At 39.6% G+C, this 115,343-nt stretch carries 111 protein-coding genes (1 of these 111 running past the window's edge); 68 read left to right on the forward strand and 43 right to left on the reverse strand.

The window, feature by feature from the left end:
* Positions 1-358 precede the first annotated feature (358 nt).
* Entirely contained in the window at positions 359-1,048 is a 690-nt protein-coding gene (locus JWG40_RS05725) for a hypothetical protein (RefSeq protein ID WP_205284899.1), read from the reverse strand.
* 271 nt (positions 1,049-1,319) lie between these two features.
* Here JWG40_RS05725 and JWG40_RS05730 point away from each other — a divergent pair, with 271 nt between their 5' ends.
* The 5 genes from JWG40_RS05730 (at position 1,320) to JWG40_RS05750 (ending at position 8,608) form a co-directional block, all read left to right on the forward strand.
* Positions 1,320-2,123, forward strand: coding sequence for an SDR family NAD(P)-dependent oxidoreductase (locus JWG40_RS05730; RefSeq protein WP_205284900.1), 804 nt, complete (start codon positions 1,320-1,322; stop codon positions 2,121-2,123).
* Between the two features lie 14 nt (positions 2,124-2,137).
* The gene (locus tag JWG40_RS05735; RefSeq protein WP_205284901.1) at positions 2,138-2,557 is read left to right on the forward strand and encodes a hypothetical protein; all 420 of its coding nucleotides are present in this window, start codon (positions 2,138-2,140) and stop codon (positions 2,555-2,557) included.
* 107 nt (positions 2,558-2,664) lie between these two features.
* Positions 2,665-5,784: an HAD-IC family P-type ATPase gene (locus JWG40_RS05740; protein ID WP_205284902.1), complete on the forward strand. Its 3,120-nt coding sequence runs from the start codon at positions 2,665-2,667 to the stop codon at positions 5,782-5,784.
* Between the two features lie 141 nt (positions 5,785-5,925).
* The gene (locus JWG40_RS05745) at positions 5,926-7,167 is read left to right on the forward strand and encodes a hybrid sensor histidine kinase/response regulator (protein WP_205284903.1); all 1,242 of its coding nucleotides are present in this window, start codon (positions 5,926-5,928) and stop codon (positions 7,165-7,167) included.
* Between the two features lie 4 nt (positions 7,168-7,171).
* Positions 7,172-8,608, forward strand: coding sequence for a PAS domain-containing sensor histidine kinase (locus JWG40_RS05750; RefSeq protein ID WP_205284904.1), 1,437 nt, complete (start codon positions 7,172-7,174; stop codon positions 8,606-8,608).
* A 3-nt stretch (positions 8,609-8,611) separates the two neighbouring features.
* Here the strand turns inward: JWG40_RS05750 and JWG40_RS05755 are convergent, their stop codons facing one another.
* Both JWG40_RS05755 and JWG40_RS05760 read right to left on the reverse strand, forming a co-directional pair.
* The gene (locus tag JWG40_RS05755; protein ID WP_205284905.1) at positions 8,612-9,712 is read right to left on the reverse strand and encodes a hypothetical protein; all 1,101 of its coding nucleotides are present in this window, start codon (positions 9,710-9,712) and stop codon (positions 8,612-8,614) included.
* 82 nt (positions 9,713-9,794) lie between these two features.
* Entirely contained in the window at positions 9,795-10,007 is a 213-nt protein-coding gene (locus tag JWG40_RS05760) for an STAS domain-containing protein (RefSeq protein ID WP_205285022.1), read from the reverse strand.
* Positions 10,008-10,193: 186 nt separating this feature from the next.
* Here JWG40_RS05760 and JWG40_RS05765 point away from each other — a divergent pair, with 186 nt between their 5' ends.
* Entirely contained in the window at positions 10,194-10,499 is a 306-nt protein-coding gene (locus tag JWG40_RS05765) for a hypothetical protein (RefSeq protein ID WP_205284906.1), read from the forward strand.
* A 53-nt stretch (positions 10,500-10,552) separates the two neighbouring features.
* On the opposite strand, the gene JWG40_RS05770 is transcribed toward JWG40_RS05765, so the two are convergent.
* The gene (locus JWG40_RS05770; RefSeq protein WP_205284907.1) at positions 10,553-11,473 is read right to left on the reverse strand and encodes an FxLYD domain-containing protein; all 921 of its coding nucleotides are present in this window, start codon (positions 11,471-11,473) and stop codon (positions 10,553-10,555) included.
* A 69-nt stretch (positions 11,474-11,542) separates the two neighbouring features.
* Complete coding sequence (locus tag JWG40_RS05775) at positions 11,543-12,949, reverse strand: LA_3751/LA_3752 family putative glycosyltransferase (RefSeq protein WP_205284908.1); 1,407 nt, start codon at positions 12,947-12,949, stop codon at positions 11,543-11,545.
* Between the two features lie 47 nt (positions 12,950-12,996).
* Between JWG40_RS05775 and JWG40_RS05780 the strand changes: the two genes are divergently transcribed.
* On the forward strand, positions 12,997-14,100 hold the full coding sequence (locus tag JWG40_RS05780; RefSeq protein WP_205284909.1) for an SGNH/GDSL hydrolase family protein: 1,104 nt from the start codon (positions 12,997-12,999) through the stop codon (positions 14,098-14,100).
* A 15-nt stretch (positions 14,101-14,115) separates the two neighbouring features.
* Here the strand turns inward: JWG40_RS05780 and cueR are convergent, their stop codons facing one another.
* Positions 14,116-14,505, reverse strand: a complete 390-nt coding sequence (gene cueR, locus JWG40_RS05785; protein ID WP_205284910.1) for a Cu(I)-responsive transcriptional regulator — start codon at positions 14,503-14,505, stop codon at positions 14,116-14,118.
* Positions 14,506-14,615: 110 nt separating this feature from the next.
* Here cueR and JWG40_RS05790 point away from each other — a divergent pair, with 110 nt between their 5' ends.
* The 6 genes from JWG40_RS05790 (at position 14,616) to purT (ending at position 20,043) form a co-directional block, all read left to right on the forward strand.
* Positions 14,616-15,050, forward strand: coding sequence for a hypothetical protein (locus tag JWG40_RS05790; protein WP_205284911.1), 435 nt, complete (start codon positions 14,616-14,618; stop codon positions 15,048-15,050).
* Complete coding sequence (locus JWG40_RS05795) at positions 15,043-15,246, forward strand: heavy-metal-associated domain-containing protein (protein ID WP_205284912.1); 204 nt, start codon at positions 15,043-15,045, stop codon at positions 15,244-15,246. Before JWG40_RS05790 ends, JWG40_RS05795 begins: the two co-directional genes overlap by 8 nt.
* A complete protein-coding gene (locus JWG40_RS05800) occupies positions 15,230-17,434 on the forward strand; it encodes a heavy metal translocating P-type ATPase (RefSeq protein WP_205284913.1) in 2,205 nt (734 codons plus the stop codon). Before JWG40_RS05795 ends, JWG40_RS05800 begins: the two co-directional genes overlap by 17 nt.
* Positions 17,435-17,461: 27 nt before the next feature.
* Positions 17,462-18,325, forward strand: coding sequence for a helix-turn-helix domain-containing protein (locus JWG40_RS05805; RefSeq protein WP_205284914.1), 864 nt, complete (start codon positions 17,462-17,464; stop codon positions 18,323-18,325).
* Entirely contained in the window at positions 18,322-18,792 is a 471-nt protein-coding gene (locus tag JWG40_RS05810) for an ankyrin repeat domain-containing protein (RefSeq protein WP_205284915.1), read from the forward strand. The genes JWG40_RS05805 and JWG40_RS05810 overlap by 4 nt, the downstream gene beginning before the upstream one ends.
* A gap of 75 nt (positions 18,793-18,867) precedes the next feature.
* Entirely contained in the window at positions 18,868-20,043 is a 1,176-nt protein-coding gene (gene purT / locus JWG40_RS05815; protein ID WP_205285011.1) for a formate-dependent phosphoribosylglycinamide formyltransferase, read from the forward strand.
* Between the two features lie 17 nt (positions 20,044-20,060).
* Here the strand turns inward: purT and JWG40_RS05820 are convergent, their stop codons facing one another.
* The gene (locus tag JWG40_RS05820) at positions 20,061-20,801 is read right to left on the reverse strand and encodes an adhesin OmpL37 family surface protein (protein WP_205284916.1); all 741 of its coding nucleotides are present in this window, start codon (positions 20,799-20,801) and stop codon (positions 20,061-20,063) included.
* 190 nt (positions 20,802-20,991) lie between these two features.
* On the opposite strand from JWG40_RS05820, the gene JWG40_RS05825 reads away from it, so the two are divergent.
* The 3 genes from JWG40_RS05825 to JWG40_RS05835 are packed head-to-tail and all read left to right on the forward strand — an operon-like array spanning position 20,992 to position 24,169.
* On the forward strand, positions 20,992-22,488 hold the full coding sequence (locus JWG40_RS05825; RefSeq protein WP_205284917.1) for an ABC-F family ATP-binding cassette domain-containing protein: 1,497 nt from the start codon (positions 20,992-20,994) through the stop codon (positions 22,486-22,488).
* Positions 22,485-23,411, forward strand: coding sequence for an ABC transporter ATP-binding protein (locus JWG40_RS05830; RefSeq protein WP_205284918.1), 927 nt, complete (start codon positions 22,485-22,487; stop codon positions 23,409-23,411). The genes JWG40_RS05825 and JWG40_RS05830 overlap by 4 nt, the downstream gene beginning before the upstream one ends.
* On the forward strand, positions 23,408-24,169 hold the full coding sequence (locus JWG40_RS05835; RefSeq protein ID WP_205284919.1) for an ABC transporter permease: 762 nt from the start codon (positions 23,408-23,410) through the stop codon (positions 24,167-24,169). The genes JWG40_RS05830 and JWG40_RS05835 overlap by 4 nt, the downstream gene beginning before the upstream one ends.
* Before the next feature lie 50 nt (positions 24,170-24,219).
* On the opposite strand, the gene JWG40_RS05840 is transcribed toward JWG40_RS05835, so the two are convergent.
* The 4 genes from JWG40_RS05840 to JWG40_RS05855 form a co-directional block, all read right to left on the reverse strand.
* Positions 24,220-24,963, reverse strand: a complete 744-nt coding sequence (locus tag JWG40_RS05840; protein ID WP_232369206.1) for an SCO family protein — start codon at positions 24,961-24,963, stop codon at positions 24,220-24,222.
* Positions 24,960-25,559: a toxin-antitoxin system YwqK family antitoxin gene (locus JWG40_RS05845; RefSeq protein ID WP_232369207.1), complete on the reverse strand. Its 600-nt coding sequence runs from the start codon at positions 25,557-25,559 to the stop codon at positions 24,960-24,962. Before JWG40_RS05845 ends, JWG40_RS05840 begins: the two co-directional genes overlap by 4 nt.
* Complete coding sequence (locus JWG40_RS05850) at positions 25,531-26,448, reverse strand: YHYH protein (protein ID WP_205284920.1); 918 nt, start codon at positions 26,446-26,448, stop codon at positions 25,531-25,533. Before JWG40_RS05850 ends, JWG40_RS05845 begins: the two co-directional genes overlap by 29 nt.
* A gap of 97 nt (positions 26,449-26,545) precedes the next feature.
* Positions 26,546-26,935, reverse strand: a complete 390-nt coding sequence (locus tag JWG40_RS05855) for an FKBP-type peptidyl-prolyl cis-trans isomerase (protein WP_205284921.1) — start codon at positions 26,933-26,935, stop codon at positions 26,546-26,548.
* An 84-nt stretch (positions 26,936-27,019) separates the two neighbouring features.
* Between JWG40_RS05855 and JWG40_RS05860 the strand changes: the two genes are divergently transcribed.
* Positions 27,020-27,334, forward strand: coding sequence for a ribonuclease HepT family protein (locus tag JWG40_RS05860; protein WP_205284922.1), 315 nt, complete (start codon positions 27,020-27,022; stop codon positions 27,332-27,334).
* Positions 27,335-27,336: 2 nt separating this feature from the next.
* Here the strand turns inward: JWG40_RS05860 and JWG40_RS05865 are convergent, their stop codons facing one another.
* Both JWG40_RS05865 and JWG40_RS05870 read right to left on the reverse strand, forming a co-directional pair.
* Positions 27,337-28,461, reverse strand: coding sequence for a DUF1577 domain-containing protein (locus tag JWG40_RS05865; RefSeq protein WP_232369208.1), 1,125 nt, complete (start codon positions 28,459-28,461; stop codon positions 27,337-27,339).
* A 107-nt stretch (positions 28,462-28,568) separates the two neighbouring features.
* Positions 28,569-29,129 carry a hypothetical protein gene (locus JWG40_RS05870; RefSeq protein ID WP_205284924.1) on the reverse strand — a complete coding sequence of 187 codons (561 nt, stop codon included), beginning with the start codon at positions 29,127-29,129 and terminating at the stop codon, positions 28,569-28,571.
* A 179-nt stretch (positions 29,130-29,308) separates the two neighbouring features.
* On the opposite strand from JWG40_RS05870, the gene JWG40_RS05875 reads away from it, so the two are divergent.
* Positions 29,309-30,253, forward strand: a complete 945-nt coding sequence (locus JWG40_RS05875; RefSeq protein ID WP_205284925.1) for a patatin-like phospholipase family protein — start codon at positions 29,309-29,311, stop codon at positions 30,251-30,253.
* 9 nt (positions 30,254-30,262) lie between these two features.
* On the opposite strand, the gene JWG40_RS05880 is transcribed toward JWG40_RS05875, so the two are convergent.
* A complete protein-coding gene (locus JWG40_RS05880) occupies positions 30,263-32,536 on the reverse strand; it encodes a Kelch repeat-containing protein (RefSeq protein WP_205284926.1) in 2,274 nt (757 codons plus the stop codon).
* A gap of 153 nt (positions 32,537-32,689) precedes the next feature.
* On the reverse strand, positions 32,690-34,960 hold the full coding sequence (locus tag JWG40_RS05885; protein WP_205284927.1) for a hypothetical protein: 2,271 nt from the start codon (positions 34,958-34,960) through the stop codon (positions 32,690-32,692).
* Between the two features lie 221 nt (positions 34,961-35,181).
* On the opposite strand from JWG40_RS05885, the gene JWG40_RS05890 reads away from it, so the two are divergent.
* A complete protein-coding gene (locus tag JWG40_RS05890) occupies positions 35,182-35,520 on the forward strand; it encodes an OmpA family protein (RefSeq protein ID WP_232369209.1) in 339 nt (112 codons plus the stop codon).
* A gap of 43 nt (positions 35,521-35,563) precedes the next feature.
* Positions 35,564-35,959, forward strand: coding sequence for an acyl-CoA thioesterase (locus JWG40_RS05895; protein WP_205284928.1), 396 nt, complete (start codon positions 35,564-35,566; stop codon positions 35,957-35,959).
* A gap of 1 nt (position 35,960) precedes the next feature.
* Here JWG40_RS05895 and JWG40_RS05900 read toward each other — a convergent pair whose 3' ends face one another.
* Positions 35,961-36,347 (reverse strand): LIC_11502 family protein, encoded by a 387-nt coding sequence (locus JWG40_RS05900; protein WP_205284929.1) that lies wholly within the window; start codon positions 36,345-36,347, stop codon positions 35,961-35,963.
* On the opposite strand from JWG40_RS05900, the gene queG reads away from it, so the two are divergent.
* Positions 36,346-37,308, forward strand: coding sequence for a tRNA epoxyqueuosine(34) reductase QueG (gene queG / locus JWG40_RS05905; RefSeq protein ID WP_205284930.1), 963 nt, complete (start codon positions 36,346-36,348; stop codon positions 37,306-37,308). The two genes, JWG40_RS05900 and queG, sit on opposite strands and share 2 nt — an antisense overlap.
* Before the next feature lie 167 nt (positions 37,309-37,475).
* A complete protein-coding gene (locus JWG40_RS05910) occupies positions 37,476-38,009 on the forward strand; it encodes a Fic family protein (protein ID WP_205284931.1) in 534 nt (177 codons plus the stop codon).
* A gap of 177 nt (positions 38,010-38,186) precedes the next feature.
* Here JWG40_RS05910 and thiE read toward each other — a convergent pair whose 3' ends face one another.
* The 10 genes from thiE to JWG40_RS05955 form a co-directional block, all read right to left on the reverse strand.
* Positions 38,187-38,825, reverse strand: coding sequence for a thiamine phosphate synthase (thiE, locus tag JWG40_RS05915; RefSeq protein WP_205284932.1), 639 nt, complete (start codon positions 38,823-38,825; stop codon positions 38,187-38,189).
* Positions 38,815-39,618, reverse strand: a complete 804-nt coding sequence (gene thiM / locus JWG40_RS05920) for a hydroxyethylthiazole kinase (protein WP_205284933.1) — start codon at positions 39,616-39,618, stop codon at positions 38,815-38,817. The genes thiE and thiM overlap by 11 nt, the downstream gene beginning before the upstream one ends.
* A gap of 21 nt (positions 39,619-39,639) precedes the next feature.
* On the reverse strand, positions 39,640-40,035 hold the full coding sequence (locus JWG40_RS05925; protein WP_205284934.1) for a response regulator: 396 nt from the start codon (positions 40,033-40,035) through the stop codon (positions 39,640-39,642).
* Positions 40,036-40,043: 8 nt separating this feature from the next.
* Complete coding sequence (locus JWG40_RS20020) at positions 40,044-40,175, reverse strand: hypothetical protein (RefSeq protein WP_269751581.1); 132 nt, start codon at positions 40,173-40,175, stop codon at positions 40,044-40,046.
* Positions 40,176-40,232: 57 nt separating this feature from the next.
* Complete coding sequence (gene map / locus JWG40_RS05930) at positions 40,233-40,988, reverse strand: type I methionyl aminopeptidase (RefSeq protein WP_205284935.1); 756 nt, start codon at positions 40,986-40,988, stop codon at positions 40,233-40,235.
* A 3-nt stretch (positions 40,989-40,991) separates the two neighbouring features.
* Positions 40,992-41,195, reverse strand: a complete 204-nt coding sequence (locus JWG40_RS05935) for a hypothetical protein (protein WP_002978419.1) — start codon at positions 41,193-41,195, stop codon at positions 40,992-40,994.
* 13 nt (positions 41,196-41,208) lie between these two features.
* The gene (locus JWG40_RS05940; protein ID WP_205284936.1) at positions 41,209-44,439 is read right to left on the reverse strand and encodes a SpiroCoCo family coiled-coil protein; all 3,231 of its coding nucleotides are present in this window, start codon (positions 44,437-44,439) and stop codon (positions 41,209-41,211) included.
* A gap of 83 nt (positions 44,440-44,522) precedes the next feature.
* Positions 44,523-45,158, reverse strand: a complete 636-nt coding sequence (locus tag JWG40_RS05945; protein ID WP_205284937.1) for a rubrerythrin — start codon at positions 45,156-45,158, stop codon at positions 44,523-44,525.
* Positions 45,159-45,189: 31 nt separating this feature from the next.
* Positions 45,190-45,837, reverse strand: coding sequence for a hypothetical protein (locus tag JWG40_RS05950; protein ID WP_205284938.1), 648 nt, complete (start codon positions 45,835-45,837; stop codon positions 45,190-45,192).
* Complete coding sequence (locus tag JWG40_RS05955; protein WP_205284939.1) at positions 45,837-47,093, reverse strand: 1-acyl-sn-glycerol-3-phosphate acyltransferase; 1,257 nt, start codon at positions 47,091-47,093, stop codon at positions 45,837-45,839. Before JWG40_RS05955 ends, JWG40_RS05950 begins: the two co-directional genes overlap by 1 nt.
* 47 nt (positions 47,094-47,140) lie before the next feature.
* On the opposite strand from JWG40_RS05955, the gene lmtA reads away from it, so the two are divergent.
* Positions 47,141-47,902, forward strand: coding sequence for a lipid A Kdo2 1-phosphate O-methyltransferase (gene lmtA, locus JWG40_RS05960; protein ID WP_205284940.1), 762 nt, complete (start codon positions 47,141-47,143; stop codon positions 47,900-47,902).
* A 5-nt stretch (positions 47,903-47,907) separates the two neighbouring features.
* Positions 47,908-48,171 (forward strand): hypothetical protein, encoded by a 264-nt coding sequence (locus tag JWG40_RS05965; RefSeq protein ID WP_205284941.1) that lies wholly within the window; start codon positions 47,908-47,910, stop codon positions 48,169-48,171.
* Positions 48,172-48,267: 96 nt separating this feature from the next.
* Here JWG40_RS05965 and JWG40_RS05970 read toward each other — a convergent pair whose 3' ends face one another.
* Complete coding sequence (locus JWG40_RS05970; protein WP_205285015.1) at positions 48,268-48,849, reverse strand: hypothetical protein; 582 nt, start codon at positions 48,847-48,849, stop codon at positions 48,268-48,270.
* Positions 48,850-48,923: 74 nt separating this feature from the next.
* Here JWG40_RS05970 and JWG40_RS05975 point away from each other — a divergent pair, with 74 nt between their 5' ends.
* The 6 genes from JWG40_RS05975 to JWG40_RS06000 all read left to right on the forward strand — a co-directional run bounded on the left by JWG40_RS05975 (position 48,924) and on the right by JWG40_RS06000 (position 54,410).
* Positions 48,924-49,838: a TIGR01777 family oxidoreductase gene (locus tag JWG40_RS05975; protein WP_205284942.1), complete on the forward strand. Its 915-nt coding sequence runs from the start codon at positions 48,924-48,926 to the stop codon at positions 49,836-49,838.
* Between the two features lie 63 nt (positions 49,839-49,901).
* On the forward strand, positions 49,902-50,306 hold the full coding sequence (locus tag JWG40_RS05980; protein ID WP_205284943.1) for a c-type cytochrome: 405 nt from the start codon (positions 49,902-49,904) through the stop codon (positions 50,304-50,306).
* 51 nt (positions 50,307-50,357) lie between these two features.
* A complete protein-coding gene (locus JWG40_RS05985) occupies positions 50,358-50,579 on the forward strand; it encodes a hypothetical protein (protein ID WP_205284944.1) in 222 nt (73 codons plus the stop codon).
* A gap of 42 nt (positions 50,580-50,621) precedes the next feature.
* Positions 50,622-50,972 (forward strand): STAS domain-containing protein, encoded by a 351-nt coding sequence (locus JWG40_RS05990; protein ID WP_205284945.1) that lies wholly within the window; start codon positions 50,622-50,624, stop codon positions 50,970-50,972.
* Positions 50,973-51,028: 56 nt separating this feature from the next.
* Positions 51,029-52,309, forward strand: a complete 1,281-nt coding sequence (locus tag JWG40_RS05995) for a citrate/2-methylcitrate synthase (RefSeq protein WP_205284946.1) — start codon at positions 51,029-51,031, stop codon at positions 52,307-52,309.
* A gap of 43 nt (positions 52,310-52,352) precedes the next feature.
* Positions 52,353-54,410 (forward strand): SpoIIE family protein phosphatase, encoded by a 2,058-nt coding sequence (locus JWG40_RS06000; protein WP_205285016.1) that lies wholly within the window; start codon positions 52,353-52,355, stop codon positions 54,408-54,410.
* A gap of 87 nt (positions 54,411-54,497) precedes the next feature.
* Here the strand turns inward: JWG40_RS06000 and JWG40_RS06005 are convergent, their stop codons facing one another.
* From JWG40_RS06005 to JWG40_RS06020, 4 genes are read right to left on the reverse strand one after another with little or no spacing between them, the layout of a single operon-like run.
* Positions 54,498-55,424, reverse strand: coding sequence for a TPM domain-containing protein (locus JWG40_RS06005; protein ID WP_205284947.1), 927 nt, complete (start codon positions 55,422-55,424; stop codon positions 54,498-54,500).
* Positions 55,424-56,089 carry a TPM domain-containing protein gene (locus JWG40_RS06010; RefSeq protein WP_232369211.1) on the reverse strand — a complete coding sequence of 222 codons (666 nt, stop codon included), beginning with the start codon at positions 56,087-56,089 and terminating at the stop codon, positions 55,424-55,426. The genes JWG40_RS06005 and JWG40_RS06010 overlap by 1 nt, the downstream gene beginning before the upstream one ends.
* A 45-nt stretch (positions 56,090-56,134) precedes the next feature.
* Positions 56,135-56,989: a heme o synthase gene (locus tag JWG40_RS06015; protein ID WP_205284949.1), complete on the reverse strand. Its 855-nt coding sequence runs from the start codon at positions 56,987-56,989 to the stop codon at positions 56,135-56,137.
* The gene (locus JWG40_RS06020) at positions 56,989-57,870 is read right to left on the reverse strand and encodes a COX15/CtaA family protein (RefSeq protein WP_205284950.1); all 882 of its coding nucleotides are present in this window, start codon (positions 57,868-57,870) and stop codon (positions 56,989-56,991) included. The genes JWG40_RS06015 and JWG40_RS06020 overlap by 1 nt, the downstream gene beginning before the upstream one ends.
* Positions 57,871-58,165: 295 nt before the next feature.
* Between JWG40_RS06020 and JWG40_RS06025 the strand changes: the two genes are divergently transcribed.
* The 6 genes from JWG40_RS06025 (at position 58,166) to JWG40_RS06050 (ending at position 64,982) form a co-directional block, all read left to right on the forward strand.
* Entirely contained in the window at positions 58,166-59,002 is an 837-nt protein-coding gene (locus tag JWG40_RS06025) for an SCO family protein (protein ID WP_205284951.1), read from the forward strand.
* Positions 59,003-59,965: a cytochrome c oxidase subunit II gene (coxB, locus tag JWG40_RS06030; protein WP_205284952.1), complete on the forward strand. Its 963-nt coding sequence runs from the start codon at positions 59,003-59,005 to the stop codon at positions 59,963-59,965.
* Positions 59,966-59,974: 9 nt separating this feature from the next.
* Positions 59,975-61,591 (forward strand): cytochrome c oxidase subunit I, encoded by a 1,617-nt coding sequence (locus JWG40_RS06035; RefSeq protein ID WP_205284953.1) that lies wholly within the window; start codon positions 59,975-59,977, stop codon positions 61,589-61,591.
* Complete coding sequence (locus tag JWG40_RS06040) at positions 61,578-62,351, forward strand: cytochrome c oxidase subunit 3 family protein (protein WP_205284954.1); 774 nt, start codon at positions 61,578-61,580, stop codon at positions 62,349-62,351. The genes JWG40_RS06035 and JWG40_RS06040 overlap by 14 nt, the downstream gene beginning before the upstream one ends.
* Before the next feature lie 13 nt (positions 62,352-62,364).
* Positions 62,365-62,961 (forward strand): cytochrome C oxidase subunit IV family protein, encoded by a 597-nt coding sequence (locus JWG40_RS06045; protein WP_205284955.1) that lies wholly within the window; start codon positions 62,365-62,367, stop codon positions 62,959-62,961.
* Between the two features lie 68 nt (positions 62,962-63,029).
* A complete protein-coding gene (locus tag JWG40_RS06050) occupies positions 63,030-64,982 on the forward strand; it encodes a SpoIIE family protein phosphatase (RefSeq protein WP_205284956.1) in 1,953 nt (650 codons plus the stop codon).
* Position 64,983: 1 nt separating this feature from the next.
* Here JWG40_RS06050 and JWG40_RS06055 read toward each other — a convergent pair whose 3' ends face one another.
* Positions 64,984-66,555, reverse strand: a complete 1,572-nt coding sequence (locus tag JWG40_RS06055; RefSeq protein ID WP_232369212.1) for a 7TM diverse intracellular signaling domain-containing protein — start codon at positions 66,553-66,555, stop codon at positions 64,984-64,986.
* A 139-nt stretch (positions 66,556-66,694) separates the two neighbouring features.
* On the opposite strand from JWG40_RS06055, the gene JWG40_RS06060 reads away from it, so the two are divergent.
* Positions 66,695-67,570 (forward strand): LamG domain-containing protein, encoded by an 876-nt coding sequence (locus tag JWG40_RS06060; RefSeq protein WP_205284958.1) that lies wholly within the window; start codon positions 66,695-66,697, stop codon positions 67,568-67,570.
* A gap of 103 nt (positions 67,571-67,673) precedes the next feature.
* Here the strand turns inward: JWG40_RS06060 and JWG40_RS06065 are convergent, their stop codons facing one another.
* Entirely contained in the window at positions 67,674-68,207 is a 534-nt protein-coding gene (locus JWG40_RS06065; protein ID WP_205284959.1) for a class I SAM-dependent methyltransferase, read from the reverse strand.
* A 238-nt stretch (positions 68,208-68,445) separates the two neighbouring features.
* Here JWG40_RS06065 and JWG40_RS06070 point away from each other — a divergent pair, with 238 nt between their 5' ends.
* The 5 genes from JWG40_RS06070 to JWG40_RS06090 all read left to right on the forward strand — a co-directional run bounded on the left by JWG40_RS06070 (position 68,446) and on the right by JWG40_RS06090 (position 74,100).
* On the forward strand, positions 68,446-69,057 hold the full coding sequence (locus tag JWG40_RS06070) for a hypothetical protein (protein WP_205284960.1): 612 nt from the start codon (positions 68,446-68,448) through the stop codon (positions 69,055-69,057).
* An 83-nt stretch (positions 69,058-69,140) separates the two neighbouring features.
* Positions 69,141-69,722, forward strand: a complete 582-nt coding sequence (locus JWG40_RS06075; RefSeq protein ID WP_002978378.1) for a CarD family transcriptional regulator — start codon at positions 69,141-69,143, stop codon at positions 69,720-69,722.
* Positions 69,723-69,761: 39 nt separating this feature from the next.
* Complete coding sequence (locus JWG40_RS06080; protein ID WP_135657132.1) at positions 69,762-70,799, forward strand: PIN/TRAM domain-containing protein; 1,038 nt, start codon at positions 69,762-69,764, stop codon at positions 70,797-70,799.
* 24 nt (positions 70,800-70,823) lie between these two features.
* Positions 70,824-72,587 (forward strand): apolipoprotein N-acyltransferase, encoded by a 1,764-nt coding sequence (locus JWG40_RS06085; protein WP_205284961.1) that lies wholly within the window; start codon positions 70,824-70,826, stop codon positions 72,585-72,587.
* Entirely contained in the window at positions 72,568-74,100 is a 1,533-nt protein-coding gene (locus JWG40_RS06090) for a hypothetical protein (RefSeq protein WP_205284962.1), read from the forward strand. Before JWG40_RS06085 ends, JWG40_RS06090 begins: the two co-directional genes overlap by 20 nt.
* Before the next feature lie 63 nt (positions 74,101-74,163).
* On the opposite strand, the gene JWG40_RS06095 is transcribed toward JWG40_RS06090, so the two are convergent.
* Positions 74,164-74,619, reverse strand: coding sequence for a hypothetical protein (locus JWG40_RS06095; protein ID WP_002974670.1), 456 nt, complete (start codon positions 74,617-74,619; stop codon positions 74,164-74,166).
* Positions 74,620-74,696: 77 nt separating this feature from the next.
* Positions 74,697-75,338 carry a flagellar filament outer layer protein FlaA gene (locus JWG40_RS06100; RefSeq protein WP_205284963.1) on the reverse strand — a complete coding sequence of 214 codons (642 nt, stop codon included), beginning with the start codon at positions 75,336-75,338 and terminating at the stop codon, positions 74,697-74,699.
* A 63-nt stretch (positions 75,339-75,401) separates the two neighbouring features.
* On the opposite strand from JWG40_RS06100, the gene ompL47 reads away from it, so the two are divergent.
* The 5 genes from ompL47 to JWG40_RS06125 all read left to right on the forward strand — a co-directional run bounded on the left by ompL47 (position 75,402) and on the right by JWG40_RS06125 (position 79,227).
* Complete coding sequence (gene ompL47, locus JWG40_RS06105; RefSeq protein WP_205284964.1) at positions 75,402-76,481, forward strand: multi-beta-barrel domain surface protein OmpL47; 1,080 nt, start codon at positions 75,402-75,404, stop codon at positions 76,479-76,481.
* A gap of 53 nt (positions 76,482-76,534) precedes the next feature.
* Complete coding sequence (locus JWG40_RS06110) at positions 76,535-77,212, forward strand: ComF family protein (protein ID WP_205284965.1); 678 nt, start codon at positions 76,535-76,537, stop codon at positions 77,210-77,212.
* A 5-nt stretch (positions 77,213-77,217) separates the two neighbouring features.
* Positions 77,218-77,568 (forward strand): STAS domain-containing protein, encoded by a 351-nt coding sequence (locus JWG40_RS06115; protein WP_002974559.1) that lies wholly within the window; start codon positions 77,218-77,220, stop codon positions 77,566-77,568.
* Positions 77,565-78,161, forward strand: a complete 597-nt coding sequence (gene rdgB / locus JWG40_RS06120) for an RdgB/HAM1 family non-canonical purine NTP pyrophosphatase (RefSeq protein ID WP_205285017.1) — start codon at positions 77,565-77,567, stop codon at positions 78,159-78,161. The genes JWG40_RS06115 and rdgB overlap by 4 nt, the downstream gene beginning before the upstream one ends.
* 100 nt (positions 78,162-78,261) lie before the next feature.
* Positions 78,262-79,227: an Lsa36 family surface (lipo)protein gene (locus JWG40_RS06125; RefSeq protein WP_232369214.1), complete on the forward strand. Its 966-nt coding sequence runs from the start codon at positions 78,262-78,264 to the stop codon at positions 79,225-79,227.
* On the opposite strand, the gene JWG40_RS06130 is transcribed toward JWG40_RS06125, so the two are convergent.
* The gene (locus JWG40_RS06130) at positions 79,224-80,864 is read right to left on the reverse strand and encodes an ATP-binding cassette domain-containing protein (RefSeq protein WP_205284966.1); all 1,641 of its coding nucleotides are present in this window, start codon (positions 80,862-80,864) and stop codon (positions 79,224-79,226) included. The genes JWG40_RS06125 and JWG40_RS06130 overlap by 4 nt on opposite strands.
* A gap of 50 nt (positions 80,865-80,914) precedes the next feature.
* Between JWG40_RS06130 and JWG40_RS06135 the strand changes: the two genes are divergently transcribed.
* Genes JWG40_RS06135 through JWG40_RS06145 form a run of 3 tightly spaced genes read left to right on the forward strand, consistent with a single transcriptional unit; the run spans position 80,915 to position 84,537 of the window.
* Positions 80,915-82,771: an OmpA family protein gene (locus JWG40_RS06135; RefSeq protein ID WP_205284967.1), complete on the forward strand. Its 1,857-nt coding sequence runs from the start codon at positions 80,915-80,917 to the stop codon at positions 82,769-82,771.
* Between the two features lie 3 nt (positions 82,772-82,774).
* Positions 82,775-83,512 (forward strand): LIC_11485 family protein, encoded by a 738-nt coding sequence (locus tag JWG40_RS06140; protein WP_205284968.1) that lies wholly within the window; start codon positions 82,775-82,777, stop codon positions 83,510-83,512.
* Entirely contained in the window at positions 83,509-84,537 is a 1,029-nt protein-coding gene (locus JWG40_RS06145) for a tetratricopeptide repeat protein (protein WP_205284969.1), read from the forward strand. The genes JWG40_RS06140 and JWG40_RS06145 overlap by 4 nt, the downstream gene beginning before the upstream one ends.
* Before the next feature lie 9 nt (positions 84,538-84,546).
* Here JWG40_RS06145 and JWG40_RS06150 read toward each other — a convergent pair whose 3' ends face one another.
* Together JWG40_RS06150 and JWG40_RS06155 are read right to left on the reverse strand one after the other, a co-directional pair.
* On the reverse strand, positions 84,547-85,011 hold the full coding sequence (locus tag JWG40_RS06150) for a chemotaxis protein CheX (protein ID WP_002974575.1): 465 nt from the start codon (positions 85,009-85,011) through the stop codon (positions 84,547-84,549).
* Positions 85,012-86,253, reverse strand: a complete 1,242-nt coding sequence (locus JWG40_RS06155; RefSeq protein WP_205284970.1) for a hypothetical protein — start codon at positions 86,251-86,253, stop codon at positions 85,012-85,014.
* An 85-nt stretch (positions 86,254-86,338) separates the two neighbouring features.
* Here JWG40_RS06155 and JWG40_RS06160 point away from each other — a divergent pair, with 85 nt between their 5' ends.
* Complete coding sequence (locus JWG40_RS06160) at positions 86,339-86,986, forward strand: LIC_11490 family protein (RefSeq protein WP_205284971.1); 648 nt, start codon at positions 86,339-86,341, stop codon at positions 86,984-86,986.
* 10 nt (positions 86,987-86,996) lie between these two features.
* Here JWG40_RS06160 and JWG40_RS06165 read toward each other — a convergent pair whose 3' ends face one another.
* The 4 genes from JWG40_RS06165 to JWG40_RS06180 are packed head-to-tail and all read right to left on the reverse strand — an operon-like array spanning position 86,997 to position 92,567.
* Positions 86,997-88,313 carry a DUF389 domain-containing protein gene (locus JWG40_RS06165; RefSeq protein ID WP_205284972.1) on the reverse strand — a complete coding sequence of 439 codons (1,317 nt, stop codon included), beginning with the start codon at positions 88,311-88,313 and terminating at the stop codon, positions 86,997-86,999.
* 58 nt (positions 88,314-88,371) lie between these two features.
* The gene (locus tag JWG40_RS06170) at positions 88,372-89,817 is read right to left on the reverse strand and encodes a gamma-aminobutyraldehyde dehydrogenase (RefSeq protein ID WP_205284973.1); all 1,446 of its coding nucleotides are present in this window, start codon (positions 89,815-89,817) and stop codon (positions 88,372-88,374) included.
* Positions 89,818-89,823: 6 nt separating this feature from the next.
* Positions 89,824-91,113 carry a 4-aminobutyrate--2-oxoglutarate transaminase gene (gene gabT / locus JWG40_RS06175; protein ID WP_205284974.1) on the reverse strand — a complete coding sequence of 430 codons (1,290 nt, stop codon included), beginning with the start codon at positions 91,111-91,113 and terminating at the stop codon, positions 89,824-89,826.
* Positions 91,110-92,567, reverse strand: a complete 1,458-nt coding sequence (locus tag JWG40_RS06180; protein WP_205284975.1) for an NAD-dependent succinate-semialdehyde dehydrogenase — start codon at positions 92,565-92,567, stop codon at positions 91,110-91,112. Before JWG40_RS06180 ends, gabT begins: the two co-directional genes overlap by 4 nt.
* A gap of 139 nt (positions 92,568-92,706) precedes the next feature.
* On the opposite strand from JWG40_RS06180, the gene JWG40_RS06185 reads away from it, so the two are divergent.
* The 17 genes from JWG40_RS06185 (at position 92,707) to JWG40_RS06265 (ending at position 112,229) form a co-directional block, all read left to right on the forward strand.
* A complete protein-coding gene (locus JWG40_RS06185) occupies positions 92,707-93,876 on the forward strand; it encodes an ABC transporter substrate-binding protein (RefSeq protein WP_205284976.1) in 1,170 nt (389 codons plus the stop codon).
* A 34-nt stretch (positions 93,877-93,910) separates the two neighbouring features.
* Entirely contained in the window at positions 93,911-94,936 is a 1,026-nt protein-coding gene (locus tag JWG40_RS06190) for an ABC transporter ATP-binding protein (RefSeq protein ID WP_205284977.1), read from the forward strand.
* A 10-nt stretch (positions 94,937-94,946) separates the two neighbouring features.
* Positions 94,947-95,864 carry an ABC transporter permease gene (locus JWG40_RS06195; protein ID WP_205284978.1) on the forward strand — a complete coding sequence of 306 codons (918 nt, stop codon included), beginning with the start codon at positions 94,947-94,949 and terminating at the stop codon, positions 95,862-95,864.
* Positions 95,854-96,657 carry an ABC transporter permease gene (locus JWG40_RS06200; RefSeq protein ID WP_205284979.1) on the forward strand — a complete coding sequence of 268 codons (804 nt, stop codon included), beginning with the start codon at positions 95,854-95,856 and terminating at the stop codon, positions 96,655-96,657. The genes JWG40_RS06195 and JWG40_RS06200 overlap by 11 nt, the downstream gene beginning before the upstream one ends.
* A gap of 130 nt (positions 96,658-96,787) precedes the next feature.
* Positions 96,788-97,219: a universal stress protein gene (locus JWG40_RS06205; RefSeq protein WP_015679722.1), complete on the forward strand. Its 432-nt coding sequence runs from the start codon at positions 96,788-96,790 to the stop codon at positions 97,217-97,219.
* Positions 97,220-97,321: 102 nt separating this feature from the next.
* Positions 97,322-98,581 carry an AfsA-related hotdog domain-containing protein gene (locus tag JWG40_RS06210; protein ID WP_205284980.1) on the forward strand — a complete coding sequence of 420 codons (1,260 nt, stop codon included), beginning with the start codon at positions 97,322-97,324 and terminating at the stop codon, positions 98,579-98,581.
* Positions 98,578-99,342: an SDR family NAD(P)-dependent oxidoreductase gene (locus tag JWG40_RS06215; protein WP_205284981.1), complete on the forward strand. Its 765-nt coding sequence runs from the start codon at positions 98,578-98,580 to the stop codon at positions 99,340-99,342. The genes JWG40_RS06210 and JWG40_RS06215 overlap by 4 nt, the downstream gene beginning before the upstream one ends.
* A gap of 9 nt (positions 99,343-99,351) precedes the next feature.
* Positions 99,352-105,066, forward strand: a complete 5,715-nt coding sequence (locus tag JWG40_RS06220) for an AAA family ATPase (protein ID WP_205284982.1) — start codon at positions 99,352-99,354, stop codon at positions 105,064-105,066.
* Positions 105,067-105,074: 8 nt separating this feature from the next.
* Positions 105,075-105,458, forward strand: coding sequence for a holo-ACP synthase (acpS, locus tag JWG40_RS06225; RefSeq protein ID WP_205284983.1), 384 nt, complete (start codon positions 105,075-105,077; stop codon positions 105,456-105,458).
* Positions 105,458-105,679 (forward strand): hypothetical protein, encoded by a 222-nt coding sequence (locus JWG40_RS06230; RefSeq protein WP_205285019.1) that lies wholly within the window; start codon positions 105,458-105,460, stop codon positions 105,677-105,679. The genes acpS and JWG40_RS06230 overlap by 1 nt, the downstream gene beginning before the upstream one ends.
* A gap of 5 nt (positions 105,680-105,684) precedes the next feature.
* Complete coding sequence (locus tag JWG40_RS06235; RefSeq protein ID WP_002974586.1) at positions 105,685-106,053, forward strand: bactofilin family protein; 369 nt, start codon at positions 105,685-105,687, stop codon at positions 106,051-106,053.
* A 1-nt stretch (position 106,054) separates the two neighbouring features.
* Positions 106,055-107,836: a sensor histidine kinase gene (locus JWG40_RS06240; protein WP_205284984.1), complete on the forward strand. Its 1,782-nt coding sequence runs from the start codon at positions 106,055-106,057 to the stop codon at positions 107,834-107,836.
* Positions 107,833-108,690 carry an SDR family NAD(P)-dependent oxidoreductase gene (locus JWG40_RS06245; protein WP_205284985.1) on the forward strand — a complete coding sequence of 286 codons (858 nt, stop codon included), beginning with the start codon at positions 107,833-107,835 and terminating at the stop codon, positions 108,688-108,690. Before JWG40_RS06240 ends, JWG40_RS06245 begins: the two co-directional genes overlap by 4 nt.
* A gap of 3 nt (positions 108,691-108,693) precedes the next feature.
* Complete coding sequence (locus tag JWG40_RS06250; protein WP_205284986.1) at positions 108,694-109,059, forward strand: cupin domain-containing protein; 366 nt, start codon at positions 108,694-108,696, stop codon at positions 109,057-109,059.
* A gap of 7 nt (positions 109,060-109,066) precedes the next feature.
* Positions 109,067-110,299 carry a PP2C family protein-serine/threonine phosphatase gene (locus tag JWG40_RS06255; RefSeq protein ID WP_205284987.1) on the forward strand — a complete coding sequence of 411 codons (1,233 nt, stop codon included), beginning with the start codon at positions 109,067-109,069 and terminating at the stop codon, positions 110,297-110,299.
* A 14-nt stretch (positions 110,300-110,313) separates the two neighbouring features.
* Positions 110,314-111,192 (forward strand): acetyltransferase, encoded by an 879-nt coding sequence (locus JWG40_RS06260; RefSeq protein ID WP_205284988.1) that lies wholly within the window; start codon positions 110,314-110,316, stop codon positions 111,190-111,192.
* Positions 111,189-112,229 (forward strand): SMP-30/gluconolactonase/LRE family protein, encoded by a 1,041-nt coding sequence (locus tag JWG40_RS06265; RefSeq protein ID WP_205284989.1) that lies wholly within the window; start codon positions 111,189-111,191, stop codon positions 112,227-112,229. The genes JWG40_RS06260 and JWG40_RS06265 overlap by 4 nt, the downstream gene beginning before the upstream one ends.
* 50 nt (positions 112,230-112,279) lie before the next feature.
* Here the strand turns inward: JWG40_RS06265 and JWG40_RS06270 are convergent, their stop codons facing one another.
* On the reverse strand, positions 112,280-115,343 hold the 3' portion of the coding sequence (locus tag JWG40_RS06270; protein WP_205284990.1) for a beta strand repeat-containing protein. It continues 14 nt past the right edge of the window; the window shows 3,064 of its 3,078 coding nt (coding positions 15-3,078); its start codon lies beyond the right edge, outside the window; its stop codon occupies positions 112,280-112,282.

Consider the following 115,343-nt stretch of genomic DNA (forward strand, 5'->3'; position numbering starts at 1 on the left):
TAACCGTTTAAACCGAGATTTAAATTCAGGCTCTATAATCTTAAACAACGCAGGTGCATATCCTTTTTCCGTTGGGTGTTCGCCTTCTTCCATTCGATCGAGTAATACAGATGGAATCATTTTTACAGCAACTACACTTGGTACACCTGTTGGAATCTATGTTCACAAAAAGGTAGCCCCCGACTTAGTCTCTCTCGTCGGAGGTAACCCTTTCAATCCAGCTGATAATCCATCATCACACAATAATCTATGTTTGTCTGATACCAATCGACTTTTATATATGACTTCGACTAACGCATCTAATCCTATTTATGGATTTAGATATGACGTTGATGGGAATATGCAAGTTTTACCAAGTTCACCATTTTCTCCAGACCCTGCCTACACAGCGGCAGCACCAACCGATAACTTCTCCACTAGTTTGGTCATGGAACCCAACGGAAAAAGGATATGCACCTGCGTTGTTTAAGATTATAGAGCCTGAATTTAAATCTCGGTTTAAACGGTTAACTGAATTCGGATTCGAAGAGGAATTGGTAGAGTACATAGTAGTTCCGTCTGCGCTAAATGCAGCCAAGCCGGGAGCACCAAAACCATTCTGGTCTTGCACGAATGTCAGTGAGCGATCTATTCCATACTTATGAACGGCGATTCGATCACTACCGGAGCCTGTAAAGGTAATTATATCTCTCGAACTAGGCGGTATTGAAATTCGCAATGGCTGGCAGCCTGGGAAGGCCGTTGTAACTGCCGCTCTGATATCACTCACGTATTCTCCAGTTAGCCCAGTATCAGGATCTACGCGGTAAACCCGAAAACCGGCTTCATACGGAACTGTCGCCTTATGCATCAAAAGCACCAAAGCATCCGGTAGTGCTTTTTCTCTCAAAAGGTAACGAACGAATTCCGAGAGGATCGATCGTTTGACAAATTCATCAGATAGAGCGTCGCTCGGGTTATTCAAATCGGCCATCCTACATTGCGAGGCCAAACAGATAAGTGCAAATGAAAAAATGATTCTTTTTATGAAGTGAGAACGAAGTGCCATGATATCCTTCTGTAAGATTCGGATGTAGATCATACTACTACATGTAGTGAAAGCAATTTATTGACTAACCGATGTACTATTGCATCTTTCGGTATCTTTGTCAATCCTAATTAAAGATGTAAAAAGGACCTGAAATTAAGAACAGAATTCAATTTTTTAGTAATTCATTCTTTTTGTTCGAAATCCCTGATCTGATAAAAACAAGTTGTGGGATTTCCCTATAGAATAGAATTCTTAGGAAAAGAGAGCAGGGATACAAGAAGGAAACTCTATGAGCGAATTTTACCAAGATGAATGGGTATGGATCACAGGTGCTTCTTCTGGGATCGGAAAAGAATTAGTGGCTCAAGCTTACAAACAGAAAGCAAAGGTTCTACTTGCTTCTCGAAAGACAAAAGATCTAGAGGCCATCGCAAAAGAACTCCATCTAGAGAAGGGTCGTTACGCTGTTGAAAAATTAGATTTAGAAGATTACAAATCGACAGCCGGTTTTGCAAAACGCTGTTTGCAAAAGTATGGAATTCCTAAAGTAGTCATCCATAATGGCGGTATCAGCCAAAGGTCTTTAACAAAAGAAACTAATTTAGTCACACTAGAAAAGATTATGAAAACTAATTTTTATGGTGCTGCTGAGATGACTCGGGCAATGATTCCCCAAATATTAGGCAAAAAAGAGGTTCATTTTGCCGTGATCTCAAGTGTGGCTGGTAAAATTGGAAGTCCCCTTAGATCTGCTTACTCTGCCTCCAAATTCGCGTTAGTTGGGTTTTTCCATTCCTTACGCTCGGAAGAAGAAAAATCTGGTATTTATGTGACCATGGTGTATCCAGGTTTTATTCAAACGAATATCTCTAAAAATGCACTGCAGGGAGATGGATCTTCTACGGGAACCATGGACTCTGTGATTGCTGCAGGTTTACCGGTTCAGTTATGTGCTCATCGAATTTTACATGCTGTGGCTAACAAACAACGTGAGGTAGTCATTGCTGGTATCAAAGAAAAATTTGCATTGTTTTTACAAATGGTTTACCCATCTTTATTTTTTAAGATGATTCAAAGTGCCAAGGTAAGATAGAGGAGACTACTCATTTGAAACGATTTTTTTATTCCTTTGGAATGATTCTATTTCTAACATTTGGAGTTTTTGGTGATAGTTCGGTTCTTGATTATAAAACAAAAACAAAGGCAAACGAGAAAGAAAGAACTTACTTATTAGATCTTTTGCGAACAAACCTTTCCAATGAGTTAAAACAAGAATTTATTTTTGTTGTGGAACATTTTAAAATTTCTGGCGATTATGCTTGGTTTCGTGGAACCGCTAAGAGAAAAGATGGGAAGGAAATCTCTTTATCGGAAGAAATACCCTATGACTGTTGCCATGTGGAAGCATTGTTCAAAAAAACAAATGGGAAATGGCAAATCTCTGAATCAGCTGCCTTCAGTACGGATGTCTGGTGGGATGGGATCCAGTCCCGTTATCCGAAAGCCACAAAAGAAATCTTTCAGTAACTGAAATACCCTTCTTAAGGGAATTTGGGATGGGTATAAAAATAGCATTTCTGAAAAAGTGATGATATTTTGATAGAATATGCGTTTGAAGATTGTTTGGTTGGAGTATGCTTCTTGAATATCTAAATGTTAATTCCATTCAAATTCTTCCTGACGCCAAAAATTGGGAGGATGTTAGTCTAGAATTATTGCGAAAGGTAGAAGGAGATCCCGTAAAAGAGGATTTACGAAATCGTATGGAATCTTTTCCGAACAGTCTGTTCGGAAGTCTTGGCCCTCATATTTTACTTCCTCATTTTCGTTCCCGACATATTAAAACACCTGAAGTCTTTTTGTTTTTAATTCCCAAAGGAATTCTTTTAGAAGGAAGGCTTGTCCATTTGATTTTATTTCAAATGATTCCGGAAACCCAACCCTCACTCCATTTACGTTTGTTACATGGCCTATCTTCCCTTTTACCTCAGATTTTTGAAGCTTTATTGAAATGTGATACTGAATCTATGGTTTTGTCTGTAGTTCAACGTGGCGAATCAGAGATGAAGCCAAGTTACAAAAATTTAAACCAATCACAGATTGAATTTGAATTACAAACAAATTTGAAAACTGGGCTAAGCCAATCGGAAGCCAATATTCGACTGAAAACATTTGGAAAGAATGCGATCGAAAATGAAAAGTCTACACCAATCATTTGGAAATTTTTTAAAAGTTTTTTTAGTTTATTTGCAATCCTATTGTGGGTTGCCACAGTTTTATGTTTTGTCCCCGGTGTTGATATGCCTGAGTTGGGGATTGCTATCTTCATTGTCGTAGTGATCAATGGAATCTTTTCCTTTTTTCAAGAATCTAAATCTGACCATGCGGTGGAAGCCTTACGTAAGTTATTGGCACAAGAATGTCCTGTCATTCGGGATGGAGAGACTACAACAGTTCCTGCGGATGATATTGTTCCCGGAGATTTGATTGTCCTTTCAGAAGGAGATATTGTACCTGCAGATTGCCGTATCATTGAATCAGAAGATGTAGAAGTTGATAATTCTTCCCTTACAGGTGAGTCCACTTCTGCGAGACGTTATAAATCAGATAGTGAGATTGTTTTAGAAGGAAAATTTCTTTGGTTGGAAATGCCCAATATCCTTTTTGCTGGAAGTTCTCTCATTAAAGGGAAAACAAAAGCAATTGTGTTTGGAACAGGACAATCAACGGAGATTGGTCAAATTGCCGGAATCACTTCGAAAATCAAAAGAGATGAAAGTCCGTTACAAAAACAATTAAAACAAACAGTTATCTCTATTTCTTTATTTGCTTTTGTGATTGGGATTGTATTCCTTTTTTTGGGATACATGGTCGCGGGTTTAAGTTTTGTCCAAGCATTCATTTTTTTTATAGGGATTTTTGTAGCAAACGTTCCAGAAGGATTACTACCTACGGTCACTCTTTCTTTAGCCTTAGGTGTTTCTCGAATGGCAAAACGAAATGCAATCCTAAAAGATTTATCTAGTGTAGAAACTCTGGGATGTACAACTGTTATCTGCTCTGATAAAACGGGAACACTAACTCAAAATCAAATGAGAGTCATCGAAGTCTATTTTGACTCAAATACTTTGACACCTCAAGAGTTGGAGAAAAAAGAAGGAAATCAAATTTTTCTAAGCTGTGGTTATCATTGTAATAATGCAGTTTTAGATCCAAAACCGATGGGTGATCCCACAGAACTTGCATTATTATATCTATCTCAAGGTAGACTTGCCAGTGATGAAGGTGAAAGAATTCATACAAATGCATTTGAGTCGGTGAGAAAGAGAATGAGTGTTGTTGTGAAAGGAGATAATTTCACAACTGCTTATGCCAAAGGTGGTCCCGTTGAAATTCTTTCTATTTGTTCTCATGTGTATGAAAACGGTTCTGTAGTTTTATTAGATGAAGATAAGTGTTTGAAATTAAAAAAGGCCTCTGATCATTCAGCAAGCCAAGGATATCGTGTTCTTTCCTTCGCTTACAAGTTGATAGAAGAAGAGGTCACTTCATCTGTTTTAGATTCAGTGGAGTCGTCTATGGTCTATTTGGGCCATTGTTGCCTTGCCGATCCCATCCGCCCTAAAGTTCCCGATGCCATAGCTAAATGCCACACAGCAGGGATTCGGATATTGATGATTACTGGGGACCACCCCTTAACAGCAGAATCTGTTGGTAAGTCAATTGGCATTGGAGGTGAAACCCCAGTTGTGATTACCGGTGTACAAGTGGACAAAATGAACGATACTGCTTTAAAAGAGTGGATTCGAAAAGGAGAACCCATATTTGCAAGAGTGTCCCCTTCTCAGAAGTTAAGAATTGTTTCAATGTTGCAAGAGTTAGGTGAAATAGTTGCAGTGACTGGAGATGGAGTCAATGATGGCCCTGCACTTAAAAAAGCTGACATTGGTATTGCGATGGGGAAAAGAGGAACGGAAGTTGCTAAAGAGGCTGCCAGGATGATTATAGTCGATGATGATTTTGCAACCATTGTTGATGCTATCGAAGAAGGTAGAGGTGTTTTTGATAATATTAGAAAATTTTCTTCGTACGTTCTGAACTCTAATCCACAAGAGTTAATTCCATTTTTACTTTGGGCGTTGTTTCCAGGCTTTCCTTTGCTTATGACTGTTATGGGTGTTCTCGCTGTGGATGTAGGAACGGATTTGATACCGGCCATGGGTCTAGGGGCAGAGCCACCAGAAAAAGGAATTATGTTCCGGCCACCTAGAAATCGGAATGAAAAATTAATTTCCATTAGATTTATTTTGAGATCGTACCTTGTAGAGGGAATGATTCTTTTTTTCTCCTGTTTGACAACCTATCTTTATTTTGTTTATACAGAATGTAATGGTGTTTTACCTCTCTCTCCTAATGGATTAAACATGGCAGAAGCAAGTCCCCAGTATCTTCAGTCGCTAACGGCCTTCTTTTTTCCGACCATCACAGTCCAAATTGCGAATGTGCTTAGCAAACGATCACGGACGGAATCTATTTTTCAAATGGATTTGTTTTCCAATCGAATCATTTGGATAGGAATCGGTTTCTCTTTATTTCTTTGTGCGATTTTCTTTTATACTAATCTAAGTTCTGTTTATTATTTTGCTCCCATTCCAATCCATGTATATATTTTTGCATTTCATGGAACCATTGTGATGGTGATTTATTCAGAGATCATAAAATATTTCAGAAGGAAGCGATTCTCTAAAACTTAGAATCATTCTATTGACTGGAAAAGAGAAATTTATTGATTTTTATTTTGCTTTGATGATTCATTCGCTCGTATCTGTTGACCATAGAACTATTGAAATAAACATGTAACATTTGATAGCTTTATGTAAGTTCGGGAAGATTAATTGAAAGAAAAACGAGTGCTTTTGGCTGAAGATGAACTAGTAGTAGCCACATATATTAAGGACAGTTTGTCCGCATTGGGTTATAAGGTGACACTTGCCAGTGATGGAAAACAAGCCTTAGGTTTTTATTTAGAAAATCCTTTCCCTGTTGTGATTACTGATTATGAAATGCCTGGTTTAAACGGGGCCGAATTAATCCAAGAATTAAAGTCGGAAGATAGTGAACCAGTGATATTTATGTTAACTTCACATGTTAACCCAAAGTTGATTGTGAACGTAATGAAATTGGGAATTTACGATTACTTGGTAAAACCATTAGAAGAACATGAAATTTCAATCAAACTGAAAAGAGCATTTGAATTTTATGAGATGAAACGAATGGAAACCATTTCTAAGAGAGAACGTCAACTCCGGTTGGAAGGTCATTTAGAATGGATACAGTGGAAAGAAAAAATGGCTGGAGGTGAGTTCAATCGATTGAACCAAAACCTATTTGAGAGTTTAAAAAATAGTTTTTGTCAAGGAGCAGGTTTTGGTGCCCTTGTGACTCTATTGAAATTAGTAGCTGATACTACTGTTAAAGAAGGGAATCATTACCAAATAGAATCTGACTTGATGGAGTTAATTCAGATCAACACAGAAATGGCAGAGAAAGCACTCAAGATGTTCTCGGCCATTGATCTGATGGTATCTAACCCGATGCAGTTCGAGGAATACTCTTGCGAGGATTTATACGAGAAGCTACTGATTTGGCTCGAGGACTTGAAACCAATCCTGGTTTTAAAAAACCAACAGATTCTAATAAGTGACTTAAAACCAAATCATTCAAAATTTAAAGTATCCTGTAATCGATTTTCTTTAGAAACCTCGTTTAAGGAAATTATCACCAATGCATGTAAATTTTCACAACCCGATTCCAATATTACTCTCGTAACAAATGTTGAAAACAATTGGTTTAAATGTGTGATTTATAACCAACCAACTTCGAATGCAGATGGAACCTACGGGATTCCTTTCCAATACGAAAATTTAATTTTTGAACCATTCTATCGGTTATCGAAAAATGTTTTTGAAATGTATGGAACTTTGGATTTTGGGTTGGGACTTAGTTATGTGGACTCCTGTTTTAAGAAACATGATGGAAAATTGTCTGTTCACAATGTCATAGACCATTCGGAATGGAATGATAGTCCTATTACTAAAGTTGCATTTCAATTTTCATTACCTGCGATAAAAATTTAGCTGTATGTTTCAAACAAATTATAGTGACCTACTTTCGAATATCCCTGATTTAGTTTGTGAATTGGATAATTTTGAAAGGATCCGATATGCAAACTCATTTCACAAAGATAAATTAGGTTACGAGTCACATGAAATCCTTGGTCGTTCAGTTGATGAATTCTTTCATCCAGACGATCGAAGTGAATTGCGTACAAAGATGTCTCTTCTGAAAATACCTGGATCTGAAACCAAAGGGATATGGAGAATCGCCCATAGAAATGGGCATTTTTTGACTTGCGAATGTCGCGGAAAACTAAAGTTAGATTCCAATGGAAACAAAAGAATCATAGTTGTGGCTCGTGATATTACGGAAGAACTCGGAATAGAATTTAAGTTACACACAAAACCGATTACGAAAGTGCAAACCACTTCCGAGTTACATTATCAAAGTTTTTTTGAATTGAAAATGTCTCAGTTTGAATTTTCTCAATTAAAATTTGCTTTCGATGAACATGCCGTCATTACGATCACTGATAGAAATGGAAATATCACCTATGCAAACGATAGATTTTGTGAAATTTCAATGTATTCTCGTGAAGAGTTAATAGGAAATAACCATCGTTTGTTGAACTCAGGATTTCATTCTTCTGATTTTTTTGAACGAATGTATCATATGATACAAAATGGATATGTTTGGAAAGGGGAGATTCGAAATCGAACCAAAAGTGGGTCTATCTATTGGGTAAGTGCAACTATTGTTCCTCTACGATCGATTGATGGAAATATCAATCGATTTGTTGCTTTGCATACTTTAATCACTCGAACCATCGAATCGGAAGAAAGGGTCACTAAGTTATTGCAAGAAAAAGAACTGCTTCTGCAAGAAGTCCACCATCGAATTAAGAATAATCTTTTTTCTGTTTTTAGTCTTTTGAAAATGCAATCTAACTATTATCAAGATCCACAGTTAAGGGAACAATTTGAGGAAGCAGCAGGTCGTTTGCGAAGTATGATGGCTCTTTACGATCGACTGTATAGGTCGAAAAACCCGAATGAAATTGACCTCAAAGATTACATTCGAAACCTAGTAGGCCAGATCCTAACAACATATCCCAAGGATATTCGTTTTAAATTTATTGCTGATGAACCTATCATTGTGAAACCAGATATCGCAAGTAATCTAGGGATCATCTTAAATGAGTTAATCTGTAATTCTGTGAAACATTCTTTTTTGATAAAAGATTCAGGAGAAATTAAGATCCAAATACAAAAAACAGATCAGCAGATCCAATTTTTATATAGTGATGATGGGGAACCACTTCCCGACACTTATTCCTTAGAAAATTCCGAGTCTGGATTTGGAATCAAACTTATGAATTTATTGGTCCAGCAGTTAAAAGGAAAGGTGGAAGTTCGACCTGGACAAAGTGTTCAGTTTGATTTAGTATTTCCAGTTCGGTGACTTTTAATTTCGCATCCAATGTTTCCATTTTTTATGCAAAAAATAGAAAATCATCACTATGGATGGAATTAGAAACCAAAGAAGAAATATACTATTAGCTGGTAAGATTCTGATTTCTTCAAAATTCAGAATCTGCTTAAAGTTTTCGATAGTCCACTGAACGGTATGTTTAAAAGGTCCTTGCCCTTTGATTACCGATAAGGAAATTTCTCCTTTTACTACAATGGTTTCACCTACCGGAATCATAAATCTATTTACTTCAATGGAGGGAATCACTATTCCCGTATTTGGATCAATTGAATTACAATAGTTTGATTCACATTGAATACAATATCCATTTTTACCTGTGGACTCTAGACTTCCTGAAATGTATGCGTTCGAAGTAAATCCTTGAAGGCTCTTATGTTCGTTACCAATATATGTACAAGTTGTATAAAGATTTTCCTCAGTTATAAATTTTAGTTCCAATGTATGGGAGCCTGCATGTCCGTTTCCATCGGCTATCACAATTGGAAATTCTTTTGGAATTGTAAACTCTGCTTTTCCTAAAATTGGAAATGAATCAACACAACGACTTTCTTGCGATTCGGTATAACAATTGTTCAGTGTGGAGTCTTTGGTTTGGTTTTGAAAACTATACATTTCTATATGGTTTGTGTCTTGTGGAATGGGTCGAAGAAAACAAAACAGGTCTGATTTTTTGTCAGAAGGAAATTTGTTATTACCCACTTCCAAATTTGTAGGAAATTCGATTCCTATGTAAGATCTAGGATCTAATCGAAATTGCGATCCATTTTCGTTTGTTTTGATGCTGATACAACTAGGGTCGAATTCAGAAGAGCTGCATGTTTTTTCTTCCCCTTGTGTGTATTGAAGAAATAGGCCACCATAAAGTGGGCAAAAGATTTCTGTTGATTCCGACGGGAGGATGGTCAGTTGGATCGTAGTAGGGATGTTGGTTTCTGGTGCACCAATCGGTTCCTCTGGAGTTGGGATTGTATTTGTATTTCCAAGCAGGGGAATGAGCCAAAGGAGAGAGTCTGTTTTTCTATGAGAACAATTAGTCAGAAGGAATAGTAGAAAAATCAGTCTGAGTGGTTTCATCTAGAATGAGACGAAAAGCTTAGTTCATACCAACCATTGTTTTGTCCGGAAGACCGGCAAACATTGGTACTCTTACGTAGCTCTAATCAATTAGATGTAGGATTGTATCGAGTTTGTTTAGGCGAAAGACAGTGCGGATGAGTTTGTTTACCCCACGGATCTGCAGCTGTAAATTTTGTGATTCGAGTGCGGAATGAAACTTCATCAACTCGCCGATTGTAGCACTATCCAAAGACATGGAAATCTCAGTAAAGTCCAAGACAACATCTTCCTTTGTATGATGGATGGTAGACATAATTCTTTCCCGGAATCCGCTGAGTCCATCAAAAGAGAGATCATTGTTCTTGATTTCGATTACAATTGCCAAGGTTTAAATCTATTTTTATTCTATCGGATATTTTGAAAGAATTTTTCCATTTTAATTTTTTGTTTCTGAATTGTTTTTGATTTTCTTTTGTGATGAGATTGGTTTTGGTACTATATGTCCGTAAGTGATCGACAGTTGAGATTAATTAAAGAAGCAGCAGAGTTACTCGTTATGGAGCACCGCCTAACTGCAGATGAAGCGGTTGTTGTCATTTCGACGGCGATCAAAAAAGAATTATCTCTCAGAAATACAAACTTCGAAAAATTGGAAAAAGGATCCAAAATTGATCGTACAAGTTTTACCCGAAGTGTCGTAAAATCGGTTCAAGACAGTTTAGAATCCAACCCGTATTGGCGATCCCATAACTTAGAAAAATCTATCGATAATTTTTATAAAGTTTTGCACAAACATTGGGATTAAATGTTCATCCAACGTTTTTTTCAGCCTCTCCATCAGTTAAAGAAATAAACTCACTAAAGGTTTGTATTTTCTTTTACAATTGCATCAGTTTCGCAATAATAAGAATTTGGAAACTGTTTTGCTCGAGGAAAGATCATTTCAAAGTTTTGTGATTCCTTTGGTAAAAAATCTTCCTTTTCTAGAGTCATTGTATTATAATCGATCGTTTTTTCTTGTTTGTTGATTAAAAGACATGTGATTCTTGTGAAATTGACAGTAGATTTACTTTTGTTTTGAATTTTCCCAAAGAGCACAATTTCTTTGTATTGGTTTCGTTTGAAATCAATCTGTTTTAAGGAAAGTTCAGGTCGATTTGTCTCGCTTAGAATCGTAGTTGCTGTTACATGGATATCGAACTTAGAATAACTTGGTACTTTTTCGATTAGAACTTGGAAACTAACAGATTCACTATCTGCCACCACATTTTTTTCAGCATATCCAAAATTAGTTCCAATATTTATTCCTTCATCATTTAGTAAATCAACAGTGAATTTGGGCATAAGAAGTTGATGGCCACTTTGGTTCGTGAATGTTCCTACAATATACTCATTACCAATTCCATCTGGTATGGCTGTGGTAAATTGGAATTCTCCTTCGGGAGTGATTTCCGTCGATTCTCCATTGAGATCCATGGGAATAGATACAGTTTCCTCTTCTTGTGGGAGATTTAACCCTGATTTTAGTTTTTGATAATAGGTGAATGCAGAAGACCCTAACACAAGCCATGCGACCATGCTTCCAGTAATGAGGTTTTTCCAATTTCCAAAAGATTTAGTTTGCGAATTTTGTTTGGATGTCCCATACACTTTTGTCGGAGGAAAGTCTACCATTCCCCCCGTAGGCAATTTATCAAAACAATCTCCACAACGATAGATGGTTGCCGATTCTTGGTATAAATTGGTGCTACCACAACTTGGACATTGTTTGGGGTTCATATGACAAATTCAAACATGAGCCACTGAAAATCCAAGGAGAAAACAAATTGGGAAATATCTTTCTTTTGCCTATTTTCGAAGGTATTGAGTTTGGATAATCGGTAGAAGTGCATTTGGTAAGAGGGCTGTCTCTTTTTTGTAAAAACCACATTTGTTTGTACAATCAGAAAAAATAAGATGATCAGGCAGCTTAAAGGGAGAAGGGGGGAGTTCTAAAAAGGTAAACGATTTTATATTTTCGTTTTGCAGTAACCTTGCTAAAACTTGGGGATCGTAATCCTTTCTTAAGAGAAGTATATCTTTGCTTTCTTCGAGTAAAGGTAAAACAACAAAAGAAAAATCAGAATTATTAAACAAAAGAACAGTGTCATCTAACTTACGTAATTCGTCTAAGGTATTCAATTGGAATTTGGATATTTTTTTTAGCTCTTTAATTTGACTATTTAGATTCCAAATAGTATAAAGAGAGATTAAGGTTAAGAGAAATGTCCACTGGTAGGAAAGAAAGGGAATCGGCTCGTTGTCCTTTCTTAAAATCAGAATATAGAGGGGAATGAATCCATATAAATAGCGAGGTGTATTATGCCCACCTGTATTTGGGGCCAAGAACAATGTAACAACGGTTAACGAAAATAAAAGGATTATTGGATAAGAAATTTGTTTGAAAAAAAAAGATCGCAAAAAGAATAAACAGGATAAAAGAAAAATGGGAGCCTGCTCGATCCAAGTTTTTGTTAGGTAAAGGATGATTTCTGGGCGGAGTTGAAAATCGGAATGTTTCGCCATTCTTAGAGGCAAAACTAAGCCGGTGGTATATAAATTTCCAAATGTAATGATCAGTAATCCGATTAAAATGGAAATACCATAACGAAGTTTGCTTTTGTGATTAGAAAAACAAAAGGGGATAAAAACCAAAACCAAACCCATCTCAGGTCGAATCCAAACCGTTAGTGCCGAAATAATCCCGGCTATCATTGGTCGATTTTTATGGTACAAAAACAAAATTAAAATTTCAAAGAAAAAAATTAAAACTGTTTCATGAATTAGAAAAATATAAATCGGGAGACTTGATCCAAATAACAATAGTAATGTGGATATTGCATCTTTTTTGATTTGATGGAAAATGTAAATAGCACTAGCAAAAAGAATAAATTGGGTGATAGTGATGCCAACAATTCCGAAAAGTTTAAGTAAGGGAGAAAATATAAATGGATAGAAGTTGGGGAATGTCGAATGAGCTTTTCCCTTGGTAAGTTGGAAAAAAAGATCTGGCAGAGGGAAAAAGGAAAAACTGGGATCCTGTGTTTGGTGGAGGTAAGGTAAATCGAATATAGTTTGGCCGGCTAATTTCATTTGCCATTCTAAAAGCGCAAAATCGCTAAATGGAAGGATTCCTCTGGCGGAAAAATAAAAAGATACGAATGCCAAAAATGCTAAACTACAGAAGAAACCAATTGCTTTTTTGGATTGTATCATATGAAATCAAAAACAGGTACATGGTTTCGAAATTCCTACGTTCGGCAATGAAAAAAGTTCCCTTCCCCTCTCTCTTCCGCCTAAAGAAACTGCCTACCGGACTTTTTGTATTTTGTTTGTTTGTCCTTTCCATCATTTCTTTTCTTTTTTTTGATTTTATTAGTTTGTGTTTTGATTCTAAATATGGTCATTACCACTTTCCCAAAAATAGAGAGATTCCTTTTTTTCGATTGGGCGAGCGGGAGATGGGGAAAATTGGGGAATGGGGTATCCGTGAGGGAAGTTTCAAACCTGAGGCCAGCTGTAAATACCTGTTGTTAGGTGATTCGCAAACCTTCGGTTCAGGAATTTTTTGGAAGGATACCTTTTCCGAAATACTCAACCGAGAGACTGACTGCCATTGGACTAATGCCGGTATCCCTGGGTTCACGCTAGAAAATGAATTCTCCTTGTATCAAACCATAAAATCCGATATTTCTTTTGATCGAGTTTATCTGTTCATCTATGGAAATGATATTTATGAAACAGGCGATACTCCTGACTATTTACATTATGTGAAAAAACAAACTTGGTATATCCAGTTTCTAACGTTTTTTTTTCCTGAACAAAGTCGCATTTATTTGAAAGCAAGATATTTCCAAACCATTCAGAAACGAATGGAGTCGGAACTAGAAAGAGTATCCAAGTTAGAAATTAAAAAACAGAAAAGTTCGAATAGGGTGAAAGAAGAGTTTATTACCTTAAGAGGTTTATATAATTTGAGCCCTGATTATTTAAGTGGATCTTTGGATACTAAAACCTATGCTAAAACCAATTTTAATCGATGGAACAGAGTATTAGAACAGTTGTATGGCAAAGTTCTGGTAGATAAAAAAGAATTGGTGATGGTTTATATTCCTTTAGAAGTGGAATATGATCCAATCAGATTTAAAATTTACAAAGAGATTGGTTTTGTGATGAATCCAAAATGGATTGATTCGGATTCTGATTTCATAACCGACTTAAAAGCTATTTCTCGAAAAAAAAATATTCCCTTGATTGATTTGAGGGAATATATGCGATACAGGTCCGATCTGTTACAAAAGGAAGACATTCATTTGAATGAAACTGCTACTCGTTTGATTGCAAATATTCTAAAACAGAAACTATAGATTGATTGGTCCCATTTAACTTTGCTCTAATTTTTTTAAAATCGGACAATCAGGTCTATGGTCACCATGACAATGTTTGACGAGGTTTTTTAAGGTATCGGACATATCTTTTAATTGTTTTAGTTTTAAATCCAATTCATTCAAGTGTTTTTCCGCAAGTTGTTTTACTTGTTTGCTACTCCGCGATTTATTTTTCCAAAGTCCTAACAAACTTTTAATATCTTCGAGTGGGAACCCAAGTTCTCTGGATCTTTTGATAAACCGTAAATAATGAATGTCATCGGAACTATAAGATCTGTATCCGTTTTCCGTTCTGCCTGCTTCGGGAATTAAACCAATCCCTTCATAATGGCGAATGAGTTTAGTGCTGACTCCTGATTCTTTAGAAAGTTCTCCAATATTCATTTGAATCCTCCAAAAAAAACTTAAAAAAAACGATAAAAAAATCAAATCGGCTATTGACCTTCCAACGATTGGAAGGTTTAGACTGGATTTATGTTAACAAAGGAGTTACTATGAAACCAATCAAAAATTTACTAAAACTTGCAATTTTTGCAATGTTTTTGAGTTCGCAACAGATAGCTGCTCACGGGGAACACAAACCAGGTCCCCACGGCGGTGTGATCGCCATGCCGGGAGCTTTTCATACGGAAGTACTTCCTTACCAAAACTTAGGATTTAAGGTGTATCTACTCGATATTAATTTTGAAAATCCGACTTCCAAAAATTCAAAGTTGCATGGTAAGGTAGTTTCGAAAGGGAAAGAATTTCCTTTGAAATGTTCCGGTCACCCAGATCATTTTTATTGTGAAATTTCGAGGGGAAGTTCGGTGGAGGAAGGTGAACTCATTCTTTCCCCAGAATGGAATTTCCAAAAAGGTGCGGATGTAAAATACAAACTTCCGTTAACAGAATCGAAAGAACAAAAGAAGGAGCATCATCATGGTTAATTATGAAGTAGAAGGAATGACTTGCGGGCATTGCAAAAAAACGGTAGAAAAAGTTTTCGCTGAAATCGGTAAAGAAGCAACTGCTAACATAGAAGAAAATATTGTAACCGTGAAAGAAACTCTAACGGATGCGGAGCTAAATAGTCTTCGGTCACGTTTGAGTGAGGATGGATATTCCCTTGGAAACGTCAAATAATACCACCGAACGAACATTAGATCTTTTTGGTATGACCTGTGCCAATTGTGCCCTTCGAATCGAGAAGGGCCTTTCTAAAATGGAAGGTGTATCGGATGTTCGAGTTAATTTTGCTCGTGAATCTGTTTTTTTACGAAGTGTTGATTCTGTAGCGCTAACTTCCCTCTTAGAAAAGGTAGAGTCCCTTGGTTATTCAGCAACTGTCCATGATGTGAATCAACAATCGGAAACGGAAAAAAAACAAAAGGACCAAATTCGGAATCTAAAGATCCGTTTTCTCTTGTCTGCATTTTTCTCCTTACCATTGTTTTATGCTATGGTTACTCATTTTAGTTTCCTTAGTTTTATGCCAATGCCACATTTCCTAATGGACCGGTTTGTGCAAATGGCAATTGCCTTTCCTGTGCAGTTTCTGATTGGATTTCCCTTTTACCAATCTGCCTATCGTGCATTACGAAATGGATCAGCCAATATGGATGTTCTTGTTGTTATCGGAACAAGCGCAGCCTATGGGTACAGTGTGTTCGGAAAGGATCTCTATTTTGAAACCTCCGCTGTTCTTATTACCTTTATCCTTGGCGGTAAGTGGATCGAACATTATGCCAAAGGGAAAAGTAGCGATGGGATCAATGCTCTCCTTAAACTTCGCCCAGAAACAGCTACGGTTCAATCCAATGGAGTTTGGACGGAAGTCCCTAATGAATATTTGAAATTAGGAGACCTGGTTTTAGTGAAGGCAGGCGAACGGTTTCCTATGGATGGAATTGTATCGGAAGGGGAAAGTTTTGCCGATGAATCCATGTTAACTGGTGAAAGTATGCCTGTGGAAAAGAATGTGGGCGATAAAATTCTCGGTGGAACAGTGAATGGAAGTGGGTCTTTGGTTGTAAAAGCAATGAAAGTTGGAAATGATACCACTCTTTCGCATATCATTCGTTCTGTGGAAGAATCTCTCGGCACAAAAGCTCCCATCCAAAGGATTGCTGATCAAATCTCCGCGTATTTTGTCCCCGTTGTCGTAGGTATCAGTATCATTGATTTTTTGGTTTGGTACTTCATGCTCACACCGGGGGTGGTCACAACGGCCATCGAAACAAGCATTGCTATTCTCGTGATTGCTTGTCCTTGTGCCCTCGGCCTTGCCACTCCCATATCGTTACTTGTGGGGACAGGGCGTGCGGCTAAAAGGGGAGTGCTTTTTCGCAGTGCCGAAGCATTAGAATCTGTTTCTAAAATCAATTGGATTGCTTTTGATAAAACAGGAACTCTTACGGAAGGAAAACCAAAAGTAACGGAGAGCACCTATTTGGGATTCGATTCTACAAACTTGGATCTTGTTTTACGAGCGATTGTGAGGATGGAAGAAACATCCGACCACCCACTGGCCAAGGCCATCGTTGGTTATGGAAAAGAAAATAACCTATACCAAACAGGTTCTGAAATGGTTTCGACAAAAACTTTTCCGGGAGGTGGCATCCAATCCGAACAAAATGGATTGGTTCTCATTGCCGGTAAACAGACGTTTGTGGAAGAAAATGGATTTTTAATTTCTGATGCCATAAGAGAATCAATTAAGCCTTGGACAGAGGATGGATCCAGTTTGGTTTTTGTTGGGATTCGAGGAATAAGGGAAGGGATGGTGGTTTTTCGCATTGAAGACAGGTTGCGTAAAGAGGCAAAGGCCGCCATTTTAGAATTAAAATCCATTGGAGTGGAACCTGTCCTCCTAACAGGTGATAATCAGACATCGGCCGAAAAAATTGCTCGTTTAGTTGGGATTTCTGCTGTGTTTTCAGGACTCCTGCCTGAAGAGAAAGCAAAAATCATTACCACTCTGAAAACGAACAAAGTGCATTCCGCTATGGTAGGAGATGGAATCAATGATGCACCGGCCCTTGCATCGGCTGATGTGGGGATTGCGATGGGAACAGGTTCTGATGTTGCGATTAACACTGCTGATGTAGTCCTTGTCAATGGAGACATCCAAAGAATTGTGGATCTCATTCATATTGGTAAAGACACTGTCATCAATATTCGGCAAAACTTTGGTTGGGCTCTTGGTTACAATTTACTCGGAATTCCGATTGCTGCATCGGGTTTACTTGCTCCTTGGGTGAGTGGAGCTGCTATGGCATTCAGCTCTCTGTCGGTTGTTTTTAATGCCCTTCGTATGAGTCGTTGGAAATAAAACGAAAATATAAGAGATGGTAAATTTTTGGATATCTCTTTTTTAAAACCTCCCTCCCATTTAGAATCTTCGGTAAAAGAATTCTGGATTTGGAAGGGAGTGAATGTCCGCGAACTCCCATGGATTCTGCCATCTTACGAGTGTGAGATGGTGTTTCATTTGGAAAACCCGCCTCTAGTAGAAACAGAAGATAGACAACTGATCCGATTACCAAAGTTTCACATTGTCGGGCCACAGACAAGAAGGTGGAGAATTTTATCTGAATCCGAAATTTCTTTATTTGCGATCAGGTTTTATGTAGGGGGAATGTATTCTTTATTTTCCAATCGAGGGGATGAATTACAAAATCAGTTTCCAGAAATATTCAATGAACTTATATTAGGTGAAATTTCTGAAATCAAAAACAAATTTATGTTAACAGGAAATTCAAGTTCTAATTTTTTATCTGAAGATGGGATTTCAGAATTTCTAACCAACTTTCTAAAACAATATCCCGGAGAACCTGGAGAAATACCCACCTACATTCGGTTTGCGCTTTTGGAGCTCACACGAGCTGCCACTTCCATTGAAAGTCTTTGCAAAAAATTGGGAATTTCTAGAAAACAATTGGATCGTAAGTTCAAAGAAATCGTGGGTATGGCTCCTTCTGAATACCGAACAGTGCACAGGTTACTGGAAATGGTCCGAAATCCGGAACATTACCGAAAAAATAATCCAGACCTAAGGTTTACCGACTTGGCCCAGGAATTCAATTATTCTGACCAGTCCCATTTCAATCACGATTTCAAAAGAATTTCTGGAAGTATTCCCAACGAATGGTTCAAAGAATATGAAAAAATGTCCCATTTTTACAAGCATGATTCGTCAGATGATGATAGGATAAAAACATGATACAAAACATAATTGATTTCGTTGGTAAAACAAAGTTTAATCTCAGGTTACGCACATTGTGTTCCGCTATCACGAGAGAAGACAAAGAATCGTTTGATTTGTTATTATCCGATGCAGATCTAAAAGAAGTTTTGGTATCAGAATCGCCCTTACTTCTTGGGCTTGCGGTCACAGAAGTTTCCGATATTTATTATTTAAAAAAATTATTATCTCTTGGTTTGGATCCTAATCAACCAGATAACATGGGTTTGTATCCCATACACAAAGCAACAGAGTCTGGCAATGGGGAAGCAGTTGAAGTATTACTTAACTCTGCCGCCGATCCTAATGTCGCCGACCCAAGTGGGGTTACTGCCCTTCATATTGCCAATAGTTTTGACGGTCTTGGTGAAATTTCTGATCTTCTCATACGAATGGGTGCCAATATCTACCAAAGGGACAAACTGGGCAAACGTTACCTAATGTAACTCCCATATCTGATTTCTTAGGAGGGTGGCCATAATCTGTTTGTCTGAATGGCCCAGTTCCCAATCTTTGTGATTATGATCGGAACACCCTTTACTCCTACTGCTACAAAACTTTTACTCCTCGGATCAGGAGAACTTGGCAAAGAAGTTGCTATCGAAGCAAACCGCCTAGGTGTTCATGTCATTGCAGTAGACCGTTATCCAAACGCGCCGGCCATGTTTGTGGCACAGGAATCTCGGGTCATCAATATGCTCGATCCACAGGAACTAGAAGCCACCATACGAGAGTTAAAGCCTGATTTTGTAGTCCCTGAAATTGAAGCCATCCATACAGAAACGTTAGTCCGTTTGGAAGCCGAAGGTTTTCGAGTCATCCCTTCTGCCAAAGCCGTGAACTTAACTATGAACCGCGAAGGGATTCGTAACTTTGCGTCCAAAGAACTTGGTTTAAAAACTTCCAAATATCTTTTTGCTGATACCGAAGAGGACTTTCAAAAAGCAGTTCGAGAGATTGGATTTCCTTGTGTGGTCAAACCCATCATGAGCTCTTCTGGAAAAGGACAAAGCCTTGTGCGCACCGAGTCCGATATTTTGAAAGCCTGGGAGTATGGACAAACAGGAGGAAGGACTGGTAAAGGAAAAATGATCATCGAAGAATTTATATCCTTCGATTTTGAGATCACTCTTCTCACCATACGACATATAGGTGGGACTACCTTTTTGCCTCCCATTGGGCATAGGCAGGTGAACGGGGATTATGTGGAGTCTTGGATGCCTCAACCCATGACAGAAAAAGCGCACTTGGCTGCAGAAAAAATTGCAGAAGCCGTCACCACTGGTCTTGGAGGGATGGGCATTTTTGGGGTAGAACTCTTTGTGAAAGGGGACGAAGTGTATTTCAGTGAAGTATCTCCGAGACCGCATGACACAGGTCTTGTGACACTCATCTCTCAAAATATTTCAGAATTTTCCCTCCATGCCAGAGCCCTTCTTGGACTCCCAATTCCAGAGCTTATTTTCCACACTCCCGCAGCCAGTTCCGCAATTCTTTTAGAAGGAAAAACCAAAGCACCAGTTTATACTGGTCTTGAGGATGCACTAAAATTTAGGGGAGTGGATATCCGAATCTTTGGGAAACCAGAAATTGATGGGAAACGTCGAATGGGTGTTAGTTTAGCTACTGGAAACACAGTCGAAGAAGCGAAAGAAAAAGCCAACAGGGCTCGGGATTGTATCAAACTAAAAAAATAAAATTCGATTGTGATCGATTAGTCTTTTTTGATTTCGAGGGATTTAAAATTGGTCATCATAGATTCGTAGATACTTTCTTCGCCAAAAGGAAGAAAGGAATTATCATAATGAAGTGCGAGTAGTTTGTTTGTCCCTTTTCCAAACCCACGAATGAGCTCTGATTCTATAGAATCAAAATCAGAATCCTCAATGGAATCCATAAACTTGCCATCGTGCAAAAGGTTTAAAAAGACCACAAATTTCCCTGCATGTTTTAAAATCTTTAAGGCAAATAACATCTCTCGAAGTTTTAATAGGTAAAGAAGAGGGCGGGTGTTCCTAGCCATCACTAACTTCTGTTCGGCTTCACTGATATCTCGAAGTGCGAGACGTAAAAAAGCCCTTGTTTGAGTTTTTTCTTTATCTCGTGATTTCCCTCCGAGTAAAATTAATTCGGAACGTACCAGGTTTAAATTTTTAGTTAGAATTTTGTCATAGAGTTGGATGAGTTTGTATTGGGTGGACCTAACCGCCAAGTAGGCGTCACTGTATTTTCCTTGGATGTGGAGGCTTTTAAAACGCAAATACTCATCAATGATTTCTTTGTACTCGGCCTTTTCTTCTGGACTGCCTAGGTGGATGACACTGGAATCAAGCGAACGCACCAAAAGATAGTTTTCTTCTGCACCAAAGGCCACTTGTAAGTTGCCATTGGCATAACTTCCACTGCCAAAACTGAGGCATAGGAAACTAGTGAGTCGAAAAAGAAAAGTTCGCACAGTACAGTTTCGGAATCTGGAGGTATGAAAAAGAGTCCATAATCTGACTCGTGGGTTTCCCTCTCATTATGTCCACCGGAGCTTACTTTTCTTCGGGAAACTGAGCGAATTTCTTTTCGATTCTACTCGTCGTATCCGGTTCTTTTTCGATCCTGGTTTTATACGAAAAAGGGAAACCTTCAGAAATTATATGATTAAAGTATCAGGTTTAAACAAACAATTCAACGGCAATGTTCTATTCGATGACTTACAATTCAGTGTGAACCGTGGCGAACGTGTGGGTCTTGTGGGGCGCAATGGACATGGAAAATCCACCATGGTCCAAATCATTTTAGGAAAAACGGAACCTGACTCAGGAAACATCACCATCCCTAAGGGATACCGTATCGGGCATTTGGAACAACATTTGGTTTTTACCAAACCCACAGTTTTGGAAGAATGTGCCCTCGGCCTTCCCGAAGGAGACGAATATGAAACTTGGAAGGTAGAGCGAATTTTATTCGGTCTTGGATTTTCGGAAAAAGATATGGAACGAAGTCCAGATGAATTTTCTGGTGGATACCAAATTCGGATGAACTTAGCCAAACTCCTTGTCTCAGCTCCGGACATGCTTATCTTAGATGAACCAAACAACTATTTGGATATTGTCACCATACGTTGGTTAGAGGAATTTTTGCGAGAGTGGGAAGGTGAAATTATTCTTATCACTCATGATAGAAGTTTTATGGACAGTGTGGTAACACATACTGTTGCCATTCATAGAACCAAAGCCATCAAGGTGCAAGGGGATACTGAAAAGTTATACACACAGATCAACCAAGCAGAAGAGATCTACGAAAAAACGAGATTAAATGAAGCCAAAAAACGCAAACAAGAAGAGATCTTTATTGCGAAGTTTAAGGCCAAAGCAAGTTTTGCAAGCCGTGCTCAGTCCCGCGTCAAAAGATTAGAGAAACAGGGGGAAATGAAAGCACTCGACAATATTGAAGATATGGAACTTTATTTCAACAGTGCTCCTTTCAATGCAAGTCAGATGTTGAGTGTGGATGAAGTTTCTTTTTCTTATAATGGCAAGGCACCTTTTCTATTTGAAAACTTTTCTATCAGTGTCGGTCCCGAAGACCGAATTTGTATAATCGGGAAAAACGGAAAAGGAAAGTCCACCTTGCTTAAGTTAATTGCTGGAGAACTAAGTCCAGTCACTGGTGAGGTTAAAAAACATCAGATTTTGAAGGAAGGGTATTTTGGCCAAACCAACAAACTGAACATGAACGAAAGTAATACGGTTGTACAGGAAATTATGAGTGCTGACCAAAACTGTTCCGAAGGGAAAGCTCGTAACATTGCTGGTGGACTTATGTTTTCCGAAGACCTTGCCTTAAAAAAAATCAAGGTTCTCTCCGGGGGAGAAAAGAGTCGGGTTTTACTTGGTAAAATTTTGGTCGCTCCTTGCCACTTGTTGTATCTGGATGAGCCTACAAACCACTTGGATATGCAGTCCTGTGACTCTCTCATTGAGGCTATTGATAACTTTGATGGTTCTGTCATCATGGTCACACACAACGAAATGCACTTGCGCGCTGTAGCCACAAAACTGATAGTATTCGATGATGACCGAGTTTTTGTTTATGACGGGGGTTATGACGACTTCCTCACAGACATTGGCTGGAAGGATGAAACCGTTTGAAATCTATCCTCACTCTAAAACAAGTTTCCAAGTCGTATGACAACGGATTCCAGGCCCTAAAAAATGTAAATTGGGAAGTAAAAGAGGGCGAAATTCACGCTCTCCTTGGCCCCAATGGAGCAGGAAAAACAACCCTGATCAATTTGATCTGTGGAATTGTATCACCAAGCACTGGTGAGGTGAATGTAGGTGGATTTGATATCATTAAAGATTTCAAAAAAACCAGATCCTTTATTGGCCTTGTTCCCCAGGAACTCAGTGTCCACGCCTTTGAAACCGTTTGGGCGAGTGTTTCCTTTACGAGAGGGCTCTATGGTAAACCTGCCAATCCAAAATACATCGAAGAAGTATTAAAATCCCTTTCTCTTTTTGACAAAAAAGACCAAAAGATTATGACCTTGTCAGGGGGTATGAAACGTCGAGTGTTAATCGCCAAAGCGTTGTCACACGAACCAAGTATACTCTTTTTAGATGAACCGAGTGCCGGCGTGGATGTGGAATTACGAAAGGATATGTGGAAGATTGTCGAATCTCTTAGAAAAAACGGTGTTACCATCATTCTTACCACACACTACATCGAAGAAGCGGAATCGATTGCCGATAGAATCTCTGTGATCAGAAAGGGTGAAATTTTCCTAACAGAAAACAAAGACCGGCTCATGAAACAACTCGGAACCAAACAACTCCGCATTGAACTAAAAAAACCTATAAAACTAATTCCCAAGTCCCTATCGAAGTATGAATTGGAACTTGTGGATCAAAATTCCGCCATTGTGTTTACTTATGACCGATCGGATGACAGCAGTTTGATTACCAAACTTCTGGATGATTTGAAAAAACTCAAAATCCAATTTAGTGATTTGAGTACAAAACAAAGTTCTCTTGAAGAAATCTTTGTTCAGTTGTTACAGGAGGCTGTATGAATTTTTACGCAATTAAGTCCATTTATAGGTTTGAAATGGCTAGAACCTTTCGCACCCTTTTACAAAGTATTGCCTCTCCTGTCCTTTCTACTTCTTTATACTTTATTGTATTTGGATCGGCCATCGGTTCAAGGATCCAGGAAATTGATGGAATCCATTATGGAAGTTTCATAGTTCCTGGTCTTGTGATGTTGTCTCTCCTCACAGAAAGTATCTCCAATGCTTCCTTTGGAATCTACTTCCCTAAGTTTAGTGGAACCATTTATGAAATTCTATCGGCACCAGTGACTATGTGGGAGGTGGTGATTGGGTATGTGGGAGCAGCGGCTACCAAGTCTCTTATGCTTGGAGTGCTAATGCTCATTACTGCATCCTTTTTTGTTCCGATTCGAATCGATCATCCCATCCTCATGGTTTTTTTCTTAGTATTAACCTGCATTAGTTTTAGTTTGTTTGGGTTTGTGATTGGAATTTGGGCGGATAGTTTTGAAAAATTGCAAATGATTCCTATGCTTATCATCACACCGCTGGTATTTTTGGGAGGAAGTTTTTATTCCATCCAAATGTTACCTCCCTTTTGGCAAAAATTGAGTATGTTTAACCCTGTATTGTATTTGGTCAGTGGGTTTCGTTATAGTTTTTTTGAAAGGGCCGATGTGGCACTTTCCGTGAGTATTTCAATGATTCTTGTATTTTTGACAGTTTGTTTGACTGCAACTTGGCTTATCTTTCGCACAGGATATAAAATCAAAAACTAAAGTTTTGAGCAAAAATCTAAAACAAATTCTATAGTGGAAATATTTATGACCTAAATATTTCCATTTCTAAGCTTTCGTAAATCTTCCACTAACCTCTGTATATCGCCCGTGCCTTTGGCTCGGTAGATTCCTCGCAAATACCGATCCTTATCAAATAAAAAAATATTTTCAGTATGAACAAATTCATATTTGCCTCGTTCGACAGAATACCCTTCCATCTCAGCTCCGCAAGTTTCTTTGGCAAAAGTTTCAATTTCCGATTCCTTCCCTGTATAAAAATGCCAATTTTGATTTTGGATTTTGTAAGTTTTCCGATAAGTTTGTAAAACAGGAACTGTATCTTCCTTCGCATTGATCGAAAGAGAGAGAATCTGTAGATCAGGAAATTCGCCAAGTTGTGGTTGGATTTGTATTAGATTTCTTGTGATGAGGGGACAAATTCCGCGACAAGTGGCGTAAAAGAATACCACCAAACTTTCTTTTGGTGCCCAGTTTTTGAGAGAAACTGGTTTTCCCGAATCTTCAATTAACAATAGAGAGTCAGGGATTTTTTTGAGATTTACATATGATTGGTGCGTATTCGTCCAAATTGGATCAAAGTCTTTTCCTGAAAAATAGGGAAGTTCTAAGGGATTGGGTTCGCTCAGAGAAGGTTTGCACTGGATTCCCAACAAACAGAAAAAAAAGAAAATGGGAAAGATGGAAAGAAAGACCAGTTTATTGCGGGACAAAAAATGATTTCTTCGGAAGTAAGTGGTCAACTGATCAATTCGAAACATATTAAATCCATTCATTTAGAATTTTCTTTTTCCTCAGGAATGGGTTCGCAGAGTTTACTTCCTGGGCGTCCAAAACTCTCCCCTGATTCCATAAACACATGGTTTAAATAAATTTGTCCACGGCGGTTCCATTTTTTAGAAACTTTTGGTTTCCCTGAGTCGTAAAATGTCTGATAGGTGGCCATCAGTCCATTGTCAAAGTAATCTGTATGTTCTCCAATGGGTTTTCCATTATCAAATTCTGATTTTTGTCTTAGGTTTCCATTTTCAAAATAACTGATTTGTTTTCCGTGTTTTTGTCCATAACGGATGGTACGTTCTTCTAAGACCGTTCCATCCATTTTTTTTGCCGTATAACGACCGTGAGGAACACCTTTGTAGTATTCGGTTTCATACACTTCAAATAGAGTGGGGTTTTTTTGTACAAAGATTCCGTTCAGTGGTTTTCCTTGGTAGAGAAGGAAGTGGTTGGAATCTTCGCTAAGGCCAGGATCTCCGGCTTCCACCCGAAGGGGAGAGCAGGAGACAAGAGTGATTGATAAAAGTAGAGAGAGGAGAACCTCTCTCACTTGTAGTTTGAAATTAATTGGAAATGGTCCCCGGGGTTCCATGGAAAAAGGAGCCAATGAGAGTGTTAGTTTGTGCTGTGGTATCGTTTGCGTAGTGGTAGTGATAGATTCCACCTGGGAAAAGAAGTGTTGGTGCAATGTGACCATGATTACCATCCAATCCAGGTCCAATAACTCCAGGAGTATCGTCATCTGCTGGGTTTGCTGTGTTATTATCACACTTCAATCCATAAACAGGAAATCCATCGAGTAGCACTCCAATCAAGTTTGCGTTATCTGTAGAAACATTGAGTGGTTGGGAATGGTGGTGGTACACGCCAGAAGTTTGCGGGTGACCGTTGAATGTATCAAAGGTGGACACTTCCGATGCCAAAACATCACCAGGAGCAGCAGCGTTGTTAAAGATAGCCAGTCCATTCACAGTGATCCCGACAGAAGCATACCCACTTTGGGTTCCCGTTTTAGCTCCCATCTTTTCGGCTGGAGCACTGGGGATGGAATACACAAAACACTGGGAGGCAATTTGGTTATTACCGGCAGGAGTTTTGCCCGCACCTAATGCCAGATACATGGGTGAAGAAGGCCCAAAGTAATAACTTTTATTATTTGGGATATTCTGTGCACGGAAAACATAGTTAGAACCGGAGACAGATCCCACGGCACATTTAAAGTTGTTTCGAATCCAAGCAGGAAGATCCGCCGACATAGAGGAAGTCATCCCCGTGATACAATCGGTACTTGCATTCAGAGTGGCAGTGGAGTTCACAACAGTGGTTCCTACGAAAGACGTATTGGCACAAGTGCGTGCAGAAGCAGCAGCAGCTAATAAGAGTAAGGTTTCTTCTTCAGAGTCTGATTTAGGTTTGCATTGGCTAAGTGAGGTAGCAAAAACAAGGAGTAGGAAAAAGGTTCGAATTTTTAATAATTCCATAGCCATAGCAACTTAGAATCATTCTTAGGTATGTCAAGAAATTCAAAATAGGGGAGAGTTAAAAATCCCCTAATCTTAGGAGAAGCACTAGGGGTTTTTAATAAATTTTTAAAAGTTCCACTTCAAAGATAAGTGTGGAGTCCGCAGGAATGTTTCCTACTTTTTTACTACCGTATCCGAGCTCTGGTGGAATGATGAGTTTGCGTTTTCCACCCACTCGCATTCCTTTGATGCCTTTGTCCCAACCCTTTACCACTTCCCCCGCACCTAAATTAAATTCAAAAGGACGATTGCGGTCGCGTGAACTATCAAACTTGGTACCGTTGGGGAGTTTGCCCACGTAGTGAACCGTCACATAGGAACCGGAAAAAGCTTCTTCCCCTTTTCCTACCACGAGATCAATGATTTGGAAGTCCTTTTCTGCTGATTGGATGGGGAATCCCAAAACCAGAAGGGAAAATAAGACAGTTCGGATGTAGATCTTCATACTTTAGTGAAAGCATCTGGGATTTGGATTTCTTTGCCAATGAAAAAAACTGTTCCAAAGACTGTCCCATTTTAGAGTAACCAAATGTTTCATGAGTTTATTTTCTATTGCCGGGAGCTTGAATCCTTCCTCTTCAGAAACCAAATCCAAGAATTCAAAGAAGGGGATCACGATAGTTTTTTTGCCGAAGAAATGCTTCGTTATATCCAAACCGAATCTTTAAAGATCCCGCAGTCAGAAAAACAAAAATATCCCAATTTAGCTTGGGATAAGATTGATAGTCTTTGGCAAAAGGATTTAGCAAGAGCCTATGACTACATCGACTTAAAGATGTTATACTATATCTGTGCTTATGAAATTCCGAAGATTACAAAAACAATTAAATTGGAAACCCGCTAAATTTACGCAGCAGACTTCCCATTATTTTTAATGATTTCAATATTTTCTTCAAAACGAACTTTTTCTGCATAGGTTCGTTTTCCAGAAAATTCAACCCCTACAAGTAAATCTCCCGAATCTTCCTTTTTTGCCCAAGCAATCTTGCCAAAAAAACGAAATGGGGTTTGTAATTTGAAAACCAATTCTAGTAAAATACCTTTTTGTTTAGGTAAAGTTTCGACCAAACTACTATTAGCAATTCTAAGTCTAAGTCCTGTTGTAGATAAATCCAATACAGGAAATTTTTCTACTGTTGTCATTAGATTGGCATCTTTGATCCTTTCGATCATTTCTGCAATTTGGGTATGATAAAAATTCAAATCTTCTTTGGTAATCACATTGTCTTTGGTTTGTAACCAGTAGTATCCAATGGGAATGATTTCTTCTAGTTCATTTGTATAAAGAATAGGAAGTATGAGCTCTGATTTTATTTTTTTGTCTTTGGCTGCTAATGCAATTTTATCAACATGATCTTCGATTTCATCTTCATAGTTGATGAAACCTTCTTCATCCAAACGATAACTATCAGCATTAGTGGCATCTTTGATGAAGAGTATTTTTTGTGTGGATTTTACAACATCAAACTTACGTTCCATCCCAGATTTAAAAATATCCATGGTCCCTGCTTCGCCGGACCGCGCCATCATTCGTTTGCGGTAGTCTTCGAAGTTCACTCGCACGAGGGTAGGAATATTAAACATATTAGCTTCAATGATTGTTTTTGAACTTACGATGTTGGTAACATTCACAAGTCCTTCCTCCGTAATGGAAAACCGAGGATTTAATCTTTCTTTTTTTGCGATGAGGACTTTGTCCACATGGAGCTGGATTTTTGTAGGTGAAATTTGTTTTACAAATGAACAATGAAGTTCTAAATACCGAGCCAAAAGTTTGGAAAGGGTGAAGGTGGAACCAGGACCAATCGGCCAAACTTCGGACCAATCGACTACTATCTCTTCGCCACCGGGTAATTCTTGTGAGACGGTCATGGTTTGGATTTGTCCATTCCAATTCGCCTTCATTTCTTGATTCATTAGGTAGTGTAATATCACATGGTGCTTTTGTTCTTTCCCTGTGATTTGATCCATTGGTCGCATAGTTAATTTCCGAGTTCCCTTTTATGAGACGGAAATAAATTTCCGTATCTAATGGAAAGTAAAGCTAATAGCGTCTCTTTGGCAAGAAAAACGAAAATTTAAAGTAGGAGTAGGTGTTTTTTTTCTGTTAACTCATAACAGAAACGAATCCATGAGAAATGATTTTGTAAGTGAGAATACTCGGGAAGGTACTGATATAAAAATGCTTCACAACGTTTCTCTCTTGCGAAATATTTTTTTTCCATGACGATGGTTAGATCCGTTAAAGTTTTTTCGTATGTGTCCGCATCCATATAGCCCTCTTGTAAGGCCTTTTTCAGGAACATACATTTTTCATTCCATTCACATGGGGAAAGTACTGAGATTGTTTCCAATTCTAACCAAAACTCTTTTAGTTCCTTTTCAAACTTAGGGACTTCCCTTTTTATGTTTTCACATTTATGGAAAAGAGTGCGGAGATGGCTTGTAGCATAACTATCGATTTCGGAGGTATTGTCTTCCCTTAGTGCATGGTAAATTTTCGGAAAGGAGAAGGTAAACATCGGTCCCACGTAAGGAGAAAGTAAATCCAATTGGTATAAACCTTTTGCATTCAATTGTAGGGAACCTTTGACTAAGGCTCCATTCACATCTATCTCCAAAGTTTTGATTCCAAGCATTCTAATATTCAATTGCGTACGTAGTGAAATTTATTGTATGGTCATGAATTTTTTTCCAAATTTCGAATAGGATACGAGGCAAACGAAACTTTACTTCGCGATTCCCCTAAATTTTAAATTCTCAACATTCATTTGAATAGTTTTTTGCAACCGAAAGCGGGCTGGAAGACTCTGACAATATGGTGCAGTCCCAATCTTCTAGTGAATCTCCAAACCAGCCCAAACTTCCTAAGGCCAAAGGCTCCAAAAGGGCTCTCCTGGTAGAAGGGGGAGGAATGAAAGGGGCATTTTCTGGTGGTGTTTTGTATGCTTGGAACCGTTTTTTACGCCCGAATTACTTTGATTTGGTGGTGGGAGTGTCTTCTGGTGCTTGTGCTGCCGCCTATTATGTATCTATGCCAAAAGAAGAACCTGTCAAAAGCGAAAAAGCATTGGCAGTATGGTACAGAGATTTGTCGGGAAGAAAGCTCATCTCTTTTTTTCACCCCTTCCAAGGCAAAACTTTACTCAATCAAGAATACTTAATTGATTTTATCTTTCGTAAAAAAGTACGTTTGGAATCAGAAACCTTGGATCGCAAGAATGTCCCTCATTTTGCGATTGCTGTGAGTAACCTACATACCCATTCCATTGAGTACATCAAGGCGACTTCTTCCAATGTTTTTGATCTTTTGAAAGCAGCCACCTCTTTACCCATTGCGACTCGTGGCAAACATTGGTTAAATGGTAAACTGTATTCTGATGCAGCCATTTTAAATCCTCTACCGATCCAAGACATTATTGAGGCTGGCTACAAAGAGATTGTTGTGATTATGAATTCGCCGATTCGCCATATTTCAGGTCCATTAACTCGACTCACAAGTTTACTTGCCTTCCCCAAACATAGAGCCATCCGTAGACTTATGCGTAAACTCCACCACTTTCATTTCAATATTGCAAGAGAGATTGTGGTGAAACCTCCGCGAGGAGTGAAGATCATCACTGTCGCGCCCGATGGGCCTTTACCAGTCAAACTTACTACAACGATTCGCACCAAACTTTATAAAACGGTGCTTCTTGGCGCAAAGAAAGGAGAAGAGGCTATGCAAAAAATTCTAAAACGGAAATCTAAAAAACAGAAGTAGAGTGCTTCTCTACTTTTCTGTTAGGTCACTAATAAAAAATCCGCCATAAGCTTTATTGAATGCATTTTTAAATTCACCACCGATATACCATTTTCCATTTCGATAGTAACTGGCATATCCAGTGCTCTCCAAATTGGGAACCCATGGTAATATTGAATTCGTTCTGCTGTCAAAGGCACTTAAATAATTCGTAGTAGTAGAACCATTGAGTCCTGTAAATGAACCAGCAACAACTACCTTCCCCTCTGGGGAAACTGCGATAGAGTTTACAAATCCATTCGCATAGATTGGGTTAGGCGATATGTAGGATTGATTGATGGTATCATAAATGGCGAAATTATTGAATGATCCTGCACCTATAGTCGTAAATATTCCTCCTAAATAAATTTTACCTTCAAAATAAGCTTGGGCAGATACGTCGCTATTGGGGTAACTTGAATTTGATGGGTAGTTTAAGGCTAATCCTGTGTTAGTATCAACGGCCCGGTAATTGCTTATGGTATTGTTTCCGTTTAGAGAATTGTATAAACCCCCAACAAAAACTGCATCATCTTGGATGAGAAGAGAAGTGGCACTATTAGGCCCTAAGTTGGGGTTCCAACCGGTAAGCGAAAAGTTCTCTGCATTGATAGAAGCAAGGGCATTTCGTGTTTGGCCACTCACTGTTGTCATTCCGATTCCACCAAAAAAAATTTGAGATTCGTTACTTGTGATAGTTCTAATTTCAATAGATCCCCCCGAAACACTTAGGTTTGTTGGATTTAAACTATAAGAAGGCAAATCTAAAATAGCAAAGGCGATTCTTGGTGTTTCGTTGACGTGTTCAAAACTCCCACCTACAAAAAGATGGTTGCCTTTTCGATGTAAGGTTTTGATTGGAAAATCAAAATTGGGAGTTCCTTCGATGGGAAAACCCGTGGATTCTTCAAATACAACAAAGTGTTTACGGAATTTTGTATTAATCGCTGTGTGATTGCTTGCAATAAGAAGTGAAGATCCAGACGATACAATGTCTCCTGCTGGAAAGTAAATCGAGGAATTCAAATTTGGATCCCAAATATTTAAACTACCACTTGGTAAATCATAACTGGCAGCGTAGTTTCTTTTTTGTCCTTGGGCCTCGGTAAATTCACCTAGGGCATAGAGTTTGTTTCCAATAATAGCTAACGTCCTAACGAAATTGTTTATCGCAAAAGAATTTTCTTTGACTCCACCTAATTGGTTGTCCACACCCACTAAATAATTCGCTTGCGTGGCTCCGATGGTTGTGAATTCTCCTCCCAAGTAAATTGTGTTTTCATATTGATGTATTTTGGAAACTTCTAAGTTCGGATTAGGTGCCCAAGATGTTTGGCTTCCATTTAAATAAAAGGAAATGGCCCTGCCTGTAAAAGGCCCAACCATATAAAGAACTGGGGTTCCCGTATGATCGGTTCCCAGATACAAATCATTCACCTGACCACCAATAGGTGCTTGGCCTGTAAATGAAGAATCTATAGCTCCTGTACTAGGTAATAACTTGACGAGCCCCCGTTTCGGTGTTGCCCCAATGTTTTGAAAATGTCCTCCGACATACAAAGCCGATCCATCAGAGACAATGTCAAAAACGGAATTATCAAATGTTCCAGTGATAAACTCTGTGTTGAGTTTTCCAGTAAAACGGTTGAGGGAGGCTATGTTGGATTGAGAGCCAGAATCCCAACCAGTAAACATTCCTCCTACATATAAATTGTCACCTAATAGTTGTAAAGCCGCAAGGTTCCTTGTCTGATCCTCTGCTGGATTGAAGTTTGGATCCACTTGGCATCCGGGTAAAATATGAGCTACTTGACTCAGTTTGATTCCTTGGACATGGGTGAAATCACCAGCAATATAAAAGCCACCAGAACCATCTGAGATGGCAACATTACTGAGTCCTTTTACTTTTAAATGAGGACAAAATCGATTGGGGACAACCGTCCCTGTCATGGGATCTACCATGGAAGCACTTCCCGTGGCGACACCGGTCATAGTAAAATCGCCTCCTACAATGATTTGGTCATTGTAACTAGTGATGCTATAAACTTTGGCAATAGTAGATCCGTATACCCCCCATTGGTCAAGGAAGGTGAAGGCAGGTAAACAGGAGGCAGAACGATCCCCAGTAGCAAAACGAATTAAGCTTGCGAGTAAATAAGAGTTGGAGCGGGTATCACAGGTATTTTCAAGATCTGCGGGCTTACAGTTGGAAAGAAAGGTAAATGATAAAGTGCAGATCCACAAAAAAGAAAGAACTCGGAACATGGATACAGAGTTTCGAATTCAACTTCCCTGTCGAGTTTTTTGAATGTTCGAAATCTCTACAATTCTAAGACAGATTAAATTTCCCAATTTGATTGTATTAATTTGAGATTGCGAATCGAAAAAACTTGTGGTAATGTAACGCCAGCTATATGATCATTCGTTTAAATAAGTGCTTACGAGACCACCGTTACTTTTTTTCAGAGCAACAGTAAAAGCTCCCCCGAGATAGTATCGTCCATTCTTATACAAAGATGTGTAAACTGTATCATTAATATAAGGATTCCATGGAGATACTGTGTTTGTATTTGCATTAAAGACCCCAAAGTAAGGTCTGTCTGTGGCACCATTCAGTCCATCAAAGGATCCTCCAATGAGAACATTCCCATCAAAAGAATGCGTGATATTACTGACGATGTTATTCGCAAACACGGGGTTAGGTTGTTCGTAAGATTGTGTCGTTAGATTATATACAGCAATATTATTGAATCCAGTAACACCAATCGTTGTGAATTGTCCGCCTAGAAAGATTTTTGTACCTGCTAAGGCCTGGGCGTAGACTCCGCTGCTTGGAAAACTGGTCGCAGAAGGGATACCTTTTTTTAGGCCAGTGATTTTATCCACTGCTTGGTAGCTCGTAGTGACTCCATCTCCATTGATTCCAGTATATAGACCTCCTAAGAATACCAGATCTGCAACCGAAAGAAAACTCTCTCCAGTTCCATTGAGATTGGGATTCCATCCGCTGACTGAAAGATCACTTAAGTTGAGAGCAAAGGCACCGTTTCTCGGTAAGGCATTCACGTTGGCCAAACTATTCCCTCCTACATAAAGTTGGGATTCGTCACTCGTTATGGTTCGTATATCTGGGGAACCAGATAAGGTGATATTGACCGGACTTACCTGATAGGATGGCAAATCTAAAATGGCAAATGCATTTCGTGGTTGGCCTCCGACGTTCGTGAAAGACCCTCCTGCAAACAGGCGATTTCCCACTCGATGGAGAGACTTAATGGTAAAATCAAAGTTAGGTGTTCCTTCGATTGGGGCCCCTGTCACTTCATCAAGGACTGCAAAATTATTTCTGGGAACTACATTCACCGTGGAACGACTGGATGTGAGAAGGACCACCCCATTTCCTGCGGAAACAATTCCAGAACCGGGATTACTGATACTGGCATCATACGACGGATCAAATGCTGTGACCGATTCATTTGGCAGAGAAAGCGCTGCTGCATAGTTTCTCGGAATTGATTTAATTGAGGTAAAACTTCCGGTTAAGTATAAAGTATTATCTATGGTTTGTAAGGTTGCCACAGACCCATTGACATCGTAATTTGTGGATATGAGGCTACCTAAATCATTGTTTACAGAAACTAAGTAACTGGCAGCTGTTGAACCATTGATTAAAGTAAAATCCCCACCTAAATAAATAGTATTATTATACTGCTGGATGGAATTGACTTTCTGGTTGGGGTTCGGATTCCAAAAAGTCGCTGTGCCATCCGGGTAAAAGGACATTGCATAGTTGGACGCTGCGAGAAAATCTCCCACCATATAGATGTTAGGGCTTCCGCTGGCATCGGTTCCGTAATGTAAATCGAGGCAAGTTCCTGAAGTAATGGTTGGATTGAAAGAAGGTATGACAAGACCTGTAGAGAGAGAAAATTTAGCTAATGCTCTCTTCGCAATACCTCCAATATTTTGAAATTCCCCGCAAACATAAAGAGAGTCTCCATCAGTTTCCAAATCGGATACTAGGCTATCTGGATTTGGCGTAAACGAAGTGTCCAAGGCACCAGTATAACGATTGTGACGGACGAAATACCCACTATTATCACTTGTATTATATCCGCCCACATAGAGAGAATCTCCCGCAACTAATAAGGTATAAATATTGATAGAATTATTTTTGGGACCATTGAAGTTCCGATCCAATACGCAACCCGGTAGGATATGCGCCACGCTAGATCTTTCTTCTCCTTGGACCGCATAAAATTCACCACCAATGTAAAACCCACCATATCCATCCGAGATGGCAATTCCAGTGGTTCCCACAACTTTTAAGTAAGGGCAGTAACGATTGGGGATAACCTTTCCATTCCCTGTTTCTAAATAGACAACATTTCCTGTGGAGGGGCCAACATATTTGAAATCCCCACCGATGATGATTTGGTTTTCGTAACTCGCGATCGAATAAACAGTAGTAATACCTGAGTTCGGAAAAAACACTCCCCAAAGATCTTGGAAGGCAAAGGAAGGAAGGCAAGAGGGGGATCTGTCGCCTGTGACATATCTTATGAATGTCGCATATAAAAAAGCATCTGATTTCGCATCGCAGGTATTGGAAAGTTCTGCCGGTTTGCAGCCGAAAAATATCCCCACTGACAATGAATAAATTATAAAAGTCTTACTTAATAAATTCATAACTTGATAGTTTACTTCTTTTATTTATTTTGTCTACTCGTTTGAAATTAATTTCCCAGAATCAGGAGTAAGTCTAAAGGGTGATGGTTTGGATTTCCCTAATGTTAGTCGGAACGGGATTTCTCCTCCTTTGGATTTGGACACACAGTCCAAGAAATAAAGGGTCTATACCGTTTGTACGCAAGAGAAGAAATCCCGCTTTTGAAAAAAATACAATTGTTATGGAATCCACGAAACGGGAAATTTCCGTTCTATTCGGTGCAGGTTCCTCTCGGTTAGAAAAAGAATCGATGGATTTGTTACGATCTCATTGTACTCCCGAAATTTTATCCCAAATTGGATATTTTACTTTGATTGGTTCAGCGGACGCATCGGGTCATTTATCAAAAAATCGACGTTTAGTGAAAGAGAGAGTTCGCATAGTCGAAAGTTATTTGGTGTCTCTTGGAATTTCCAAAGATAAGATTCGGAAATTTTTTTTAGACCCAAGTTATGGCGGAAGTCCAGAATTACGAAAGAGGTTACGATCCGTCACCATCCATTACGCAATAGAAACATAGAGATGACATATCTGATTAGATTTTTACTTTTGAATAAAACACTATGATTCGAACCGATATCCAAATTCGATTTAATGACATGGACCCTATGCGTAGAGTCAATAACGCAAGTTACTCGGCCTACTTAGAATTAGCAAGATTGGATTTTTGCAATCGTTATCTATCCGTTTCAGAATTAGATGACATTCCTTTTGTTTTGGCTCGCGTGGAAATGGATTTAAAAGCATCGGTTCTTCCTGGAGCTTCCATTTATGTAGAGACATGGGTTTCGTCCATTGGCACTACTTCTTGGGAATTTTCGTATGAGATTCGAGATAAAAAAACTAACATTCTCTATGTTTCAGCAAAGACTATACAAGTTTACTTCGATTACCGAGCCAGATCTAAAAAACCCATCCCGTTAGAATTTTTAAAATCTTTAGAACTGGAACGTATGTAATTTAGAACAACTCTCTGGAATCAAAATGTTTCCATTCCCAATGGTAAGCAGATTTGTCTCCATATTGGATGCATTCCGAAAGCCAGTTGGATTCTTTGTCTGGGTTTAGAAGGGAAAAGGTTTCCGATACCGAACGAATGAGTTCCCCATATTCAGGAAGGATTTCCGGTAGGAGTGGATCCGTGTTTCGTTCGAGAAGTCTCACGACCGATTGGAGTAGGGCAAAGTAAATTCCTTTGCGCAATAATTCTGGAATTCCTTTTGGAAGAGTCACCAATGCTTCTATTTGTGGAAATAGGGAGACTAGTTTTGGGATGTGCACAGACAAATGGCTTGGCAACTTAGATTGGATTTCCGTAAGATAGACTTCATTCTTATTTTCACCCATGACAAATCCAATTTATCAGATTCGTTCCCAGATTAAAACCATTTGTGTAGCCGAAGGTTTTTCTTTGGTGGGATTTGCGGAGGCAAAGATCCCAAATTCTGATCTAGAACATCTGGATGAGTGGATTCGGGAGAACCGGTTTGGGAATATGGCTTGGTTTGCCAAAGATCATGCAGTCGAGATTCGGAATCGTTTTGAAAATTTGGGCCTTGTTCCAAAGTCCGTGGTTTGTCTTGCATTTGTTTATCGGTCAAGTCAGGGAGAGGAAGTGGTTTCCCAAATGGAATCAAAAGTTTCTCGTTATGCGTTAGGTTCTGATTACCATATTGTTTTAAAAGAAAAAGGCAATCGGATTCTAAAAACCCTTCGCACTGAGTTCCCCGGTCATAAATTTCGTCAATCCATCGATAGTTTGCCCATCGCAGAAAAAATTTTAACAAGAGAGTCCGGGATTGTTTGGCAGGGAAAAAATACCAATCTCATCCATCCAACCCTTGGGTCTTATTTTTTTCTTTCAACCATCCTAACTGACTTAGAGTTAGGTGGGCCAGATCCTGAAGAAATTGTCACAGACCACTGTGGGAGTTGTCGTAAATGTCTAGATGTTTGTCCGACAGGTGCTCTTGAAGAATATAAAATTGATGCCAGAAAATGTATCTCATACATTACCATCGAAGATCGAGAAAAAACCGAGGCCACGGATTCTTTTTTAGAATGGGATCGCAAGGGTTGGGTGTATGGATGTGACCTCTGCCAAGAAGTTTGTCCTTGGAATGCCAATGTCGCCAAACGGAATCTCGTGGAAACCACAGAACCTGGATTTTTGCCACGTCAATTTTGGACAGATCACGATTTTACATCTAAAGAATTACTCACCGAACAAGAATTTGGTGAATATTTCAAAGACTCACCAATCGAAAGGATTGGTGTCAAAATTTGGAATCGGAATTTAAAAAAATAGAGAAGTCGGAATCGTAAACCTGCGGAATTTGCAACTTTGGAAGACATAATGTCGGAAATCTTAATTATTTCGATAAACTGGGTAAAAAGAATAAATTGGGTATTTAATTGGGTAACATGATTGTCGGTTTAGACCGAGGAACAGTATTTTAGATTATCTGCAGAAAAATGAAAACCCTAAAAAAGTTAAAAAATGAGCTAACTAGTATACCTATCGCAACTTCTTGGTATTTATCAGCACTAGACGAGTTTAAAGGAAAACAAGAACTTTATAACAAACAATCTCCACAAAAATTAAAACATTTAGAGGAACATGCATTAATTGAAAGTTCCATTTCTTCAAATCGAATGGAAGGAGTAAACGTTGCTCAAACTCGGATAGAAACTGTAATTTTCGGAAATTCATTATTAAAAGATAGAAACGAAGAAGAAATTAGAGGATATCAACAAGCCTTACGTTGGATCCACGAGTCCCATCATAAAATTGATATTAATTTAAAAACTATCTTAAAACTGCATAAGTTAAGTAGGGGTGAAATTTGGGATGCAGGAAAATTGAAAGAAAAACAAATAGATATCACTGAAATATTGCCCAGTGGGAAATCAAGAATTCGTTTTAGTCCTCCTAGTCCCAAAGAAAGCAAAAAATTTTTAGAAGAAGCAATTAATTTATTGGATGAACAAAACGACAGGTTCCTTTAGCGTTTCAGAAATAAAATATCAACTTCCCGGTATAAGTATAGATTTAATACGTAAGTTGTTAAAAGAACTCCAGAGCGAAAAAAAAGTGAAGAGTTTAGGTCGTGGAAGAAATGCAAAATGGGAAAAAATTTAGTTTTCGCTGAAACTCTGCCTTTCCATCTAATCCTGCTCTGGCATTTACGAACTAAACTTTTCCGATAGAATCTCTGTCGCTAGCTTCGGATCTTTTGCCGAACAAATGGCACTCACCACCGCAAGGGAATCCGCTCCCGCAGTGATAATTGCTTTCGCATTGGATTCATGAATCCCACCTATGGCAACGATAGGAATGGTAGTTTGGGATCGTAACCATTCCACTCCGCCAAGACCCCAAGCAGGTTTGGTATTGGTTTTGGTTTCAGTATCGAATACAGGAGATACAGCAAGATAATCTAAGTTTGGTTTTGGATCAGTTTGAATCAGAGAATGGTAGTCATCTTTTGTTTCTAAAGAGAGACCGATGATGGCATCTCTTCCTAAAATCCTACGAGCGTCCATCCAAGGAAGGTCAGATTGTCCGAGATGGACACCATCGGCTCCGGCTGCTAAACAAATATCTAAACGGTCATTGATGAGAAGGGGAATCTGAAAAGGACTTAGGATTTCTTTTAAGTGTTTGGCGAGTTCGAGAAATTGTCGGCTGTCTGTTTCTTTTTCTCGGAGTTGGACAAATTTCACTCCCCCGAGTGCGGAAAGTCGCACTACCTCTTCCAAGCTATGCATTCGGCAAAGGGGTCTATCTGTTACCAAATAAACCCCGTGGATTTTATTCCCCATTAAACTTCTGTTTGATGGTATCTGCGGTGATTTCGTAAAGGGCGTCGATAAATGCCACTTGGAAACTTCCAGGAGAGGATGTTTTGGATTTTGCCATCTCTCCGGCAATTCCCATCACTGCCATAGCGGAAGTCGCAGCACGAAATTGGTTGGCTTGTACAGCAGCAAAGGCACCACAAATGGCAGAAGCGGTACAACCAAGACCAGTTACCTTAGTCATAAGAGGGTCCCCGTTTCTCACTTGGGCCTTGTCTGTTCCGCTGAGGATATAATCGGTGGCACCTGAAATCACTACAACTCCCCCGGTGACTTTAGATAAAGACTTTCCACAATCCACTGCTGATTCAGAAGAATCTGTTGCATCCACACCTTTGGTTTTTCCTGAAGAGTTGAGTGTAGAAAGAATTTCTGAGGCATTTCCGCGGATGATGCTCGGACTACCTGCTCCTAAGATACGTCGAATCGCCATATTACGCAGGTTACTCGCTCCAGCACCCACAGGATCTAAAATCAAAGGTTTCCCAATGGAGACTGCTTTTGTTGCAGCCTTTTCCATACTTTGGATCCAAGGTTCGGAAAGAGTTCCAATGTTGATGACAGTTGCCGAACAGATTGTAACCATCTCTTCGACTTCTTCAATGGCATGAGCCATAATCGGAGAGGCACCAATGGCAAGAAGCGCATTGGCAGTGTTATTCATCACTACATAGTTTGTAATATTGTGAACGAGAGGGGACTTAGAACGTAAAGATTCTAAATCGTCAATAGTGTTTTGGATGATTGATTGAGACATGCGGAGGTTTCCTAGGAAAACCTAGGCAATCTTCGTCAGGGCGTCTTCTACTTTTTTGATTAAATCAGATTCAGACCAAGGTTTGTTTAAAAAACTATGTAAGTCTACTTCCCCTCTCAATTGATTGAGTGAAAGCTCATCGATATGACCAGAAATAATTATTTTCTTAATTCCTGGATAGGTTTTGTGGACATCCCTAAGGAACTCATCTCCTCTTTGGTTTGGCATCAACCAATCAGAGATGATGATGAGAATGTTGATTCCTTCTTCCGCCAATTCTTCAATGATAGACCACGCCTCTTCTGTATTTTGGGCGGTTTCATAACGATACTCGTTCCCAAAATGTTTTTTGAGCTGAGACTTCAGACTCATCAGAATGATTTGTTCGTCATCAACGAAGAGGATGGCTTTATTCATAGGGGAAGTTACTTTCCGTCGTTTGGACACTCGATGAGTTTGTCATGACCTGGGCAGGAGCGTTTCTCTTTTCCAGGGCAAATCGCAAAAGATGCGGACGTAACAACGAATAAACTAAATAGGGTTATTGCTAGTTTCATAAAAAACCTCTCTGGAAATTAGACGACTAATTAGACATGAAAGCAAGAACGATTTCTTCAAACTTTTGTTAGAATTTCGTACCCTTTGTCTGTGACAAGTACGGTATGCTCAAATTGGGCGGAGAGTTTTCCATCTTTGGTGCGGACAGTCCACTTATCGGATTTGTCAAAATTCACTTCCCAAGTTCCTAAATTGACCATGGGTTCGACTGTGAAAATCATCCCAGTTTCAATTTTTGCTAGTTTTCGGGGGGAGCGAAAATGAGGCACTTGCGGTTCTTCGTGGAAATTGCGGCCTACACCGTGTCCCATCAGATCCCGGACAATTCCATACCCGAGTGGGGTGAGAAAATCATCGATGGCGTTTCCGATATCATCGATCCGGTTTCCCGGCTTTATCTGTTCGATTCCGACCCACATGGCTTTTTCTGTATCTGCCACTAGTTTTTCGGCTTCGGGAGAAGATTTTCCGCCTACGATAAAGGTTTTGGAGGTGTCTCCAATGTATCCGTCCACTATGGGGGATACGTCCAAATTCACAATGTCACCATTGGCAAGGATATCTTCTTTTTTTGGAATTCCATGGCAAACCACATGGTTGATCGAAGAGCAGATGGACTTGGGAAACCCTTTGTAACCAAGAGGAGCCGACCTATGACCGTTCTTCTTGGTAAAGGCTTCTGCTAGATCGTTCAGTTCTAGGGTGGTAACCCCGGCTTTGACAAAGGGTTCCAGGTAGACGAGGAGTTCGGCGGCAAATTTTCCCGCCTTTCTCATCTTTTCAATTTCTGATTTGTTTTTGATGTAAATCACTGATTAGAAATCTGTGGACCGAACCGTTGTTCTTTTGTTGGCAGAGGTTCTTTCCAAAGCTTTGTCGATGAGTCGGTAGATTTCTTCGTTGATTCCATCAATCGCATCGCCGGAAGTCATAAATCCCTTACTTTTGATGTATGCTTTCACTTTAGAAGTGACGATTAGGGATTCCTTCGACGTTGTTTCTGTTTGTTCTTCGGACATGGATACCTCGGTTTTATTTCTTTCTAACTCCGAGGATGTTATCTACGAGGGATTTTTCAATATTTAATTTTTCACTAATTGCCTCGGAAGACCACTGGTAGTTGTCGTGGAGGCTCTGGATGGTGGCTCTTTTTCGATCCACCAAGGGATTTCCCGAAGATTTTCGCTCGACTTTTCCTGCGGGGGTAGGGCTTTGCATGGCTCCCTGAACGATATCCAAGAATTCGGAAAGTTTTTCGAAGGTTTCGTCCGCTTCTCCGAGGAGAGATTCCAAATCGTCTTTGGTTTCCCTTGAGGATTCTTTTAAGTCTTCCAATCGTTTTTGGAGGGTGAGGATTTGGCGGTGGCGGTCGGAGAGGTCACCTAGCAGCTCTTCGATTTTATCAAACTTACGTTCTACCGAATCAATCTGTGCTTCTCGTTCCACAAGGAAGGAAGTGCGGTTTTCTGCTTGCCGGATGGTTTCTGTGAGTTCCTTTTCTCTTGCTTCCACCACTTCAATTTCGCGGTCGAGGATGTCCAGGCGTGCTTGGAGTTCTCTTGCATTGTGTTTTTGGCCTTCCAAGTTTTCAACCAAATGGAAAACCGAATCTTGTGACTCTTGTAGGGAAGAAAGAAAGGTTTCTATTTTTGATTGTTCGGTGGTGAGTTTGGTCAAACGAGTTTCGATAGAACCGATTTCTGTTAGACTTTGTTCAAAACCTTCCATGGTTTCAGAAACATGGACAAGATTAGAAGCCAGAATTTGCACTTGTTTGTCGATGTCTTCCGATTGGAACTGCGCTTCTTTTAAGGTTTCTAGTTCGTTTGCAATTTCTTTTCTCAGTTCCGCAAATTCTGAAATCGCCGATTGGTAGAGATCGAGATCTGGTCGTCCTTTTTCTAGGGCTCTCAGGGCTTCCGAAATTTCTTCCACAGCACGGTTGGATTCGTCTGCAATCTGTTTGGCGGAAGCAAATAAGTCAGAATGTTCTTTGACCGTTTCTAGTTCACTGGATAGAGTTACGATCTCATCTTTTAATGTTTCCATTTCGGATTGGAAACTAGTTAGAGTTTCTTCTTTGGTATCGTTTAGGTCTTGTAAACCATTGTTTATTTCGTGTTTTAAATCTTGGAAACGCTCTAAACTTTCTTTTAAGAAGTCTTGGCTTTCTTTTGCAATTTCTTTAAAAGATTTTTCATAATCTCTTTGGTAAGTTTCAATTTGTTTTTTGGATTCGTCTTTGGATCGTTTGATGCTTTCTTCTAAGTTGCGACGAACCGTGCCTAGGTGGTTTGTGATTTTTTCTTCGAGTTGACCGAGTTGGATATTCCCTTTGTCCAAAAGTTTTGTCAATTGGTGAGAAATTTTAGAATCAATGGTTTCATTGAGTCTGTCCATTTTCTCTTCTTGTAAGTTAAAGAAAGACTCTCCTGATTCCTCTAAGTGTTTGAGGATTCGATCTACTTCGCTGCGAGCGAGTTTTGCTTCGTCTTCTAAACGAGAAATACTTTCTTTGGTTTTAGACTCTGCTACGATTTCCAAATTGGATTTTGCTTTTTGGAATTGGTTTTGGAATTCACCTAAAAGATCAGCTCCTTCCACATGAATTTCTTTTAAGCGGTCTTGGAGCCTTTCGATGCTGTAGTTTTGGTCATCACGCATTTTTGCCAGTTCGTCTTCCCATTTGCCGACAAACTGTTCTAAATTGGCATTGGCAATACGTATCTTTTCCGTTACAATTTCTTCGGATTCTTTGGCTTTTTCTTCCGCAGTTTCCAAGATTTCGTGTGCTGATTCGCGGAGTGCTGATTTTAACTCTTCAACGTAATCATCTACATCTTTCGTTTGTGCGTTGATGGATTCGCTTAAGTTCTTCACTTGCGATTGTACGACTTCCAAATCGGATTCCATTTCAGTCTTTTGAACTTGGAAATCAGAATTCATTCTATCTTCGAGTTCTTTTCGGAGTTCAAAGAGAGAGGTTTTAATGACTGTTTCTTGGTTGGATCTGACAGCATCCAATTCGCGATCGAAATCTTTTAATTCTTGGAGGGCACTTTTTTTCAAAGAACTTGCTTCTTCTTTTAGGTCCTCCGAGATGCGGTGGAATTCTTCGGAGAAGGCTTCGATTTCACGAATCAGTTCTTGTTTGCGGATGTCTGCTTGTCTGAGGAGTTTGTTTTCTGCTTCCAAATACTTTTCTTGGAATTGGATGATGGTTTGGTTGATTCCATCAGCTTGCCTTCTTGTTTCATTGATGATGTCATCTCTTTTGGATAGTGTTTCCAAAGAGAGATCTTCAATTTCACGTTTGATGGCATCTGTCTCCTGAGAAAGACCCTTCATAAAAGAATCTTTGGTATGGCTCACTTGGTCAAAGATAGAATCAAAACGTTCTTGGATTTTTTTATCGAGTAGATTTACTTTCTCTTCTAGTTTGCCAGAAGCCCGTTGGTATTTTTCTTCCAACCTTTCATCAAACTTATCGACTTTATCAGAAAGAAGAGAAGATGTGTCTTCAAATTTAGTTAGGCGAAGATCTAAATCCCCTTGTGCATTTTTCATGGAGTCGAGTAGTAGATCCATTTCTCTACGCGCATGATCTAAACGACCTGCTGTTTCATTCACCATAACATCAGCATGGGATAAAAGTTTTTCGCGAGCTGTCTCTGCAATTTTGGAAAGTGAGTTGTCTAGGTAATCGGATTTGGTTTCGAGTAGGCTTTCTAGTTCTACCATCTTTTGTGCGACAGATTGTAAAATTTCGTCACTTCGTAGGTTGAGTTTATTTTGAAAGTTGTCCAACATAGATATGGACTCATTGTGAAGGGATTCCATATCTTCGGAAACTTCACGTAACTCTCGTTTGTGGGTATTGATCTGCGAGAGTCCTTCTTCCATGTATTGTTTTTCACGGCGGACTTGGTTACTCAAATCTTGGATTTGTTCCATCTCGCCGGATAGAGAAGAGAGGTAATCTTTACTTGCACGGATTTTTTCGAATAGGTCACGGGATTCGGAACTAAGAGATTGGATGTCTTCAGCAACTTTACGGGATTGTTTGACAAGGATATCAAGATCAATACCGGCATCTTTTACGAGTTGGATTTTTTGGAGGGCAACCCCTTGGATTTCGTCCGTCAATTTGGACGCATAACGTTTGAGTTGGGAGAGTTTGGTGTTCGATTTGTCTAGACGACGCAGCCCAATCGTCACGGCAACACTGGCCAAAAAAGGCAATAAAAAGACTTCTAATCCCATTTTCTCAAAGATCCAATAATAGTATTATGTCGCATGAAGATGGTTGAAGAAAACCAGGCGGAGATTTTTTCCGCAAGCCTTTTTTAATTCAGTGAGAATTCACGGATTTGGAGCCAAAATCGGCTAAAAATCTTCGCTTCTTCTGCCTCTAAATTCGCCAATCTTTCCTTGGCCCCAGGATCAAGGCGGAACATTTCTGCACTCATCTCAGAAAGGTGGCCTTCCTCTTCTAAAATCAGGTTGGTTAGGCGGATGGGGGAGCCGGTTTTGTCCAAAATTTCGTCATACGCGGCATAGACAACCATGGCCCGTTTTTCGATGACGGTAGTGGTGTACAAATAGGCAAGGTAGGTGAATTGTTTTTCGTCCGTAAAAATTTTTCGTAAACTCCGGCGGACGAGGGTATCTAGTTTTGCGAAATAAATTCTTGCCGCGGTTCCTCGGACCAGTGCAGAATTTTGGTACCCCGAATGGAAACTGGGTTTGATGGTGCGGGCTGCTTTTTTAAAAAAGAGGGCATGCCTTGCTTCTTCGGTGGCATGTTTTAAAATCATCTCCGAAGTTTCTTCACTGGATTGAGTGAGAAGGATTTTTCTAGAACCCAAATGTTCTAGAAGAGAAAGTGTATTCAACCAAAGAGCATGGTTTGTTTCGTTGGAAACAATGTCGGAGAGAACTTTAGGAATGGAATCATTCGAAAGGACAGTAACAGAACCCATAAATCCAAAATCTGAAAGATTGATCTTTGGGCTAGTCTTTCTTTAGTGGGATTGTGAGTTGGGCAATGGTTTCCCCATCCTCGTGGTAAATCCGAAATTGGTCTGTAGGAAGTCCTTCTCCTTTCAGTAGGATGACACAAAGGGCAATTCCAATTCCTTCTCCTTCGGAATTGTCTCCTCTTTCGATATAGTATTCCATAATGTCGTTATAGTTTTGTGCATGGAGTAGGGAGTTTCGAATTTTTTGCATCTCTCCTCGCACAAGTGTCGTATTGTTTCTGACATCAAATTTAATTTGGGTATCGTTATGTTCGATTTTGAGATGAACATAGAGGTTTTTTTCCCTAGCCAATGGTTCAAATGTATTCCCACGTCCAGAAAGGATGAGGCTTTTATACATTCTGACACCTAACTCGTAGTCGGCGGGGGAATGAATGTCCAATTGGTTCTCTTGAAAGAATAATCGTTTGAAGTTAGCTTTAAAACCATTGAGGATTAGGTCTTTTACGATAGTGAAAAGAATGGCAGATAAGTCCGCGATCCCGTATCTTTCTGTGAGTGCGTCCAATACGATTACCAAGTTCTCATCTAATGTTTTGGAAGCACCATAGGTGGTCATTTCTATGGGTTGGGATCGGGAAATCCAATCCTTCACTTGATCAGTAGAAAACGCATCCATCAGAAAATATATTGGCTCGGAAACAAAGGGTTGGATTTGGATTTTTCTTCCACAAGCATGGTTTGTAACTCTTTTCTTAGACGTTCTGTAATGGAATCTAGCGTTTTCTTTTTGTCCTCTTTATAAGAACTTAAATACTCATTGATCGTGAATGGCGTTCCAAATCTAACAACTGCTTTGTGGGGTCTTGCTCGGAATTCCCCGAAAAGTTCGTTTTCGTACCGGTATAAAAACTCATACAAACGCTCAGCGCTGGGTAGTTCTTTGATATAAGCAGTTTGAATGGTAATAAAATCGTAAGCTTTGGTTGCCGCTTTTCTGGCCCAGGTTGCCATCTCAAGGCTTGGAAGTTCGCCGTTCGGATCAGGCATTCCCACAGAAACCATTTCGAGTACAGTTAAGATCCTTCTTAATTTTTCAATAGCATTGGCGTCGGCATCCCATTTAGGAATGTTGGCTTTTCTTGCAATGTTGTCGAGCATGGCGTGACGCATTCGTCCTAACCTATAGTCAAAGTCATCGGCTCTCCCTTCTTCAACAGGAACTCCATATTCTTTTTCTTCTCTTTCTATCATTCGTTTCCCCACAGATAAAAATCTGTGGACGATATCTTTTCCGGTTTTTTCTATCCCTAACTTTTGTTCCATTTTTGTAACCGTTTGGTCTATATCTTTTTGCATGGAATCGATAGAACCGGTCATTCTGTACTTAACGAAGGTAGGTAAAATCCAAATTTTTGCTTCTGGATCTTTTTTCAGTGCATCATCCAAACCCCAAAAACCTAACTGGGCCACTCCTGGTTGGAAGGGAAGGAGGGTATCATTCATTCCACTTGTGGGTTCTCCTTCTGGGAAAAGGGCGAGTTTTCCTCCGGGAGCTGCTAGAATTTCCCTTGAAGCTTTGAGGGACTCGCGGTCTGGTGCCCCAGCTAACACAGAGTAGGCTCCTATCGATTGGATGAAGTCACCAACAAATCCATAGGCCCATTCGAATACCTCTCTTGCGGCCATATAATGAAACCGAGAACCCATAAGATTGGCTGCATGGTAGGCAATCCCAGGTTCTTTGGTGGTAGGGTGATTGGAGATATAAAGCAGCCTTTCTTTTTGAAAGGATTTTAATGTCTTTTGGTCGGTATTTGAGATCTCGATGGATTCCAGATTGTGGAGCATTTTATTGAGAACGGGAAGAGTCAGATCCGTAAACCATAAAGCAGGAAGATTGAACTTTGCAGGGATAAAGGATTTGATTGACATAGGACGAATGCTAACAACTTAATCAAAGGAAGCAAGTACGAATTCACATGGCACTTATAGAAGAACTCAACCAACAAGGCAATTTTCTCTTCCGATGGCGCTCCTACATTCCAGGAGTCATTTTGTTCCTTTCCTTACTGTATCTACCGTATGTCCCTTATTTTCAAGGTAACTATAACTCCAATTTGTATTGGCTTTGTGGCGCATTTCTTGTAAGTTTTGCGGGACTTTTTGTTAGATGTTTTACGATTGGATACACTCCCAAAAATACATCGGGTAGAAATACAAAACAACAAGTAGCGGATGTGGTCAACCAATCAGGAATTTATTCTTTGGTAAGACATCCACTTTATGTAGGGAATTTTCTGATGTATCTTGGCCCTGTTTTTATCTTGCGAGATTTTGCTTTTGCACTCGTTTACATCATGTTCTTTTATCTATATTACGAAAGGATTATATTCGCAGAAGAATACTTCCTTCGCGGAAAATTTGCAAAAGGGTATTTGGAATGGGCGGACAAAACCCCCGCTTTCGTTCCAAGACTCTCCGGTTATGTAAAACCCAAATTAGGTTTTTCTTTCCGCAATATCTGGAAGAGAGAATACCCAAGTTTATTTGGAATCATCGTTGTATTTACTATTTTTGATTTAATCCAAGTTTACTACCAAGAGCCGACACTCCGTAGCGGAGACATCACAGGAATTTGGAAACCTTTCCACACTTGGTTTTTTGGATTCGGTTTTATCTTTTATGTTGTCACACGTATCATAGTAAAGACCACCAAACTTCTAGAAGTCGAAGGTAGATAAATTTCATGAGTCGGTTGTCCAATGGTTGGAAAGTCCCAGAGTCTCTTGTCGATAAACAGGAGTTAATGGAATCTTACCAAAAAACGGTAGAGAGTATGGAGGCGGAAAATCCGCTCTCCATCTTTCGGGAACATATGGACAACGGACTTTTATTTAAGGCTGGCCTTCAAGATGCCATGAACCAACTCACAACATTTGCCAATTTGTATATGAGTATCATCGAATTAAAAGCAGAAATCGAAAAACAAACTAAGAACAATCATTCTTGAGTCCTTGTCACAGGACAAAAAAACCTTTAGCCTTTCCGCACAAATCCGCCCTTTTTAAATAACTCAAACAAACAAAAGAAAATACAACAAAGGCAGTTACTTTATTTCTTTAAGTTCTACTTCCGCAAGACAACCTTCTGTGGAAAGAATTTTGAATTCTGGTGTGAGGATATGGATATTTTTTGGGTAGGTGGTTTCTTTTTGAAATCTGGGAAGTTTAGATAGGGGAATCGAAACTTCAGATTTATTTTTTTCTTCAAACAGGTAAACAAACGTTAGTTCATCTTTAGGCATTCGCAGCTCTTTATCTACATTGATACTTTCCCTTAATAAAAAACGCATTTGGAATGCAGGTAGTTTTTCACCGGGGCAAGCAAAAACAATCAGGTTTTGAAACTGGCGAGGCAAAAATTGGGTTCCATCCCAAAAATGTGACAATTTCATTTCTAAGAAAAAATCAAAATCTTCTTTAGCGTTTTGTTTCTTTCTCCAGACAGTACCTTTATCTTTGTCTAATATAAGATGAAGTCCACCAGATCCGGTAACATCTTCGATGCGGAACGGTGGGTTTTCTTTGTATCGTTCTATACTTTTTTTTGTTCCGGAAAATAGATAATAGTTCCCGAAGAGAACAAGAGAAATGGCGAAGAGAATGGGAAGGACAATTACGGATCTCATATGAAAGAAAAATTTATGTTTACTCACAATACGGGCTACTTCTTTTTTTATGATTCTATCCGAAAGGAGATCAAATGAAAATTGGGATTCTCGGTGGTACTGGCCTGATCGGTACATCCCTCATTGAAACGGCAGTTCGTAAAGGACATCGTTTCCGAGTGTTTTCAAGAAAAACTTCCTTACCTCCCGAACTTTCCTCCTATCCTGAATTGGAATTCGTTTCTTGTCTTCTCCCACAAACCGCCGACCTGGAGGGTTTGGATGCCATCGTAAACTTGGTTGGAGAGCCAATAGCAGGTGTTCGGTGGACGGAGGAACGTAAACGACTTATCAGAATTTCTCGCGTTGATTTTACGAGGGGACTTGTAGCTCGTGTTTTGGATTTAAAGTCTCCACCAAAAGTTTTTATCAACGCTAGTGCCGTTGGTTATTATGGAATGAGTGAAGGAACTCATCCTCCTTTTACTGAAAATTCAAAATCAGGGGACGATTTCCTCGCCAAACTTTGTGTGGACTGGGAAAACCAAACTCTCCAATTAAAATCGATAGGCATTCGCTCTTTGGTTTTGCGAACTGGAATCGTTCTATCTCCGAAAGGGGGAGCCTTGGAAAAAATGATCCCTCCTTTTTTAATGGGAGTGGGTGGTTCGATTGCATCTGGAAAACAAGGGATGAGTTGGATTCATATATTGGATTTTATTTCTGCCATGTTACACTTAATGCAGTTAGAATCAGCACAGGGTGCTTATAATTTGGTTTCTCCCTTCCCTGTCAGTAATGAAGAATTCTCGATTGTTTTGGCTAAAACACTAAGACGTCCTCATTTTTTCAAAGTCCCTTCCTTCGCCATACAAGCGCTTTATGGAGAAGGATCCGTTGTCGTGACCAAAGGACAGTATGTGCTACCTGATCGGCTTCTTTCTACCGGTTATGAGTTTCAGTTTCAAAATTTAGAAAAGGCTCTTTCAAATCTTTTAGAAAAACAGTGATTTCTTCTTTTCAAAAGACAAGAAGGGTGAGAGACTGGAGCCATCCTTATCTCGGAGTAAGAAATGAACTCAAAAAAAGTCTTAGTCTCTCTATTCGCACTCACCTTCGCATTTGTGATGGTAGCTTGTGGCGATTCCAAACCAAAAGAAGAAACACCTGCTGCTGTTGAATCTAGCGCTAGTGCGGATCCTGAGCTTGTAAAAGGGGAAGAACTCTACCTTCAAAACTGCTCTTCTTGCCATGGTGAGAAAGGTGCTGGCGACGGTGCTGCTGCGGCTGCTCTCAACCCAAAACCAAGAAACTACAAAGCTCCTGCTTCTGAATGGAAAAACGGAAACACTGCTGCGGGCGTGACTAAAACATTAAAAGAAGGAATCAAAGGATCTCCGATGGTTGCTTACGGACATTTGGGTGATGATAATATTCGCATCCTTTCTAAATACGTAGAACACCTTTCTAAAAATTAATCATTCTCTTTTTCGGTTCCGCCTACGGGTCGGAGCCGAACACTTGTCTTTATGAACCAAATCATTAAAAAAGCTGATCGACCCACTTGTGATTGTGGGACCACCCGTGCCGATGAAAACGCACGTAAAGTTGTGAAGTATTCCGCCTGGGGAATGATTGCCATGGGTCTTGTCGGGATATCAGCTACACCGACCGATGTGTACTTTGTTTGCCGAAAGTGCAAACAACCCTTTGGTCGAATGACAAAAGAAGAAAGAAAATCGAAATCCTAATTTTTGTTGACCCGCGTTCTAAGTGGATTTCCCTGGAAGCTAATGATGGAAGAGTTTAAGATTCGGTTGGGATTTGAGAATGGGGGAAACCTCCCTGTGATCCATATTTCTGGCGAAATCACATCCGAAGCTGAAGAAGAAATTGTTGAATCTTACGAATCCATCCCTCAAGACAAACGTACGCGTGTCATTTTGAACTTTTCCGAAACTTCTTATATTAATTCTGCAGGAATTGCTACCCTCATCAGTCTCATTACAAAATCTTCTGAGAACCAGGGAAAAATCGAATTTGCGGGACTCAATACCCATTTTCGTAAGGTGATGGATATTGTCGGTTTGACTGATTTTGTCCTCATTCACGATTCTCTTAATTCTGCACTCACCCAAGTCTAAATTATTCTAGATTCCTAACTTCCCTTCCGTAAGATAGGAGGGAGAGAGGTCTTTTCATGAGTGAAGTGGAATTCCACGTCAAGGGCAAAACATACAAATTACCGGTCATCATTGGTACCGATGGAAAAGAAGGAATCGACCTAACCGATTTTTATAGAAAAACGGGACTCGTGACTGTGGATCCTGGTTTGTTCAACACAGCCCTTGGATTATCTAAAGTATCCAGACGTGATCCAGAAAAAGGCGAATTGACGTATCGTGGTTATGATCTAAAAGAACTTGCTTATCAATCCACATTTGTGGAAACTTCGTTTTTATTAATTTATGGAAATCTTCCCACCAAGCAAGAATTAGACGATTTTTCTAGTCGCCTTTCTAAACACTCAATGATCCACGAAGATATGTTGAATCTCTTTGATGGTTTTCCTGGTGTTGCCAATCCACTTGCCGTTCTGTCGGTGATGGTAACCTCACTTTCTAGTTACTATTTGCAAGAATATGAAGAAAAGCTAGATATGGGAGTGGACCTGATTGCAAGATTACTAGCAAAAATTCGCACTATAGCAGCTTTCACATACAAACATGCCGTAGGACACCCGTTTGTCTATCCACTGGATAAAAATCCTTACTGTACTAACTTTCTCTATATGATGCACAAACTTCCTGCGGACAAGTATAATGTTCCCGAAGAGTTTGATCGTATCCTAAATCAAATGTGGATTTTACATGCGGATCACGAACAAAATGTTTCCAACACAGCGGTACAGGTAGTTGGATCCACACAGGCCAATCTATTTGCATCGATCTCTGCAGGGATCATGGCACAGTGGGGAGCCCGTGAAGGCGGACGGCCCACGGCAGCAATTGGTCTTATCGAAGATATCATCAAAACAAAAACACCTGTTAAAGATTATTTTGAAAGATTTAAACGTGGTGGCCTAAACATTCAAACCAACGGATTTGGACAAAAGGCTTACGATGTGGTAAGCCCTCGAGCACAAGTAGCTCGCGAGATCATCCGCGAATTCTATAAAGGTAAAAAGTTAAGCCCTGTAGAAGATGTAGCTCTCCAAATTGACGAATTAGTTTGGAATGATTCTTATTTTATGGAAAATCTGCTTTATCCTAACCTTGAATACTATTCGGGACTAGTATTTCACACATTGGGAATCCCTAAGAATATGTTCTCAGTTATGCAGGTGATAGGGAGACTCCCTGGTTGGCTTGCTCATTGGAGAGAACAAAGGATGAAGGGAGACTTCTCAAAAGTTCGTCCAAAACAAATATATGTGGGCGAAAACCAAAGAAAATACATCCCTGTTCAGAGCCGCCTATAGGTTTGTTACACTAACATTTTCAATGAACTTCCGTTGGTTCGGAATGATTTGGTGTTTGGCGCTGATTTCGTGTATACCGAAAGAAGTGCCGCCAACTGCAAATAGAGGTTTTCTATCGGCAGAATCGTATTTAAATACTCCCGCAAAAACTCTGGAACTTGCGGGAGATTGGGAATACTATCCGGGCCTACTCATCTCACCAAAAGAATTTGAAACATTAAATACCAGTCGCGAACCTCATTTTTTTAAAGTGCCGGGAATTTGGTCTGAGTCTTTTTATAACCGAGGGTTTCTTGCAGGGGATGGTTATGCTACCTTTAATCTCGAAGTCCAACATGGGTTACAAGGGATTCCTCTTTCATTAAGAGTCCCTGAAATGGAGACAGCCTACAACCTGTTTATTGATGGGGTAAAGGTTGCATCGAATGGCGTTGTAGCTACTTCCTACCAAACAGGAAAACCCGAATACCGTCCCCGGATTGTTGATTTTTTTCCAAAAGAAAACAAAACGTCCTTCGTTTTACAAATTTCCAATTACCATCACAGAAAGGGTGGTCCAGCCCAAGCGATTACCTTGGGAAGAACATCGGACATTCATAACAAATATGAATTTGCAATTTTACGAGATATGTTACTCGTCGGCAGTATTTTGTTTATGGGGATCTATCATTTGTTTTTGTATTGGAACAGAAAAAAAGATCCTTTTACGTATTGGTTTGCACTTACTTGTATTTTAGTCGCATTACGGGTATTTATTACTGGCAATAAATATGTAATTCAATTGTATCCTGACCTTCCTTGGGAAATTCATTTAAAGTTAAGTTATTTAAGTTTCTTTTTGATTACACCTATTTTTGCTAGATACGTTTATTTGCTCTTCAAATCTTATTTTTCTAGAAGGGTGTATGAATTTCTGAAGTATTTGGGTTTCGCTTTTTGTTTCATAGTTTTGGTGACTAGGTCATCGTTTTACACATATTTGATGGTTCCTTTTCAGATATTTACTTTGTTAGGTGCTGGGTATACTTTTGTTGTGATTTTTAGAGCCATTCGTGATTCTTTAGCGGGCTCAGTCATCTTTTTGTTTAGTTTTGCAATCTTTATAGCCAGTTTTGTAAACGATATTTTGGTAAATAATCTAATCATTCATGGTCCTCTTATGATTCATTTCGGGATTTTTATGATGTTTTTTGTTCAATCTGTTTATATCGCTAGAAACTTCTCTAAAGGATTTGTTGAGGCAGAAGATTTGGCTCTCGAACTCTCCGAAAAAAACAATACATTACAACGAGTACAAAACCAATTAAAAGAATTAAACGAAAGACTGGAAACTCGAGTCAAAGAAAAAACAGAGGAACTACAAGGGAAACTCGATCAAATTGGAAAGGATATGAGACTTGCGAAGTCCATCATCCAAAGTGTCACAAAACTTCCTGAAGTAGATCCCTATCTTAAAGTAGATATATTATACAAACCAATTGCCGAGGTAGGTGGAGACATTTATTTCGTTAAACGAATTCAAGATTTTTATTATCGATTCTTTTTGGGTGATGCTACGGGCCATGGTTTACAAGCAGCACTTTATTCCATGATGATCCAATCAGAATTTGAGAGAGTCTCTGCTGTTGCGATGCGACCCAATGATTTATTGTTCTATATGAACCAACATTTTTACGATAAAAATGCTGACCTTCAGATTTACTTTCCTGCTCTCGTGATGGACTTTGATTTCCATCAAAAAATACTTCGTTATGCGGGGGGTGGTGTTCAAAATCAAATTCATATGAAAAAACATGGAGCCATCACTAAGTTGGAAAACACAGGCCCCATCATTGGAATTTTAGAACACTACCGCTACGGAATTTTTGAATCTAAGGTTGAGTCGGGAGATCGAATCTTTTTGTTTACTGACGGTTTGTTTGAGGAGTTAAATGAATCGGATGGAGCCCAGGCTTGGACTGATTTGTTAGAGGTAATTCAAAATACCGCATCTTTACCATTTGTCGAAGTTGTTCCGTCCATCCAAACCATGTTATTTCAGAGGATGAATAAATCTCAGTGGAAGGATGATTCCACTCTTGTTTTTATAGAAATCACCTAACAGAAAATTGTGTCAGGCGATTTCTATAAATCGATTTGGCTTCTCATTTAAAGAATGTTGTTATCTGATAGTAATCAATATTCCTAACTACCAGTCGCCGGATGCACCGCCACCTGCAGAGTCTCCGCCACCTCCGGACCAACTATCAGAACCACCAGAGGACCAAGAATCTCCCCCGCTAGACCAACCTCCACCACTGAAAAAACCATCTCCAGACCCGCCGCCACCTTGACCAAATCCAAAAATTCTTTTTAAAATCATCACCAAAATAAAAAGAAAAATGGCAACAAATAGAGCTGCCGTTCCACCAAAGATAAAAACTAACAGAGGATAGAGGACAAGAAGTCCCACAATCGTAAATACTAGTCCTCCAAAGGCAGGAATAAACATGGAAATGAAGGTGAAAATTCCGCCCACAAACCCTGAAGGTGCAACATCAGAAAAACGATCGTTTCCAGAAGTTGCTACATCATCTTCAGATGGTGCATACTCACCTCGGATCGTTGCCATAATGGCATTCACTCCAGCAGTGACTCCGCCGTCCATATCACCTGATTTAAAGCTAGGTCTAATTTCATTACGAATGATTTGTTTGGCCTGAATGTCAGTGAGGGCTCCCTCTAAACCACGGCCCACTTCAATTCGCATTTTTCTTTCGTTAGGTGCAATGAGAAGAAGGACACCATTGTTTTTGGATTTTTGTCCCAACTTCCATTCATCAAAAATCTGAATCGCAACATCTTCTATTGGTTCATCTTGTAGACTTGGCGTGGTATACACGGCAATTTGATTGGAGGTTTCCACTTCTAATTGTTTGAGATCAGACTCGAGTTTGGTGATTGTAGCTTCGGATAAAATTCCAGCATGGTCAGTCACTCGTCTTTCGAGTGCAGGAACCGGGAAAGATGAGAGAGTTGTTATGGTTTGCAAAAGAACCAAAAAAAACAACCATCCTTTCGGCTGTTTAAGAATAGAATGCGATTTAGTTTTTATAGGTTTAGGGTTGGTATTCATTACATCAATTTCCCACCGTCACGGATTTCGTTTGAGATTTCGTTTTTGTCGTCTTTCTCAATTTGGATATTGTATTTTTTTAGAAGGTCTCCACAAAAAAGAATACTAGAAACGATCCCTTCTTTTTTTTTCCCTGTTTTCATTCCTTCTATGATCAATCGAACCGCTTCCCCCCATTCAGACTTGGGAACTACCTTTGATATTTCTTTGTCTGGTAATACTCGCACGAAGTGTTCATACAATGAAATGTAGATTAAAATTCCTGTTCTATTCTTAGTTTTAAAAACTTCTTCATCTAAAAAAGCTACTTTAGCTCTTAGATCGACAAAGTATTGTTTGGCGCTTCTCGAAACCAAGTTGATTCTGATTTTGGGAAATAAGGCTGTGATGGCTAATCCAAAAAGTGCACCCACCCAAACTGACAAAACAGCAAAAAAGGATTCGCCACTCCAAACAAGACCATAGAGATTTTGGGTTGTATAAAAGGTTACGCCACTCACCCCACCCATAAGAAAGGCACCAAGCCAAGCCCATTCTTTGTAATGGTGAGAAGATTCAGCAAAATAGGGAACGATTTCTGCAGAAGTTTTGGACTCTGCCTCTCCGACTGCTTTTTTGATTTCATCCAAATCGGATTTTGAAAAATAACGCGCAAGTATGCTCATGGGCAGAAGAAAAACAGGAATTCCCGCCCAAATCAATCAAAAAACCTAGATTTTAGAATCGATGACAATAACCAAACTTACTAAAAATAAGTGGAAGATGCTAAAGAAGAAAAATCGTTTTGCCAGAATTTTATCTTGGGAAAGTTTCAATCGATAGGCAAATACTAAAATTGCAATCGTAAGAAGGATTGCAGAAACAAGAAAGAGTAATCCCATTCGATTATCAGCAAAGTAAAACCCAATGACGGAAGCAGAATAAGCAATGGCATAAAGAAAAATTTGGTTCACTGTTTTTTGAATTCCTGAGACCACAGGCATCATGGGAATTCCTGCAAATGCATAATCATCTTTTAAGAAAATCGCCAATGCCCAAAAGTGTGCCGGTGTCCAAAGGAAAATCATGAGAAATAAAACCCAAGCGGGAATGGGAAGTGCGTTGGCCATGGCAGCATAACCGATGAGTGGGCCAATACATCCAGAGATCCCACCGATCACAATGTTTTGTTCTGTTCTTGGTTTTAGCCAAATTGTATATAAAAATACATAAGCAAGTAAGGCAGAAAGAGCACAAACGGCCGTTAGTAGGTTTATGAAGTAAGTTAAAATCCCAAAAGCAAGAATAGCGACCACCACTCCCAAAATCAGTGCAAAGGTAGGTGAAATTTCTCCCGAAGGAATGGGTCTTTGTTTAGTTCTGTACATCACAGCATCCCTTTCTCTTTCAATGTACTGATTGAGAATAAAAGAAGCTGAACTCATTAGATAAGTGCCGAATAAAGTGATAAAAATTTCCCAGAGGGATGGATATCCTGTAGTTCCTAGATACATCCCTGGAAGAACTGTCGCAAGGACAAGTACAGTGACCCTAGGTTTTGTAAGTTGGTTCCATAATCGGAACATTATAAAGCCTCTTTTCCCTGAGACCGAAAATGGTAAAAAGCGGCAAAAAAACAAAACATGAATACGAGCACACCATTTAGCGTATGTAAGCCGGTAATCAGTTTCGGAAGTTGGTACAATACATTCATCGCACCTAATAGAATTTGGGAAGAGATCAAATAAGCGGCAATTTTAAGGGATTTTTTAACGTTTTCGTTTTTTAAATAGAGGATGCCGTAAGCAGAGAGTGAAAGAACAGAAAGAGCTACTAAATAACCAAACAACCTGTGTTCCATTTGGAAACGAATGGTTCCTTCCATTTTTGGAAACCATTCTCCATAACAAGTAGGGAAGTCGGGACAAGCAAGTCCTGCATAATGAGAGCTTACCTTGCCCCCAAGGAAAAGTTGATATAAAACGACAGCGAGAGTAAAAACAAAAAAATATTTGCCCGGCCTATCCCATTGAAATACCGAAGTGTTATCTTCGGAGATAAGCAATCGAATGGTAAGACAGGAAGAAAGTAAGAGAACTGCATTGAGTAAATGAAGGTTAACGGTTGTTGGGTGGAGGAGCTTTGTGACCGTCAGTCCCCCAAGGATTACTTGCGAAATTAGAAAAATTAGCGATAAGGTTGCAGCAATTCCCAGCCGTCCACGGGTCTCTTGGTTTCTCAATATCCATAGAAAACCAATCCCTACAAGGATTCCTAAAACTCCAGAATAGTATCTGTGGCCCACTTCCATAAAGATTTGGAATGTAAATTCCGGCACAAACTTCCCGTGACACAATGGCCAATCAGGACATGCGAGTCCAGAATCTGTTGCTCGTACGAGTGGTCCGTAGAGAAGATTGATAAGGATCATAGCGGAAAGGATGGTGTAAAAACGTTTGAGTGTCATACGTCTATCTGTTTCCTCCAGGTTTTGTGATCTGAGTTTGGGGAAAATAAAATTAATCTTGCATCTTTTAAAAATTGTTGGATAAAAAGAGGAGTTTTTCGTATAGACTATAACAGGTAAAATTATGCAAAACACAGACCTTTACAATAAGGGTGGCTACTGGACTTTCCTTGTCACACTCGTACTCAACATTCTTTTTTTCGCTTATATTTCCTTTGTTCATCCGGGCACTCCGGATAACCCTGGAATGGAATCGAAAAGCGTTCAATCCAAATAGGGTAACCGCCAAACCTTCGTGAACATTAGATTTTCTTTTTTACTTGGTTTGTTGTTTTGGTCTGGGGTCTTATATGCGTATGACCCTCACTCCAATCTAACTCGGGAAAACAAACTCCCTAAAGAACTTGAAAATATCGGATTCTCCGATGTCACGGGGAAGTCTCTCGATCTAGACATTCCTTTTCGTGATGAATTTGGAAAAACAGTTCGTTTCTCCGATTTTCTCTCGAAAGGAAAACCAATCCTCCTATCTCCCGTTTATTTCAAATGCCCCACTCTTTGTAATTTCCATCTAAACGGTGTGTTCCAAGGTCTAAAGGCTCTTGATTGGTCTCTGGGCAAAGAATACCAATACATTGCGGTATCCATTGACCCGAAAGAAAACGAGTCCATTTCGTTTCCCAAAAAAGGTGCTTATTTGAAAGAATATGGTAGAGAAGGAGCAGACCTTGGACTCCATCTCCTAACCGGCACACAGGAATCCATTGATGCACTCACAAAACAATTGGACTTTCGGTATGCTTGGGACGGTGAAGCAAAACAGTACATCCACGCCAGTGGAGTTTATGTTCTGACTCCTGAGGGGAAGGTATCTAGAATCTTTCAAGGGATTCAATTGGAGCCAAGAGATTTAAAATTTGCCTTTCTAGAGGCATCTTCTGGTAAGATTGGGAGTTTTGTAGACAAGTTTGCTTTATTTTGCTTTCAATTTGATCCGAGAAAAAATAAATATACGATATACGCATACAGGATGATGCAATTCGGGGGGGCGGTCACCTTACTCCTTCTCGGTGCGTTTTTATACATAAACTGGCGAAAAATAAAAAATAACAACCGTCAAGGAGTCACATAGATGTCTTGGAGCAGTCTCATTCCAGCGACCTCGTTCATGCCTATCCAGGCAACTGAAATCGCAAAAGAAGTCGATCTTCTCTATGCGTTTCTAATCATAGCAAGCCTTGTTTCGTTTGTCATCTTGATTGGTGGAATGACATGGTTCCTCATCAAGTTCAAACGTACAAGTTTAGACCAGAAATCCGCATACATTACTCACAATAATTTTGCAGAATTTCTCTGGTCGTTCATCCCTCTTGTCATCATGATGGGGATTTTCTACTGGGGTATGGTCATTTTCGAAAAACTTCGAACTCCACCAGAAGACATTGCTGCTGAAATTCACGTAACTGCAGAACAGTGGGCGTGGACTTATCGTTATGCAAACGGAAAAGAATTTTATAGCTCTGCTAACGATCCGATGATTGTTCCTGCAGGAAAGGCTACAAAACTTATCCTTACTTCTAAAGATGTCATTCATAGTTTCTATGTTCCTGCTTTCCGAACTAAACAAGATGCGGTTCCGGGAAAACTCACACAACTTTGGTTCGAACCAAAACAACCGGGTGAATACATTGTTTTCTGTACTGAATACTGCGGAACCAAACACTCTGGTATGATGATTAAAATCAAAGCAGTTCCTTCGGAGGAATATGCAGCTTGGTATCATGCTGAGAAAAAAGGTGCCGATAGCCCTGCCGATCTTGGAAAGACTCTATTTGCTCAAAAAGCTTGTGCTTCTTGTCACTCGGTCGACGGATCCAGAATTGTCGGACCTACTATGAAAGGACTTTTTGGTTCTGGTAGAAAGTTTGCTGACGGAAGCCAAACCAAAGCAGATGAAAACTACTTACGTGAGTCCATTCTTGTTTCTTCCGCAAAGATCGTAGAAGGATATCCGCCAGCAATGCCGGTATTCCAAGGCCAATTGTCTGATGAAGACGTTGCTAACCTAATTGAATATATCAAATCCATTAAATAAGGAAGAGAGATGAGTTCAGCACATACAAAAACCGAACATGGTCATTCCACTGACCATAATTACCTGAACCACGGATCTGGAATCTGGTCTTGGATGACCACTCTGGACCACAAACGCATTGGTCTTATGTACTTTGCAACAGTTTCCACCCTGTTCTTAATCGGTGGTTTCTTTGCCTTAGGAATTCGATTGCACTTAGCTAAATTTGGTGCGACACCACTTTTAGAGCCGGACACTTACAATAAGTTTATGACCTTCCATGGTGCCATTATGGTATTTATGGTGATCATTCCTGGAATTCCGGCCTTTCTTGGAAACTTTGTCCTTCCCATTCAATTGGGTGCAAAAGACGTTGCTTTCCCAAGACTAAACCTTGCTTCTTACTACATTTTCATTGCAGGAGCTGCCATTGCCGCTTCTTCGATGATCTTTAACCAAGTAGATACAGGTTGGACTTTCTATACTCCATACTCTACAGCAAAGACTTCTAATGGTGTGATTTTGCTTGTTCTGGGTGCCTTTACTATGGGTTTTTCTTCCATCCTTACGGGATTAAACTTTATTGTAACCACGCATAAACTAAGAGCACCGGGAATGACTATGGATCGAATCCCTCTTATGATTTGGGCTCTTTATTCCACTTCCATCATTCAGATTTTGGCTACGCCGATTCTTGCCATCACACTCCTTCTCATTGGTGCTGAGAAAACCTTAGGTGTGGGAATTTTTGATCCAGACTTAGGAGGAGATCCAGTTCTTTTCCAACACTTCTTCTGGTTCTACTCTCACCCGGCAGTTTACATCATGATCTTACCTGCGATGGGTGTGATTTCCGAACTCATCACTGCGTTCTCCAAAAAGACAATTTTCGGTTATCGTGCGATTGCCTATTCTTCGGTTGCGATTGCAGCAGTATCCTTTCTTGTTTGGGGACACCATATGTTTGTTTCCGGTCAGTCTACTCTTGCTGGTGTGATTTTCTCCATCATCACAATGTTTGTTGGGGTACCCACTGCCATCAAACTCTTCAACTGGATCTCTACCATGTATCGCGGAACGGTTACCTTCGAAGCGCCTATGCTCTTCGCTCTTGGTTTTATGTTCCTATTTACTATCGGTGGATTGACAGGGGTTTTCCTTGCATCGACTGGTATGGACGTTCACTTCCATGATACTTACTTCGTAGTAGCTCACTTCCATTACGTAATGGTGGGGGGAACTCTTATGGCTCTTATGGGCGGTATCTACTACTGGTTCCCGAAAATGTTTGGAAGGATGACTTCTGACCTTGGGGGAAGGATCTCTTGGGTTCTTATCTTCACTGGATTCAACGTAACCTTTTTCCCACAATTCGTACTCGGTGCTATGGGAATGCCTAGACGTTACTTTGACTACCTTCCCGAATACACTAATCTCAACCAAATCTCTACAGTGGGTTCTTGGCTCATTGGACTTGGATTTTTGGTAGGTCTTATCACTATCATCCATGGAATTTTCAAAGGGGAAAAAGCTTCTGACAACCCTTGGGGTGCAAAAACACTCGAATGGCAAACGTCTTCTCCTCCTCCACACGAAAACTTTATCAATACTCCAACAGTAACTGCAGGGCCATATGACTTCCGTTAGTTCTTCAAGTGAATTTCAACACCAACACCATTTTAAGAGTGCAGAACATCAATATGCCTCTTCCAAACAAGGGATCTGGTTATTCCTTTGCACTGAGATCCTGATGTTCGGTGGCCTATTCGTAGGTTACCTCATCTATCATTCTCTTTACCCAACTGTTTTTAAGAATGGTTCGGAAACTCTTGATTGGAAGATGGGTGCGGTAAACACCGTTGTTCTTCTCATCAGTTCATTCACAATGGCTGCGGCAATTAACTATGTGCAACGTGGTTTGCATAAGATTGCGGCCATTATGCTTGCTCTTACCATTGCTTGTGCTGGTGCCTTCATGGTTATCAAATACTTTGAATACAGCCACAAGTTTCATGTAGGAACAGTTCCTGGAAAGTTTTCTCTAGTGGATCCAGCTTGCGCTGCTGGTGGTAAACGAGTAGAGTGTGAATCTAAGATTTCCGCTCTTTTGAAAAACCCAGCGGAACTTGAGAAAAACCATGTAAATGCCGAAGAAGTATCTCGCCTAAAAGCGGTGATCTCTCAACCAAGATGGGAAATGTTCTATGGTTTTTACTTTGTCATGACTGGTCTTCACGGGGTTCACGTGGTAGCGGGTGCTTTCCTTATCTTCTGGGTTTTTATTAAAACTCTAAGAAGAAAAGTAGGACCTGAATACTATACTCCAGTAGAAGGTGTGGGTCTTTTTTGGCACGTAGTGGACTTGGTATGGATTTACCTCTTCCCACTTCTTTATTTGGTAGGATAAAAGGTATTATAGAATGGAATACGTAATCAATTACGGACTTTACTTCATTGCTCTTGTTGCAGTTTTCACTCCGATTCTTGGATTTGGAATCTTTGCTCCAGGGATTGCAACGGCTACCATTTTAGGATTTATCGTAAACTGGTTCGGTCAGTTCTTTCAAACTGATCGGTTTGCAAAATTTACAGAAGAAAACAAAGACAGCAAATTGTTAAAATTTGTTTTAGGTGATGAAGATCACAAAGAAGACCATGCTTCTGCTTCTATGTGGGTAGAAGATGGGGAAGAGGAAGAAGAACATGACCACCATGTGATTTCCATTAAAACATACGTATATGTTCTATTGGCTCTTTTCTTTGGGACATTTGTAACCGTTTGGGTGGCACAATACGACTTAGGAAAGTGGAACATGATCGTTGCTATGGCGGTTGCTACTTGTAAGGCTTTCTTCGTTTTGGCTTACTTCATGCATTTAAAGTATGATAATATGCTGAACCGTGTTATTTTCTTATCAGCATTTGCCTTCCTTGCACTCCTTTTTGCTTTCTCTTTCGGAGATATCATTTCTCGAATTGCTCCGACGACTGAGTTCCCAGCAAAACCTTTCTTCTAGAAAAAAATTGCCAAAACGATTTTAAACAAGCCCGCTCCTGTGCGGGCTTTTTCGTCTAATGAAGAATCGTGTATCAGTATTTCAAAACGATTCTCTCAAAATTTCTAGATCTGGTTCCTGAGAGGGAAGTTTATAACCAAGATTATATTATCGAATTAGACAGACACACTCGGATCATTCAAATCCCCGGAAGTATCATTGGCGTCTTTGGTATGTTAGGTTTCGCCTTTGATACGGATGCCAAACTCCACCCCGAATTTCCCGAACTATTCTACTTTCGAATTGGATTTAGCCTTCTTTGTCTTTTTTATATAGCCTTTATCCTCTATAACCACTCAAAAAAAATACATTCTTCTTGGGAAGGTTTGACTTGGGCCTATTTGGTCTATGGGTATTTGTTATTTACGGCAGCATATTATACGGGGCGGATCGCAGACGATGCCCCTTATGTTTCTGGATTTCAGATGTTGGTAATGATCCTTCCATTTTTACCACTTCCAAGAAAAACCATGTTTATCTACTATCCCATTTCTATCTTTATCTTTGTTCTTTCTGTCCTTGTTTATAAACCAAATCTAACTACTGCAGCTTCTGCTTATTCCATGCAAAACTTGGTCATTAGTTACATTCTCGGAATTTTTAGTGGGTTTATTATTGAAGGATACAGGTTCCATTCCTTTTTAAATCACAAACGCATCATCAAAAAGAATGAAGAGATTACCAAAACTGTGGATGAAATCCAGGCTCTAAAATCTCAACAAGATGGTGATTATTTTTTAACATCGCTCCTCCTCGAACCTTTGCTTGGCCATGAAGTGGATGGGAGCGCAGTTACGATTGAAACTGTAGTCAATCAATACAAAAAATTCTACTTCCGAAACAAAGAATATCAGTTAGGCGGAGATTATGTATCTGTATTTAATTTAATTTTACAAGGAAAACGTTATAAGGCATTTATTAATGGGGATGCGATGGGGAAATCCATCCAAGGAGCAGGGGGAGCCATTGTACTTGGTGCAGTCTATAATTCGATCATCATTCGTTCGAAGATGGATCCCGTTTCTTCCAACCGGTCTCCTGAACGTTGGTTACACGATTGTTTTTTGGATTTACAAAAGGTGTTCGAAACCTTTGACGGAGCCATGTTGGTGTCCGCCGTTGTGGGCTTGTTAGAGGAATCCACCGGAACCTTATATTTTATTAATTTAGAGCATCCATGGGTAATTTTGTATCGCGATGGGAAGGCTTCCTTTATTGAGAATGAAATCCACTATTATAAGTTAGGTGTGATGGAGGGATTGTCCGAAACTTTTATCTCCGTGTTTCAGATGAAAAAGGGAGACAAAATTTTTTGTGGTTCTGACGGAAAAGATGATTTGGTTCTTTCGGAAGAGGGAAGGTTCCGAGATATCAACGAGGACCAAAACTTAATATTAGAGAATATTGAAGAAGCAGGTGGGGACATGCAGTCAGTTTTGCATTGCCTTAGGCGGAAGGGAAAGTATTCAGATGATCTAAGTTTGATATCTCTACAATACAATCTGGATGCCTACCCAAAACCGGGAAAGTTTTATGTGGAAGCCCGTGAGAATATTCGTGACAAACAATATGATCGAGCTCTTGATTTATTATTATCTTATGAATCGGCCCTCGAAACTTCAATCTCCGAATTGAAGTACATCGCCAAATTGTATGAGAAAAAAGAGGACTTAGTAAAGGCGATGGAATATGCAAGCCTTGCTCTCGAAAACTATCCTTCTGATACGGTATGGATGTTCCACACATCTGTACTATATAAACGAATGTTTTCTTTGTACAAATCCCAATCTTTTCTCGGAGAATCACAAGAACTCAGTGAACGTGTTCGACTACGACAACCATCCAATGTCCGCAATTTAATTCATTTAGCAGATGTTTGTAGGTTAAGCGGAGACAAAGACAGGTTTTCATTTTTAATCAAACAAATTCAGAGTCGAGAACCAAACAATTTTAAATTGAAAGAACTTATAGGTAAAACGTAAATCATTTTATTGTTAAAGATTGTTTTCTGAATTCAATTGGTGTAATCCCTGTAGTTTTTTTGAATTCTGAATTAAAACTGGATTTTGATCCGAATCCTGTTTCGAATGCGATCGCAATCACCGATACCTCTGGTTTTTTTTTTAGAAGTTCTTTTGCTTCCTCTATTCTATAAGAGTTGATATAGGAACGAAAACTTAATTCGAGTTTAGCATTAATTAATTCGGAAGTTTGTTGGATGTTTAGCCCAATCGCTATGGACGTTTTTTCTAAATCTAGTTTTTCATCAAGGTAAGGTTTTGCCTCTTTCATCCACAATTCCAGTTTGTGTATATAATGATTGTAATCAATTTTTTCTAATTTTGATTTTGTATACTTATTGTTGAGTTGCGACTCTAGGGCAGACATCCGTTCTGAAATTTTATTTCTGTTGAGTATTAGATCTTGATGTTTTTGAAATAAATTGAACAACAGGAAAAATAAATCTAATTGGAAAGCAAAAGCCGGGCCATAGACAGCTAATAAGGTATAATCAGTGATTCCTAGATGATAAAAAATAGTAATATATCCGAATAAAAAATACAATCCCCAACTAACTAAGAAAAAAATAATTCTTTTTTCGCCCATTAGGAAAACTTTAATTCCCGTTAGTAGTATTAGAGGAATTGAAACTATATAAGTTAAATTAATTACTTTGGAAAAAAAAGAATACTCTTCGGTTGTTAAGATTCCTATGGCAGAAACAATCCCGGTGGATGCTAAAGTGATTAATATTTTATCTGCAACGGGAATTTTTGTTTTTGTTTCTAAAAATAATCTTGTGAACTGAAAAGATGCGGCAATGCCAGCAGATAAAAAGAATAAAATTGCCTTACTTTGCCACCATATTGCGTTCGGCCAAAAGCTGTGAAATGAATTACCAAATTGAGTGTTGCACCAGAGTGTATTTGTAATCACATAAATAGAATAGTAAAAAAATTCATTTAATCGAAATGCGAAGGTACAAAATATACTAATGATCAACATTACACCTGAGAAACATAAAAGTGACCAAGTTGCCGATGATTCGATAAGGATTTTATTTTGAAATTCGTTTTCGTTCAGTAATAGAATGGGAAATGAAATCAAAGAACTTGATTCTAATCGAATGTAAAAGTATTTTCCCTTTGAAACGGAGGGAATGCGAAAACTTGGATTTAAGGCTTCGGGGACAGCCCAATTTGATTTGGGAAAACTATCACCTGATTTGTATTCTGTATAAGATTTTCCTGAATTTGGATAATACAAAGTAATATGATCAAGAACACGCCACTCGAAAGAAAGGATACTTCCAGGTTGGAAGCGCACGGCCGAAACTGGTGCTCTTAACCAGATAACGCTTTTCGTATAATAAAAGTTAACTGTGTTTTCTTTCAATTGATTCCATTCAGGAACCATTTCTATTTTGGAAATTTCGATTTGATGATTCCTGTCTTCGAAAGATTCGAATTTGTTTGTGACGTTGTTTTCGTGAAAGTAGGAGCAGTTACAGATAAATAAACTAAGGCAAAGGAGAAAGCAGGACTTCGACCACATCAGCATAAGTTTTCTAAATGTACGATACATTCGGCAAGTGTAAAAATATGTCCAAAAATATAGCTTCGGACGACTGACAAACAAGTCCGCAGTAAACTCTTAGTTCCGAAAGATGGATTCATTTCCGTGGAGCGGCCCTTTGTTTAAACTTTTTAAAACATTTGTATTTTTTATGGTGATAGAATCATTCCTCGTTTGTCAGCCATTACAATTCAATAATGTTGGTGATCTCCAAAGTGAAGATCGAATGGAGTCCATCCTCTTGGAATGTTTGTTGGAAGGAAAGTATTGTAGTAATGGGTCTAAAACACGAGAATATATTGTTCCCTCATCATTGGCTTCTGGATTGTACGCTTGGTATCCACTTGATGGGAACATGAACGATCTGAGTGGGAATGCTCGCCACGGATTTTTTCCTGGAGGGGTCTGGCCTGCGACTTTAGGATCTACGTATGCTCTCAGTCGTTCCCATCTACTAAGTGGGGCTGCTTCCTTCAACGGAACGGATCAGTTATTTGCAAATAACTTTACCGCACTTTGTCATGAGGATTTTGCTATTGCCTTATGGATTTTTCCAAACTATGTCGTCCACAATGAAATCCTGGGCTTCCAAACTAGTCCGGGTCAAAATCCAGCGATCTTATTTTTTTTGGGTGCAACAGGGCAACTTGCATTTCAGTCATTTTTTTATGACGGGAGTAATGGTAATTCAACATATGGGACTTCTTCAATGGCTTTACCTGCAAATCTGTGGACTCATATTGCTTATGTTCACAATGGAACCACTCGCCAGGGAAATATTTGGGTCAATGGAGTCAGCGTAGGTGCTACCTCTGATGTAGGGGGGCTTTCTTGTTCAACATCCCAATGGTGGTCTGGAACACCATTAATCATTGGTTATTCTTACTATGGCAATGTTTCTCGTTTTTTTGCCGGAAGGATGGATGATATTTGGTTTTTCAAAGGTCGTAGGCTTACTGCCAGTGACATTTCCACTTTGATGAGTCTTCCTTAGTGTATTTATTGGTTTGTTTCGATCGCTTAAATCACCCATTCTAATTTCAAAACCATTTGAAGATAGAAATCCTGTTTACCGCTTTCATGCCGATAGAACAGTATTACTTTTTTAATATAATGATTCTATTTTGAATTTCTAGATTTTTGAATTCATATTGGTCGCGGATCCATTCAAATGCTTCCTTCGTATAAAAGAAAGTATGAGTTCTATCGTTTTTATAGTACCAGCTTTCAAAATCAATCGAATCGTCATAAGGGTAAGTGAGTATATACAAACTTCCGCCTTCTTTCAGTAACTGGGTTAGTTTTTGGAACTCTTTTTTTGGCGAATGAAAATGTTCTACAACTTCCGTGAGAATGATATAGTCGTAAGTTTGTTTTAGGTTTTCAGTGTAATTGTGAAAGAAGGGATCATATAATTTAATTTTGAAACCCACTTGATCCAATAGATATTGAACCACGGGGCCAGGGCCTGCGCCATAATCCAAACCTTTGTCCGAAGGATTTTGATTTGCGATGACCATATCCACAATTGGTTGTAAAAAACTTTGGTAACGAGGATCATATACATCATTGTTGTGTTCGGTATATCGTAACTTTTCTGTTTCCTCGTTTGGCCAAAATTCTTGATCCATAAATACCGAAAGGCAATTTGAACACCTAGAATAAGAACGAAAGCGGTTTTTATGGAAAGGAGAAGAATCAGATTTACAAAGAGGACAGTTCACAATTTTATAATATCGTTTTAAAAATTTGATTAGTGATATCAACTACGATCGACAAGAATCAGAATCATTCCGATTTCATAAAAAACCATTCTATTTTTTCGAATCGGCGTCCGACAATTAGAGTAATAGAGATCCCGGAACGCCCATGCAAAATATAGATTATTCAAGAAAGCTTAGATCCGGCCGACCCTTAGAAGGCGAGGTTTCATCCTATTCCCCCCAACCTCATTCTTATTTTAGCGGCCCGCAGAAACCTAAATCTGCATTTATCCTTCTTATCGGCGGTATTTTGCTTTTTACTTCAGGTATGGTAGTGGGAATTCAATTAGGACAAAAAGAGACCAAATTTAAAGAAAACTCTGAGACTTCCTTTTCGAATGTCGGTTCTGCAAAAATTCCTGCACCCAAATTGACCCAAACCAGCGAAGATAGCGGAAACCGAAATGAGGGCCGCACCGAAGGTTCGGATTCATCTTCCGCATCACCCTTTCCGGCTACATTGAAATTTCCTCCTAAAAATGACCAAATCAATTATATGGTCCAAATTGGGGATTTCACCCCAGAAGAAGCCATTGCCGTGGGAAAACAATTGATTGATACCCATCCATCCCTACGGGGAAGGATCTTTCGGACCTCAACTGGCAAATTATTTGCTGGATACTTCTATCGGTTGGATGATGCAAAAGAGACTTTGGAGGCTGTTAAGTCCAAACTTCCGTCTCTTACTGAGGCTCAGGTAAAAACCATTCGATTCTGAACTATTTTTATCAACTTCCTTGACATTCGTCAATTTTCAGGTATAGTAAGGGCAAGAGTATTTACGGAAGTTATTATACTTACTTGGCTACAAAAAAACTAAACGAAAAAACTAAAGAGCCTAAATTCAAGGTTGGGGATTATGTTGTATATCCCATCCATGGAGTAGGTGAAGTCACAGAAGTTGCTAAAAAGCTGATTCTGGGAAAGAAAAAAGACTGTTACAGTTTGGAAATTCAAGGTTCCAAAATGAAGGTCTCTATCCCGGTGGATCGCGCAATGGACGTGGGTATCCGGTCGATCATTGATAAAAAAGAGATCAAAAAAGTTCTCACTCTCCTAAAAAAGGATGAGGTCGACACGGAAGAGGACTGGAAGGTCCGTTACCAGAACAATATGAACAAGATCAAGTCTGGTTCCATTTTCGAAGTGGCTGATGTTTGCCGTAATCTTTACCGACGTGCCTATGGCAAAGAACTTTCCATTATGGAAAGAAAGCTCTATGAGAGCGCCTATAATTTAGTAAAGATGGAAATTGCACTTAGTAAAGGTGTACCCCAGGAAGAAGCAGGGAACATCGTCTCGGACGTGTTAGCGGCTTCGGTTCAGGGATTGGCTCCAGCACCACCTCCAAAAGAATTGGATGATGATCTAGATCTAGAATAAACTTCCGTTTTTGCTCAACTCTTTTACAAGGATTGAGTTATGAAACACTTACTTTCAGCCCTTGGGACAATTATCGTCTCTTCGGTATCGTTTTTCTTCTTATATTCGGAATCGCAAAACCTCGTTTTGGCGGGGACTCTTGCTGGAATCATTCTCCTTTACTCCCTATTCCTCGTGTTAGGTGAAAGAAAATTATTCCCTGAAATCAAAGCCGATGTTGTACTTTGTGCAAGCGTTGGAGCTCTTCTTGGTCTGTCTATTGCGGCATTTCCAGTAAGTCTCCTAAACGATTACGGATATAAATCCATTGCTATCTTTGTCGCTGTTCTTTTGTTCCTTACAGGCATTAAAACAGGAATTGCTTTTTCCAGAAAACCGGGTCTTGCCATTTTTGGCGGTGGTGCTGGCGGAGCAGGCTCTAGTTTTCAGATCCCTGGTTTGGAAAATGCAAATAGCCATATCCGCGACAAAATTCTAGACACTTCCGTTGTCATCGATGGTCGTATTTTAGATATCGCTGATACTCATTTTCTAGATGGTCCACTCATCCTTCCTAACTTTGTGTTACGGGAAATTCAACTCATTTCCGATTCTTCTGACCCAATCAAACGGGCTCGCGGAAGACGAGGATTGGAGATGTTAAACAAACTCCAAAGAAAAGGATCCATCGAAGTCAAAATCACTTATACTGATTATTCAGATACAAGAGAAGTCGATGCCAAACTTGTGAAACTCGCACGTGATACTGGCGGAGCTGTTGTTACCAACGACTTCAACCTAAACAAAGTAGCTGAATTACAAGGGGTTCGAGTTCTCAACTTAAACAACCTTGCCAATGCTTTAAAACCAGTGGTGCTTCCTGGGGAAGAATTCCAAATTTCCGTCATCAAAGAAGGAAAGGATGAAAACCAAGGTATCGGTTACTTAGAAGATGGGACTATGGTAGTCATTGAAAATGGTGGTCACTTAGTTGGAAAAGATGTACGTGTTGTTGTGACAAGTATCATCCAAACCGCTGCCGGGAAAATGATTTTCACAAAAGTGCAAAACGGTAACAATAACTACAACAAATCGTAATTTATTTTAAGTAGTCTAACGGGTATGAAACTAGTTCGTTTTTTAATTTCACGCGAAGGGTTCATATCCGTTTTTTGTTATACAATTACTGCTGTTTTTTCCTTCCTTTCCTTTGCCCCTTTAAGTTTGCCCTTTTTTGTTTGGCTGGCTCCTTTCGGGCTTTTTATCATCGAAAAACGAAACAGGGGTGAGTGGAAAAAGCTCATCTATCATGGGTTTGGTTTTTCCATTTTATTTTATTTAGTATCTTTCCATTGGGTTTACCATATGACCACCGTGTTTGGTGGTTTTGATTGGTATTTGGCGGTGCCGATTTTTATTGGTTCGGCTATCCTTTTGAATTTTAAATTCCCTGTTTACCTTTTGGTATTTTCTTTTTTAGCCAAGCGAGTGGGGCGATTTTTCCCTCTCATAGCTTCGGTTTCCATTTTATTTTCTGAATTTTTGACTCCTCAAGTTTTCCCATGGTATTTTGGCAATGTTGTAGCCGAAAATCAAATTTTGGCACAAAACGCAGAATATGCGAGTGCATACGGATTGTCCGCATTTTTGTTTTTTGTTTCGTATTATTTGTTCTATATGAGAAAACCAAAATTGTTTTTCCGATTGATTTTTAGTTTTCTCGGTAAACACAAAGCCCTGCAAAAGAAATTTGTTTTTGGTGGACTTGGTTTTTTTTTGGTTCTCGTTTTGTTTTTTGGGAACGGTTATTATTTATTTCAAAAGTGGTCGGCTGTAAAACCCATTGCGGAACGAGATGTCCTCGTTATACAACCTAATGCACCACTAGAATTTCGCGACGGTCGTAATCCCGCAGAAGAGATTCGTAACCTTATGACTCGCATAGATACCATGACAGAGATGGAACTCAAAAAAAGCCCTGTTGATCTGATTGTATTACCTGAGTCCGGAGTTCCCTTTTTTACTACCCATGATACGGAAGTCACTCGCTACAGTCGTATCTATTGGCACCAGTTTGAATCCCTTATGGCCATCCTTAGCCTTCGTCACGGAACCAATGTTTTTTATAATGAACTAGATGCCGATTTGGTTTCATCGGCAATGCCTGACCACATTTCTAGAAAGGATGTTCGAATGTACAATTCGTCCGTTCTCATGAGTCCAAATGGGGAAAGAACGAAAAGTTATCAAAAAGTTTTTTTACTCATCTTTGGAGAATACATGCCATTTGAATGGATGTATGCTTTGTCTGGACAAACGGGACAATTTGCTCCGGGAACTAGTCTCGATCTGATCCCTTATTATGAATCACGAAAAAATCCATCCTCCCAAACAAAAGACTTACATTGGGAAGATACCATGACTATGGGACCTGCCGGTGTTCGCGAATTTTATTCCAAAGATAAAGTAGAAGAAAAACAATTGGGTAGTTTTTTACCTTTGATTTGTTATGAAGTGATCATTTCTGAATTTGTTAGAAAGTTCCAAGGTGACCCTGATTTTATTGTGAATGTTACCAATGACAAATGGTATGGAAACTCGGTGGAATCCTACCAACACCATACTTTGGGACGACTCCGGGCAATCGAGTTCCGTAAATGGATTGTTAGGTCCACTAATTCCGGCACATCTGTGTTTACGGACCATTTAGGGCGAAACATTGATAATGACTTTACTCCGATTGAAACAACTGCTGTGATTCGAAAGAAAGTGCAGGTGATACCTGGTGAAATGACTTTTTATAGATTGTATGGAAATCTACTTTCCTATTTGTATATGGGAATTGTTGGTTTAGTGTTCTTATTTTATGCAAAAAGGAATTCTTAATTTTCTATTTGAAAATAGATTTTATTTTGCATTTTATATTTCTGTAGTTATCCACATAACGTTAGTTATATATTCTTTTAATCATTCCGACTCTCCCTATCAAAAAACTCTTTGTGGCCCTCCTTGGATTTATGCAACGGAGGAGGAGGAAGTCTCTTTCCAGATGAGTTTCGGTAAGCTAGGTGGTGAGTCCGGAAATGCGGAATCTTCTAATGATCCTGGCGATGGCGAAGAAGGGGAAGAGGGTGACGGAGGTGGTTTCTCCAAAGGAAAATATAAGGGAAGTCAATGGGAAGAACTGGTAAAAGATTTAGAAGGTACCTCTTCTTTACGCAAACAATTTAAAAATGATTATGACCAAATCAACGAAAACTCAGGAGTTGCGAATTCCTATATCAAACGGAATCGTGATTTTGAGGATATCATTGTAAAAGATGTACTACCCACAGTAAAAGGAATCCGAGACCCTTTCCGCGTAGATATAGAAACAGCCGAGGACAATTTATTTGTTCATAAAGAAAGAAATCGTATCATAGAAGAGTTCCGAAAAGGAGATGAATCATCTCCTCCAATTACCATGCGGATCTCGAAAGAGGGAGAGGCAGAACCAAAAACACCTCTCTCTATGCCTAAAGAAGATCGGAGTAAATACTTAGATCGAACTCTCAAACAGAAAAAAGAAAAGCAGTTGGATGAATTCATTTCTCGGTTTATGGGTTATGATCCAGACAAAGGAGATCTCAGTTTATTTGTTCGCGATTTGTATTATGAAAACTTACAAAGGTTAGCTTATCCATTTAGTGGAGATCCCAGTTATTTTGCCATTGATTACTTTCAAGAAAACCTAAACAAAGAAGATTTTCTTAGACAAATGATGGCAGCTCTCTCTGAAAATTTGGGAACGAACACTGGTACAGAGATTCTTTTTACTATCGAAAATATTTATGAAATCCAAGCAAGAGCTCTCGAACAATACTTTCAGGCAAAAGAATATTTGAAGTTAGCTACGCCAGAACAAAAACAAACTTTAAGATATGAAACTTTACGACGAGTGGATGCAAAGTACCGAAAACTTTTGCGAGATAAAAAACTATTCACTGTCAAGGATGTTGAGGAAGCTTATTCCAAAAAACGAATTGATATTATCGAAACTTTGATTTCGAAAACACCAAAAGGGTATCGAATCAAAGATGGTTATTTTGACAAAGGTCGAATCCTTTGGGAAGCCGGAATGGCTAGAAAGGATTCCAAACTTCTAACTGAGGCAATCACAAATTGGAATCGAATTTCAAATCTTCCAGCTAATGGCGATTTTTTAAATGAAAAGGCATATGAGACCATCCAGTTGTTGCTACGAGATCTTGGAAATGTATCGGATGTTAGTAGGTTATCCTCTGGATCCAAAGACCAAATCGAATTTATCTTACGAACTAGACTCAGTGAAACAATGAATAAGAAAAAAGAAAGGGAGGATAAATTGCTTTGGCCTAAATCCAAATTGCCAACGAGATAAAGAAAAAATCAAAAGAACTGACTTTTGTTTTAGGTAGAGATTTTTTTATTTAACTGTATTTTTTTAGATTTTTAAATTTTCGAGACCGTTCTCATGAAACTCTTGGGCCCACTTGTCATGGAAGGGAGTTTCTTTTTCGATTCGTTCTTCGATTGCCATTTGAGAGATAGCAGTTTCTCCGTAGTGGCGTAAAAAATCTCTGTGGGCCAGTCTTTCTATGAGTGCTTGCCAGAACACTTCGTCTTCATAGTCTTCTAAAATATCAACAAGACCACTCTCTTCCTCGAATTCCCTGGTTAAATATGGTTCTCCATTGTTTTGATCAATTTGGACAATATTCCCAAGACCTGCATGTTCTGCTTGGGAGAAGACATGGCGAACCACGTCAGCGAACCTAGAATCCGTGTCAGGTTCATCCTCTGATCTGTCCTTGGCTTGTAAGGTGGAAATGACCCAATCTCCCATATACACTAACTTGAGCAGGGTTTCGTATTGTTCTAGGGACAGTTCCATTTCCATTTAGGATCAGGTTCGGTCATGAGGTTGTGAAGAAAAGAGTTTTTTTGCACAAAGAATCGATGCAGAGGGTCGAAAATTCAGTCTTCTAAAAGGATTTCTTTATTACGGAGTGGCCTATATTTATCTCGTACAATGGCAGTTATGTCATCAATGGCGATGAGAACCTCTTGGTTCGGATCATTGTTTTCAAAGGGCAAATAAAAGAATCCGAGAATTCGTATAGAACTTTTTTGCAGAAAAACTCTATCATTTTGATCAAAATTTTTTGAAATCGAAACCGTAATGGATTTCCAGCCTCGATAATTGAGTGAGGTGAGATTCAGTTGTCTTACTTCTGCATCTTGTGATTCTATGATCAGTGTTAGGTTCCCGTTGGATTGTGATGAATAGATGGGAATGGTGATTTCTTTGATAAAGGCATTCACTTCTATGGGTTTGGGGAAGTATAAAGAAAATGGGAAATTGGCTTCTTTGGGGATTCGTAAGACCAGTGCTTGTTTGGACCCTGGAATGGGTGCTGTGAAATTTGAAGAAAGGCTGATTTCTGGAAGTTTTGTACCTTTTTCCAATTTAGTACGCAGATTTTCCCGATTGTAGTTGGATAATTCAAAATTTTCGAGTAAAATCTCCCGCCAAATTCCAGTTTCAGCCTGGATTGGAACCATTCCTAAGCAAAAAAGAAAAAGTGTAAGTTTCCCTAAGTTTCGTAGTGCATTCATGTTGACAATAATTCCTTACAGAGGGGATATATATGATTTATCTGTAACAAGGAGACTTATACAATGCAGGCGCACAAATACCTTTTGGCCATACTGACAATATCTTTCGCAGGCCAAATCACAGCACAAGTTGCTGCACCAAAAGCCACTACTTCCACAAAAGACCAGGCAGTCAAAAAAACAGAATCCACCTCTACTCAAGCCAAAGACGGTGTTAACAAAGCTGAGACAACTGTAAAAGACATTTTGGGTGACAAAAAAGAATCTGGAGTTGCTACTTCCGATCCATCTGCTCTTTTTATTACTAGCAAAACTTCTTTTTCATTAGATGCAAAAGATGAGTCTTCCACAATCGATTTTATTGAGTGGAAACCTAAAAACGGAGAATACAGAAAGTACACACAACCGATTCGTATTTCCGAAGAAGGACTTACTGAGGTTTATTATCGTTCTGTTGACAAAGTAGGAAATGCAGAAACACCAAAGATCCTTGTTCTTCATGTTGATAATACTGCTCCTCACGTGAGCCTAGTTCCTCAAGAACAGTTTTTTGTATTGGATGGAGTTCCATTTGCTTCCAAAAACAATACATATACAATTGTTGCTGAAGACCAACAAACAGGTGTTGAAAAAGTATCTTTCAGCATCAACCAAGAGGCAGCGAAAGTTTATGCAGATCCAATTAAATTGGAAAATGGTGGAGCAAACGTAGTTAAGTATTCCGCTACTGATAAATCTGGAAATTCTTCTCCTGAATCTTCTATCATCATTACTGTTGATGATGTAAAACCTTCTATTGAAATCGTTCCTTCTTTTCCTTTAGTGGACATTAATGGAAAAAACTTTCAAAGAAAAGGGAATGTATTCTACGTAAATGCAACTGATAAAGAATCAGGTATCAAAAAAGTTCTCGTTAAAATTGACGAAGAAGAATATAAACCTTATGTTGAAGCAATTGCCATTGAAACACAAGGTGACCATGTCATCAAAGCGATGGCAGTTGATAATGTTGGGAACCAATCTGATGTTGTGGAAGTAAAACTTTCTGTGGATTTGACTCCTCCAACTTCTACAATCCAAAAATCAGCAGAAGCACCAAAGGTAGAAACACCCGCTCCAGCAGCTACAACACCTTCTAAGTAGTTTTTTCACAAAAAACTGGAACCGCAAGGTTACAAAAAAGAACCCCTTTCTATATGAGAGGGGTTTCTTTTTTATCCTTTGTTTTCCCTAAGTTCTGTGTAGCTTGCGGAACCTATGATCGTTTTTCAGAAACGATGGCCGTTTGTAAACCTTGCACAAAGTTACATTACCTTCCACAAAAACAAAACATCCGAAAAAATCAGATAGTTCCTCCTCTCGATCGGTTTGTTTTTTATGACCAAGCTCTTTATTTGCAAAGGCGGGGTAGTTTTGAAAAAACTCTCTTCCAATCTTTGAAATTTGAAAATGAGAGACATCTGGCAAAGTATTTTTGTTTGGGACAAAGGTGTCTCGCAGAATCCTTAAAAGGGGATCCACCAAACCTAGCAGTCCTTGTTCCTTCCTCGCCTAAGTCGGGACCAAGGCCTTACCATGCTTCTTATGCCCTCCTCAGAAAATGGAAAAAACTCTGGAAAATCAGGGAAGATACTAGTTTACGTAAGGTTTCAGCGGACAAACAGTCTTCACAAGGGTATGAGAGTCGTTTTTTTCATGCAAAAAAGGCGGTCCAATTCATAAAAAGTGATAGAATCATGGAAGGACTTCATGTTCTAATTGTAGATGATATATTCACGACGGGTGCCACTGTAAATGAAATCGCTAGACTGTACAAACAGGCTGGTGTTCGGAAAGTGACTTGCGTCGTTTTACTGTTAAGCGGGGGTGATTGAATCGAATGGATGTTCAAGTCAAGGATGACATAAGGATTATTAAGTTTTCTGGGGCCATCCTCAAGGTTGATTCTGATGAGATTGAAAAAGAACTTTCAAAACTCACGCAAAGCTCTGTTAAAAAAATTATTCTGGATCTAACAAAGGTTCATCATATATGCTCCACTGCACTTGGGATTTTTGTTGCCACCAAGCGTAAGTTAAAGCCGATGAATGGTGATATTAAAGTGATTGTTGTGGATGAAGATTTGATCCAATTGTTTGAGATTACTATGCTCGACAAGGTATTCGAAATTTTCCCTGATTTATCTGCAGCCATGGAAGGATTCCAGCTCGACGAGGAAGATTCCCACTGACAAAGAAAACTTTAGCATTTGCTTCCGGGAGTGCACACAAATGGAAGGAAATGCAGATGTTACTTGCTCCCTATGGTTATGAAGTTGTCCTTCCTAAAGATTTAGGAATTTCTTTCTCACCGGAAGAAACGGAAGTCTCATTTACTGGAAATTCCTTTATTAAATCAAAAGAACTCTATCGACTAACGGGGATTCCCTCTTTCGCAGATGATTCTGGAATTTCCGTTCCAGCACTCGGAGGGGAACCGGGAGTATATTCTGCTCGTTTCGGCGGCCCGGGACTTAGTGATAAAGAACGTGCTAACTTCCTTTTGGAAAAGTTGGGTTCTAGTAAGGATCGTAGTGCTTATTTCAGTTGTGTTGTGAGTTATGTGGACAAAAACCAAGAAGTATCCTTTGAAGGAAAAGTCGACGGTCAAATTGCCGAAGACTATGATGAAGAAGGAAAGTTTGGGTTTGGTTATGATCCTATTTTTATTTACCCTCCTTTTGGAAAACGGTTTTCTCAAATACCTGAATCAGAAAAAAATACTGTATCCCACCGCAAAAAAGCAATGGAACTTTTTTTGGATTGGCTACAAAATCAAAAATAACAAAGGTTAGATTTTTTATCTAACCAATTTTGTCACTGCTATGAGATGCTTTTCCTATTTTCTATTTTTACTGATTTTGATACCAACAGTGGGATCAAAATTGCAGGCTCAAGTTTTATGTTTGGGTGGCGAGTGTTCCAATATTCCTTTAGATTATCAAATTCTAGGAAATTTTGCAGAACCAGTCTTTGATAAAATTTATACAAACGGTTTTCTCCGTTCCATGGGGGAAAACGCTGTTTTACAAAACTTGAATTCCAACCAGTCGGGTGGAACTAAGGTGGATCGGTATCGTTTGGGCCTTGGTTATACAGTATCTCAAGGCCAGGCCAAGGCCCGAGATTTTTATTATGAAAATTCCGAACTCAGGACTTTGCCAAAAAGCGGAGTTGCGGCATCACCTTCTTTCAGTTTTACGGCCAATTTGGGGGAGTGGATCAGTAATCCCTTGGCCAAACAATGGAATCTAACGACACATTTCTTTCCCTATGAGTTTGGGGAAGCTAATATCCCTTTTGTAAAGATTCGAAATACGGATGTGAATGGACGTGTCAACAATTTTGGTGCTGTCCTTCGTTACTTTCCTATTGATTCTGGATTTTCCTTTGGACTGGGAATTTTCCAAACCAATCAGGATATCTACTTGAGTTCTTACGACAGAAGACCTACTCAATTTAGAATTGATGGTGATAAACGTCGTTGGATCGGTCAAAATGATTTGTTTTATCAATCGAGGATTACCTCGGGTTCTATCGATTTGAAATACAACTATACCATTGGATTTTTATCTATTATACCGGGTTTAGGTTTTGTGTATAATCATGGTTATACGGCTATTCATGCTAGTCGATTTGCCGCTATTTCCAGGATGGATAATCCAGATGACTTCAGTTCTGTTCCCAGTGCCATTGGGATTCGTCTCTCCACAAGGTATAATCATAGATCAGGCTTTGGTTATGGGAGTTTGGGATTTCAGATAGGCATGGGAAATTTTATTCTAACGACAGAGTTAATGGCAGGGAAGGATATCCAATCGATCAACCTTTCCCTGCAAAAACAATTTTAAGTAGCAATGATTGCACCACCAGTAAGGCGTTTGTAAAAATCGTTTCCTTCTCTTTCCAAAAATTCTTCGTAATTTCCTTTGAAGTCTTTGATTCCTTCGGGTGTCACTTCGATGATTCTTGTACAAAGAGAAGAGATAAATTCCCTATCGTGTGAAACAAGGATCACCGTCCCTTCAAACAAAGATAAGGCGTAGTTGAGAGCTTCGATTGTTTCTAAATCCAAGTGGTTGGTTGGTTCATCCAATGCAATGACATTGTCACAAGCAAGGATCATCTTTCCAATGATCATTCGAGATTTTTCCCCACCGGAAAGAACTGTAGTGGATTTGTTTGCCATATCCCCAGAGAAAAGCATCCGACCAAGGATGGCACGAATCTCTTGCACTTCTGTTCCTTGCGGAGAGTTACGTAACAACCATTCTACGAGAGTATCTGCATCTGGTTCCATCGCCTCACGGTGGTCTTGTGGAAAAAAGGAAGTTTCTACGGAATCTCCCCATTTCACCTGACCAGAGTCTGGTTCTAATTTTTTAAGTAACATTTTGAGAAGAGTGGTTTTACCAACACCATTGGTTCCCACGATTCCTACTTTTTCTCCTTTAGTGATGGAGGTATTAAATTCTTTGATGACCGGTTTTCCATCATAAGACTTAGAAATGTTGATGGCTTCAAATACATCCTTTCCTAATGTTCTTTTGGCTTTGAAGCGAATATAAGGTGCCACACGAGAAGATGGTTTTACATCCACCATATCCCCTTTGATTTTTTCGATCATCTTTTGGCGAGAAGTGGCTTGTTTGGATTTACTTGCGTTGGCAGAGAATCTAGAAACAAACTCTTGTAAGTCGGCAATTTTTTCTTTTGCCCGTTTACTATCGCTCATTAACTGCTCGCGTGTTTGTTCTGCGGCAATCATGAAATCGTCATAATTTCCCGGGAACACTCGGATGGTATTGTAATCCAAATCGGCGATATGAGTGGCAACGGAGTTGATGAAGTGACGGTCGTGGGAAATCACAATGACCACACCTTCATAATTGATAAGGAGTTCTTCCAACCAGTGGATGGTTTTGATGTCTAAGTGGTTCGTTGGTTCGTCCAAAAGAAGGACATCGGGTTTTAAAAATAGAACTTGGGCGAGAAGTACTCGGAGTTTGAAACCGCCGGTTAAAAAATTCAAAGGCCGGTTATGGGCTGTTGTAGGGATCCCTAGACCTTCGAGAAGCTCCCCTGCCACGGATTCGGCTTCGTACCCACCCATATCAGCGAAAATTTCCTCAATCTCGGAGATTCGCATTCCGTCTTCATCGGTCATGTCCTCTTTGGCGTAGATGGCATCTCGTTCTGACATGACATTCCAAAGTTCAGGATTTCCCCGTAACACAGTGCCAAGGACCGTTTCATTTTCGTATTCGTAGTGGTCCTGTTTCAAATATCCGACCTTAACGTCCTTGTCGAGAGCGACAGAACCGGCGGAAGGCTGTAAAATACCGGCTAAAACCTTCATAAAGGTCGATTTTCCGGAACCATTGGCTCCAATCAGACCGTAACGGCATTCCGGTTTGAATTTAATGGAGACGTTTTCGAAAAGAGGTTTTTTCCCGAAGGAGACTGTAATGCCGCTAGCTTGGATCATAAGTCAATTTTCTAAGGGAATCGGAGGTTTCAACCGACATTTCGTATGGTATGGCACGGATTCTCATCATCATTCTCCTTCTTTTTGGGAACGGGCTCATAAGCTCGCAAAGTGTAAAAAATGGAATCCAGGTTTTGGAGGGGGACCTCCTGAATACGGGCCATCTCCTCCGCACGGACAAACAGGTTTTCCGCATTAGCGGTGGTGTTTTACAGGAAGAGTTGGCTTATTTAGCAGGAAAAAAGATACGGATGTTATGCGATGTCCAAGGGGAGACCTGCAGCCCTATTCGTTATGAAATGGAACCTTTTGAATCTGGCAAAACTCCAGATTGGACATTAAAAAAAATCCCTCGTTATGTAACTGGGGGCCTTTTTTCTTTCAACCCGCAGTGTACTCCTGATGGAAAAATTTTATTTTGGACGGCCCTTGTTCGCGAAGGGGGAAGATCCACTCAAAAAATTTGGGCCGCCAAACGAGACCAATACGGATTTTGGATGCAGGGAGAACAACTTCCGACACCACTCAACAATCGTTTTCCTTCTGCTGTGATTTCGGCTTTACCCGGTGGGAACGAACTATTTGTATTTGGTAATTTTGGGGAAGAGGAGATGTTGGATAACCTGAAAAAAGAGATGGTATACAAATCTCAAATTGCCTCCAGAGAAGCACAGAATCCAAAAGAGTTTCATATTGTTCTGACTAAGTTAGAAACTGAATATAAAGAACGATCAGAAAAAATTCAAAACCGCGCTCCGCTGTACAAAACACATAAAACCGAATCGGGTTGGTCAATGCCTTCCCCCATTAATTTCCCTAGTTTTTATAATTGGTATAGAAAAGCAGACAATCCCAACCAACAGGTATTTGGTGGTTCGGCTTTGGCATCCAGTGGTAGGACACTGATTTATTCAGCCCAACAAAAGAAAAATTTTGGTAAGTTAGATTTATATGTAAGTTTACAAAACGATTCTGGTGTTTTTGAGGAAGGAATCAATTTAGGAAACACTTTGAATACTGGAGAAGAGGAGATGGCTCCTTTTCTTGGGCCAGATGACAAAACTTTATATTTCTCTTCGTCCGGAAGAAAGGAAGGAATTTCTATTTTTATCTCTAGAAGATTAAATGATTCTTGGACTTCTTGGTCAGAACCTCAAGAATTATCTCCTAACCTAAGAGGTGTTAATTTCTTTAGTATCCCAGCGGTAGGGAACTGGGCCTATATGTCTAGGGAAGGGGAACTATATATGGCCGCTATCCCTCACCATTTCCAACCAGAACCTGTGGTTGTGATTAAAGGAAAGGTAGTAGATGAAGAAGGAAAACCACTTTCGGCATTTGTTCAATATGAATCTTTAACTAGAAAAAAATCCATTGGTTCAACGGTGAGTGATCCAGCGACAGGTGAGTTTAGTATCATCCTTCCCTATGATGATAATTATGGTTTTTACGGAGAAAAAGAAGGATACCTTCCTGTTTCACAGAACCTGAATTTGGTGGGTAAAGAAAAAGAAGACAAAGAAAAAACAGTCCTTTTGGTCCTTCCCAAATTAAAGAAGGGAAACCAAATTGTGATGAACAATTTGTTTTTTGCGTTCCGCTCTGCCGAGCTCACCAAAGAATCGGAACCGGAACTGGACAGATTGGCAGGAATCCTCAGAAAATCGGGCAATTTAAAGATCCTAATCGAAGGGCATACGGACAATGTAGGAACAAAATCAGCCAACCAAAAGTTGTCACTCGAAAGAGCAAATTCGGTTGCTAATTATTTGAAGTCTAAACATAAAATAGAAGAATCACGAATTGCGATCGTAGGTCATGGTCCTCAAGTGCCCATTGCAGACAATTCGACCGAAGAGGGTCGCGGGACGAACCGAAGGGTAGTCTTTAAAATTTCAGAAGAGTAATTCATGGACATCAAAAATATCAATATACCCAAAGTCAATGTAGACACCCAAAAGATGATGGGTGCGGTCGATGGTCTTGTGGATAAAATCCCATCCCAAGTCCAAGACTTACTTAAAAAAATTGCCATCTCACTTTTTGTTTTTTTTCTTATCATGGCCATTTATGTCGGTTGGACCCATGGTTGGGAAAATGCCAAACCCCAAGGGATGCAACTCGCCCAGGACACAAGAAGTTTGTTTCTAACAGAAATTGAAAGGGATTACAATAGAAAACGCAAAGATGTCCGGATGTCCGATCCTGAAGATTTAAAGTATGAATCGAATCGTAAGATGCAATTTGATTTTATCAGCGAACGGGAATCTAACGGATACACACACGATACCATCCCAGAAGAACAAGATTTTTTGGGAAAAGAATATGATTTTAGAAATCGTAAAGCCGAAGATACAACAGTTCCTCCCATATACACTCCCTCAGGTGATGGTTTGATCCCAGCTCCGATTGATGTGGTCCCTATGGTACCTAGAGAGGATTCCAAATCTACATCACCAATATCTGATTCTGAATCCGATTTACGAATGCAAAGGATGCTTGAGAGAGTGTCTGATTTAGAAAAGAAAGTGAAGGCAAAAAACGAAGAAAAGAATTTGGAAACTTTGAAGTTACCTAAACCACCGGAGTCGAATGAAGGTTTGGGAAAACCGAGAAGTTTAGAAAGAATTCCAAAGAACTTACGATGAATGGTAACCTTTTGTTTTTTACTTCCAAGTTTCTAGTTTTGATTTCTAAGCCCGGTTTCTTTGTGATCGTTTTATTTCCTATTTTGAGTATGGGACAAATCTTTCCGCTCCAAGCGCAAACGACTGAATTGTTTTTACCTTTTCCAGAAACTTGGAACAAAGATACCACAAATTCTGGAATGGAACCTTCTTCCAGTAATCCCGCAAATTCGAATGCAAGTGTCAAACCAAACACAAATTCTAACTCCAGTGTTATTTCTAATTCACAATCTCTGCCATCTACATCTACAGAAACAAATGGGGAAACTCCTGGCTCTTCTCTTGCTTCCAACAATCAAACTTCTGTTACAACCAAACCAAAGCCAGTAGAGAAGAAGAAAAAAAAGAAGGAAGTGGTCGATCCGTCACAAGCATCTTTTCAAAAGGGAAAGGCTTATTTAACGAGAGACCAAAAGAAATCCGCCGAATCTGAGTTTGCTGATTCCTATGGAAAGGAAGGGGATGCGGCAAAGTTTTCCCGAGTGGAAAACACAAACCTTTTTGGTCTGGAAGGAAAGGATAAAGAATCGACTGGCCTTGTGGAAAAACAAGAAGACCCAGATCTTAAAATCAAAACTCAGTTTGAACTCGCAAGATCTCTCGATCGTATTGGAAATCCCGATTCAGAAGAAAAAGCCTATAAGGAATACCTAAAACTAGTGACTGAGTTTCCAAAACACCCGGAGCTCACACCTAGATCGCATTATGCGGTTGCCGTCCTTCTCATCCGTAAAAAAGAATTTCGTTCGGCAGCACACCATCTGGTGAGTATCTTAAAGAATTTTAAAGAATCTGCAGAGTTCCATCCGGCGCATTATTATTTAGGGAAAATTTACGAAAGCAGTTGGGACGAGCGGGATTTGGAACGTTCCTTAAAATACTACCAACTCTATATGAATGGAATGGAGGGAAAAACACCAACGCCCGGTTATGATTTTAGAAAAGAAACCCGCGAAAGACTGCGGGTTTTAGGTTCTTCGATTTAAGACTTTAAGTTAAGCAATAGCGACATTCACTTCGATTCGTCCAAACTTGGAATATAAGTTGATGGACAAAGTTGGTTTTTTGTTAAACCGAACCGAAGTGTTATTTGTTTCTTGGATGTTAGGAGTTGTAATTTCTACAGATTGGCCTGCCGATGTAAAAATGTTCATCGCATTACCGGTGGTCATGTTGGCAATCTCACCGAGGATGTCTTTGTATTCGTTTTTTACATCTTCATCGGAAAGGCCTGGCACTAACTTACGAGACACTTTGTATGCAGCATCGAGGTTCATACTATAAACCACTTCACCACTAAAGGAACCTACCACACCAATGATAATCGCAATTTCGTGGCTTGGAGCTGGTGAGTCCTTGATTCCGATTTTTCCTCGGATGAGATCCTGTTGTAACACATCGCGAAATACGATAGTGGCTGCTTCCAGGAAAGGGTTGATGAAGTCGGCTTTAATTTGCATTTATTCTAAAGAGAGAAGGCCTTTTTTCTCTACGTTGTATTCTGCTGCTATGGACTGGTTTATTTCAAGAAAAAAGCTAAGAAGTTGCCTTTGTTTCAGAAAATCTGCAGCCTGATCCGCCGGTTTTTTGGCTGTGGTTTGTCCGTAGGTTAGAGCACCAAATTCCACATAAACCTGTTTGTCGTTGTCAGAGAAAGGACCCACGACCGTTTTTTTGCTAAATGGATCGTTAGCTAGGGTTTCCCAAAACTTAGCAGAGTTCGCCAAACGGTAGCTATTGCCACGGTTAGAGGTAACAAGTTTTAAGTCAGACAAAGAAACATTTGATACGGATTCAATGGGTTGTAAAGTTTCCTCAGCAATGGCTTCTAAAGCATTGGGTTCTGAAATTTTGGAAGCAATACGGCCTTTCCATACTTCTACTTCTTTTCTTTTGCGATCAAATTTCATTTTAGAAAGTAGGAGCGGTTTTCTTGATTCGAAACTGACAAAATTTCCAGAAGGGTCTTTCGAGAGGGTTCCGTCTTTCTTTTCTTTCTCATACTCTTTCATAAGTTCTGAATCAGAAATATTAATTTTGGCTTCGACGGCGTTCAGCAAATTGACCTCAGAAATGGCCACAATCCGAAAAGAAATTTTGGCCCGTTTGGCTTCATCTTCCAATTCCACTTCGTTTTCTGTGGGAGCGAGAGGTTGTTCCAAAAAGTTGGGGAAAAGAGCATACCCAGTGGCAGAATCGATACGGTAGTTCATCGGAGCCGAACGGTAGATTTGTTGGTAAATTTCAGTAAGAGAACGAGAGTCTTCTTCTCCGTATCCTGCTTGGGAAACCGATTCTTTATGCACTTCGCGCGCTTGTTTGGACATTTCCCGTTTGATGCTGATCTCAGATACTTGGAAGCCAACGGAAGTGGCAATGTCGTTGGCAATGTAGATTTCCCGAACGGTAGAATAGGCGCAGGAATTGAGAAGTTCCGGATTTTGGGCCGTTTCTCTTCCGTATTGTTGGTATCTATAGTAACAATCACGTTTGGCGGCGTTGAAGTAATCCACGGGAATGCTTCTACCTGCAATGGTACCTGCTTTGGTCGAATTTTGGCCTGTGATGGCACCCATTAGGCTTTGTTCTGCATCACCAGGTAAAAAGGTTATGATAAGGGTTCCGACCAAAATGAATAAAAAGAGAGCAATAATCGTACGATAAATTTTTTCTTTGAGGGTAGAGGGTTCTTCTTCGAACATAAAGGAAGCGTTTCCGTTTCCGAAACCCTTGTAAAGAAAAAATGTAATCAAGGGATTCGCAGTTTGGCAAGATAATATAGGTAGTATGTTGTTTGCAGCCTTTGCTATGATTCTTGTGGGTGTCCTATGTTTCTTGTACGTAGCCCTTTCCCCGCAGAAATCGAAACCTACGGCATACCAACCGCGAAAAGCGCAAACCCTCGGTGCCTACCGAATGCCTCAAGGCCCTTCCGTTTCTCCCCAACTGGATGAACGAATCAGAAAAGAACGTGCCATTTCGGATGACCGCCATATTTCCTTTTCATTGCCCGAAGAAGTGACACCTTCTGTAGTCCAAAAATCGGAAGTTCTGCTCCCAACAGGGGATGGAAGTTTGGAACAAGAACCACCAGCGCCCAAAGAGAGTAGATTTCAAATAGAAGGGACTTTGTTTTTGGATTATTCCGGTAAACTTACGTTTGGTGATGAGTCTTCTGATATCGATGTTATGGAAGATGGATTAAAAAATTTCAAACGAATTGGTTCAGGAAGTTTAAGTGAGGAAAATGGAAAATTTTTATTCCATTCTGGAAATGTAACTTATACCTACACTCCCGAAGAATTGGAACAAGTGGTTTTACACAACCAAGGCATTGTATTTCTTTTAAAAGATACGAAAGCCCCAAAACCAGTGTTTTTCACAAAAGACATCGATACCTTCAAAGATTTTTTAAAACAAGCTGCTTTAGTTTAATTTGACCTCATTAAAAGTTTTTCTGAGATTTTGAGATTTCTCTTGTGATGAGTTCTATTTGTTTTTCTCCTGTTCGCAGTTGGATGTATTGAATTAACTTTCTTTTTTCCTCATCTTTTGGTAGTTTTGTCCATTCAGAATCAAATAGGTTCGTATCCAAATACATGTTTTGGTTCATATCGAATTTTTTGGTTTTTGCAAAACTAGCGGAAACCAAATCAGGGTAAAAAATTTGGATTTCTTTCGATAGCATTTCCGTGTTTGTTTGACCAATATTCATTTGGTTTTTGTAAATTTCAGAAAGAATCTCAAATTTTAAATGATCGATATTGGTTTGAGATATGTCCTGGTGAATGATGAGTTTTACGTCAGTTAGATTGTAGTATTTTAATTTATTAGTAAGTTCTTTTTCTTTTGCCAAATCAATTTTTTGTCCGATGATGGTGAGTTCAATTTTTTGATTTGTGTAGGTTATTTCTTTTTCCAAAACTCTTCTGTTGTCTATGGTGATTTCATTTCGAATGAATTCTTCCGCTTTTCCTTTAAAATAAGAAGTTCGCACAATATGATAAGCGGTGAAAATGGAAGGGATGAGTAGTATGAGAGCAAAAATACTTAAATAAATTTTGACCTTAACTTCTCTTTCTTTGTAAAGACCCCAATCGACTTTAGGAAACTCCATATACCGCACAAAAACAAAGGTGGCGATGGCGATAAAAATTGAATTAATCAAGTAGAGATAAGTAGCACCAAAAAAATAAGACCAGTTCCCTTGCGATAGTCCATAACCTGCTGTGCAGAGAGGGGGCATCAGGGCTGTGGCAATGGCAACACCCGCAATGGCAGTTCCTTTTTCTTTTCTTGTGTTGGCAATGATACCCGTAGCTCCCCCAAAGATGGCAATGAGAGCGTCGTAAATTGTCGGTGAGGTTCTTGCTAATAATTCTGATTGGGCTTCATCAATAGGAGAGAGAGAAAAATAAAGAAAGGAGGTCGCAATGCTTGCGAAAGTCGCCACAGCTAAAGTACGAAGGAATTTTTTTAAATTTTCAAAGTCGTTTGTGGCAGCGGCAAATCCAATCCCAACGATTGGTCCCATAAGAGGTGATACAAGCATAGCCCCAATGATGACAGCCGTGGAGTTGACATTGAGACCGATGCTTGCAATGAAAATGGCAAAGATGAGAGTCCACAAATTGGTGCCTGTTAATTCGGCTCCCTTTTGAACGGATTCAATAGTGCCCGGCCGATCTAAATCGTCGAGTAGATGGAACCTGGGAGCCAACCATAAATAAAAGGAAACAATCGGATTCTTTGGGGATGCCATAGTTTCTTAGACATCCCAAGTTGTTTTTTAGTTTCTAGAATTCTTAGTCTTAATGAATCTAAACCCCACCCACCATTACGTGTTTGGTGATCAAATAATCACCTACCGATTCGATCGATAAATCCTTACCAAATCCTGATTGTTTGAATCCACCATGCGGTGTTTCAGAAGCTAGTGGTAAGTGGTCATTGATCCAAACGGTTCCAAATTCAAATTGTTTGGCAACTCGCATAGCACGCGCTATATCCTTAGTCCAAATCGAAGAAGCAAGGCCGTATTGGACATCGTTTGCAAGCCTAATTCCTTCTTCTTCCTTATCATAGGATTGGATGGTAAGAACCGGCCCAAAGATTTCATTTTGGACTACATCAAAGTTTTGTTTTACATCGGTGATGACAGTCGGCGCAAAGAAATATCCTTTGTCTAGGCCTTTGGGAATTGCTCCACCGGTTAGGATTTTAGCACCTTGTTTTTTGGCACGGTCCATAAAACCTAAAACACGATCCCGGTGGATGCCAGAAATGAGAGGGCCCATTTCTGTTTTATCATTAAAGGGATCTCCCACGTTCACCGCTTTCATCGCATCTACAACCGCATCGGTGATTTTTTTCTGCAAATTTTTCGGAACAATGATTCTTGTGGCGGCCGTACAGTCTTGTCCTGAATTACAAGTGGCACCAAACGTTGCTTTGGCGGCAAACTGATTGATATCCACATCATCAAATACAAGGAGTGGTGCCTTCCCTCCAAGTTCTAAATGCACTCGTTTGAGAGAATCTGCCGCCGACTTCATGATGTTTTTTCCCGTTCCCGTCGAACCGGTCAGAGAAACCATACGAACCAGAGGATGGTCTACGATGGCTTGGCCTGTGGCATTGCCACCAGTGATGATATTAATGACCCCATCCGGGATTCCGGCTTTTTTTGTTAGTTCAGCTAACATGAGAGAGGTGATTGGCGTTCCTGGTGCTGGTTTTAAAATCACAGTGCAGCCCGCAGCAAGGGCCGGTCCAAATTTCCAAACGGCCATAAGTAAGGGATAGTTCCAAGGTGCAATTTGACCCACAACACCGACTGGTTCCCGGCGCAAAATGGATGTGTATCCCGGTTGGTATTCGTTTGCACGACTCCCATGTACATCGCGAGCTGCTGTTGCAAAAAAACGAATGTTATCAACAGCAAAAGGAATGTCACCGGCGAGGCTCAAATTTTTATAAGGTTTTCCTGCATTCAGTGATTCGGCTTTTGCAAATTCTTTGGTTTTTTCTTCCAAAAGATCTGCCAATTTCCAAAGGGCTTTGGAACGTTCTGCCGGTGTGATCCCAGACCATCTTCCATCATAAAACGCTTTGTGAGCGGCCTTGGCTGCTTTGTCTACATCGGCCTTACTTGCATCTATGACTTTGGCAATTTTTTTGCCTGTGGCAGGATCTTCGATCTCCATAAGATTTCCGCCATTGGAACTTGTCCACTTCCCATCAATCCAAAGTTTAAACTGTTTCATTCTGTCTTAAATTTCCTTGAGTGATTTTGTTATGATCGCGAGGCCTTCTTTGACGATGGACTCTTCTGCGGTAATCGGAACTAGGATTCGAATCACGTTTCCATACACACCGCAAGAAAGTAGGACAAGTCCATGTTCCAATGCTTTGGCTGTGAGTTTTTTTGCTAAATCAGCAGATGGTTTGTTGGCATCACCATTTTCTACGAGCTCAAACGCCACCATACCACCTAATCCGCGTATCTCGCCCATATGAGGATAGGATTTTTTGATTTCTGTTAGTTCAGCGATCAACATTTTGCCGAGGTTCACAGACTTCTCTAAAATCCCTTCTTCTTCGATGAGATCCATGACCGCAATCCCGGCCGCACAAGCTACTGGGTTTCCCGCATAGGTTCCGCCGAGTCCACCAGGTTCTACTGCATCCATGATGGATGTTTTTCCAATCACAGCCGAGAGTGGCATACCAGCTGCGAGTGATTTAGCTGTAGTGATGAGATCCGGTTTGATTCCCGAATGTTCGATGGCAAAAAGTTTTCCGGTTCTTGCAAATCCGGACTGGACTTCATCGGCAATGAGAAGGATTCCATGTTCATCACAAATGGCCCTTAGTTTTTTTAAAAAACTAGGAGAAGCAATATAAAACCCACCTTCACCTTGCACGGGTTCGATGGCAATTGCCGCCACACGAGAGGGATCAATGTCTGCCTTAAATAAATTATGCAAAGCTTTGATAGAATCGTCTTCTGTCACCCCATGGTATTCCATCGGAAAAGGAATGTGGTAAACATCACTGGCAAAAGGACCAAATCCTTTTTTGTAAGGAACCACTTTTCCTGTGAGGGCAAGAGCCATCATGGTTCGTCCATGAAACCCACCAAGAAAACTGATGATCCCAGGTCTCCCAGTAGCCGCTCTTGCAATTTTCACTGCATTTTCTAAGGCTTCGGCCCCAGAAGAAAAAAGAATCGTTTTAGCACCCCCATCAATCGGCGCTTTGGCGTTTAGTTTTTCGCAAAGCACGATATAAGGTTCATACGGCATAATTTGGAAGGCAGTGTGTAAAACTTGGTCCACTTGTTTGTGGATGGCAGCGACTACTTTGGGATGGCAATGTCCTGTATTTTGAACTCCAATCCCACCACCGAAGTCAATAAAGCGTTTGCCTTCAATGTCCCAAATTTCTGCATTTTTTGCTTTTTCGGCAAACACTGGATAGGCGGTAGTCACACCCCTCGGAACGTTTGCGAGTCTTCTTTCCCATAGGGTTTGGTTTGTTTGTTTTTGATTGCCCGTCATGTGATTCCTCCGAGGCAGAGATATTTGGTTACTGTATAATCATCGAGTCCGTATTTGGAACCTTCCCGTCCCATTCCAGAAAATTTAACGCCCCCAAAAGGGACTTGTTCGGAAGAAATTAATCCTTCGTTAATTCCCACCATCCCGTATTCCAGTTGTTCGGCGACCCTAAAAATGCGAGCCATGTCCTTGGTATACAAATAAGAGGCGAGTCCAAAGTCAGTATAGTTTGCCAAATGGATGGCTTCTTCTTCTGTTTGAAAGGTTTGGATGCAGGAGACAGGTCCAAAGGTTTCTTCCTTTGTCACAACCATGGAGGAATTCACTGGATAGAGAACAGTTGGCTCAAAAAAATTCCCGCCTAGGTTGTGTTCTTTTCCGCCGGTAAGGACTTTGGCTCCTTTGGAAACGGCATCTTGGATATGCGATTTTACTTTTTCCAGAGCCGCCTCATTGATAAGTGGGCCTTGTTGGGCATTGGGTTCCATTCCATTGGCGACCACTAATTCCTTGGCTTTATCGGCTAATTTTTTAGAAAACTCTTCTGCAATCGAAGCCTGGACAAGGAAGCGGTTCACACAAACACAAGTTTGTCCTGTGTTTCTGTATTTGGAAAGCATGGCACCCTTAACGGCTTCGTTTATGTCAGCATCTTCAAAAACTATAAAGGGAGCATTGCCACCGAGCTCCAGTGAGAGTTTTTTTAAAGTGGCCGCAGATTTTTCCATTAAATAAATTCCCGTTTTTGTGGAACCAGTAAAACTGAGTTTACGAACTTCTTTACTTTCTAAAATGGATTTCCCGATAGCGATGGGATCACCAACTAACACATTCCATACGCCTTTCGGAAGTCCTGCTCTTTCGGCAAGGACTGCCATGGCAAGAGCAGAGTAGGGTGTGAGCTCTGCGGGTTTGGAAACAACAGTGCATCCGGCGGCAAGTGCTGGTGCAACTTTTCTTGCAAGCATAGCTGCTGGAAAATTCCAAGGAGTGATGGTTCCCACAACTCCGATAGGTTCCTTTAATACAAGGATTCTTGTATCTTTTCTATGAGAAGGAATGATATCTCCATAGGAACGTTTTGCTTCTTCACCGAACCATTCGATGTAAGAGGCAGCATAAGCAATCTCCCCCCTAGCTTCCGTTAGTGGCTTCCCTTGTTCTTGGGTCATGATGAGGGCCAAATCTTCTTGGTTATCCATCATAAGTTGGAACCATTTGCGTAAAATTCCGGCCCTTTCTTTTGCGGGTCGCGTTTTCCAGTCTTTCAATGCTTCTACTGCTGAACGAATGGCGCGGCTCGTATCTTTTTCTGTGGAGTGGGGAATGTTTCCAATCGCTTCACCGTTTGCGGGGTTATGTACTAAAATTTCTTTGTTATTTTCCGCAGGGCACCAAACCCCACCAATGAAGTTTTCTTGTCGGAAAAGGTCTTTGTCTTTGATGTATTTCATACGAAACCTGTGCTTTCATCGAAATCCCAGCTCCTAAAAATTCCTACCTTTTTTTTGAAAACCTAGGAAGTGGTTGCTTAATTTTGGGTTTTTGGTATCTAAATCACTGACATAAGTAAAACCAGGAGCACATAGGTTTATGAAATTCGATTCATACAAACGAGTGGTTTTTTCTGTTGCAGTTCTTTCGATCGCATTTGCGGTTGCCTGCGGCAAAAAAGAAACAAAGGTTTCCGAAATCGGACAAAGCGAGGGAGAAGTTTCCATCGTAGCTTGGCCGGGGTATATTGAACGTGGTGAAACAGACAAAGGATACGACTGGGTCACTGAATTTGAAAAAAGTTCTGGCTGTAAAGTCAATGTAAAAACTGCCGCTACATCTGATGAGATGGTAGCACTGATGAATGAAGGTGGGTTTGACCTCGTCACTGCCTCTGGTGATGCTTCGTTACGACTCGTTGCTGGTGGAAAGGTTCAAGAAATCAATACTGACCTAATCCCTAGTTGGAAAAATGTAGATTCTCGTTTGCAAAATGCTCCTTGGCATACAGTGGAAGGAAAACATTTTGGTGTACCTTACCAATGGGGTCCAAACGTACTTATGTACAACACTAAGGTTTTCAAAAAAGCTCCGACTAGTTGGAATGTTGTTTTTGAAGAACAAGTATTGGCGGACGGAAAATCAAACAAAGGTCGCGTACAAGCATTCGACGGTCCGATTTATATTGCCGATGCTGCTTTGTATTTAAAACAAGCAAAACCGGAACTCGGAATCCAAGATCCTTATGAACTGGATGAGAAACAATACAATGCTGTCATTGAACTCTTAAAAAAACAAAGACAATTGGTTCCCAAGTATTGGCATGATGCGATGGTACAAGTGGATGACTTCAAAAAAGAAGGACTTGTTGCTTCTTCTACATGGCCATTCCAAGTAAACTTACTTGTTGGTGAAAAACAACCTGTAGCTTCTGTCGTTCCGCAAGAAGGAGCCACTGGCTGGGCAGATAGCACCATGTTACATAAAGATTCAAAACATGTAAACTGTGCTTACAAATGGATGGAACATTCCCTTTCTCCAAAAGTTCAGGGTGACCTTGCTTCTTGGTTTGGATCGGTTCCATCGGTTCCTTCTGCTTGTAAAGGAAATGCTCTTCTTGGGGACACAGGTTGTGCCATAAACGGTTTCAATAACTTTGAAAAAATCTCTTTCTGGAGAACACCAAAAGAAGATTGTTCCGGTGGAAGAAAATGTATACCTTACAAAAAATGGGCTGAAGATTATATTTCCATCATCGGAAGTAAATAGATCCTAACATCACATGAGTTCTGAAGGAGAAGGAATGAACCAAGTTTACGATGTTGAATTTCAAAATGTAACAAGGAAATTCGACCAATTTATAGCGGTGGATGATGTCTCCTTCGGGATTAAAAAAGGTGAATTCTTTTCGATGTTAGGCCCTTCTGGGTCTGGAAAAACAACCTGCCTCCGTATGGTGGCAGGATTTCAAGATACAACTTCAGGAAGGGTTCTTTTGGAAGGTGTTGATGTCACAGGCATCCCACCTTACAAAAGAAATGTGAACACAGTCTTTCAAGACTATGCCTTATTTCCCCACATGACTGTGGCCGAAAATGTGGGGTATGGTTTAAAAATTAAAAAAACTTCCTCAAAAGAAATTCACCAAAGAGTTTCAGATATGCTCGCTATGGTGCGCCTTCCCGATGTGGGAAATCGCAAACCATCGGAACTATCCGGGGGACAAAGACAAAGGATTGCTCTGGCAAGGGCACTTATCAATCGTCCGGGTGTACTCCTTCTCGATGAACCACTCGGTGCCCTTGATTTAAAACTTAGAGAAGAGATGCAATTGGAACTCAAAGCCATCCAAAAAGAAGTGGGGATTACTTTTATCTTTGTCACTCATGACCAAGAAGAAGCACTTTCTATGTCGGATCGGATTGCTGTCTTTAACAAAGGTAAGGTGGAGCAGATTGCCACCCCAGAAGAATTGTATGACCGTCCAAAAACCGAATTTGTTGCTAACTTTGTGGGAACATCCAATATCCTCTCAATCGAAGAAACCAAAAGGCTCACGGGCCAAACGGGAAAAGGGATGATTCGTCCCGAACGAGTGCATGTATTTGCCAACGCCAAAGAGGACAATTATTCTACAGGATATAGAACTTTTAAAGCAATACTCAAAAGCCAAGTGTATTCAGGTGCCACTTCCAAAATGCATTTCGAAACACCTGCCGGTTCACGGATCATTGCCTCCACACAAAACTTAAAAATATCAGCAGAACATATTGCTGTTGGTTCGGAAGTGCTTGTGGGTTGGAAAGATTCTGACATGCACTTACTTTAAGGATTTGTAAATGACAACTACCTTTGATAAGTTTTTTACATTTCTTTTTTATCGGAAAGGCCTTGCGATTTTTTTGTTACTCGCACCACTTCTCATTTGGCTTGGTGTCGTCTACTTGGGATCGCTTTTTACTCTTCTCATCCAAAGTTTTTTCTCCATTGATTCTTTTTCTGGAGTCATCAAACGAGAGTTTACTTTAGAATCTTATTATGATCTATTTCGCCAAAGTACAAATTGGGATATCATCATTCGTACCACAACCATGGCCTTTACTGTTACCGTGGTCAGTGCCATCATTGCTTTTCCGATAGCTTATTATATGGCGATGTATGCAGGCCCAAAACTAAAACCGATTCTCTATTTGGGTGTTATGTTGCCACTTTGGTCCAGTTATCTTGTGAAAGTTTATTCATGGAAACTGATTATGGCAAAAGAAGGAATCCTTACTTGGTGTTTGGAAGAACTTGGTCTCCTTCATGTTTTAGATTCCATTCTTTCGTTACCAGTGGTTGGAGGAACATCTCTGTCCTTCTCTTACATTGGAATGTTTTTAGTTTTTGTATACATTTGGCTTCCTTATATGATTCTTCCCATCCAAGCCTCTTTGGAACGAATTCCTAAGTCTCTCCTCGAAGCCTCTTCGGATTTAGGTGGGGGACCGTCCCAAACCTTTCGCAAAGTGGTGTTGCCATTGGCATTTCCAGGAGTAGTCGCAGGATCTATTTTCACCTTCTCGCTTACGTTAGGTGACTATATCATTCCCACTATTATCGGAAATTCGAGTTATTTTATTGGAATGGCCGTTTACACCCACCAAGGAACAGCGGGTAACATCCCTTTGGCGGCAGCCTTTTCAGTGATTCCCATTATCATTATGATGGTTTATCTGATGATTGCCAAACGATTAGGAGCCTTCGATGCCCTCTAAATGGAATTTCGGAACCATCGGACTAAAAGTTGCCACCATCCTTGGTTTTCTTTTTATCCACATTCCTATTTTTATCATCATCATGTACGCCTTCTCTACAGATGAAAAAACATTCCAATTTCCACTACCTGGATTTACTCTCAAATGGTTTGGGGTGGCATGGGATAGAAATGATATTTGGGAAGCCATCATCCTTTCTTCGCAAGTGGCAACGATCTCGACTGTCATGGCCATTATTCTTGGAACCTTGGCCTGCCTTGCCGTTTACAGGAGCAAATTTTTTGGAAGGGAAGTGATTTCCTTTCTTGTGATTTTGCCAATTGCTTTGCCTGGGATTGTAACCGGTATTTCTTTACGATCCGCCATGTCTCTTTTTGGGATTCCCTTTAGTACATGGACCATTGTCATCGCACATGCAACTTTTTGTATTGTAACAGTTTATAATAACGTACTGGCTAGGCTTCGTCGAAGTTCTCATTCTATGGTGGAAGCATCTATGGATTTAGGGGCCAACCCTTGGCAAACATTTCGATTTGTCATTTTGCCAAATATCGCCACGGCTTTGTTAGCTGGTGGAATGTTGTCCTTTGCTTTATCATTTGATGAAGTGATTGTGACCACCTTTACAGCAGGGCAACAGTCCACAGTCCCTATTTGGATGTTAACAGAATTCATTCGTCCGAGGCAGAGGCCAGTCACCAATGTGGTAGCTGTATTTGTGATTCTTGTAACAACACTACCGATACTTGTAGCCTATTATTTAACCAAAGAAGATGAAGGTGGGAAAAAGTAATTCCTACTCATCTCTCCAATCTTTTCTTTAGTCTCTGATCTAATGTAGAAACTGTTACAGTTTTGTAAATTTTGACATTTATCAATGGAATTTCACTTTCCCAAATCCTAGAAGGTGGTAGACTTCTGGAATGGAAAAATTGATTCAAAAGCTGATCATCCCCATCGATGGTTCACCAAGTTCTGCAAAAGCACTGGAATTTGGTTTGGCAATTGCAAAAGCAAGCAATGCAAAATGTTACGTTGTGGAAGTGGTTGAGGATTTTGGTCCTTTGCCGGGTTATTATGACGCCGCGCCTGCTGGGAAAGATCGGGTGAAATGGATCTCCGAGCAACGTTTTGAAAAAATACATCCTATTTTAGATGAAACTTCTGTAAAATGGGAACGTGTCGTAATAGAAGGTTATCCTGCTGAAGAAATATGCAAACTTGCTGAAAAAGAAAAAGCAGATTTGATCGTGATTGGAAGTAGAGGTCATGGAATCCTCGGAAGATTCATTATGGGCAGTGTATCTGACCGAGTTGTTCACTATGCACCATGCTCAGTAACGGTGGTTAGGTGAATTTGACATAAATTTGTCAATACGTTGTTAATTTAGTTGCGCTGAATTGTATCCTATCGGAATCTACGGACTAATCCTAGAGTAGATTTCCGGTTGATACATATGAAGGTTTTTGAAAAAGAAGAACTCCCCGCAGTTTTGCCTCTCGACAAACGATACACAAGAACATATTTCCAAGACGATAGTTTCGTTTCTAATATACGAAGAGCTCTCCCTCGAATGATAACAACAGTTGTCATGGAAGAACATATCTTCCCTAGACTGAATCAGGAGGAAATTGACTTTTTACTACAATACTATGCAAAAAGACAAGATACTAGTGGGAATTATTACCAACTCAAAACAATTCCGTATCGTATCCGTAAAGAGTCTGCAGAAAGAATTTTAGAAGAGGCTGGTGTGGATGAAACACAAAGAGATTTCATCAGTACCTTCTATCATTTTGATTCAGAATTACAACAATACATTCTGAACGATAAAGTCACAGAATCAGATGAAATTCGAATCCTACAGATCATCAAACGCAGAGATTATTATGTTGGTAATGTAGAGAAGTCAATGATATCTGCAATCTTCGAGCCAATTGAAGAAATTCCTAAAAAAGATACTTTTTTTGCGAATCTTTATGTCCCAGCGGAACATAAGTTTTTTTCCCCACCCAACTTAAAACATATTTCGGGAATGCAAATTGTGGAAGCCGCCAGGCAGTTCGGAATTGCCTGCAACCATATGTATGGAAAAGTTCCGTTTGAAGGTGTCACCTTTTTATTGTTATATTTAAACTCTGAATTTTTCCAATATGCCAAGATGAATATGCCGATCAAACTTCGGGCCAGAGCCATTGAGACCAAAAACAGTAAATCTGGTTATTGGAACTACTCAAAACTCGAAATTACAGCTTATCAGGAAAATCAAGAGATTACGAAAATCGAAATGGCTGCGAGTATTTTGCCTTTAAAAGTGTATAAACGCTTAAAAAGCACACAGGAAGAAGTGTATGAAATTGATCCAAGATTTCGGATTTTAGATCAGTTTAAGAACAATATTTCTGTTAGGGAAAATGGGCGTAATATTGTCTCAACCATTGAAAATATCTCTAGTTCAGGGTTTATGGTGCGCTGCTCAGGAATCCATCCCGGTGAATTGGCTGATAGTCAAAACCTCGAATTTTTTATGCATTTTGATATTGTCGGTTTCGTTCATGGAACTTGCATTTTATTATGGGTCAAAGAAGACGATAATAATGAAGACACCTTCTTTGCCGGTTTTCGTTTTGAATCGATTTCTGAACTGGACCAGGCAAATGTAAAGGAAGCTATCAATCGGTACGGACGGTTGATTGAAGAAAGGGAAATCCAATGAGTGGAAAAAAAGTAGCACTAGTGACCGGCGGAACTTCTGGACTCGGAAGATCGATTGTTCTGGAATTTGCAAACGCTGGTTATGTGGTTGGATTTTGCGGAAGACGAAAACAAGAAGGGGAGGAAACTTTGGCCCTTCTTGAAAAACAAGGTGGCACAGGAATGTTTATTCGTTGTGATGTCACACAATCGGAAGCAGTTCGTAATTTTGTTGAATCAATCGTCGCAAAATATGGTTCCCTTGATGTGGCCGTGAACAATGCGGGGATTTCTGGAGTATTGAAAGCAACTGCAGATTATCCATTAGATATTTTTGATTCTGTGATGGATGTAAATTTAAAAGGCACCTTTCTCTCAATGCAATTTGAACTAAAACAGTTTTTGGTCCAAGGGAAAGGTGGGGTCATCATCAATGTTTCCTCGGCACTAGGTGTTCGAGGAAAAGAAAAAGCAGGACCTTATTCGATGACAAAACATGGAATCATTGGGCTCACCAAATCAGCTGCATTGGAGTATGGATCCTCTGGAATTCGTGTGGTTGCTCTTTGTCCTGGCGGGATTCAAACAGAAATGGATGATGTATTTTATGCCAATGTCCCAAACCCAGAAGAAGTCAAAAAAGAAAGAATGAAATCCTATGCTTTGGGTAGAATGGCGACTCCCGAAGAAGTTGCGAAAACTTGTGTATGGTTGTCAACTGACGGGGCATCTTTTATCACAGGAGCTGTGATACCGGTAGACGGCGGCAAAACTGCTAGATAAGGAAACCCATTGTTTACTGTAGGAAAATATAAAGCGATCAAAGAACTTCATTTAGGGAAAAGAAGTTCTGTTTATGCTGGCGAATCTCCTTCTGGCAGTCCGGTTGTGATCAAATTATTGAATCGGGACTATCCAGATAATCAAGAAATCACCCGCTTTAAAAACGAATTTGAGATACTTAGATCGATTGATTCAAATTATACACTAAGGCCGTTGGAGTTAGAATCTTATCAAAATACTGTAGCTATTATTTTTCCTAATGTTGCTTATACGGATCTCGCTAAACTACAGTTAAGTGGAAAGTATAGTAATATTGCTACTTTTTTGAATATTGCGATTGAAGTTTGTCGAGCGCTGGTTGATATTCATAAAGCAAAAATTGTTCACAATGATATCAAAGCTCAAAATATAATTTATAATCCTGATACCGGTGCACTAAAAATCATTGATTTCGGTTCAGCAACCCTATTGACCCATAGAAGTTTTTATCTTCCTATGAACCAGAACCTTACTGGAACCCTTGCCCATATTTCCCCAGAACAAACTGGTCGAATGAACAGAACAGTTGATTATAGAACCGACTTTTATTCATTTGGCGTCACCTTATACCAGTTAATCACGGGAGACCTTCCGTTTTTATATACAGACAGTTTGGAAATGGTTCATGCTCATCTTGCGAAAACTCCACTTTCACCTAAGGAAAGAAGTGGTGCTCCAAAGATTGTCTCCGATTTGATCATGAAGTTATTGGAAAAAAATCCTGAAGATCGTTATCAAACGGCGACGGGTTTGCTTTCTGATCTTTCGGCGATCCAATCCGTTCTTTTGGAGAATGGACGTGTTGCTTTAGATCAGTTCCAAATGGAACTCGCGAAAAATGATAAATCATCAAGATTCCAAATTCCAAAAAAATTATATGGAAGAGAAACCCAACTTCAAGTTTTTGAAGAGAAGTTTCTCGATGCAGCAGAAGGCAAAATTGAAATCTTTCTGATCTCTGGCCGGTCCGGAATTGGAAAGTCAGCTCTTATCAACGAGATCCAAAAACCTGTCACAAGGGAAAAGGCATACTTTACTTCGGGGAAATTTGATTTATATAAAAAATCAATTCCCTATCGTGCGATTAACCTAGCCTTACAAGGACTTGTACGGCAATTGTTGTCCGAGAGTGAATCTTCCGTAAAAGAATGGAAGAAGCTACTTTCCGAGGCCTTAGGTACAAATGCAAAATTAATCATTGATGTTGTTCCTGAACTTTCTCAATTGTTAGGTGAGAAATCGGCTCCACCAGAACTTGATAGTTTGGAAACCGAAAACAGGTTCCATTTGGTTTTTAGAAAGTTTCTTCGAACCATCTGTACAAAAGAACATCCCGTAGTTTTATTTTTGGATGATATGCAATGGGCGGATTCTTCCAGTATTCTTTTATTGAAGGAAGTTCTGACAGATCCAGAAATCTCACATTTTTTTATCATCTTATCTTATCGTGACAATGAAGTATTACCAACAGATCCTTTCTTTAGGTTATTGGAAGAGTTACGTGAAATTCAGGTGCCAATTACTGAAATTCGATTAGAGCCCCTTCGCGAGCGTGATGTTGCTTTACTTGTTTCCGAAACTCTTGTCGTACCGGAATCGGAGATCCGACCCATTGCAGAAGTTCTTTGGAAAAAAACAAAGGGTAATCCCTTTCATGTCAATGAGATGTTTAAAAACCTTTACGAAAGGTCTTATATCTATTTTGCCGACAACCATTGGTCTTGGGATAAAGATAAAATTGATGCAGTTAATATTTCCGACAACGTTATTGATTTAATTATCGATAAAATCAATCTTCAATCTGCAGAGTTAATAGATGCATTAAAATTAACTGCCTGTATCGGGAACTGGTTTAGGCATGATATTTATGCTACAATTGCTGAGAGACCATTTCATAAAGCATCCATGGATTTGGTTGCCCTTGCCAACGAAGAATTTTTGATCCTAGGAATGGAGGATGCAAACTTCACTCATGATAAAATACGAGAAGCAATTTATAAAATCATTTCTCCTGAAGAAAAAGCAAAATTACATTATAAAATAGGAAAAACTTATCTTTCTATTCTTTATAAATATAAACTCGAAGATCATTTGTTTACGATTGTAAACCAACTGAATTTGGGTGCGTCCCAAATGACGGGAAGCGAAGAGTTAGCCGAGTTACGAATCTTAAACGAAAAAGCTGGTTTTAAAGCATTAAACTCTTCTGCTTATGATGCTGCCTTTACTTTCTTCGATCGTATGGTCGGGCTCATGCGAGATGATGAATGGAAAACTGAATACGAAAACACATTAAAGCTACATTTGGCATACGCAAGTGCCGCCTATCTTTCAAAGAACTTTGAAGCAGCCGAAAAAAGTTTTAATTATATTCTAAGTTTTGTTCGTAACGATCTGGATAAAATTTTGGTCTATGAACTCCAGTCCTCTATGCTTGTGACTCAGAATAAGATGAAAGAGGTATTAGAAACACTCAAACAAGCGTTAAAGCTAGTTGGTGTTAGGTTACCTAAAAAAGCAAGCCCTCTTTCTCCTCTTCCTGAAATCCTTAAATTCAAATTGAAATTAGGTCGGCGTTCGATCGAGAGTTTAGAGCATCTACCTGTCTCAGAAGATCCAAAATATCTTGCGATCATGCGACTTTTGAATGCTTGTATTGCCCCAGCGTTTCTTGCTGAACCGAACTTATTTCCTGTCATTGTCTTAAAGTTAGTCAATCATACATTGCGATATGGACTGTGTGAGATCAGTGCCTTCGGATTTTGTGCCATGGGGATCATCCAAGGATCTGGTTTAGGAAATTACGATGATGGTCTTAAGTTTGGTCAGTTAGGTGTTCGCTTGTTAGATTCTTTGGACGCAAAACCGTTCCGATGCCGTACTTTGTTTATGTTCGCTTGTATGATTGCCCCATGGAAAAATCACGCACGAGATAGTCGTTCGATATTTTGGGAAAGTTTTCTTGCAGGAATGGAAACAGGGGACTTACAATATTCATCTTATTCTTTAAATAATATCCACTTCCAAGGTTTATTATTTCGTGAAAATTTAGAAGATCTTTATAAGAGCCAACTTCGTTATGATGCCTCTCTACTGAGTTTACGCCAAAATCATGCCTACCAAGTGCACCGCCTCAATCTTCAATTAGTTGAAAATATGAGAGGGGAGTCTCCCGATCCCATGAATTTAGAAGGTCGGTACTTTTCTGAAACAGAGACGGTCGCTGAGTGGCTAACAACAGGTAATGCAAATGCTTTATTTGATTATTATTTATGTAAGTTACGAATTGAATACTTTCTTGGTGATAAAGAAAAGGCATATGAATATTCAATCAAATTGGACAGTTTAGAGGGAGCAATGTTTGGGATGATGTTTGTGCCCGAACATGTTTTTCTGGGAGCTCTTGTTACCTTTTCATTGATTGTAGATAATAAAATTCCTATTGGTGTTACAAAATCCGACCTTAAAAAACGTTTGGTTGGATTTGAAAAGAGAATGAAAGTCTGGTCTAAAAGTTCTCCAGATAACTTTGGTCATAAATACGAAATCATTTCTGCCTTATTATTGTATCTTGCTAATCAAAAAACGCAAGCAGTGATTGCTTGTAAGGCAGCTATTTCTTCTGCACGTGAAACAAATTATATATTAGAAGAAGCGATTGCGAATGAGTTTTTAGTTCGAATGTGGAAAGAAACTGGATTTGAACAGTATAGTAACTTGCATTTGGTGGAAGCCCATTATCGATACGGGAAATATGGCTTTTTGTCTAAAGTGAAACAATTGGAACTAAATCACATTTCTTTGAAAAAATATATCGGTCGGAACTTTAGAACCGATTCTACTGATAGCCTGTCTCTTTTTAGCACAACAAAAGATATTTTTGGAGATGTAGGTTCTACTCTAGATATCAATACAGTCATCAAAGCTTCTCAAACTATTTCAGGGGAAATTCAACTTAATCGCCTTTTGGAAAAGATGATGAAGATCTTAATTGAAAATGCTGGAGCCGAAAGAGGTTATTTTATCCTTAAATCTGATTCTGGTTGGCAAGTTTTGGCAGAATCGGAAGCAGAGAAAGAATCTGTTTTAGTATATTCTGAATCTCCATTTGCGATTGATTTTTTAGAACCGGTTGCCTATGTGAATCAAAACAAAATCCCATCACAAATTATTGGTTATGTGGTTAGGACGGGTCTTGTTGTGATTTGTGGAGATGCTGCAAGAGAAGGTGACTTTAAAAATGATCCTTATGTAAAATCTACTCTTCCGAAATCTTTGCTTTGTTATCCTATCCTAAGTCATGGTACTGTGGTTGGGATTGTTTATCTAGAAAACAATTTAACAACGGATGCGTTTACTCCGGGGCGTGTGGAAATTCTTAAAATTTTATCCTCACAAATTGCCGTTTCTATTGAGAACTCCCTGCTTTATACCAATTTGGAACAGAAGGTTGATGAGAGAACTAAAGAATTGAATTTTGCTTTAACAGAAGTAAAAGGTTTAAAGGAACAGCAGGACGGGGACTATTTTTTAGCTTCGTTACTCATTGAACCATTAACCCAAAATCTTGCTACTTCATCTAACATGAATATTCAGTTCCTGACGGAACAAAAGAAAAAGTTTTCTTACAAACAATGGAGTTCTGAAATCGGTGGGGACTTATGTGTTTCTTCATCAATCCAATTACAAAACAAAAAGTATATTGTCGTTTTGAATGGTGATGCTATGGGTAAGTCGATGCAAGGGGCTAGTGGAGCACTTGTCATTGGATCGGTATTTGAAGCCATCATCAAAAGAAATGGCCAGTCAGAGGAAGTTCGAGATATCACGCCAGAAAAATGGGTGAGTAATGCATACATTGAATTACATAACACTCTTGTCACTTTTGACGGATCCATGCTCATCTCAATGTTTCTTTGTTTGATTGATGATGAAACGGGATTCTTTTATTTTTTAAATGCAGAACATCCAAGGCCAGTCATTTACCGAAATGACCATACATCTTTTTTGCCGCATAACTACGTTTGTGCGAAATTAGGACTTTTGGCTTCCAAAAAAGCTCTCCAAATCAATACCTTTCAATTAGAAAAAGGAGACATACTTTTGATTGGTTCTGATGGTCGAGATGATATATTGATTGGCTCAGAAGTTGAGATGGAAGTCAATGAAGACGATGAATTATTTCTTAAAACTACATTCGAAGGCCAAGGTGATTTAGAAGCAATTCGTGATGCAATCAAAAGTCATGGTGAGTTGATTGATGATTTATCCTTAATCCGAGTTGAATACACAGGAGAAGGATCGCCAATTCATGTTCCACCAGACCATCCGAAACATTTTGTTTATTTGCGAGCCCTCACACTCTACAAACAGAAGAAATGGACAGAAGTAGAACGGATGATTTCTGGACATTTTGATTCAATCCATGATGCACCATTGTCAGTCCAGAAAATATATTTATACACGGAACACAGGATGTCCGCATTTCCTTTGGAGTTTGCTGTCCAATATGTCCAAAAAAATCCATCTGACAGCCTAACACTTTTTTATATCGCAGAAGCTTTGTATAAAAATGGAGATTTTTCTGCGGCTTTTGATTATTCCGAAAGAGTGCAATTACGACGTCCTTACCATAAAGAAAACAATATTTTATTTGCTCGACTCTTAGAACTTCGGCGAAAATAAATCATCTTATGTTATCAGTCGGGAACGACATCGTTGAAAACCAAAGAATCCGGGAACTCCTAGAAAAACATGGTGACCGGTTCCTAAAGCGTGTTTTTACCGATGAGGAAGTGGAATATTGCCACAAACACAAAGATCCTGTCCCTTTCCTGGCTGGTCGATTTGCTTGTAAAGAAGCTGTCATAAAAGCCTTAAACCTAAATCCAGGCGAGGTTGCTGATATGCGCGAGATTGAACTTGCAGGCACAAATTTTGGTAAAAAAACGCTAGTCATCCATGGGAAAACTGAGAAGTTTTTCCGAGAGAAAGGATTTACGAAGAGTTCCGTATCCATCAGCCATGCTGACCACTACGCAACTGCGGTTGTCATTTTCTATAAGGAGCCCAAATGATCATTAGTGATAAAATGAAGGCAGTATTGGTTCATTACAACCATGCCCTTTCGTTGTACAAATCGCGAAAGTTCGCCGAAGCAAAAGAAGAGTTCAAAAAAGGATTAGCGATTCATCCGCAAGATGGCCCCACGAAACTATACATTGAACGATGTGATGATTATATCGCAGATCCCCCACCAGAAGATTGGGATGGGGTATATAATATGAAAACAAAATAGGAACTATGTCAAAAAAAGAAATGCAAACAACCATCACCGAACACGGAGTCATTGCCACTATCCTCGGAAAAGAAACAGCATTTAGCGGAACGTTAGCGTTCAAAAAACCATTACAAATTTCTGGTGATTTCACTGGCGAAATCATCTCGGATGGTTATCTTGTCATCAGTGAAGGTGCTAGAGTCAAGGCTAACATCAAAGCAGGCACCGTCGTTGTTGGTGGAACCATCATCGGAAATGTAACTGCGACACAAAGATTAGAAATGTTGTCCACAGGAAAAGTTCAAGGAAACATTCGGACAGCGAAACTTCAAATTGCCGATGGAGTTGTATTTGATGGGAATTGTGAAATGCTAAGCAGCGAAGAGACTTAGTTTGTGGCAATTTCATCCATATAGTTTACTTCTATTTCTAGCCTTCAGCTTCAATTTAGTATTGGGGCTATTCGTTTTAAAATCTTACCGCCTAGATCTTGTTAAATATTTATTAATTTTAGTTTTCGGTTCTATGATGTGGACCGGATTCTATGGGCTTGATTTCATTTTTATAAGCCCCGCTTTACACAGATCCTTTGTTGCTTTGTTGTACATTGGGGTAGCCATTGCCAATTTGGGGATGGTCCTTGTCTCTTTAGAATTCACTCAAAACAAACATTTGTTAACCAAAAGATTTTGGGTATTACTGACTATCCAACCTCTACTGATGTTAGCAATTTGTGTTCTTGATCCAATCTTTAAAACATTAACATTAGATACTTATTTAGTTAATATCAATGGTCGGATCCAATGGATCCAAGTAACGAACGATGCTGGTTTTTTTGTTTCGTATTTTCTCTCTTTTTTCTGGTCTGTTTTTGTCGCCTATTTATTGATTAGGGGAATCTTCGTCTCGAAATCTACAGAAAGACGAAGGTATTTTTTAATTCTTTTCTCTTATTTGTTTATCTGGGTAACGGCCATCTTGCATAAGTTAGGTGTTAGGCCCCTTCCTGGACTTAACGTCACAGCTGTTATGAGCACAGTTCAAGTGATTTTAATTTTTTTTGCCATTGGTTACTATCGTATGTTCGATTTAGTTCCCTTGGTACGAGGGGAAATTGTAGATGAATTAGATGAAGCAGTTGTAATCCTCGATTTTAATAATCGAATTGTGGATTGGAATATGGCGGCAGAACATTTATTCTGTACTGCCTCAAAGAACTCTACCTTACTTTCGTATAAATATTTTTTTGCATCAGCTCCAGGAATCATTTCGAAACTTGACCACTTATCGGATAAACGCACACTCACAAAATGGATTTGGGAAAAAGACGAAAAGTATTGGGAAGTGACTGCCAAACAAATTCGAGATGCTAATCGTAAAAAAATTGGAATGGTTCTTGTTTTTCGAGATAGTACTGAACAGAGAAACTTAGAAAAACAAATGTCTAACGTCAATCGTGAGTTGATGGTTGCCAATGGGACAAAGGATCGTTTTTTATCGATCATTTCTCATGATTTGCGTGGTCCCCTCGCAGGAATCAAAATGTTACTCAAAGTATTGAATGAGGATCTAAAAAAGAAAGAGGATGCTCTTGCGGGGATGACTCAATCCTTAGTTGATGCCACTGAGTCTGTTTTTTCATTATTAGAAAACCTTTTAGAATGGTCTAAGTTGCAACGTGGACAGGAAGAGTTTCGTCCCCATTACTACCGGTTGGATAATATTGTAAGGGAATGCCTGGAACTATTTGTTTTGAGTGCCTCCAACAAGGGCATTACTTTGGAAGTGGATATTCCTTCTCATGCAATGGTGTTTTGCGATGATCGTATGATCATTACTGTCATCCGAAACTTGGTTTCGAATGCATTAAAGTTCAGTCATAATAATGGAACAATTTATGTGAAAGCTCTAGATGTGGGTGATGACTGGCAAATTTCCGTCATAGATTCTGGAGTGGGTATGTCTAAGACCACACTAAACAAACTATTTAAAGTAGGGGAAGTGATAAAGTCGACAGGAACTGAGGGAGAAACGGGGAATGGGATCGGTCTTTTACTCTGCAATGAGTTTGTTTCCGTAAATGGAGGGACTCTTTTTGCCGATAGTGACGGCGTTTCTGGGTCCCGATTTGTTTTTACGATTCCTAAAAAAATGCAAGAGGAGATTTTTTCATGAAGAAGACAATTGTTGTTACAGGTGCTACTGATGGAATTGGGAGGGTCTCTGCTCATTTCTTTGCAAAGAACAGGGAAGAATTAATTTTAGTTGGCCGTAATGCAGACAAACTGGCTGCTTTAGTATATTCTTTACAATTAACAGGCGCTACAGTGCATTCCTATGTTGCCGATTTGTCCTCTGCAAAAGAAACCTTTTTATTGTCAGAAACCATTCGAAAGAACCATCCGAAGATTGATGTTCTCTTGAACAATGCCGGTGCCTATTTTGATAAACATACCTTAACAAAAGAAGGGATTGAATCTACGTTCGCTTTAAATCATTTGAGTTATTTTATTTTAGCACTAGGTTTACTTCCTTCTTTAAAAAAAGCTGGCGAAGCAAGGATTGTCAACGTGGCTTCGCGGGCACATATGGGCGTTAATTTGGATTTTAGTGACTTACTCGGTGAAAAAGAGTATTCTGGTTGGAAACAATACCAAAGATCCAAACTCATGAATATTTATTTCACCTATGAACTTGCGGAGCGTTTAAATCAAACTAAGATTACTGTGAATTGTTTGCACCCAGGATTTGTAAAAACTAGGTTTGGCCAGAATAACGAAGGTTTGGCGAAATTTCTTTTGACAGTCGCTCAGAATGTTTTTGCAATTTCCGAAGAAAAAGGTGCTGAAACTTCAATATTTCTTTCAACAGACCCATCAGTAACCTCGGTTTCCGGTAAATATTTCGTTAAAAAGCAAATCGAAAAAAGTTCGGAACCTTCGTATGAAGTGGCGGCTCGAAGGAATCTTTGGTCGTATACAGAAGACCTTTTGAAACATAAATTTAGTTTTAAATTTCCCGGTTTTTAGTTTATGGGTTTTAAACACCAAACACATCCGATCCAAATTCCAGTACCTGGTGGGAAAACTATTGATGAACATTTTGGGATTCCTTCTTCAGGGAATGCTGATATTTCTATCGCACGGATGGTGGCACCCGCCGGTTGGGGTGAACCCTTCCAGACACCTAACTTTGATGAGTGGACATTGATGGTACGCGGTAAAAAACAAATTGAAGTGGAGGGGAAATTTGTAATCCTTTCTGCCGGAGAGTCCCTTTTTATAGAGAAGGGAACTCGGGTGCGCTATTCCAACCCTTTTCCCGATGAGGCAGAATACTGGTCCATTTGTACACCAGCCTTCTCAATGGATTTAGTGAATCGGGAACTGGAAACGTAAAGATTGTATGGGTACTGAGGAGAAACCAACAGCGGACTTAAGTTTCTTAAAAAAAGAAATGAAACCCGCGCTTTTTCCAGAGGGTTCCCTTATCATTCAACAATATTCGTTAGGTGATTCGTTTTATTTTATAGAATCGGGTACAGTCGAAGTTTGGAAATATTTAGATGAGAGTAAACAAGAAGTATTAGTCATTGGAGATCTGGTCGCCGGAGATTATTTTGGTGAAATTGCGCTCATTGACTCTGCACCTCGGACTGTAAATATATCTGCTAAAGAAAACTCGGTTCTCTACAAACTAACAAGAGAAGATTTCCATCGTTTGTTGCAAACAAGTCCTGAAATGACATTAACTCTTTTGAAATTGTTAACGGCAAGAGTTCGCAATGCAGAACAAAGAGAGAATCAAGTTTTGATTCAAAAGAATATGGAACTTCGCCGTCAGAATGAAACATTGGAAGAGATGGTAAAAGAAAGGACGGCAAAGTTAACTCAATCTTTGAAAATTATTCAAGAGGATCTGGAAACAGCCAAAACCATTCAAAGAAATATTTTACCTTTGGGACTTCGACATATAGCACATTTGGATTTTGGATCTCGATTTGAACCAATGACCGAAGTGGGTGGTGATATATTTGATGTCATTCGTTTAGAAAAATCTAAAATAAGATTATTTTTAGCAGATGCGATTGGGCATGGTGTCCAGGCGGCCCTCATCACTATGGCCATTAAAGCAGAGTACGATCATATCAAACACAATGCACCAAACCCGGCAGATGTTTTGTATGCTCTCAATCAAATTTTTATTGATCGTTATGGTAAAAAATCGAATCAATTCACTGCAGTCATAGTGGACTTAAATTTAGAGGAAAATAGTTTAACTTATTCTTCGGCAGGTCACAATGAGCCTTATGTGGTTACTAAAGATAAGATCATACCTCTACCTGAGTCTGGGGTGATGTTAGGTTTGGAGAAGGATGTCGAATATTCCAATCATTCCTTACCTTTTGGGTTGGGGGCTCGTTTATTTATGATTTCGGATGGGTATTTGGAGCAGGAAAACGACGAGGGAATTCTCCTGGGAGAGGTCAAATTGCTTTCCAGTTTTGAATCTGCTAGGAGTTTGGATCTAAATCTAGTAGCTACGATCCATTTGTTAATGGATGATTTTCATTCCTTTCGGGGCAAAACATCTATGATGGATGATGTTACGATTCTTGGAATCGGTACGAGTTATTAAATAGGAGATAAACTTTGGGTTTAATCATTGCATATATTTTGTTTCTTTTGAATTTATTATCGATCATACCAACCATGTATCCGTTATACATTTGGAAGTTGGTGACAACCGGTTCTGCAAGAAGGTTTGGTGACAGGCTTCTTTTAAAGGTAGGAGAAGCATGGATTGAAAACAACTATCGAATTTCCCGAATGTTATATGGTGTTCAATTTGAAGTGATTGGAGACGCGTACAAAGAACTGAAACAAGATGGGAGATATATGATTATTTGTAATCACCAATCTTGGTCTGATATTTATATCATTCAATCGGTTCTAAATCGAAAGATTCCGCTCATTAGGTTTTTTATTAAAGATTCGTTAAGGTATGTTCCAATACTTGGACATGCTTGGCTTGCTTTAGATTTTCCGTTTGTAAAAAGAAGTAGCCGAGAACAATTGAAAAAAAATCCAGAACTTGCGTCCAAAGATTTAGAAAACGTTAAAAAAGTTTGTGAAAAATTTGTCGGAATGCCTTTTTCCATTTTAAACTTTTTGGAGGGCCACAGAAGGACTCCAGAACGAGTGCAAAAATTATTAAAGAAAAATCCTTACCAACATTTACTTCGCCCTCATAGTGGTGGGATTTCAGTTGTGTCCACGGCACTAAAGAATTCGCTTGATGCTTTTATTGATTTAACGATTGTTTATCCTACTGAAAACCCAAGTTTCTTAGATTTGATGCAAGGAAAAATCCGAAAACTAAAAGTGTTTGTCGATGTGATTCCTGCTTCCCTTGTTCCAATTGAAGAAAATGAACAATTCGCGCCGATGTCAAAAAAAATGAAACGTTGGGTAGATGAGCGATGGTCTATGAAAGACGCTTTGATTGAAAAGGAGAAACAACCAAAATGAAATACTCAGTAATTAACTTCTTCGTTTTTTCAATTCTCTTTTCTTGTCGGACATTTGCACCAGTTGCTTATGAACCTCCAGTCAAACCAGAACCGGTTGGAGTGTATGCACCGAATACCGAATTACAAAAATCTATTTTACTTGCCATTGGCAAGGTGAAAGGTTTGGAATCTTTGGATGTCGATACGGATGGAAATATTTACGGCGGGGATAAAGAGGGACGTATCATTAAGATCTCTTTAAAAGGCGAAATTAAACCAATCGCCAATACCTCTGGTCGACCTTTGGGAATTCAGTTTGATAAACAAGGTAATCTCATCATTGCAGATGCATATCGAGGTCTTCTTTCTTTGGACAAAGCAGGAAAGTTGACAGTCCTCGTTTCGGGATACAAAGGGAAACCCTTTCAGTTTACAGATGATTTAGATATTGCGGAAGACGGAAAAATTTACTTTTCTGATGCTTCGGTCTATGAACAAAAGGAATATCTTTATGATCTTTTAGAAGCAAGGCCGTATGGACGAGTTTTTGTTTATGATCCAAAAACCAAAGAAACAGAACTTCTTGCGGACGAATTGTACTTTGCCAACGGAATTGCATTGTCTAAAAATGAAGATTTCCTTCTTGTGAATGAAACTTACCGATATAAGATCACAAAACTTTGGTTAAAAGGCCCCAAAAAAGGCGCTAAAGAAACAGTCATTGAAAATCTGCCAGGTTTTCCTGATAATATCACTCGTAACGAAAATGGTGATTTCTGGGTAGCTTTGTTTACGGTAAGAAACGATCGTATGGATAATATGCATCCATCGCCTGTTGTTAAAAGAATGATTTCCTTCCTTCCTAAATTCCTTTGGCCTAAAGCAGAGCCATATGGATATGCACTTAAAATCAATGGCAACGGCAAAGTGCTTATGACTTTACAAGACCCTGGTGGAGAACACTTAAAAGAAGTAACGAGCGTATTAGAGAAGAAAAGACAGCTCTATATCGGCAGTTTGTACAATGACCGAGTGGGGATTTACGTTTTACCTTAAGGGAATAAAAAATAAATGATTTTTTGCACACCTTGGCCAAATTGGTTTGGTTAAGGTGTGCAAGCGTAATCGTATTCCACGGCCCCAAGACTTACAGCACCATCACTGCCTGGCCTTGATCCACTTCCATTATAACTGTTTGTAATGATTTGATTCGTCGATTTTGTAATCAAACAAGAAGTCGTCGGTGTAGGAGTATAATCAGTAGCGGAAACAAAGTTAGGATTGAGATTTAAATTATTTCCAAAGTTCGCGGCAAGACCAAGGGGTATGCCTATGCCACAACCGGAAGTGGTCGGGATTCCTCCGCAAAGGTCTGTATAATTAAGTGAGTTTTGTATCACCAAATTAGTACAGTTGAATAAATTATTGAATTTTATGGCTGTTTGGAGTCCAGCTCCTCCATTATGAATACAAGCATTTCCAACCGTATCGGTATTTAAAAACAAAATGTTATTTTGAATGTCTAGTGTTGAGGAACCAGAGGTAATGAATATTGGTGTTTGGTTACTGACTCCCGATCCACTACTGATTGTATTGTGATAAATTCTGACGGGAGTGAATACTCCTGAGAGCTCCATTCCTCTTGCGCGTGCGTTACTATTTCCGTTTCTAATCCAGTTGTTTGACACCAAGAGTGCACCTGGATTAGAAAGTTGGATCCCTGATACGAGGGTCGCCGTCGATGAACCTGTCGCTGTTCCTAAGCGGAAAGAATTTTCGTTGATAGTAGAGGCTGCGTTAAGTGATGCCCCACTGATTCCAACTGCGTAAGCAGTGGCTGTTGTTGAAGTAGCATTCCCCACAATGAAAACATTGTTTTCGACACTTGAGGTTCCACCGCCAGATCCAATGTAGATCCCCATAGAGTAGGCTGCAAGTGAGTTAGTGGCATTTCCCGTTTGTATCACATTTCTTCTAACTGTATGTCCAGCAGACAAATACATACCATAAGATGCGTAAATAGTGTTGGATCCTGAAGTGATAAGATTCCCTTGGGTTGGTGAACCAACTTGTATGCTTGTGGCAGATAAGAATCGGATCCCAATGGATTGGTAGGCATTAGCGGCTGTAATAATATTTCCAGAAAGAATGCCAGTTGAACTTGCTCCCGTTTGTATATCTAGTCCAATACTTAAGGAAGATGTTGTGATTAATGGATCACTATTTACTTGCCCACCAGAGAGTGTATTGCCACGTATGTTGGACACAATCAGTCCGGCAGAGCCATTATAGAACACAGCTCTAGATTCTGCATCGGCAATCAAATCATCACCCCCACCATTGATGGAATTACCTAGAAGGATGGGAGTGAGTGTTGCTGCGGAGGACATATAAACACCTGCAGACTTGCACGCAGGATTTGAACACTTTCCGCCACCAATCTCATTGAGAATTAAGTAGGGATTGCTATTTAGGGCAAATACACCGTAAGTACCGCCAGTTCCTGATCCACCATTGATTTTGTTATTGATGAATCGCATAGTATTAGTCGCATTTAGAGAGATACCAGCCATGAAGGGAGCAGGAGCTATTCCTGCTTTGATATCAAAACCAGATACTACTGTAGTTGCTGCGACGGTTCCATCGGCATAGATGGGGGAACATGGTGTCGTTGATGTAGAGGCAGCACAACTTGCGGGTGTAGTAGCCATTGTTATAATGGATGTATCAAGTGTTGTATCGCGAGTTGAAAAGTTTGAACTTAAAGTATAACTTCCATAAAGGGAGACACCTGAAACAATTTGAATTCGATCTCCAACGGCAGATGAATCGTAAGTACCAGCTTCTACTAACACAGCACAATCTCCAGATCCACATACACCAAAATCATTGATGGCTGATTGAATATTTCTTTTGGGACTAGCGGCAGTTAGCCCGTTATTGGTATCTAGTCCTGTTTGTGATACATAGCGAATATTAGATGGAATCAGGTAGAGTAAGGTTACCGAAGAAGAAAGAGGATGACCACTCACACTCAAACAATTTAGAGTTAGGGTTCTATGTCCAGTCAACCAAGAATCGGTTGCTGCTGGTGCAACGATAAGAGTGTCATTGGTAAGAGTTGTCGTTGTCACTGAGTATACTACTGGAATTCCTAAGTTAGTATTGAGTGTTCCCACTGAACCAGTGCAACTGGCAGCATTGATTTCTGCAGAAAATTGTAGACGTATACTCTCAGACGGTTGGAGAATTCCTCCATTGGAAGGAAGAAAAGACAATACGCTAAAACAATTGGCAGTCACAGAAATGGTTCCTGTCACTGTACCCCCAGTGGAATCTAAAACACATTGATGATTCGGTGGTGTTGAGACCACTTGAAGGCTGTAAGTATTATTAGTGATAATATTAGTTGGAAATCTATGCAATCCATTGGTTGGGATAGAAAGAACTTCCGAATTATTATTTCTAATAATGAGTGTACCTGAGGCGATCCCAACGGCTGTGATTTCAATGGGAAAGGCTGTGGAATTACATGCAATGGCGATGTTTGTGACATTATTGCCTGAGATGAAATTGGAACCGTTTGTTACGAGACAATTCTGAACGGGATGATTAGGTTGTGTGGTTACGGTAACATTATAAGCAGTTCCATCCAAGTAAGTTTGTGTGAACGCAAAAGTTCCTGAAGCCACTGCTACATTGAGTGTGGATCCATCTACAGAGTTCGTAAGGACAAGTCCGGTGATTCCATCTAGGCCCGTGATGGTACCACCAATCGTATAACGCAATGGATCACAATTGACAATAATAGAATTAACATTCCCAAAGCCAACGACTCCTATCCCGCCAGCTATGTAACAAGTTTGCACAGGAAGGGTGGGTTGTGTCTTAATGGTAACAGTGAAATTACTTCCTGTTGTTAGCGCTGTAATAAATTCGTAACTACCATCCGAATTGACAACGATCGTTTCTGCTCCTGAATTTAGATCAATGGCGAGTCCAGATCCAAGTAGTCCGGATACTGTGACTGAAACTTTATAGGGTCCTGTATTGACTAAACTTCGCAACTGAAGGAAGTCGCCGACTGATTGCAAAACTCCTTTGGATAGACTGGGGATACATGCCTGAAAAAGAAAGACGGGGATGAGGATGGCATTCCTAAAAAATTTT

The sequence above is a fragment of the Leptospira abararensis genome (genome assembly GCF_016918735.1).
In the GTDB taxonomy this organism is placed as follows: Bacteria; Spirochaetota; Leptospiria; order Leptospirales; family Leptospiraceae; genus Leptospira_A; species Leptospira_A abararensis.

Excerpts from the sequence above, each read along its gene's own strand:
- JWG40_RS06145 (WP_205284969.1), top strand. The coding sequence starts at position 83,509 with ATGAATGGTAACCTTTTGTTTTTTACTTCCAAGTTTCTAGTTTTGATT.
- JWG40_RS05895 (WP_205284928.1), top strand. The coding sequence starts at position 35,564 with ATGATTCGAACCGATATCCAAATTCGATTTAATGACATGGACCCTATG.
- JWG40_RS05935 (WP_002978419.1), bottom strand. The coding sequence starts at position 41,195 with ATGTCCGAAGAACAAACAGAAACAACGTCGAAGGAATCCCTAATCGTC.
- JWG40_RS06065 (WP_205284959.1), bottom strand. The coding sequence starts at position 68,207 with ATGGATCAAGAATTTTGGCCAAACGAGGAAACAGAAAAGTTACGATAT.
- JWG40_RS05790 (WP_205284911.1), top strand. The coding sequence starts at position 14,616 with ATGAAACCAATCAAAAATTTACTAAAACTTGCAATTTTTGCAATGTTT.
- JWG40_RS05865 (WP_232369208.1), bottom strand. The coding sequence starts at position 28,461 with ATGGATCAAATCACAGGGAAAGAACAAAAGCACCATGTGATATTACAC.
- JWG40_RS05970 (WP_205285015.1), bottom strand. The coding sequence starts at position 48,849 with ATGAGATCCGTAATTGTCCTTCCCATTCTCTTCGCCATTTCTCTTGTT.
- JWG40_RS05990 (WP_205284945.1), top strand. The coding sequence starts at position 50,622 with ATGATGGAAGAGTTTAAGATTCGGTTGGGATTTGAGAATGGGGGAAAC.
- JWG40_RS05940 (WP_205284936.1), bottom strand. The coding sequence starts at position 44,439 with ATGGGATTAGAAGTCTTTTTATTGCCTTTTTTGGCCAGTGTTGCCGTG.
- JWG40_RS05760 (WP_205285022.1), bottom strand. The coding sequence starts at position 10,007 with ATGTCTACCATCCATCATACAAAGGAAGATGTTGTCTTGGACTTTACT.
- JWG40_RS05885 (WP_205284927.1), bottom strand. The coding sequence starts at position 34,960 with ATGAATTTATTAAGTAAGACTTTTATAATTTATTCATTGTCAGTGGGG.
- JWG40_RS05975 (WP_205284942.1), top strand. The coding sequence starts at position 48,924 with ATGAAAATTGGGATTCTCGGTGGTACTGGCCTGATCGGTACATCCCTC.
- coxB (WP_205284952.1), top strand. The coding sequence starts at position 59,003 with ATGTCTTGGAGCAGTCTCATTCCAGCGACCTCGTTCATGCCTATCCAG.
- ompL47 (WP_205284964.1), top strand. The coding sequence starts at position 75,402 with ATGCAGGCGCACAAATACCTTTTGGCCATACTGACAATATCTTTCGCA.
- acpS (WP_205284983.1), top strand. The coding sequence starts at position 105,075 with ATGTTATCAGTCGGGAACGACATCGTTGAAAACCAAAGAATCCGGGAA.
- JWG40_RS05860 (WP_205284922.1), top strand. The coding sequence starts at position 27,020 with ATGTTTCATGAGTTTATTTTCTATTGCCGGGAGCTTGAATCCTTCCTC.
- JWG40_RS06015 (WP_205284949.1), bottom strand. The coding sequence starts at position 56,989 with ATGTTCCGATTATGGAACCAACTTACAAAACCTAGGGTCACTGTACTT.
- JWG40_RS06095 (WP_002974670.1), bottom strand. The coding sequence starts at position 74,619 with ATGGAAATGGAACTGTCCCTAGAACAATACGAAACCCTGCTCAAGTTA.
- JWG40_RS05810 (WP_205284915.1), top strand. The coding sequence starts at position 18,322 with ATGATACAAAACATAATTGATTTCGTTGGTAAAACAAAGTTTAATCTC.
- JWG40_RS05730 (WP_205284900.1), top strand. The coding sequence starts at position 1,320 with ATGAGCGAATTTTACCAAGATGAATGGGTATGGATCACAGGTGCTTCT.
- thiE (WP_205284932.1), bottom strand. The coding sequence starts at position 38,825 with ATGGGGAATAAAATCCACGGGGTTTATTTGGTAACAGATAGACCCCTT.
- JWG40_RS06265 (WP_205284989.1), top strand. The coding sequence starts at position 111,189 with ATGAAATACTCAGTAATTAACTTCTTCGTTTTTTCAATTCTCTTTTCT.
- JWG40_RS05725 (WP_205284899.1), bottom strand. The coding sequence starts at position 1,048 with ATGGCACTTCGTTCTCACTTCATAAAAAGAATCATTTTTTCATTTGCA.
- JWG40_RS05840 (WP_232369206.1), bottom strand. The coding sequence starts at position 24,963 with ATGAATGGATTTAATATGTTTCGAATTGATCAGTTGACCACTTACTTC.
- JWG40_RS05880 (WP_205284926.1), bottom strand. The coding sequence starts at position 32,536 with ATGTTCCGAGTTCTTTCTTTTTTGTGGATCTGCACTTTATCATTTACC.
- JWG40_RS06090 (WP_205284962.1), top strand. The coding sequence starts at position 72,568 with ATGCAAAAAGGAATTCTTAATTTTCTATTTGAAAATAGATTTTATTTT.
- JWG40_RS05770 (WP_205284907.1), bottom strand. The coding sequence starts at position 11,473 with ATGAACCCCAAACAATGTCCAAGTTGTGGTAGCACCAATTTATACCAA.
- cueR (WP_205284910.1), bottom strand. The coding sequence starts at position 14,505 with ATGAATATTGGAGAACTTTCTAAAGAATCAGGAGTCAGCACTAAACTC.
- JWG40_RS06160 (WP_205284971.1), top strand. The coding sequence starts at position 86,339 with ATGTTGTTTGCAGCCTTTGCTATGATTCTTGTGGGTGTCCTATGTTTC.
- JWG40_RS20020 (WP_269751581.1), bottom strand. The coding sequence starts at position 40,175 with ATGAAACTAGCAATAACCCTATTTAGTTTATTCGTTGTTACGTCCGCA.
- JWG40_RS05925 (WP_205284934.1), bottom strand. The coding sequence starts at position 40,035 with ATGAATAAAGCCATCCTCTTCGTTGATGACGAACAAATCATTCTGATG.
- JWG40_RS05835 (WP_205284919.1), top strand. The coding sequence starts at position 23,408 with ATGAATTTTTACGCAATTAAGTCCATTTATAGGTTTGAAATGGCTAGA.
- JWG40_RS05890 (WP_232369209.1), top strand. The coding sequence starts at position 35,182 with ATGGAATCCACGAAACGGGAAATTTCCGTTCTATTCGGTGCAGGTTCC.
- JWG40_RS06115 (WP_002974559.1), top strand. The coding sequence starts at position 77,218 with ATGGATGTTCAAGTCAAGGATGACATAAGGATTATTAAGTTTTCTGGG.
- JWG40_RS05875 (WP_205284925.1), top strand. The coding sequence starts at position 29,309 with ATGGTGCAGTCCCAATCTTCTAGTGAATCTCCAAACCAGCCCAAACTT.
- JWG40_RS06165 (WP_205284972.1), bottom strand. The coding sequence starts at position 88,313 with ATGGCATCCCCAAAGAATCCGATTGTTTCCTTTTATTTATGGTTGGCT.
- JWG40_RS06110 (WP_205284965.1), top strand. The coding sequence starts at position 76,535 with ATGAGAGGGGTTTCTTTTTTATCCTTTGTTTTCCCTAAGTTCTGTGTA.
- JWG40_RS05750 (WP_205284904.1), top strand. The coding sequence starts at position 7,172 with ATGTTTCAAACAAATTATAGTGACCTACTTTCGAATATCCCTGATTTA.
- JWG40_RS06235 (WP_002974586.1), top strand. The coding sequence starts at position 105,685 with ATGTCAAAAAAAGAAATGCAAACAACCATCACCGAACACGGAGTCATT.
- JWG40_RS05755 (WP_205284905.1), bottom strand. The coding sequence starts at position 9,712 with ATGAAACCACTCAGACTGATTTTTCTACTATTCCTTCTGACTAATTGT.
- JWG40_RS05845 (WP_232369207.1), bottom strand. The coding sequence starts at position 25,559 with ATGGAACCCCGGGGACCATTTCCAATTAATTTCAAACTACAAGTGAGA.
- JWG40_RS06185 (WP_205284976.1), top strand. The coding sequence starts at position 92,707 with ATGAAATTCGATTCATACAAACGAGTGGTTTTTTCTGTTGCAGTTCTT.
- queG (WP_205284930.1), top strand. The coding sequence starts at position 36,346 with ATGACAAATCCAATTTATCAGATTCGTTCCCAGATTAAAACCATTTGT.
- JWG40_RS06150 (WP_002974575.1), bottom strand. The coding sequence starts at position 85,011 with ATGCAAATTAAAGCCGACTTCATCAACCCTTTCCTGGAAGCAGCCACT.
- JWG40_RS05995 (WP_205284946.1), top strand. The coding sequence starts at position 51,029 with ATGAGTGAAGTGGAATTCCACGTCAAGGGCAAAACATACAAATTACCG.
- JWG40_RS05900 (WP_205284929.1), bottom strand. The coding sequence starts at position 36,347 with ATGGGTGAAAATAAGAATGAAGTCTATCTTACGGAAATCCAATCTAAG.
- JWG40_RS06250 (WP_205284986.1), top strand. The coding sequence starts at position 108,694 with ATGGGTTTTAAACACCAAACACATCCGATCCAAATTCCAGTACCTGGT.
- JWG40_RS06100 (WP_205284963.1), bottom strand. The coding sequence starts at position 75,338 with ATGAATGCACTACGAAACTTAGGGAAACTTACACTTTTTCTTTTTTGC.
- JWG40_RS05780 (WP_205284909.1), top strand. The coding sequence starts at position 12,997 with ATGAAAAAAGTTCCCTTCCCCTCTCTCTTCCGCCTAAAGAAACTGCCT.
- JWG40_RS05850 (WP_205284920.1), bottom strand. The coding sequence starts at position 26,448 with ATGGAATTATTAAAAATTCGAACCTTTTTCCTACTCCTTGTTTTTGCT.
- JWG40_RS06040 (WP_205284954.1), top strand. The coding sequence starts at position 61,578 with ATGACTTCCGTTAGTTCTTCAAGTGAATTTCAACACCAACACCATTTT.
- thiM (WP_205284933.1), bottom strand. The coding sequence starts at position 39,618 with ATGTCTCAATCAATCATCCAAAACACTATTGACGATTTAGAATCTTTA.
- JWG40_RS06140 (WP_205284968.1), top strand. The coding sequence starts at position 82,775 with ATGGACATCAAAAATATCAATATACCCAAAGTCAATGTAGACACCCAA.
- JWG40_RS06005 (WP_205284947.1), bottom strand. The coding sequence starts at position 55,424 with ATGAATACCAACCCTAAACCTATAAAAACTAAATCGCATTCTATTCTT.
- JWG40_RS06035 (WP_205284953.1), top strand. The coding sequence starts at position 59,975 with ATGAGTTCAGCACATACAAAAACCGAACATGGTCATTCCACTGACCAT.
- JWG40_RS06180 (WP_205284975.1), bottom strand. The coding sequence starts at position 92,567 with ATGAAATACATCAAAGACAAAGACCTTTTCCGACAAGAAAACTTCATT.
- JWG40_RS06135 (WP_205284967.1), top strand. The coding sequence starts at position 80,915 with ATGGCACGGATTCTCATCATCATTCTCCTTCTTTTTGGGAACGGGCTC.
- JWG40_RS06195 (WP_205284978.1), top strand. The coding sequence starts at position 94,947 with ATGACAACTACCTTTGATAAGTTTTTTACATTTCTTTTTTATCGGAAA.
- JWG40_RS06085 (WP_205284961.1), top strand. The coding sequence starts at position 70,824 with ATGAAACTAGTTCGTTTTTTAATTTCACGCGAAGGGTTCATATCCGTT.
- JWG40_RS06200 (WP_205284979.1), top strand. The coding sequence starts at position 95,854 with ATGCCCTCTAAATGGAATTTCGGAACCATCGGACTAAAAGTTGCCACC.
- JWG40_RS06170 (WP_205284973.1), bottom strand. The coding sequence starts at position 89,817 with ATGAAACAGTTTAAACTTTGGATTGATGGGAAGTGGACAAGTTCCAAT.
- JWG40_RS05795 (WP_205284912.1), top strand. The coding sequence starts at position 15,043 with ATGGTTAATTATGAAGTAGAAGGAATGACTTGCGGGCATTGCAAAAAA.
- JWG40_RS06000 (WP_205285016.1), top strand. The coding sequence starts at position 52,353 with ATGATTTGGTGTTTGGCGCTGATTTCGTGTATACCGAAAGAAGTGCCG.
- JWG40_RS06045 (WP_205284955.1), top strand. The coding sequence starts at position 62,365 with ATGGAATACGTAATCAATTACGGACTTTACTTCATTGCTCTTGTTGCA.
- JWG40_RS05955 (WP_205284939.1), bottom strand. The coding sequence starts at position 47,093 with ATGTCAATCAAATCCTTTATCCCTGCAAAGTTCAATCTTCCTGCTTTA.
- JWG40_RS05965 (WP_205284941.1), top strand. The coding sequence starts at position 47,908 with ATGAGTCGGTTGTCCAATGGTTGGAAAGTCCCAGAGTCTCTTGTCGAT.
- JWG40_RS05980 (WP_205284943.1), top strand. The coding sequence starts at position 49,902 with ATGAACTCAAAAAAAGTCTTAGTCTCTCTATTCGCACTCACCTTCGCA.
- JWG40_RS05985 (WP_205284944.1), top strand. The coding sequence starts at position 50,358 with ATGAACCAAATCATTAAAAAAGCTGATCGACCCACTTGTGATTGTGGG.
- JWG40_RS06080 (WP_135657132.1), top strand. The coding sequence starts at position 69,762 with ATGAAACACTTACTTTCAGCCCTTGGGACAATTATCGTCTCTTCGGTA.
- JWG40_RS06010 (WP_232369211.1), bottom strand. The coding sequence starts at position 56,089 with ATGAGCATACTTGCGCGTTATTTTTCAAAATCCGATTTGGATGAAATC.
- purT (WP_205285011.1), top strand. The coding sequence starts at position 18,868 with ATGATCGGAACACCCTTTACTCCTACTGCTACAAAACTTTTACTCCTC.
- JWG40_RS05740 (WP_205284902.1), top strand. The coding sequence starts at position 2,665 with ATGCTTCTTGAATATCTAAATGTTAATTCCATTCAAATTCTTCCTGAC.
- JWG40_RS06210 (WP_205284980.1), top strand. The coding sequence starts at position 97,322 with ATGAAGGTTTTTGAAAAAGAAGAACTCCCCGCAGTTTTGCCTCTCGAC.
- JWG40_RS05775 (WP_205284908.1), bottom strand. The coding sequence starts at position 12,949 with ATGATACAATCCAAAAAAGCAATTGGTTTCTTCTGTAGTTTAGCATTT.
- JWG40_RS05855 (WP_205284921.1), bottom strand. The coding sequence starts at position 26,935 with ATGAAGATCTACATCCGAACTGTCTTATTTTCCCTTCTGGTTTTGGGA.
- JWG40_RS06020 (WP_205284950.1), bottom strand. The coding sequence starts at position 57,870 with ATGACACTCAAACGTTTTTACACCATCCTTTCCGCTATGATCCTTATC.
- lmtA (WP_205284940.1), top strand. The coding sequence starts at position 47,141 with ATGGCACTTATAGAAGAACTCAACCAACAAGGCAATTTTCTCTTCCGA.
- JWG40_RS06215 (WP_205284981.1), top strand. The coding sequence starts at position 98,578 with ATGAGTGGAAAAAAAGTAGCACTAGTGACCGGCGGAACTTCTGGACTC.
- JWG40_RS05825 (WP_205284917.1), top strand. The coding sequence starts at position 20,992 with ATGATTAAAGTATCAGGTTTAAACAAACAATTCAACGGCAATGTTCTA.
- JWG40_RS05765 (WP_205284906.1), top strand. The coding sequence starts at position 10,194 with ATGTCCGTAAGTGATCGACAGTTGAGATTAATTAAAGAAGCAGCAGAG.
- JWG40_RS05945 (WP_205284937.1), bottom strand. The coding sequence starts at position 45,158 with ATGGGTTCTGTTACTGTCCTTTCGAATGATTCCATTCCTAAAGTTCTC.
- JWG40_RS06190 (WP_205284977.1), top strand. The coding sequence starts at position 93,911 with ATGAACCAAGTTTACGATGTTGAATTTCAAAATGTAACAAGGAAATTC.
- JWG40_RS06070 (WP_205284960.1), top strand. The coding sequence starts at position 68,446 with ATGCAAAATATAGATTATTCAAGAAAGCTTAGATCCGGCCGACCCTTA.
- JWG40_RS06205 (WP_015679722.1), top strand. The coding sequence starts at position 96,788 with ATGGAAAAATTGATTCAAAAGCTGATCATCCCCATCGATGGTTCACCA.
- JWG40_RS06255 (WP_205284987.1), top strand. The coding sequence starts at position 109,067 with ATGGGTACTGAGGAGAAACCAACAGCGGACTTAAGTTTCTTAAAAAAA.
- JWG40_RS05870 (WP_205284924.1), bottom strand. The coding sequence starts at position 29,129 with ATGCTTGGAATCAAAACTTTGGAGATAGATGTGAATGGAGCCTTAGTC.
- JWG40_RS06245 (WP_205284985.1), top strand. The coding sequence starts at position 107,833 with ATGAAGAAGACAATTGTTGTTACAGGTGCTACTGATGGAATTGGGAGG.
- JWG40_RS05950 (WP_205284938.1), bottom strand. The coding sequence starts at position 45,837 with ATGGATGCGTTTTCTACTGATCAAGTGAAGGATTGGATTTCCCGATCC.
- JWG40_RS05910 (WP_205284931.1), top strand. The coding sequence starts at position 37,476 with ATGAAAACCCTAAAAAAGTTAAAAAATGAGCTAACTAGTATACCTATC.
- JWG40_RS06130 (WP_205284966.1), bottom strand. The coding sequence starts at position 80,864 with ATGATCCAAGCTAGCGGCATTACAGTCTCCTTCGGGAAAAAACCTCTT.
- JWG40_RS06055 (WP_232369212.1), bottom strand. The coding sequence starts at position 66,555 with ATGTGGTCGAAGTCCTGCTTTCTCCTTTGCCTTAGTTTATTTATCTGT.
- JWG40_RS06155 (WP_205284970.1), bottom strand. The coding sequence starts at position 86,253 with ATGTTCGAAGAAGAACCCTCTACCCTCAAAGAAAAAATTTATCGTACG.
- gabT (WP_205284974.1), bottom strand. The coding sequence starts at position 91,113 with ATGACGGGCAATCAAAAACAAACAAACCAAACCCTATGGGAAAGAAGA.